The following is a 95,413-nucleotide window of genomic DNA, read 5'->3' as shown; positions in this document are numbered from 1 at the left end:
CGACGTAGCCGTCACCGCGACTCCAACCACATGGCCACGATCATGCCAGCAGTGCAGATGCCGACCCGACTTTGGGCCTCGTCGTCACCGCCGACCACCGCCGAAATCCTAATCTGCCGCGAGGCGCGCTCTCTGATCCCAATGCTGAGCGAACGGTGACCTGCTATCCGGATCTGCGGCGATCGGCTCGCCTTGCAGCCCAGTCAACGTTGGTCGGGTTCATGGCTCGGCGGCGGGGTGGCCGGACCGTGCAGCATCTGCTTGGCCCGTTCGGCGGTCTGCCGGGTGTCGTCGTCGAAGAGGACAAGACGCACGAGCTCAATGGCCGGCGGCGACGTCTGCAGCGCGGTCAACGCCTGGATGACGGCGTCCTGCTTCGGCCAGCGATACACGCCAGATGAGATCAGCGGGAATGCGACGGACTTCGCGCCGAGTTCGGCCGCAACGATGAGCGAGTTGTGATAGCAGCCGCGCAACGATGGCGAGCGGTCTTCGGTGGCGCTCCACACCGGCCCGACGGTGTGGATGACCCAGCGAGCCGGGAGGCGGCCGGCGGTTGTCGCCACGGCCTGCCCGACCGGCAGGCCTCGGCCGTATCGGCTGGCCCGCAAGGCACGGCAAGCGTCCAGAATCGCGGAGCCGCCCTTGCGGTGAATCGCGCCGTCTACCCCTCCACCCCCCAGCAGCGACGAGTTCGCCGCATTGACGATCGCATCCACCCGCTCGGCGGTGATATCATCCGTAACAAGCTCGATCTGCACGATCGACATCATGACCCACGTCCGTACTCATGCGCCGAGGGTGTGCGCCAGGTGCACGAAGCGCATCGCGCCGCAACCGACGACGATGCCATCGCAGGACCAAACTGCGCTGCTGTCCCCGCCGCGCGACCGCGATCGTGCAGGCCATCCTCGTCCTACACCGCGTCGAGAGCCGCTACTCAGGATGAAACCGGCTCAGTGACTGGAGACCCTTCAACGTCTGCCCGCCAAGCGCACCAGTACCTGTATGCCCAGCAGCACCAACGAGGCGACCAGTGCGATGACGCTGACCGCCCCCGCGAGTATGAGAAGCCCCATTTCGACGCCACTCAGCTCTGGTTGCAGTTGAAGGTTGCCCTCGCTGTCCGGCACGTGGTGATATCCGTCGTGCGCATTCACGTAGCGGCTGAGGAGCACCAAGGCGCTGGCGCTGACCACGATCACGATGGGTAGGACCCAGCGCATCACCCGCCACGGCCCCAACTGGTCCAACCCGTCCGTCGGCGGCGACGACACGTCTGGGCGCCGGGCGACCAGAGTTCGAGCGATCAGCCGGCCGTCTTTGGTGTGCCCGTCGATCCACACCCTCGTACCGTCGGAGAACCGCACAGCGCACTTGAGGTCCGAGCCCAGGCGGACCCATAGGGTGCCATCATTCGTTTTCACCCGGATCCCGGCCACCTGCTCCCAGGTCCAGCGCCGGTGTCCACCCGAGGTGTGGCGACCCAGGCCGCTCTCGTAGAGCTCGAAGGTCTCCTTGCGGCCGCCCCGTACCGCCCTGGTCAGCTGGGCCACGGCGATCGGAAGACCGCAGGCCATCGGCACCAAGCCGAGGAGCAACGGCCTGCCGGAACCGCTGGCCGGCGAGACGCTGATCAGGTACCCCAGGAGAAGCGCGCCACCGAGGCCGATCGCCAGTGCCAGGCCGCCGGTGCGCCAACGGCGTGAGACGGCCACCGGATGGGTGCTGACCAGTCGGCCGAGGCGGTCGCCGTCAACCAGTTCCATGCGTCGATCATAAAATACCGAGGTACCTGCCGTTAAGATGACATCTGATCCAGCTTGGCGAGATTGGCCCTTTTGTGTGGTTTAGACGTGTCTCAGGTGGTGAGTTTGAGGTAGCGCCCGTGGCGTGCGTGCTGACCGATCAAGAGCGGTTACGGTCGGTAGCTGGCTGCTGAGTCGAGCGGGCATCCTGAACTGCCGAGATGAGTGCGTGGCTGCTGTGGAACTTGGACGACGATCAGCAGCTGCGTCAACTTGCCGCTGCTTGCCGCCCTGTTTCTGGAATAGGTGGTCTGGCCTGCCGCGGTCGGCGGTAGCGGTCGTGGCGGTCGGACGTTGGGTCATTCGAGCCAGCGGTCGAACCATGCGCGGGTGCGGCGGAGTACGTCGAGTTGGTGGTTGCGTTCGCGGATCGAGTGGTTCTCTCGGGGATAGACGACGTACTGGTGCTCGACTCCGAACCTGCGTAGCGCGCGGTGGAAGAACTCCGCCTGTGATACCGGAACGTTGGTGTCGTTCTCGCCGTGCAGGATCAGCACTGGCGTGCGGACGTTGGAGGCGTACGAGATCGGGCTGATCCGGTCGTGGCGGTGTGGACCTGTTCCTTCCCAGCCGCTGCTGCCGCCGAGGGCAGCCTCGAACGGCCCCTGTTCTCCGGTTGCGGCGAGCATTCCCCAGTCGCTGATTCCGGCGCCCATCAAGGCGGCCTTGAACCGGTCGGTCTGCCCGACCGCCCATGCGGCCATGAAACCGCCGTGGCTCCAGCCGCCGATGCCCAGCCGGTCGGGGTCGGCGACGCCGTCGGCGATGAGCAGGTCGATGCCGGCGCAGATGTCGGTCCACTCGTCGAGGCCGACCGCGCCGGTGACGCGCACCGCGAAGTCGTGGCCGTGCCCTTGGCCGCCGCGTGGGTTCGGCAGGAACACGGCGTAGCCGGCGGTTGCCAGCCACTGGCCGGACGGGTCCCAGCCGAGCATGAGCCGGTCGGCGTGCCGGTGGTACGGGCCGCCGTGGACCAGTGTCACCAGTGGAAACGGCCCGTCCTTGGGAGACCGGCCGGCGGGCAGGATCAGCAGGCCGTCCAGCGTCAGCCCGTCAGATGCCTCGTACGACAGGCGTTCCTGTACACCCCATCGGATGTTGCGGAGTTCGGGCCTGAGATCGGTCAGCCTCGTCAGCGGCTCGCAAGTGGGGCCGGCGTGGACGTTTCCGGGCTCGTAGGACGTGCTGACGACCGCCGCGACGGCGTCACCGTGCCGGCTCGTGGTCAACGACGTCGCGAGGCCGTCGACCCGGGACACCTCGACGAGGGTGGGCCCGGCCGGATCGAGCCGGTGGATCGCGGTATCGAGCCCGTCGGCGACCAGCGCCAGCGGCGGACCGGTGTCGACCTGGACCAGGTTGCTCGGGCAGACGGTCGTGCCGGCGGTCAGGTTACGGTGTTCGCCCACCGGCCCGTTCACCGGCACGGCGACATCGAGAACCGCGTGTCCGCCCACCAGAGCGGGCGGGGTCTTCGCGACATATGCCAGGTGCCAGCCGTCGTCGGCGGGCCACCAGACGAGCGACGACGCGCCTGCCGCAGCCGGGCCGAGGTCCCGCGTCACGCCGCTGTCCGGATCGAGGAGGTGGAGACCGGGCTCCACAAGGCCCGGGTCCACGTCGGGGGTCGACCAGGTCAGTACCGCCAGGATTCCATCGTCGGGCCGCTGGACCACCTCGACGACATGGCGATCGCCGAACGCATCCGGTGTCCGCACCTCCCGGCTCCGCACGTCGAGCAGCCGCAGCCGGTCCGGGCGTACGCGTTCACCCCACACCCGAGCGTCGTCACGCTCCCTGCCCCGACGCTCATCCTCAGCGGACGGCTCATCCGCTGCGATCACCACGACCAGATCCGGATCGGCCAGCGGGAGGTGCCCGGACACCCCACCAGCCCAGCACGTGACCGCCCGCACGACACCGTCGACCAGCCCTACCCGGTGCAGTTGCTCCGTGCCACGCTCGGCCCGGTCGGAGAGAAAGTAGATCAACAGCGAATCCCCGGCCCACCGCGGCGCCGAAACGTACGCCTCACCCAAAGTCAATCGTCGCGGAGACCCGGCCCCGTCAACGGCGGCGACCCAGAGTTCGCTGACCGGGTGAACACCAGCCCGCCCGACCGGGGCGACCACGTAGGCGACCCACTTGCCGTCCGGCGACAGCGCCAACGCCTGCGGAACACGACCATCAACCACCAACTGGGCGGTGAGCTGTGCACGGGCCACCGACGCACAGTATCGATCAACTGCTACGGCGGCCAACCGCTGCCGCAACACGCCGCAGCAACGCTGCGGCGTCCTTGCAGGCCGTCCCAATCTCGACCAACAACGCCGCGTCCCTGTGCCCGGCGTTCGAGGAGCGGGGTTATCGGCGGCCGAGTGCGCACATCTGCCGCAGATCGCGCATCGTGGAGTGCGGCCGGGTGGCGACGTGCGGAGGTGCCGATGAGCGGGTGTCGGCTGGTCGAACGCTACCCGACCGTTGCGGTTAAGCCCTCGTCTCCGCGGCCGTCTGCGATGAGCGCTTCGATTCTCGCCGCTACCTCTGGTAGTCCGCCATCGCCGAGACGTCGGCCGGACCGCAGTTCGATGAGGTGGCGGACGACCGCCAGGTGCTCGGTGAGGTCTGCGGGGCCTGGGGGATAGGTGGCCTGTTGCATTTCCGAGACGGTGGCGGACACCGCAGTGACCACATGGCCGAGCTGGGTACTCGCCGTGTGGGAGAACTCCACCACGTCGATGCCGGCCTCACGCGCTGCATCAAGGGCACGTAGCAGACCGAGTTGAGCGTCGTACCACACCCCGAAGAGGGCAAGGTCCCAGACCGCAGCCGCCTCCGGCGTTTCTCCGACAAAGCGGGGCCTGCTCAGCAGCTCGAGGGTCGTCTTGTGTTGCTCGAACGCGTGCCGAGAGCCGCTATACAAGATCGTTGCGGCACCGGTGCCGATCATCTCGGGCGAGGCCTGAATCCCCGCGTCGATGTATTGCGCGCCCAGGGTGGTGACCCGCTGAGCGGCCAGCCGCGCTTCGCTGCCGGTACCCGTGTACATCCCGACAATCGTCTGCCCGGACAGGTCCATGTCGAGCTGGGTGAGGCACTGCTCTACCGCTGCGTAGTCCTTGAGGGTCAGGAAGACGAGGGCGCTGGATGACACCGCCTCCCGCACGGACCGCGCTGGTAACGCCCCCGCGGCCACCAGCTCGGTCGCACGACTTTCGGTACGGTTCCACACCGTAACGTCGTACCCGCCTCCCAGCAGCCGATGTACAAGGGCACTACCGATGGCGCCCGTGCCAATGACCGCGACCCTAGGTGCTGACTTCTTGCCATCGCACATGGCGCGATCCTCAAACATTAACCTTGCTTGAGGTCAAGCCGACGGCTCCATCACGACGCACTGTCATGCCGCAGTCCGTGCATGCTGATCGACCAAGAGCGGTCACGGCCCGTAGCTGGCCACCGGGTCGAGCGGGCAACCTGAACTGCCGATGAGCGGATGGGCTGGCAAGGGGTTGTGGTGCCCGTGGTTGGGGGGTCTGGGCAGTGACGGTCTGATTCGTGGTGAACAAGACGGCGAGATTCATCAGGACCGCTGCGCACGACTTCAGCGCACCGGCCCCTCGGCTTCGATTACTCCCGAAGCCTGCCGAATTGTGGTGCTGCAGGCTCCCCCTCGCCGGTCAAGTCTCCGTTACCAGCCGATTTTCCCAGGCCCAGGCGGCGATCTCGGTACGGTTTCGCAGCTGTAGCTTGTCCTGGATGTTAGCCACGTGGGCTTTCACCGTGCTCAGCGAGATGAACAGTTCGTGCGCGATCTCCTGGTTCGTGCGTCCCCGGGCGAGCCGCTTGATCAGCTCGATCTCCCGGTCAGTCAGCGGTGTCGCGGGTCGGCGCGGCGATCGAGGCGCGATCGGCCCGAACTGCTTCAGCAGCCGCATCGTGATCGATGGAGAGATCATCGCGTCACCGGCATGCGCCGCCCGCACCGCTTCGGCTAGCAGGGCCGGCCCCGAATCCTTGAGGATGAACCCGACCGCCCCCGCCCGGAGCGCGCTGTGCACGTACTCGTCCGGGTCGAAGGTCGTGATGATCACGACTCGCAGTGGGTCGCGTACGGCGGCACCGGCGAGTGCGCGGGTCACGTCGAGGCCATCCAACCGCGGCATCTGGATGTCCACCAGGCAGACGTCCGGGCGGAGTTCCCGGGCGAGGCTGATCGCCTCCGGGCCGTCGACGGCCTCTCCGACCACCGTGATGTCGGGCTGGCTCTCCAGCAGCAGCCGAAGACCTCGGCGGACGATCGCCTGGTCTTCGGCGACGAGCACGCGGATGGTCATGACGCTCCCGGTGTGGGGATGGTGGCCTCGACTGTCCATCCGGTGGGTGTGCCCGGACCGGCGCTCAGCTCGCCGGCGAGGGCGGCGGCTCGCTCGCGCATTCCGACCAGACCGTGGCCGTCGGGGCGGGTAGTGTGGCCGGACTGTCCGTCGTCGGCGATGCGCAGCCGGATGGTCCGCGCGTCGTGGGCCAGCGTCACGGTGACGGTACGTGCGTCGCGGGCGTGTTGGGCCACATTGGTCAGCGCCTCCTGCACGATCCGGTAGATGCCGATGGTGGTCTCCGGTGGCCAGTCGGTCGGCATGGGGCCGTCGGGCAGGTCGAGCCGCGCGCGGGTGCCGGTATCGTCGAAGCGGTCCATCAGCTCGGCCAGCGAATCCGGCACTGACGCGACCGCCGGCTCGTCGTCCCGCAGCAGCCGCACCACCTGCCGCAGGGAGGCGAGCGCCTGAGCACCAGCCGTCTCGATCTCGGTCAGGGTCGCCCGGATCGTGGAAGGATCGGCATCGGTGGCGAGCTGCGCGACCTGGGCCTGGATGATCAGGCCGGTCAAGTGGTGGGCTGCGACGTCGTGCAGGTCACGGGCTAGGACCAGTCGCTCGGTGCGCCGTACCCCGTCGACCATCGCCCGCCGCCGCGCGTCGCCGAGCCGCCGCCACAGGCCCACCGTGACCGCGACCACCCAGCCGGTCACCATGATCTGCGTGGCCGTTCGCGCGTTCGGGATGTCTTGGGCCAGGTAGGTCGCGTACCGCTCGATGGTGCCGGCGGCGACCACCAAGGAGCCGGCGGCGACCGCGACGGCACCGGCCGCACCGGGCAGGAACCGCACTGCGGAGGCGACCACCACCAGTAGCGCCAGGCAGGCGATCGGGGCGGGTTGACCCTGCTGGTCGGTCTGCCAATCGATCAGCTCGGCGGCCGCGCACAAGACGATCGCCGCGGCCGCCGCCCGAGCGGGGAACCGTCGTCGCAGCAGCGCCGCCCCGCACACCGCTGCCGTGATCAGCACCAGCGCCGCGCCCACCGGCCATGCCGGGCGGCGGCTCAGCACCACCGCCACCTCAAGGGCGAGACCGGCGGCGAGCAGCACTCCGAACGCGGCCTCGACCAGCGTGCCCGGCATGCCGGCCCGGCGCAGGCCGGTGCGCCTTCCGGCGAGAATCATGATGCCTCTCATGTCGATCCGGAGCAGCGCCTGGTCATCGCGGGCGCCTCAGCGGCGGCCGCTGCCACCACGTCACCCAACGCCACAGCCACTCGACCGGCCCCTGGTGGCACCGGCGCAGCCAGACTACCGACCACATCCACTGCATCAGGAGGACCGCCGCGGCGACCGCGACCACCCCGCCGACCGGCCAGCGGTCCGAGCCGCCGACCACGCCGAAGATCCCCAGCACCAGCACCGTCGCGGTGAGATAGTTCGTCAGCGCCATCCGTCCCAGCGGCCGGAATACGGCGGTCAACGGCCCGGCCAGCCGCGTCCTGAGCAGCAGCAACATCCCGCACACGTAGGCACCGGCGGTCAGCAACCCGGCCGCCGGATAGGCGATCCTGAACGCAGTGCTGTTCGGGTCGGACCCGGCGCGCAACTGGATCACCGTCGTGGGCACGGCGGCAAGGGCAAAGATCAACCCCAACAACGCAGTGGTTCGTGGACCGGAGCCGATCCTTCTGACCACCCCGTACCGGGTCAGTGCCGAACCGAGCAGGAACAGACCGGGGATCGCCGAGTACCAGCCGCCGAGCAGGGTCACCGACAGCACGATGAGCACCCCGGCGGCGATCGCCACCACGCGACGCGGCAGCCACGTGGAGGGCAGCAGGACCAGCAGGCCGAGCGTCGCGTACACGGTGAGGATGTCGCCCTTCCACAGCACCAGGAAGTGGAAAAGGCCCACGGCCAGCAGCGCCAGCAGCCGGCGCAGCAGCACCACTCGCGGTTGCCGGGCCCGCGCCTGCGCCGACTCCAGCAACAGCGAGAAGCCGACGCCGAACAGCAACGAGAAGATCGGAAAGAATCGCTGGTCGACCAGCAGATGCAGCACCATCGCCGCGGTCGTCTCCGGTACGTGCTCGGTGCCGAGTTCGCCGCCGCCGTGGGCGATCGGCTTCACGTTCGCCAGCAGGATCCCGCACAGGGCGAAGCCCCGAAGCACATCGAGCGCGACGACGCGCTTCCGCGCCTGGGGCGCGGCGGGCCGGGGCCGGCCGCCGTCGATGGTGTCGACGTCTCTCAAACCGTTCCATGACATGCCCAAAGCCTGGCCGAGCGACCGTCCCGGCCCCCTCGGCCACAAGTTCACGCCGGCGCCCGAGCCGTCGTACTTTCGGCCATTCCCACCCGCCGCCGCACAAGATCGGAATGTCACAACTCGGCTGCGCGGATCTGCCGCCGACCGAGCACCACGCCGAGTGACGGAACTGCGTCGGCCCGCTCCGCTTGTGCGGATCCATACCGATGATGGCTTGTCCCACGCTTGTCCTCCTCGATCAGACCGAGGCTGAATCCGGCGAGGAGGGCAGCGCTACTTTGCGCTGGGCAGACCCCACTTGAACCTCTTCCCGCCACGGTGACCGGCAGGACGCATGCCAGATGAGAGCCACACCAAACCGGGGTGGGCAGCCGCCGAACGAGCGACCCCGCCGGTCACGCCGACCAAGCCTGGCCGGGCTGCGGTTGTAACACCAGTAGATAAGTAGCCGCCGAGCGGGCGTCACGCTAGGCGGCAGAGGAGCGGCAGAGCACGACGCCCGGTCGTGCCGATGAGAGTGTGGCTATCCGTTCAGCCCGGACCCGCAGCGTCGCTTCCGGGGCATCGCGTTGCCCAGCCAGTCAGGTATGACCGTGGTATACGTCGGCGCTTGGGAGGTGTACGAGTCCCGGGGTTGGGTAGCCCACGAACCCGTGTGTGCCTCAGAGGGAGTGGCAATGGGTGGCGAGCGGATTCCGGGTTCCTTCACGGAGCAGACGGCGCAGGTCGGCGACGTCACGATCAACTATGTTCGGGGCGGTCGGGGCAGCACACTGGTCCTGCTGCATGGCTATCCCCAGACGTGGTACATGTGGCGCAAGGTTCTGCCGGAGCTTGCCAAGCACTACACGGTCATCGCGCCTGACCTTCGGGGAGCCGGCGGCAGCGACGCCCCGGCAGGAGGCTACGACAAGAAGACCCTCGCCGGCGACGTGTACGGCCTGCTCACCCAACTCGGCCTTGACGGCGACGTCAGCATCGTCGGACACGACATCGGGACCATGGTCGCGTACGCGTATGCCGCCGCACACCGCGATCACGTGCGCAAGCTCGTGCTCACGGAAGCGCCTATCCCTGACCAGAGCCTGTACCAGGTCCCGTCACTGACGCCGAAGGGACCGGGTTTCTGGAACTTCGGCTTCTTCAGCCTCCCAAACGGCCTGCCGGAACAGATCGTGGACGGACGCGAGGCCCTGTGGGTGGATCGGTTCACCGATTCGATCAAAGTCCAGAAGACCGGCGTCGGCGACGACGATGTCCGCGAGTACGCCCGGTACCTGCAAGACGACGCTCACCTGCGCGCCAGCTTCGCCTACTTCCGAGCACTGCCCCAAGATGTCGCCGACAACGCTGAGTACGGCAAGACGAAGCTGACCATGCCGGTTCTCGCACTCGGCGCCCGAGCCAGCCTCGGGGAGGCGGTACCTACCCAGGTCGCGCAGTACGCCACGACGGTAACTGGCGGCGTCATCGAGGACTCCGGCCACTGGATCTTCGAGGAACAGCCGGCCGAACTCACCGCGCAGCTCATGCAATTTCTCCAACAGACGTGAGCCGAACCTGGCCCCGCGGACAAGAGGCGCGTGGCGCATCCGCTTCTGCCGCCGTCCGTGCGTGCTGACCGATCAAGAGCGGTCACGGTCGGTAGCTGGCTGTACTTCACCCGGTGGGCCGCCGACGGCACCACAGAGACCATTCACAACCTGCTCCGTGGCAAGGTCAGGACGCCCGCGCGACCTTGCCGTTGACCGTGACGCCGACTATGAATGTAGCGCCCTGGCAGTCCGACGACTCAGCCGACGCCGACGGTCTGTCGCTCGGGCTCGATCAGGGCCACGACGCGTTCCTGTCCTCGGGGGTAGGGCTGATCCGTGTACTTGGTGACCAGACGGTCGATGATTTCCCACGCTGGCTCGCCCTCGATCCATTCGAGGACTCGTCCACGGACGACAACCGGCGTGAACGGGTTGTCGGCGGGTGCGATGGACAGCGCCATGCGAGGGTCGCGGCGCAGGTTGCGGGCCTTGCGCGTTCCTGGGCCGGTGAAGAAGACGACCCGATCGCCGTGGGTGCCGACGTAGACGGGGGTGGTGTGCGGCGAGCCGTCCGGGAGGATGGTGGCGAGGTGGGCGATCGAGGCGCCGTCGAGGATGCGGCGCACGGCGGGGTCAAGCATGGGAGTGCTCCTTTTCAGCGGGGGTTGTCGGCGCGCCACGCGACGTAGTCGGCGACCGCCGTGGCGCTGTCGAATGCCGGTGTGAAGCCGGTGTCTTGGGTGAGCCGGGTGATGTCGAGGTAGGGCTCGGCGCCGGGGCCGTTCTGCCGTCCGGGTAGGAGGGTGAGCTGCAAGCCGGGGGTGATCGCCTGCAGGGCGTCCGCGAGATCGCGGTTGGTGAACATCCGGCCGCTGGAGACGTTGTAAGTGTTGTGCTGCAGGGTTTCTGCGGTTGTCAGCAGGGCGATCGCACGCCCGGCGTCGGGTGCGTAGCAGCAGTCGCCGCCGTCGTCGGCGTGCAGGGGCCGCGGCTGCTCACCGCGGAGTACCGCGCTGATGTACGGCGGGATGCGGTTGAACGGTGACTCCGGGTCCATCAGAGGTCCCCAGATGCTCCCGATCCGCAGTACGACCGGCTGCACGTCGGTGCCCTGGAGACTGTGCGTGGTGAGGGGCTCGACGGCCTTCTTGAAGGCGATGATCAGGTGCGGCAGGTCCGCGGTGGGCAGCGCGAGGTCCTCGTGCCAGGGGATCTCGGTCCGGCCGATGTACACGCCGAGGCTGCTGGCGACGGCGAACCTGCGCACACCCCAGGTGCGAGCGGCGTCCAGCGCGTTGAGCAGGCCGCTGGTGTCCGTGCGGAAGAATTCGACCGGATCGGCGCCAGGGATGCTGCCGGCGAGGTGGACGATGTCGCTGATCTCGTAGCGATCGCCGAGGGCCAGGAACGCTTCCCGATCGGTGACGTCCAGGCGTTCCACGCTGACCTTGCCGGCGAGGAACGACGGGACGTCGGTCCGGCGGTGGGAGGTGACGACGACGTCGTGTCCGAGGTTGACGAGCGCGCGGGCGGTATGGGCGCCGATCATGCCGAGCCCGCCGGTGACGAGGATCATCGGACCACCTCGTAGTGCAGGTGCGTCACGCCGGACGCCGGGATGACTTCCAGCAGACGCAGCTGCACGTGTTCCGGGAGCTCCTGGAAGAAGCTGTGACCGCCGCTGAGCAGGATGGGCACCTGGTGCAGGATGAGCTCGTCGACGAGTCCCGTCCTGAGCGCCTCGGTGACCAGACCGCCACCCATCAGGGCGACGTCCTTGTCGCCGGCGACCTCGCGGGCCGCGGCGATGGCGTCCCCGACGCCGGTGGTGACGAGAGTCTGCCGCTCGCTGATCTCGGGCGCGGGCCGGTGGCTGACCACGAACAGTGGCGCCGTCGGGTGCGGGCTACCGCCTCCCCAGTGGCTGGAGTGCTCGTACGTGGTGCGCCCGGCCACCGCGGCTCCCACTCGGGCCGCGATGGCGTCGAAGAACCGGGCACTGGGCTCGTCGAGCTTGAACCCATCGAACAACCTGCTCGGCGTGTCCCCGTCGAAGTACCAGTCGAAGAGCATAGGCGCGTCCCCCAGACCGCGTCCGAACTCCTCTGCACCGTCGGGGGTGCGACCGCTGATATAGCCGTTGACGGAGACCGCGTGAGCGCTGAACACCTTGCTCATGTCTCTCCTTCGCTGTTTCTCAGATGGCTTGCGGGAAGTCGAAGAACCGGTGCGGGTCGTAGGCGTTCTTGACCGCCACCAGCCGGCAGTAGTTGCCCGCGTGGTACGCCGCGGCCCAGTCGTCGAGGGCGGGGTCGGGGAAGTTGGGGTAGACACGCCCCGACCCGTCGGCGTGGGCGGTCGCCCAGGAACGATCGACCCACGGGTCGGCCGGGTCGCCGATGTGTTCGAGCAGAAAGCGCTCGCCGCGGTGGGCGAACGCGGTGGCGTCCTCGGCGACCCTGTTGTAGGCCCCGCCCATCGCGGTGAACGTGAGCTGCCGCCGGCCCTCGGTCCTCGCGGCGCCGAACTGGCTCAGGAGCGACGCGAGCGTGCGGTCGGACAACCCGTGAGAAAAGAACTCCGACCGCGTCCTCTGGGCTCGTTCGGGCGGATCCAGGTCGGCGAAGGTCTGTTTCAGGCGGTGGTAGGGCAGGCCGGCACGCAGCTCGAACGCCCGATCAATGAGCTCCCGCAGCAGCTCCCGAGTCGGTCCTTCCCCGAGGGTGGAGGCGCCGAACAGGGTGGCCCGGACCGGTGCGCCGGGCTCGGACTCGAGGGTGAGATTGACGGTAAGTTCGTCCGGGGCGTCCGGCGCCCAGGCCTGCCAGGCGGCGACAAGGTCCTCGAGCGCGACGCCCGACCAGCGCGCCTCGATGCGGGTAGTCAGCGGCTCCGGGACCGTGTCGAACCGCAGTGACGTGACCACACCGAACTGGCCGCCGCCCGCACCGCGCAGGGCCCAGAACAAGTCCGGTAGCCGGTCTTGGTCGCAGTCCACGACGGTGCCGTCGACGAGTACAACCTGCGCGCCGACGAGACGATCGCAGGTCAGGCCGTGCTTGCGACCGAGCAGGCCGATCCCGCCGCCAAGGGTGAGGCCGGCGATGCCGACGGTGGGACCGCACCCGGCGGGCAGGGTCGAGCCGTGAGCGTGCAGCGCCGCGTATACCTGGCGCAAGCGGGCACCGGCTCCGATCCTGGCGACCCCGTCGTCCGCCACGGAGACGCCGTCGAGGCCAGACAGGTCGAGCAGGACCCCGTCCGTCGACGATCGACCCGCGAAGCAGTGCCCCCCGCCACGAGGGGCGAGGCGCTCCCCGGTGGCGGTGGCGTAGGCCAGGGCGCTGACGACGTCCGAAACCGAGCGGCACAGCACCACGAGCCGGGGACGGACGTCCCGGAAGGCGGGGTTGACCGGGCGGCGGATCGCGTCGTAACCCGACGAATCAGGTGTGAACATCTCGCCGTCCAGCGCAAGGGCAGGCACGCGTTCGACGCTATGCGCGGTGTGACGACGAGTCTTGAACGAAACGCGCAGGCTCAGACCCGCAGTGGCGGCCTGCTACGGGTGGCGAGGAAGGGTGTGTAGGAGGCGGAGTGCTCATGGCCGCAGGCGCAGCGATCGATGGCGCCCCCGAGGAGCCGCCTCGGAGTGAGGCCGGTCAGGCGCAGGCACTCACGGCTGAGGTGTGCCTGGTCGGCGTAACCCACGTCGACCGCCAACCCCGCCACGCCGTCCGCGCCACGCCGGCCCGAGGACCTCGCGCCGGCCTGAGCCAGCGCGAGAAACCCCTGAAACCGCAACGTCCGCTGCAGGACCTTGGGACTCACCCCCACCGCCTGCAGGCAGCGGCGGCGCAGCTGGCTGGCGGAGAGCGCCAGGTGGGTCGCCAGGGCGTCGATGTTGACCGGGTGCCACGGCATCAGCGCCCGCACGGCTTCGGACACCAGCGGATCCACGTGCGTCGCGCCTCGGAACTCCTGCAAGAGGTGGGCCTGCAGGCCCGTGAGCGCCCGCTCGGGCGTTCCGGCTCCGGTCATCGCCTCCACGAGGCGGTCTGCCGAACGTCCCCACAGCTCCGCCAGGCTCAGGCGCTGGTCTACCAGGTCGTCGAGCACCGCCGGCATGGGCGGCGCGGTCCCCGGCTGAAACCGCACGCCCACGATGGTGGTATGCGGCGGGATGACCTCGATCTCCGGACCGGTCAGCGGACCGACCAGCTGGGGACGGCCGCCGATCGGAAAGTGGATCTCGACCCCGCCCGTGGGTAGGTGTCGTTGCACATACGCCGCCGCACCGGTGCGCTGGATCCAGACCGTCCGCACCACGCCCGCCAACCCCGGCAACGGCGGACGCTCAATATAAGAGTCCATCGCGGCCATCCTGGCACTGAAGCGAGCGCCCTGTCGACGGAGCTTCGCGACCATTGCCTAAGGAGGGAGTTACGAACCGCGTACTGAAATCGCCTGGTTGCACTCGGAGCAGCATGACCGAGTGCCTCACCGTTCGTCGCGGCGGCAACGTAGACCACCCCCGCCCTCGCCGCCGCAGTACCCGACCGGCAGCGGAAGCAGGCGCGCTACCAGCCGACCGGCAGCTCCACCCCGCCGTCGAGGATGATCCGCGACCACACAGAGCCCGACGGTATCCGCCCGCTACCGGCCTCAACCGCGGCCAGCATGATCATCCTGGTGGCCGACCGGGGTGCTCCCACATCGCGTCCACACGCCGGCAAACCAGCGTCACCCGGTCGAGGGCCGGGGGCATTCGGGCACCAGTGGTGGGTGTAGAGCCCGACAGGGTGGGTAGCGCGACGGCATGCGCATGCTCACCAGCGGCCTGATCGCCGGCGCCGCCGGAACGGCAGCCCTCGACCTGGTCACCTACCTCGACATAGCCGTGCGCAGGCGACCGCCGAGCAGCACCCCCGAGCAGAGCGTGCGGCGCCTGGCCAGCCTGGCCGGCGTCAAGCCCGGCGACGACCCACCGACGAAACACCGGATCACGGGCCTCGGTGCGTTGCTCGGCTACAGCGCCGGCCTGGGCGCCGCCGCCTGCTACGCGCGGCTGAACCGCCACCGGCTGCCCCGCCCGGCTGCGGCGCTGGTCCTCACCGCCCTGGCAATGGCAGGCTCGAACACCCCCATGACCATGCTCGGGATTACCGACCCCCGCCGGTGGAGCGCCACCGACTGGGCCTCCGACCTGATTCCGCACCTGGCAGACGGTGCCGTCGCCGTCGCCACCTACCGCGGGCTCTGCCACCGCGACCGAGGCAGGCGCCGATGAGCCCACCAGGCACACCCCCGATCGAAGCCGTCGCATTCGATGTCAACGAGACCCTGTTCGCCCTCGACCGGCTGCGGCCGGCGTTCACCGACGCCGGTCTCGACCCACAGCAGGTACCGGTGTGGTTCGCGCGTCTGCTCCGCGACGGATTCGCGCTGACCGCGCTCGGCGGCTACCGACCCTTCGCCGAGGTCGCCGCCGAAACCCTCCGCGGCCTCGACCCCACCGTCGACGACGATGCGGTCGCCATCGTCACCACGGCGATGCGGCACCTCGATCCGCACCCCGACGTCCAACCGGCGCTGCGCACCCTACATGACGCCGGCGTGCCGCTCGCCACCTTGACCAACGGCAGCGTCGACGTGGCGCAGGCGCTGCTGCAGCGCGCCGGCCTCAGCGGCTACCTCACCCGCATCCTGTCGGTCGACGCCGTGCGTCGCTGGAAACCCGCCCCCGAACCGTACCGATACGCCGCCACCGAACTCGCCGTCACACCCGCAGCGCTGGTCCTCGTCGCCGCCCACCCCTGGGACTGCGCCGGCGCGGCCGCCGCCGGGCTACGCCCCGCCTGGGTCAACCGCCCCGGCGACCACTGGCCTCAGTTCTTCCCAACCCCCGAATTCTCCGCCCCCGACCTGACCACCCTCGCCGAGACGCTGCTCGCCACCCGCCGGCACTGAACCATCCAGGAACGCACCGGCAGCCGCGATGGCCTTCCCCCACAGCGCGGCAGGCACCAGCGCCCAAAACAGGCCTGGACCGTCGTCCCGGACAGCACCGCCGGAGGCGAGGAGAACAAGCCGAGCCGAGCGCGGGTTCACACTGGTGGGGTGAAAGCTGAGCTTCGCTCCGTTCCGGATTGCCCGCACCTCGCCCAGGTACGGCAGACGCTGCACGCGGCGCTGGCCGACCTCGGCCCGCCCGTGGTGGTCACCGAAGTCGTCGGGGAATACCCGTCCCCGACAATCCTGATCAACGACGTGGACGTGATGGGCCGCACCGGCGACGGACCGGCCGCGTGCCGGCTGGATCTACCCACCGCCGAACGGATACGCGCCGCGCTGCGCCAAGCGATCGCCGCCGAGCATATCGGCTGGAACACAGCTCTGGACCTGGGGAAGGGTGGCCTTCCGCCGTGGTCTACGACGGATGCGTCAGGAGTGGCCAGATCGCTCGCAGCGTAAGGATGATGCCGACGGCCACGACCAGGCCGCCCGCAGGCGAGATCGACGGGTCATCACGAAGGCACCGGCAGGGCCGGTCTCAAGCTGCGTCAGACCCCACCCGCCGGGCGGCACCGATCCATCCTCACAGCGCTCAAGCGATCCGTGGTCCTTGTGGGTCAAGGAAGCGACGGGCCGGTGAGCGTGGCCGCCTTCATCGCTTCCCAGAGGACCGAGCACGACGTGCCGCACGCGCGTGCCTGCCGAGCGCTGGAAGTGTCCGAGTCGTGGTTCTGCAAGTGGCGTGACCGCCGCCGACACCCCGCCAGGACCGCAGGACCACGCTGGCGGCCGCGGTCAGGCGCGTCTTCGACGACTCGGGCGTGGTGCAGTTTCACTCTCATGCCGCGATCAGCGCGCTACGGAACGTCATGACGAGTTCCGCCCAGCTCCCGGACATGTCGAGATGAGTGCATCCGCTCATGCCGAGATGCGGCTGCTTGCCCGTTTTCCGCTGCGCGGCTACCTATGATCGTGGTGCGCTACCGGCGAGTCCTTCCCGCGGCCGTACCGGCCGCGGGAGCGGGCGCGCTCCGCCGCCGGGGCCGCTGCTTGCGGCGACCGGCAGCGTTTGAACACGTTGCGGGGTCCGGAGTAGGACGACGTGAGCGCTGTATCCGGGGCCGAGGCTGATGGCCTGGTTGGTGGGTGGGGCGCCGACGAGACTGCTCTCCATCGTGGATATCGCAGGAGCGAAGTCGGGCCCGCCCAGGTCTGCGGCGTCTGTTGCGTCACCGTCGCCCATGATGACTCCTTGTCTCGTCGACTCGGCGGGTGTGAGACGCCTGATGAACCGTGCCGGCCATCGAGGTCCCTGCTCGCACTATATCTTGTCATCCACTATATTCGGTGGATGAGTTCTAGGGTGATGACGGAACAGGCATTCTTCATCCTCACCGCGCTGGTCGACGCTCCACGCCACGGCTACGGGATCGTCGCGGACGTGGCAGAGCTGTCGCGAGGGCGGGTGCAGCTGAAGATCGGCTCCCTGTACGGGGCTTTGGACCGGCTCGTCGGCGACGGCTTGGTCGAGCTGGACCGCGAGGAGGCATGGCAAGGGCGGTTACGCCGGTACTACCGATTGACCGAGCGGGGCCGCGACGCCCTCACCGCGGAGGCGCAACGACTGGCCGCGAACGCGCGTCTCGCCTCGACCCGGCTACGTGGCCAGCAAAACCCGATCACGGGGCCGGCGCCGTCATGAGCCGACTCGAAGAGCGCTACCGCCTCGTGCTGCGGCTGCTGCCCGCCGCCTATCGGCAGCAATGGGAAGACGACATGGTCGCCGCCTTCCTGGACAGCATGGACACCGACGACCCGGAAACCGCCGCGTACGCCGCAGACTACGGCCGGCCGAGCCTGGCGGAGGTCGCCAGCATCGTGTCCCTGGCTGTCCGGTTGCGTCTCGGGGGCCCCGACGCGCCAGCCCGTTCCTACGCCTGGGGACAAGCCGTGCGACTGGCGACCCTGATGGCGATGCTGACTCACGCCGTCATGGTCACCGCCAGCGTCGCCGTCACACTGTGGCTGTCCGGGAAGATCGCCTGGTTGCCGGCACCCGCACCCGCCTGGACGCTCACGCCGTCGGGGAGTATCTGGCACACCGCGTGGAACCTGGCCGGCTACGCCTGGCTGCCGGCCTACATCGCGCTCGTCCTCGGACACCGCCGCGTGGCCCAGGCCGTCGGCCTGCTCGCCATCGTGCCTCCCGCCGTCACCACCGCCGTGGAGCAGGCCGCCAGTGACGTACCGCTATCCGTGACGCCCTGGGCGCTGCGGCTCACCGACGTCGTCCTGGTACTCGCCATGGCGGCCTTTCACCACGGCGCCCCACCGGTGCCGCGCCGCCCCTGGCTCCTCGCGATACCGATCGGCATCCTGCTCGTTCCCCTGCCGCTGTTCGCCATCCAGGCCACCAGCCAGGCACTAAGGCTGCTGGACTGGCCTGGCCTGTCCTGCGCCATGGTCGCCGCCGCCATCGCGGTTCACCTGGCCGGGCGGGCACCCAGGCAGCCAGCTCGCACGCTGCCGTGGTCACTGGCGCTCACCCTGCTCGCCGCGGCCACTCTCGCCCTACGAATCGTCACCCTGCCTGACTACATCGACCAGGCACAACGCACCACACTCGTCACAATCGCAGCAACGGAAGTCATCGCCGTCCTGACGATGGCCCTACCGCTCGCCCGACGAGTCATCCGAGCACTGCGCCGACTTCCACCGATCCCCGCCGACGCCCTATGGCCCACCACACCGACCGAGTAGGACTCATCCCCATCGCGGCGCACCGACCCGCACCGATCCGTCCAACCCCACACCGGAACGCACTGTCATGCCGCCGTCCGTGCGTGCTGACCGATCAACGGCGGTCACGGTCGGTAGCTGGCTGCTGAGTCGAGCGGGCATCCTGAACTGCCGATGACAGTGCACCACTTAGACGTGTTGAATCCTCGGTAGCTAACAAAAGGCTTGACGGATCCTGTTCGAAGCGGCACGCTGCGGCAACCGAGGCACGATTCTAGCGAGAGGGCACCTATGTCCGCCGATCCAGGGCCGCACATTGTCTTCTCGGTCGAGCCTGACGAGGCGCGATGGCGGGGCTATGTTCTCAAGCTAGGCACCAGCCGCCATGAGTTCTCGGAGCCCGACAGCCCCTCTTTTGGCTTCGGCAGCCTGTACCGAGGACCTGGTGCCATGTTGGACCGGTGGGTGACCCTTCTAGAAGGGTTGTCACCGGCCGGTGGCGCAGTGATGCTTCCATACAACTTCTCCGACCAGTGCACCGGTTGGCTTCGGGCCTCCTCGCCGGACGGTGTCGTCGTCGAGGTACAAGCGGGGTGGAGTCTCCTCGGCCAGTACTGCTTCGACCCGTCGGACTTCGCCTCCGTTGGCGCATCCCTCAGCGACTTTACGCCAATACCCAATGCGCGCATCCAAGGTCGAATATCGGATGTCCTCAACGCGCTCAAGGCATGCCGTGGCACGTACATAAACTCGATTTCGCTCAGGACTAGGACGGACCTTTCGGCGAGCCACTATGGGGCCGGCAGGCACGGTTTGGATGAACACCCACCGGCCAAGGTCAGCCACCCTGGTCTGCCGCGATGAGCGCGTAGCCGATGAGCGGACTCCTTTATGTGCGGAATCGGGGTGGGCGCTGCTGTCCAGCCGGCCGTCCCTGATGCCGCTACCAGATGATGATGCCGCCGTGTATCGCCTTGGCGCGCTCCACAGCGTGCCGCACGTTGGTCAGGTAATGGAGAATGCGATCCGCGTCGTGCCCAGTCGCGGCGGATAGTTGCTCGACGTTCTCTGCCAGGAGTACGCACTCCTGCTCGAAGGCGTCGAGCTGGCCGGGCGGGACCTGGAGATTCCCACGGTTCTCGACCGTGATGTCAGCGAGTTGCGGCAGGAACGTCGCGCCGAGACGCCGTGCGGCTGCGGAGCCCCACAGCTCATAACGAAAGCTTTCAGCTCCTACTCCAGTGCTGGTGCCCGGCGGATCCACGACAACGTCCCGACCGGCGTAGGCGTCGTCGTCCGGTATCCACACTGAGATATCGAGGCTGATCCCCGTACTCCCGCCATGTCTCGAATCACGGCTACTGTAAGCGATGACCAGATGCACTGATCTGCCGCCGTCCGTGCCTGCTGACCGATCAAGAGCGGTCACGGTCGGTAGCTGGCTGCTGAGTCGAGCCGGCATCCTGAACTGCCGATGTGTGTGCACCTGGCTGAGATAGGTCCCGGGGTCTCGGAGTGATCCAAGAATTAGTACAATCCGACCGATGACTTCGGTGTATGCGCCAGGCCATTCCCAGCACAGCCACCCAGCCTCTGGAGCCCCCCTTGGCCGGCGCCACCGCCGCACGTGATGCACTTTGGTCCGCCACTCACGCGGAGCGCGCCGCCCTCGCCGACGACCTCGCCGAGCTCGACGACACCCAATGGGCGCAGCCCTCACTGTGTGGGAACTGGACCGTTGAAGAGGTCGTCGCCCACCTGACCGCAGCGGCGAGCACCGGTACAGTGCGCTGGCTGACCAGCATCCTGGGCGCACGCTTCGACTCCGATCTGCACAACCAGCGCCGGCTGGTCGAGCACCGCGGCGCGACGCCAGCCGAAACCCTCGAACGATTCCGTCGCGTTATCACCAGCACCACGGCAGCGACCGGGCATACCGCCGCATGGCTGGGCGAGGTCATCGTGCACGGACAGGACATCCGCCGGCCCCTCGGACTGCCTCACACACCCTCCGTGCAAGCCGTCACCGAGGTCGCCCGCTTCTACGCCAGCCGGGACTTCACCGTCGCCAGCCGCAGCACCGCCAAGGGGCTACGCCTGGAAGCGACCGATGGACCCTTCGCGACCGGCGCGGGTCCGCTTGTCAGCGGTACAACGCTCGCGCTCACGATGGCCATGGCAGGCCGCCACGTCTACTGCGACGATCTGACCGGTCCCGGTGTGCCCATCCTGCGCGCACGCTGCTCGCCCTAATCCTGATCAAGGGGCAGCAAGAGAAGCGAACGAAATCTCCTCTGCGCGAGTAGCTCCAATGTCCGAATCACTGGCCGCTCGAACAAGGTCAGGTGCGCACATCTGCCGCGATCAGCGCGCTACGGAACGTCATGACGAGTTCCGCCCAGCTCCCGGATCTGCCGATGAGCGGGTTGGGCGCGCGCAGCCCTGTTGTTACAGGTGTCCGGTCTTGTTTGGTACGGACGTTCAGTCTTGTCGTTGGGGGCCGTATGCGGCCACCAAAGACGTAGCCTGGAGCCGCGGCTCGGTTCCACGATGATCGGCGATGCTGGCAGCTTCTGAGGCCGGCATTTGCGCTCGCTGCAGCGGCCATCGCATCGTGCGCGGCGCGCTCGAGCCCAGGGTCGCAACGGGCAGCGACCCGCGACCCGATCTTGCCGAGTTCAGCACGCAGCAGGTCTCGAATGCTGAACACAGCCTCCCGCCACTGCCCGGCGGATGGCCTGACTGTCAGAGGCGGTCTCACGGAAGGACAAGACCCATGCCAGATCGGTTGACGGGCAAGGTCGCGGTGATCACGGGCGCGGCGAGCGGCATCGGTCGCGGCGGCGCTGAGCTCTTCGTCGCCGAGGGTGCGAAGGTCGTCGCCGCCGATATCAACGACGAACTGGGCGCGGCGCTCCAGAAGGAGTACGGGGGTTCGCTCGTCTACGTCCATACCGACGTCACGAGCGAGGCCGACATCGCCGCTGCTGTCGACAGGGCGGTGAGTGAGTTCGGAAGGCTCGACATCATGTTCAACAACGCGGGCGCGCAGGGAGATCCGTCTCCGCTGATCGAGATTGGAAGCGAGGGCTTCGACAAGACGATCGCTTTGCTGACGCGCTCGGTCGTGCTCGGCCACAAGTATGCGGCGCGGCAGTTCCAGCGCCAGGGCACCGGCGGCTCCATCGTCTCGACGGCGAGCGCCGCCGGCCTGCAGGGTGGCTGGAGTGCCGCCGGATACACGATCGCGAAACACGCGGTCGTCGGGGTCGTGCGGCAGGCCGTCGTCGAGCTCGCACCGCTCGGCATCCGGTCCAACGCCGTCGCCCCCGGGATCATCCGCACGCCCATCATGGCGCGCAGCTTCGGCGTTCCCCCAGACCAGGCGGAGGCGTTCAGCGACTTCCTCGAGGAGAAGCTGGGCGCCTCGCAACCGATCGGGCGCCTGGGCCTGCCGTCCGACATTGCCGAGGCCGCCCTGTGGCTCGGAAGCGACGCGTCGTCCTTCGTCACGGGGATCGTATTGCCGGTCGACGGCGGCGCAACGGCAGCGTACGCGGGCGGCTTCGCCGCCGACGTGGTCGCGGCCGCAAACGAATTCTCCACCCGTTGACGACCCGGCGTCCCCGCCCGCTGTGACCCGCCAGCGCGGCACCGGCGCCCGCAAGGTCCTTCACCTTCTTTCGGCACGCCCGGCGCCCGCTTGGCGAGCATGACGTCGATATCGACGGTGATCGGCATCAGATCACCCTGTTCAGCTCGGCCTGCATCTGCGTCGTCTCGGCGTCGCGAGAATCGTTGGGCGGCGCTCCTGCCGCTCTGTGACCCGTGCCACATGTAGTTCCTGTCAGCAATCGGGGCGCCGTTCCGCTCAACTCACGAGAGAAAGCGAACAGACAGGAGCAACACATGAAGCACCGCATCGTCGTCCTCGGCGCCGGCTATGCCGGGGCCCACGTGGCCGGGACTTTGGCCCGCCGGCTGTCCCCGGCGGACACCGAGATCACCGTGGTCAACGCCGAGCCGGACTTCGTCCAGCGGCTGCGGCTGCACGAGCTCGCGGCCGGCCACGAGATCAAGGCTCCGAAACTCGCCGACGTGTTCGCGGGCACGGGGATACGGCTGCGCCTGGCCCGGGTCACCGCCGTCGACCCTGAGCGCCAGGTCGTCGCTGTGGCCGACGCCGACGGCGGCGGCGAGCTCGGCTACGACACGCTTCTCTACGCGCTCGGCAGCCACGGCGACGACCGCGGCGTCCCCGGCGTGGCCGAGCACGCCTTCGACATCGCCGCCCGGCCCTCGGCGCTGCGCCTGCGCGAGCGCCTGGACAGCCTGGGCAGGCGGGGCGAAGGGGGGAGGGCGCTGGTCGTCGGCGACGGGTTGACCGGCATCGAGACCGCCACCGAGATCGCCGAAGCCCGGCCCGGCCTGTCGGTGGCGCTGGTCGCCCGCGGCGAGCTGGGTGCCCGGCTCTCCGCCGGAGCCCGCAGCCACCTGCGCCAGGCCTGCGCCCGGCTGGGCATCACCGTCCTGGAGCACACGAAGGTCGAAGCCGTCGAAGCGACACGGGTGCTGTGCGCCGACGGCACCGCCCTGGCGTCCGACGCCACCGTGTGGACGGCCGGGTTCGCGGTCGACCCCATCGCCGCCGTCAGCGGACTGGAGGTCACCGAGAACGGTCGGATCGTCGTCGATCGCACCATGCGGTCGGTCTCGCACCCGAACATCTACGCCGCCGGCGACAGCGCCTACGCCATCGGCGACAACGGCCGGCCGCTGCCGATGTCCTGCGCTTCGGCCGGCTTCACCGGCCAGCAGGCCATCGAGGCGATCGTGGGACGCCTGACCGGCCGCAAGATCGCGAACACCAAGCTGGTCTACCCGGGCAACCACATCAGCCTCGGCCGGCGGGACGGGATCCTGCAGCTGGTCGACGACGAAGCGCAAGCAAAGCCGAAGTACGTGGGCGGCCGGAAGGCCGCGCGGATCAAGTCGGGCATCCTCAAGATCTCCCTGTGGGCCACCTCGCACCCGACCTTCGGCCTGCCCAAGCGCAAGCACCGCCTGGCCGCCGCGCCGAATACGTCCGCCAAGAAGGCGGTCGGCGTAGCCGCATAGGGTGATCCGCGTGGACAGCACCGCCACTGATCGCTTCGACACCAGTCGGTTCGAGGCCAGCCGGAACCGGCTGGCCTCGCTGGCGTACCGGCTGCTGGGCTCCGCCACCGACGCCGAAGACGCCGTACAGGATGCGTTCCTGCGCTGGCAGGCCGTCGACCGGCAGCGGATCAAGGTGCCGGAAGCATGGCTGACCAAGGTCGTCACCAACCTGTGCCTCGACCGGCTCCGCTCGGCACAAGCCCGCCGCGAACGCACCGTCGGCGCCTGGCTGCCCGAACCGCTCCTCGCCGGCGACCCGATGCTCGGCCCGGCCGACACTTTCGAGCAGCGCGAATCGGTCTCCCTGGCCGTGCTGACTCTCATGGAGCGACTGTCACCCCTCGAGCGGGCCGTCTACGTCCTGCGCGAAGCGTTCGCCTACAGCCACGCCGAGATCGCCGAGATCCTCGACATCACCGAGTCCGTAAGCCAGCAGCACCTCCACCGGGCCCGGCGCCGCATCACCGCCGCGCGCCGCCGCGGCGGCGAAGTCGACCCGGCATCCGCCCGCAGGATCGTCGAGGAATTCCTCGCCGCTGCCTCCTCAGGCCGCACCGAACGCCTAGTCGCGCTGCTCACCGACGACGCGACCGCGATCTCCGACGGCGCCGGCCTGGCCAAGACCTTGCTGCGGTACGACACTCCGCAGCGCATCGCCGCCGTCGTACGAGCCGGCTTCAAACCCACACCCGCGAAACGGCGACTTGCCGGCGGCACGCCCGCCATCCACTACGCGCTCGTCAACGGCGCCCCCGCCATCCTCTTCGTGCTCGGCGACCAGGTCATCGGCGCCGTGGCGTTCGACATCACCAACGGCAAGATCGCAACCGTGCGCGGCATCGCCGCCCCCACCCGCCTCGCCCGCCTCACCGAAGCCTGGCGGCAGCACGAACCGGACATGCCGCTCATCCCCGAGTGGTGACCCGACACCGACCGCGGCCATGCGCAGCACCCGCGCTGCGATGAACGCTGACCGCGCACGCCGTCCGGCCCGTGACTACGAACGGGACCCCGCCATCTCCGTGGCCATGATCCGCTGGGTCGCGATCAACACCATCACCCGCCGGATCGCCCGCGGAGGCCCCGCCACCCGCCAGCAGCGACGCACCTTCACCACCAGTAGTTGATCTCCTCAAACACGCACTTACAAAGCTTTGTCACTCTGTAACTGCACCAGCAGTACCTCGCGCGCAATATCAACGGCTACCGGTGCCACAGCACCACAGGTGTGCCGTACCCTACCTCCTGATCGGCCGACTGCTGGCCTGCTGATCTAGTGTCATGCCAGTTCAGCGGGCCTTGGTGCCTCGAACCGCGTGACCGGAGGAGTCGATGCTGGGATGACGGCAGGGCGACCGATGCCCACACAGGACGACGTGCTCGGGTACTTCAACACGCTGTCGAACTGGGGACGGTGGGGCGACGACGACGAGCTCGGCACTCTGAACCACATCACCGACGACGTCCGGCTGGCGGCGGCGCGGGCCGTGCGCCACGGCAGGAGCGTGTCGTGCGCATGGGAGGTTGCCGTACCGGAAGACATGGAACGGTCGACGACGACGTGCCCGTGCGCCGCCGACATGCCGGGTGCCGAGAACATGCCGTTGCCCGGATTCCGCGCCGACCGGCGCTGGGGCTTTTCGTCCGAGCGGCTCGGCATCACCTTCCACGGCAACACTCTCACCCACATCGACTCGCCGTGCCACATCTTCTGGGACGGCACGATGTACAACGGGCGGTCGCACTCGTTGGTCGACGCCGCAACGGGATCGGCGTGGGCGGCCGTCACGGCGGCGGCGAACGGGATCATCACGCGTGGTGTCCTGCTGGACATCGCGAGGCTCCGCGATGTGCCATGGTTGGAACCGGGGCAGGGTGTGTTTCCCGAGGATCTCGAGGAGGCCGAGCGTCGCCAGGGTGTGCGGGTGCGATCCGGCGATGCGGTACTCCTGCGGACCGGCTATGGCCGCGTCCGGCACGAGGCCGGTGAGGCCAGCGGTTTCACGCAGGCCGGCTGGCACGCGTCCTGCCTGCCGTGGCTGCATGAACGGGAGGTCGCGCTGATCGCCGCTGACACCTCCCAGGAGGTTCAGCCGTCGGGGTACAACGACGTGTTGATGCCGGTTCACGCCGTGAGCCTCGTCGCGATGGGTCTGTGGCTGCTCGACAACTGCGACCTGGAGGCGTGCGCGACGACGGCTGCCGAGCTCGGCCAGTGGGACTTCCACCTCGCAGTCGCGCCGGTCCGCTTCGCCGGTACGTCCGGCAGCCCGGTCAACCCGATCGCCACATTCTGACCGCGGGACTCGCACCCGACAGTGTCGGCACCCTTCACCGTCTGAGAAGCGATCAGCCCTGCGCTGGGCTGCGTTACGGCCTTCGGCGATCCGCAGCAGTGCACGCACCACCGAGAGCCTTCTGCTCGGTGACCTCGTCCTGTTCCCAGCGGTTGAAGTACCAGTACACCGGTCTGCCAAGGCGGGAAGTCGGCCGGCAGTTGCCGCCACGCGCATCCGGTGCGCACCACATAGAGGATCCCGTCCACCAACGCGCGGCGGGGATGCTTCTCCGGCGGCCGGCCTCCGGTCTTCACCTCCGGCAGCAGCGGCTCGATCAGAGCCCACTGCTCGTCGCTGGTGTCCAAGGGGTACCGGCTGCGTCGTGCCACCCGTCCAGAGTTGATCACACGGCGGGTGAGTCACGCAGACACGCCGATCCCTTCTCATACACGCTCTCACTGGGCGTTCTGATCTTATCTGCGCGTGGTTGGCAGGGTTCGGTGGGCCGAACGCCGCACGAGTAGGGCGAGCCAAGGTGCGGCTACTGGCACCATTCGCCCGAACTGGTGGCATCGATATGCCAGCTTCGTTCCGCAGATCGCGTTTGGTTCAGAAACGCGCCGGAATCGTCGGACTGCGGGTGCGATCCGTCAAAGCAAGGTCCACAGCGCCATCGGCCGCAGTTGCACGCCCGGCACCTCGCACAACGTCCGGGCGACCTTCAGCGGCAGCCGATCCACCACCAACTTCACCTGCCACTGGCGTTTCTCCGCCGACCGGCCGTCGGGCACGGCGGCTAGGGCAGGGCGCGCAGGGTGAACAGGTTGTCGGCGGGGTCGACGATGGCCTTCAGTCGCGCGCCGACCTGAAGGACGGGCTCGTCGTCACAGCGGTAGACGGCCTCGAACGGCGGCACTCCCTCACCGCTGATGCGCAATGTGAGCACGGCGTAGTCGGCACTGCCGTCGTGCGGGTCCTCCAACTCCTTGGCCAGGACCTCAGCCGAGGCGGGCCGCCCGGCGGCACGCAGCCGCTGTGTCTCGTCGCGCCCCGCGTCGGCGCCGAACCACAGCGCCAGGCCCACCACCAGCAGGATCAGGACTGAGAGGACGCCGACGGGCACGGCGATCCACCACGGCCAGTCCACCTGGCCCGTCACGAACGAGACCGCCAGGGCGACCGCCGAGGCGAGGCAGACCACACCGGAGATGCGCGATCCGAGCGGGGCGTGCTTCCCGACGATCGTCGCCTGCTTGCCCCGCATGCTCGAATCGGCGGTCACCAAGCCATCGTAATGACCGGGTGATTCGTCGCAAGGCCCACGCAAGGTTGAGGTCTGAAGGGTAACGACGCTCGCGCCACGTCCATGGACGCTCTGCTGGATGCCACGGCAGCGTCCGCCGATTGTGTTTGGTGCAGAAAGCGGCGGGATAGTCGGACTGCGAGTGCGATCCGCCACGGCCAGTCCACAGTAGATCTGCGGCTTGCCGTTTCTGGATGTTCCGTGGTGGTGCAGTGGCCCGCGTTGGCTGTCAGCCGTGGGATGCGCCATCGTCAGCGGGCGCGGTCGCTTCTCTTGACTACGTTCGGTCACCCGCAGGGCGGAGGGACGTGCGCGGGTCGCGGCAGTTCCGGACGTCGACCGGCACGGAAGGCTGGTTACAGAACGTGACGGTTTCTATGTGAGTGCCGTACCCGGACGGCGGCAGAAGCGGACACCGCTTTGCCGCAGGTTGTTCGGCAGCACCTCAGCGTTGGTGGCAGGACCGAGCCGGCCCGGCGACTCATCCGTTGACAACACCACTCGTCTCCAATACGTTTAACAGGACGGTTAAGTGAAGGGAGCTTCCGATGGCTGGCACCGATCAGCTCAGCGCGGTGTTCTCGGCGCTCGCCGACCCGACTCGACGGGCGATCATCGCCGAGCTGGCCGCACGCGACGCCACGGTCACCGAGCTCACCGCTCCTCTGTCCATCTCGATGCCGGCGGTGTCACGGCACCTGAAAGTGCTCGAGCGCGCCGCGCTCATCTCGCGGTCGCGGTCGGGCAAGTGGCGCGCGAGCCACCTCGAAGCTGCCCCGCTGCGCGAGGCGGCCGACTGGATCGAGCGCTACCGGCGGTTCTGGGACTCGTCCCTCACCCGCCTCGATGCCCACCTCGCCGCGGTGCAGGCCGCCGGACCGGCAACGGACCGGATGGCCGACGACCCCAGGGAGCTCGAATGAACACCGAAACTCCGCAGCTCGTCATCTCGCGTGTGTTCGACGCGCCGCGGGAGCTCGTCTACCGAGCCTTCACCGATCCCGACCACCTAGCGGCGTGGTGGGGCCCGACCGGCAACTCACTGCCACGCGATGAGATTGAGTTCGACGTGCGCCCCGGCGGCTATCAACGGTAGACGGAGGTCAATGCAGCCGACCCCGGCCTTCGCGTGCACATCCATGTCGACCTTCTAGACGTCGCTGACGGCGAACTGCTCGAAGGCGTCATGCACGTCAGTGGCCGGCTGCAGCAGGGCCTCGAACCGTTCGAGACGAGACTCCGGATCGAGTTCCACGACGAGGCCGACCGACGGACGCGACTGGAGATCCGCCAGTGGCTCCCCGAACATCTGGCGCACCCCAGCGAGGAGGGTTGGCGCCAAGCGTTCACCAAGCTGGACGCCACGCTGATGAATGTCCAGGCTGTTGCAGCTGATCATCGAAAGGTAGGAGCATGGCAAAGCTGATTTACGTGAATAACGTGTCGCTTGACGGCTACATCGAGGACGAACGCGGCGCGTTCGCCTGGTTGCCAATGGACGACGAGGTATTCGCGCTCTACACCGACCTCCTGCGGTCTGTGGGCACGTTCCTCTACGGGTGGCGCCTGTACGAAGCGATGGCCGTCTGGGAGACTGACGCCGCTCTGGCCGCGCAGTCCGACCTCATGGCCGACTTCGCGAGTGCCTGGCAGGCGGCGAGCAAAGTCGTGTACTCCACGACCCTCGCCGCGGTGTCAACTGCCGACACCCGACTCGAACGCCGTTTCGACCCCGCCGCGGTACACGAACTGAAGGCCACGGCCAGCAGCGATCTCACCGTAGGAGGTGCGAACCTCGCGGCGCAGGCTTTCAAGGCCGGGCTGGTCGACGAGTGCCAGCTGTTCGTCTGGCCCGTTGTCGTCGGCGGGGGCAAGCCAGGGCTGCCGACCGGCATGCGCACCGACCTTGAGCTCCTCGATGAGCGCCGATTCCGAAACGGCGTCGTACACCTCCGCTACCGCCCTCTCGGACAGTGAACGACAGCCCTGTCCGATCGCCAGCGCTTGCATGACAGGCGGAACGCTGACGACTGATTCGGCCGGATGAGGTCGCCCATCACGAACTCGGGTTGCGTCAAGTCGCAGTGTGCGGAGGCGTCAACCGCCGCGTCGGGACGACGGTGGCGACAGCGAACCTCAGTCCGGGGAACGCCCCGAGAATCACCCCCTTCGTCTATCCGTCGGCGTGCCAGCGCACGCCCGATGACGAGGACTGTGCCGGGGGCGACCCAGCGGTGCTCGGTCACGTGCACCTCGGCGGTTGGTACGACGGCGGCCGGATGTCCGTCCCGTCCGAAAAGCAGCGCGCCGGCGAGCAGGTCTCGGTCGCGGGCGATGCCGGTCAACGCCGACCAGTGCCGTCCGTCGGGTGAGGCGGTGGGTCGCGCCAGATGGAAGCGCTCCTCGTGCAGCTCCGACACCTCACCGGACGGCGAGACCCGCATCAGACGGGCGTCGTACCACGCGCCCTCGCCGGCGCCGTCGCTGACCACCGCAACCAGATCGTTGCCGAGCCAATCGACCTCACAGGTGTTCAAGGTAGTCAGGGCTCGCGTCCCGCCGCTGATCTCCCAGACCACCAGTCGACGGCGCCCACCGGAGTGGGGGAGCACCATCGGTCGCCAGGTCTCGGTGGCCGCGCCGCCGACGGTGCCCGATCCCCACACGTCGGAGACGTGTGCGCCGGGTTCGGCGACGACCAGCGCGAGCCGGCGGCCGTCCGGGGCCCACCGGGCCAGCTCAGGGGTGCCGCCCAGCTCCGGCGATCTCGGCGCCGTCCAAGTCCACCAGAACGACCGCCTCGGCGGCGAGCATGCACAGGCGATCGCCGGTCGGCGACCATACCGGGGACGTCGTGGATGCCCCGGGCAGTACCGGGCGGAGCGTGCCGGCCGCATCGACGAGCACGACCTGCCGCCGGGGTTCGTCGTCCGGCTCGCGGCGCAGGGTCGCGGTGATCGCGACCAGGTCTCGCGTCGGGTGGGGCGCCGCCTGGGCGATGTCCGCGATGTCGTGGGGCCCGGTGCGCCGAAACGAGCGGTGGAGGTCGGATACCCACGCCTCGACGGCGGCGTACCCGGGTTCTTCGAAGGGGGTCACGCTGGTCACCCTGGCAGATCCCTGGCATTTTGCAAATCGATTGGCTACTGTGCCGATCGGACCCTCACCCCAAGGAGAAGCATGGACAGTGGGCGCACCCGTCAGGCCCTGGTCGTCCGGGGTGGCTGGGAGGGGCACAGCCCGGTCGAGGCGACCGAGAGGTTCATCCCGTTCCTCGAGGAGCACGGCTACGCCGTCGAGGTGCACGAGAGCCCCGAGGTGTACGCCGACGGCGAGAAGCTCGCCGCGACCGATCTCGTCGTGCAGTGCTACACCCAAGGCGTCGCCACCGACGAACAGATACTCGGGCTGTCCGTCGCGGTCGCGGGCGGCACCGGTCTCGCCGGCTGGCACGGTGGCATCTGCGACTCCTTTCGCGGCTCGCCCGACTACCTACATCTCACGGGCGGGCAATGGGCCGCGCACCCCGGCGGCTTCGTCGAGTACGAGGTGGCCGTCGTGCCGGAGCGGCGCGGGCATCAGATCGTCGAGGGCCTGGACCGCTGGGAGCTGAACACCGAGCAGTACTGGGTGCTCACCGACGAGCTGAACGACGTGCTCGCCACCACCACGTTCGGCGTGCGTGACGACACCCCGTGGCGGGAGGAGCTGACCTGCCCCGCGGTCTGGACCCGCCAGTGGGGGAAGGGCAGGGTCTTCGTCTCGACGATCGGCCACAAGCTGGAGGACCTCGACCACCCCGATGTGAGGACGCTGACCGAGAGGGGTCTGCTGTGGGCGAGCCGCTGACCCGGGAGCCAATTCGGATCATCCTCGACACGGACTTGGCCATGGGGGCACCGGGGTCGGACATCGACGACGGCTTCGCGCTCGCGCTGGCCCTGGCCGACCCAGGTCTCCGCGTCGAGCTGGTCACGACGGTCGGTGGCAACAGCGACGTCGTGACCTCGACCCGGCTGACTCGTGAGCTGCTCGAGGTGCTCGGCCGCGGCGACGTGCCCGTGATGCAGGGTGCCCCGGCCGATGTCATCGCGGCCGAGGAGATCGCGCGTCGGGTGCTCGCCGAGCCAGGGCAGTTGACCATCGTCGCGATCGGACCGCTGACCAATGTCGCACGCGCGCTCGCGCTCGCGCCGGGGGTCGCCGGCGCGGTCCGCGAGGTCGTCGTCATGGGTGGGGTGTTCCTCGGGCAGACGAACGTCGCGGCAATGCCGGGTGAGTACAACTTCTGGTGCGACCCGGAGGCGGCCCAGGCGGTCTGCGAGAGCGGCGCGCGCCTGCGGTTCGTCGGGCTCGACGTGACCCGTCAGGTGCGGCTGAGCCGCGAGGACGCCCGAGCACTGGCGTCCGAAGGGGAGTTCGGCCGGATCGCCGCACGCCATACCGAGGCCTGGATCGACTTCCAGGAGCGGGTCAAGCCGCGAGAGGCGATCGAGCAGGGCAGCTGCGCGCTGCACGACCCACTCGCCGTCGCGGTGGTCACCCGTCCGGATCTGGTCACCTGGACCGAGGCGCACGTCGCCATCGAAACGGCGGGCCGGGTCACGCGCGGGGTGGCGGTGGCTGACCTCCTGATGTGGGAGAACCCACCCGAGCCCAACTGCCGGATCGCGACAGCGGTGGACGCGCGGGCCTTCCGGGAGCTGATCCTCGAGCGGATGGCGGCTCTGCCGTAAGCGTGGCGGTCGGCGGCGTCGCGGTGGCGAAACTTCCCCCGCGGAATTGGGCCGACGCATTGTCCTGGTGACGCAGGAACACCACGTGTTCATCGGCTCGCTGCGGGAGAACCTGGCGATGGCCACAGCGGGCACGGCCGACGCAGCGAGCCGCGCGGCCCTGGTCGCGGTCGGCGCGGACTGGACGGCGGAGCTGCCCGAGGGCCTGGACACCCAGCTCGGCCCGGGCGGGATGCGGCTGGACGCGGCGAAGGCACAGCACCTGGCCCTGGCTCGCGTGGTCCTGGCCGATCCGCACGCCGTGGTCCTGGACGAGGCCACCTCGCTGCTCGATCCGACCACGGCACGGCGCACCGAGCGGTCCCTCGCCGCCCTGCTCCAGGGCCGTACGGTGATCGCCATCGCCCACCACCTGCACACCGCGCACGCCGCCGATCGGGTCGCAGTGGTCGAAGGCAGGCGCGTCACCGAGCTCGGCGCGCACGACGAGCTGGTCGCCGCCGATGGAGCGTACGCCGCGCTGTGGCGTTCATGGCACGAAACCGACCCGCCCGTCTGACCGGTTGGCTGCGTTGACCGAAAGGTGCGCACCCCTTAGCGTTGTTCGCCTAGCAAACCGATTTGCACCGGCCCGAAGGAGAGATCATGAGCGTCCGACTTCGTGCGCGATGTCGCAGCCGGCACGCCGCCGGCGCCGTCGTTCGCCGACGGCCTCCAGGTCCAGCGGGTGCTGGACGCCGTTGAGCTGTCCTCGGCAGCGGGCGCCGGCTGGACCGCAGTCTGACCAATGCCCGACGGGAGCACCCGTGCGTGCGCTCCCCGGCAGCGAATCGGGCCGCCTGCGGCGTCGTTCGACGCCGCGTTCTCCCCAGGCCGCTGACCGGTCGCCCTTACCGGCCACCCACTACTGAGAGGTACACACTTGAGCAAGCTGCGCGTCGGCGTGATCGGACTGGGCGAGGTCGCCCAGGTCATCCACCTGCCCGTCATCGAGTCGTTGCCCGACCGCTACGAGCTCGCGGCGATCTGCGACATCTCGCCGGGCCTGCTGGAGCGTCTGGGCGCTCGCTATCGGGTCGAGCACCGCTACACCGACTTCCGCGAGATGCTCGCCGCCGGCGGCCTGGACTGCGTGGTCGTGCTCAACAGCGACGAGTACCACGCGGACTGCACGGTCGCGGCGCTCGACGCGGGTCTCGACGTACTGGTCGAGAAGCCGATGTGCCTCAGCCTCCGCGAGGCACAGGAGATCATCGCGGCGCGCGACCGGTCGGGGAAGACCGTGATGGTCGCCTACATGCGGCGTTTCGCACCGGCGTTCACCGAGGCGGTCCAGAAGCTGCCCGAGCTCGGCCCGATCCGCTACGTGCGTGTCCACGACGTGATCGGCGAGAACCGGCTGATCGTCGACCAGACGTCGTACGTCGACCGGCCGGACGACGTCCCGGAGGAGGCGGTCGACGAGAAGTGGGCGCGCCGCTCGGCGCTCGTGAAGGAGGCGCTGGGCGACGTTCCCCAGGAGCTGGAGTGGACCTACGGGTTGCTCTGCGGCCTCGGCAGCCACGACCTCTCCGCCATGCGGGAGCTGCTCGGCCGCCCGAAGGAGGTCTCGGCGGCGAAGATGTGGCGCAACGGCGGCTACATCGTCGCGCTCCTCGACTACGGCGACTTCGTCGTCACCTACGAGACAGGGGTGGACGACCAGCTGCGTTACGACACCTACATCGAGGTGTACGGCGCGAGCGGCACGATGAAGGTGGAGTACGACACGCCCTACGTCCGGCACTTCCCGACGACGCTGCATCTGGAGCTCACCGACGGCGACTCCTACGAGCGTTCCGTGCGGCGACCACACCTCAAGGACCCCTACACCTACGAGCTCGAGCACTTCCACGAGGCGGTTACCACAGGTGCGACGCCCAAGACGACTCCGGAAGACTACGTGCAGGACATGGAGCTCTTCATCGAGATCATCCGAGCCCTGGAGAACGGCTGATCACGCCCCGGGACGACGTCGGGCGCATTCGGAAGATAAGTCGAGCCCAGCCGAAGATAGGTGTCGTGGCCCCGCTCGCCGCGCCGTAGCGTCGTCCTCGCCCCTGTCCCCGGGAACACCCACCTGGAAAGGCGCCACCGCGATGACTGAGACCCTGACCGACGCCGATGTGGCGTTCTTCCGCGACAACGGCTATCTGTTGCCCGGCCGCCAACTGCTCCCGGAGGATCGCCTCTCGCGGCTCGAGCTGATCTTCAACGAGCACCTCGAAGCCAGGGGCGACAAGCTCTCCGACGAGCTCGACACGCCGCACTACCACGACGAGCGGCTGCTGGATTACCTGCTCTCCGACGAGGTTCTCGACTGGGTCGAGCCGCTGGTCGGACCGAACATCGCCCTCTGGTCGAGCCACTTCATCTCGAAGGACCCCTTCACCGGTCGGGCGACCCCCTGGCACGAGGACAGCGCGTACTGGGAGGGCCGCTTCGACGACTACGACAACATCGTCACGATCTGGCTCGCCCTCGATGGCGGCTCGTTCAAGGAGAACGGCTGCATGCGGGTCATTCCGGGCTCGCACCTGGACGGCGGGTTCTCGGACAACTACCGGCCCACAGACATGACCGAGCAGACCTTCCACGCCGAGCTCGCCGGTGTGGACGAGGCGAAGGCCGTCTACTTCGAGTTGCAGCGCGGCGAGTTCTCGATGCATGACGGCCGGATCGTCCACGGCGCCCGAGCCAACACCAGCGCCACCCGTCGCACCGGCTACACCATGCGGTACTTCCCGAGCTCGGTGAAGATGCAGGACGTCCCACAGAACGAAGGATGGAAGATCTGGCTGGCCCGAGGGGTCGACCTCGCCGGCAACGACTACGCGAACGCACCCGCCCGCGCCTGAGGTTCGGCTCATGAGACTGGGACTTCTGACCGCCTGCCTGCCCGGCGAGTCGCTCGAGGACATCGCCCGGTGGGCCGGCGGCCACGGGTACGCCGCCCTCGAGGTCGCCGCCTGGCCCGACCGGCCCGGCCGCGACTGGGAGGCCAGCCACCTGAACGTCGAGGCATTCGGGCAGGCCGACGCCGACAGGGTCGCCGCGATCCTCGACCGGAACGGCCTGACTCTGTCGGCGGTCGCGTACTACGAGAACAACCTGCATGAGGACCGGGAGGTTCGCGAGGCGACGCACGCGCACCTGCGCCGGTGCATCGACGCCGCCCACCTGCTCGGCGTGCGCCTGGTCGGCACCTTCGTCGGCCGCGACGTGACGCTCACGGTGGCCGAGAACCTCCGGCTGGCCGAGCAGGTGCTGCCGCCGCTGGTCGAGTACGCCGCGGCCCGCGACGTACGCCTCGTGATCGAGAACTGCCCGATGGAGGGCTGGCATCCCGACGGCTATCCGGCCAACCTTGCGTACTCGCCCGAGCTCTGGGGCTGGATGGCCGACCTCGGGCTGTGGCTCAACTACGACCCCTCGCACCTGGTCTGGCTCGGCATCGACCCACTGGCGGCGCTCGAGGCGCACGCCGACCGGATCCTGCACGTTCAGGCCAAGGACGTCGAGGTGCACGCCGCCGCCCGCAACCGCTATGGGGTGTTCGGGCAGGTGCTCGACAAGCAGCCCTGGAAGAGCGGGTGGTGGCGCTACCGCATCCCCGGCCTCGGTGAAATCGACTGGCGGCGCCTGATCGACGCGCTCCACCAGCACGGGTACGAGGGTGTCGTCTCCGTCGAGCACGAGGACCCGGTCTGGAGCGGTGACCCCAGCCGCGTCCGCCAGGGCCTGACCATCGCACACCGCGCCCTCGCCCCGCACGTCCACGTCTGATCGACCGCCCAGGAGGGCCCCGCCCATGCACCGCGGCGTCTACTTCGATGCCTGGTTCCCCCGCCAGCACTGCTACCACCCGAGTCTCCCGCCCCGCCGCCTGCGAATGGTCGACGAGCTCGTCGACTACCGCGCCACCGTGCTGGTGTGGTCTGCCATGGGCGGTGGCTCGCTGGCCCTGCCGTACCTCGAGCAGGAGGCGTTCGGCCCGGTCGACGCCCGCTCGCGCTTCTACGGCTTCGTTAACGACAGCGAGTTCATCGCCGCCTGCCACGAGCGTGGCATCAAGGTGCTGGGCATCATCTTCGAGGCCCAGGGCTGGGAGTTCCCGGTCGAGCTGACCGACCAGGAGGACGCTGTCCTCGCCCTCAATGAGCTGCGCGGCGTGGGAAGGCGCGACTGGATGGGGCTGCGTGAGTTCTCGTCCAACCGCTACCCGAAGCTCTGGAAGCCGATCGAACACTACTTCCCCCGCGGGCTGGTGAACTCCGACGGTGACCCGGTCACCGACCTGATCGAGGAGTGCGTGGCCCGCGACATCCACGGCCGGCCCTGCCATGCGCACTGGGTGGAGTGCCCGGACCGCGAGCACCAGTGCTTCTACATGGACCGCAACAACCCGGTCTGGCGCGAGTACCTCAAGGCAGTGATCAGGATCCAGGTCGATGCCGGTGTCGACGGGATCCAGCTCGACGAGGCCGAGCTGCCGATGGGTGCATTCCAGTACGGCGCTTGCTTCTGCAAGGACTGCATGAAGGGTTTCCGCGCCCACCTCCAGGGGCTGAAACCCTCGGAGGTGGACGTCGTGCTCGACGGGGTCGACCTCGAGACCTTCCACTACGGCGACTGGCTGCTCGCGCAGGGCCACGACTTCAAGTCCGACCGCGAGTCGACGCCGCTGTTCGGCGACTACTACGCCTTCCAGTGCCTGTCGATCAAGAGGTATTTCGCCGAGCTCGCCGACTACGCCCGCGAGTACGCGCGGTCGCGCGGCCGCGAGATCATCGTCTCCGGCAACTTCTTCAACCTCGAGCCGATGTACCTCGCCCTCGCCGACGACGTCGACCTGATCATCACGGAGATGCGGAACACGACGTACCGCCAGCCGGACTGGTACCGGTACGTCGCGGCGTTCGCCGGTGACAAGGATGTCGTAGTCGTCGAGAACCCGTACGGCGGTGTTGTTCCGGAGCTGATCGACCTGCTCGGGAAGGGCAAGGGGTACGACCTGTTCCGGCTCTCGCTGTTCGAGGCGGCGGCGATGGGCTCGAACATGTCGGTGCCCTACGGTTCTTGGATGGGCAGCGTCATCGAGGACTCGTTCTACGCGCCCCACGAACTCGCCAGCGAGATCCAGGCGTTCCTGGCCGACCACGAGCAGCTGTTCGCGCGCCGGACCGCCAACGACGTCGCGGTCGTCTTCAGCGTCGAGAGCACGCGCGAGCTGATCGGCAAGGCGGACGCCGGCGACAACACCACCAACGCACGCGATGAGTCGGTGGTGGTGCCGTATCGCGTCGTGACGAAAACGCTGTCGGACGCCGCGGTGCCCTACGACGTGGTGATCTGGCCGGACGGCGTCACCGCTCCGGACCGCTCGAGCACCGAGGCGCTGCTGCGGTACTCGACCGTGATCCTGCCGGACGTCTTCGCACTGACCGAGGGGCAGGTCGCCGCCGTCGAGGGATACCTCGCGGCCGGTGGGACGGTCGTCGTCACTGACCGGGTGGCAAGCTCCCTCCCGCGGCACGGAGGTGTCCGCACCGCGCGCCGTGCCGTGCTCGACGAGCTGCTTCCGCACGGGCGGCAGGTCGAGACCACGGTGTCGGCCGCCGCGAACGTCCAGCACCTGGCCGACGGCTCCTACGCGCTGCACCTGGTCAACTACGACTACGACCGCGATGTCGACGCGGTGCGCGCGCTCACCGATGTCCCGCTCCGCGTGCGACTGCCGAAAGAGCGGGAGCACGCGACCGTGGTGGCGAGCGACGGGACGCGAACGCCGCTGGAGGTGGTCCGCGAGGAGGGTGCGCACGTCGTACGCCTCGGCTCGCTGGGCGTCTACGCGATCGTGGTCTTCCACGATGGGGAGCTGCCGTGAGGATCGCGGCGCTGCGTGGGCGCGAGACCTTGGAGGTCGAGCAGGCCCCGGTTCCGTCGATCGAGCCGGATGAGGTGCTGGTCCGCGTCGTGGCCTCGGGCGTGTGCGCGTCGGAGCTCGAGCCGTGGCTGACCGGTCCGCCGGTGGGGGAGGTCCGGTACCCGGGCCACGAGGTCAGCGGCGTGGTCGTCGAGATCGGCGCCGAGGTGACCGTGCCGGCGGTCGGGGACCGGGTCGGCGTCTGGGTCACCGAGCGGGGCTTCGCGGAGTACGTAGCGGTGCGCGCGGCGTACTGCTTCCCGGCGGGCGACGGCCGGCTCGACGAGGCGCTCGCGGAGCCGATCGCCTGCTCCGTCAACGCCGTCGAGGCCGCCGACGTCCGCCTGGGCGACGACGTGGTCATCATCGGGGCCGGATTCATGGGGAACCTGGTGCAGAAGCTCGCCGCGCTGCGCGGCCCGCGGCACCTGATCGTGGCCGACGCGCGCGCCGACGCCCTGGAGCGCGCTGTGCGGCTCGGCGCCACGCGGACCGTTGACGTGACGAAGGAGTCGCTGCCCGAGGTCGTACGGTCCCTCACGGGCGGGCGCGGCGCCGATATCACCTTCGAGTGCACGGGCACTCAACGCGCCCTCACGGTGTGCGGTGACACCACCCGGATGAGCGGCACGATCGCGATCGTCGGCTTCCATCAGGGCGCCGATCGCAGCATCCCGCTGGCCTCCTGGAACTGGATGGCGTTCAGGGTCGTCAACGCCCACTTCCGTGACGTCGCGGTGATCATGCGCGGCATGTCGGTCGGCATGCGCCTCCTCGCCGGCGGCGTGCTGTCGATGGACGGCCTCGTCAGCCACCGCTTCCCGCTCGAGGAGATCAACACCGCCTTCGCCACGCTGCGCGATAAGCCTGATGGGTTCGTGAAGGCGGTCGTGACGTTCCCGCAGCCGTGACTGTGGTCGGTCGCCGCTCAGGCGGTTCCGCGCTCGATCAGCGGGCAGGGCAGCACGACGGTCCGTCCGGCACCGGTGTAGCGGCCCGACATCCGGCTCATCAGCAGGTCGCCGGCTGTGCCGCCGGCCTCGTAGGCGGGGTTGCGGACCGTGGTCAGCCGCGGTGTCACGATAGTGGCGGCGTCGACGTCGTCGAAGCCCACGATGGCCACGTCCTGCGGAACGGAGAGTCCGAGCTCGTGGGCCACGTCGAGCGCTCCGATCGCCATCAGGTCGTTGGCGCAGAAGACGGCGTCGGGTCGGACCTCGAGCGCCATGAGCGTCTTCATGGCCTCGTAGCCGCCCTTGCGGGTCCAGTCGCCGCGCACCATCCGTTCGGCGGGGACCTTCCGCTTCGCAGCCTGCATGGCCGAACGGAAGCCCGCCGTGCGCGCCGCGCCGTAGTGAGGCGGGCCCTGGATCATTGCGATCCGCTGGTAGCCGCGCGAGGCCAAGAAGGAGCCGGCAGCGCGAGAGCCGGTCTCATCGTCAGGGATGACCGCGTCGCAGAGGGGATGGTCGAGATGGTCACCGATGCAGATGATGGGAGTCTGCTTGTCGGCCTCCCCGAACGTGACCTGCGACGCGGTCTCGCCGGACGCGAAGACGATGCCGTCCACTCCGCGGTCCATGGCGTCCTGGAAGAACTTGCGCTCTCGGTCGTGCTGACCGTCGGTGTTGCAGACGTACGTCCCGTGCCCTGCGGCGTCGACGGCGTCCGCCAGGCCTCGGGTGAGCACGGCGTAGAACGGGTTGGTGATATCGGGGACGACGACCGCGATCATGTGCGACTGCCGGGTCCGCAGGTTGCGGGCCACGATGTTCGGCCGGTATCCGAGTTCGCGGATCGCCTTTATCACGGTGCCTCGGGTGGCGACTGCGACCGCGCGCTTGCCGGACAACACGTGGGAGACGGTGGTGGGGCTCACCCCGGCGCGGCTGGCGACCTGCGCGATCGTCACGCGCAAGCGTCGGTCGGACGCTGCCTCGCTCCTCGACATAGCCGTATCCTACTGGGAGACCCGGCAGCAAAACGATTTGGGGCCGTCCCATGACCGACCTGGTCGAGCGGTTCAGCAGCGAGTCGCTGCTCCTTCCCGACAGCGGTGCGCGGGTGATGCGCCCACGGCTACGCACCGTCGACGTGCACTGGCACGACTACTACGAACTGTGCCTGGTGGTCTCAGGGGCGGCTGAGCACGTGGTGAACGGTGTTCCGCGACCCATCGGCCGGGGAAGTGCCTTCCTGCTGTCGCCCGCGGACTTCCACGCCATCCGGCCGATCGGTCACGAGCCGCTCGGCTGCTACAACACCGTCATCGACCCGGGGCTCATGGAACGACAGCTCGCCGGGCTGGGGCCGCCCTCGGTCGGTGACCTCCCGTGGCAGACCGACGACTTTCTCGATGCGGAAGTCGACCTGCGCCGGCTCCAGGCCGAGTTCGAGGAGCCACGGCTGGGCAGCGCACGACTGGTCGAGGCGCTCGTAGGATGCCTGGTGGTCGAGCTCGCGCGGCGCCAACTGGTCGAGGTCGCGGTCGCCGACCACCGCCTCGGCGTGTCCGATGAACTGCGGGCCGCGGTCCGCTTCGTCGACCGGCACTTTCGTGAGCCGATCTCGCTCGCCGACGCCGCCCGGCGGGCGCACCTGTCGTCGAACTACTTCAGCGAGCGGTTCCGCGAGTACACCGGCTCGTCCTTCCAGCTCTACCTGCAGGAGCGCCGTCTGCGGTTCGCCCGTTCCCTGCTCGCGTCGACCTCGTTGTCCGTGACCGAGGTGTGTCACGCCGCCGGCTTCAACAGCCTCTCGCACTTCGGTCGTGCCTACCGGCGCCGGTACGGCAGCGCTCCATCGGACCGCTCGGGCGGACACGCAGCCGCGCTCCCAGGGATCTCGGGGCCGTCCTAATGTGATGGAGCCCACCCGAATCCATTGACAAATGCCCGGTCCTTGGCGAGACTGCCCGCCAACTAGCCAATCGATTTGCGTCCGTCCAAGGCTCCGCAACTTCCACTGAGCGAGTAGTAGGGAGCAGGCGTGGTGAGGTTCCATAAGTTCTGGAAGACTGCGGCAATCGTTGCGTTGGCGCTCGCGACATCGCTGAGCGTCGCGTCGTGCGGAAGCGATGCGAAGGAGCCGAACACCGGCATCGGCAAGGGCTCAGGTCCGGTGAAGGACCCGGCCTCGCCGCAGACCGTGACGTTCTTCTCCTGGGTCGGCAACGAACCGCAGATGAAGCAGATGGCCGCCGAGTTCCACAAGCGGCACCCGAACATCACGATCAAATTCGAGAACGCCCCCGCGGAACAGGCACAGCAGGTGCTCAGCACCCGCATCGCCGGCAACACCGCCCCAGACGTCGCCTACATCAACGCAAGCGACACCAGCGACTACGCCGCCAGAGGGGCCCTCGTCGACCTTGGCGGCTACATGCAGCGCAGCGAGATCGTGAAGCCGGACAACTACGTCGATGGCTTCAAGACGTTCGTCACCTGGAACGACAAGATGTGGGGACTGCCGTTCGACGGCGAGACGACCGGTCTGTTCTACCGGACCGACCGCTTCAAAGAGGCCGGGATCGACGGCCCGCCGAAGACCTGGGACGAGTTCAAGGCCGCCGCAGAGAAGCTCACCGACACGGCGAACGGCAAGTACGGCTTCGAGATGTTCGCCTCGGAGTCGGCGTACTACTGGTACCCCTGGCTCTACCAGGCCGGTGGCGACGCGCTGACGAAGGACGGCAAGGACATCGCCTTCGACAGCGCGCAGGGCAAGACGGCAGCCGACTTCTACGTGAACCTCGCCAAGTACTCCCCGCGGGACTACCTCAACTCCAACTCCTACGACGGCCGGGTGGCGTTCGCGAAGGGCGACGTGGCGATGTACGTGGCGGGCGCCTGGTTCGCCGGCACCCTCGCGGACGAGTACCCGAAGATCACGGGCAAGTGGGCGGCGGCGCCGCTCCCCGACGGGGTCGCCGGGTGCAAGACCACCATCGCCGGAGACTCGCTGGTGATGTTCAGCAAGACCAAGGTCTCCGACGCCGCGTGGCTGTGGATGGAGTTCCTATCGCAGCCCGACAACCTGGCCAACTGGACGTACAAGACCGAGGGTACGCTGCTGCCTCCGACGAAGTCGCTGCTCGGCGGCGCCGACCTCGCCAAGGAGAAGCCGGTCCTTAAGCCCTTCGCCGACTTGATGTCGTGCGGCGTCGCGAGCACGGTCTCCAATCCGAAGTACCCGCGGATCGAGACCATCCTCAACGAGGAACTCGGCAAGGCCATCTATGGCGACCAGACCGCCGCGGAGGCGCTGGACAACGCCGCCCAGCAGGGCCGGGCGATCCTCGCCCACTGACCGAGCGGCCACAGCACCGGCGATGCGTCACCAGGCCGGGCCGGCCCGGTGACGCACGGAGGAAAGGAGACGGTGATGGCGACGGCACGGCCGCCGGTGCGGACCGAGACGGACGCGGCGCCTGTGAAGACCGGCGGGCGATGGACTCGGCCACGCCTCAGACGCGAGATTCCGCACGGGAACCGGCGCGGCCTTCCGGCCCGGGTCTGGACGCAACGGTCGGCGTACGTCTTCCTGCTGCCCGGCATGCTGATCTTCTCGGTCTTCACGCTGGCCGCCCTGATCTTCGCCGTCTACCTGACATTCCACCGGTGGAGCATCATCGAGCCGGACAGGCCGTTCGTCGGCCTGGACAACTATCGCGACATGATCCACGATGAGCGGTTCACCGAGTCGGTGCTGAACACCATCTACTTCAGCGGCGCCTCGGTTCCGCTCTCGATGGCGATCGGACTGCTGCTGGCGCTTCTGCTCAACCTGCCGTTGCGGTTGCGCGGCCTGTTCCGGACCGCGTTCTACCTTCCGGTCGTCACCCCGTTCGTGGTCTCCGCCATCCTCTGGAAGTGGCTCTACAACGGTGACTACGGCATGTTCAACCACTACCTGCTGCAGGCGCACATCATCGACGCCCCCTTGCTGTGGCTGTCGGACAAGAACCTCGCGATGCCGGCGGTCATCCTGATGAGCGTGTGGGCGGGCACCGGCTTTTCGATGGTGGTCTACCTCGCCGGGCTGCAGGCGATCCCCGACGAGCTCTACGAGTCGGCCCGCATCGACGGTGCCGGCGTATGGCAACGCCTGCGGTACATCACGATCCCCATGCTCCGGCCCACCACCCTGTTCTTGCTCGTCATGGGGATCATCAGCTCGCTGCAGGTCTTCACCCAGATCTTCGTGATGACCAGCGGCGGACCGGTCAACAGGACGACGACGATGGTCTACTACATGTATCTCTGGGCGTTCAAGTACTTCGACATGGGCTATGCCAGCACCTTGGCGTTCGCGCTCTTCCTCATGCTGCTCGTGTTCACGGCGCTCCAGCTGCGCCTTGTCCGGCAGGGGTTCGAGGCATGAGCGGCATCGTCGAAGGAGTCGACCTGCGTCAGGCGGCGCCGAAGCCCGCTCCGCCGGCCCGACGGTCGCCGGGCCGGAAGCCGCGGAACGGGATCCAGTTCAGGTGGCAGCAGAAGGTGGTCACGTACCTGGTGCTCACCCCGCTCGCGATCTTGTTCGTGGCCCCGTTCGCATGGCTGATCAGCGCCTCGTTCCAGCCGATGGGGGAGATCTTCTCCACGTCGCCGCACTGGGTCCCCAACGACCCGACCCTGGACGGCTACAAGGGGTTTCTGGATGTCGGTCACCTCACCAAGGCCCAGCAGGGCCAGGGACACGGTGACTGGCGGTGGTTCGCGAACAGCGCCTTCGTCGCCATCATGATCACCGTGCTGCAGACGTTCTTCAACGCCCTGTGCGCCTACTGCTTCGCCAAGCGCCGGTTCCCCGGCCGCAACGTGATCTTCATGCTCTTCCTGGCGACGATGATGGTTCCCGGCCAGGTCACGCTCATCCCGAACTACCTGATCATCAAGCACATCCCGTTCTTCGGCGGCAACGACTGGATGGGGAACGGCGGGCACGGCTGGCTGGACTCCTACTGGGGACTGATCATGCCGGGGATCGTGTCGGCGTTCGGCATCTTCCTCATCCGTCAGTACATGCTCTCGATTCCAGACCAACTGCTGGAGGCCGCCCGCATCGACGGCGCGAGCGAGTTCCGGATCTTCTGGTCCGTCGTGCTGCCGCTGTGCGCACCGGCGCTCGCGGCAAACGCGATCTTCACCTTCCAGGGGGCGTGGGAGGACTTCTTCTGGCCCCTGATCATCCTGTCCAGCCCCGAAAAGATCACCGCGCCCGTGGGCCTCGCGCTGTTCGTGGTGCAGAACCGCACGTCCTGGACATTGCTCTTCGCCGGGTCGGTGATCGCGGCCCTGCCGATGATCATCGTGTTCCTCGTCTTCCAGCGGAAGTTCGTGCAGGGCATCGCCCTCACCGGTGTGAAGGGCTGATCGTGGCGACGGCGAATCCGGGGGGAGCCCGGGACGTGCTCACCCGGCTGCTCGAAGCCGGAAACGGCGTGCTCAGGTGTGAGCCGACTTGGGTCGCGCGCGACTTCCTGCCGCCGGGCCGGCGGCTGGGCCTTCCCGAGAACGCCTACGACGTCGGGGAGCGTGGCGCGATCTGCGAGCGGTGGCTCGCCTCAACGACGAAGGCGGACAACCGCGTCGGTCCCGAGGACGAGGGGCTCAGCCACGTCGTGGGGGAGCACGGTGAGCGGCTCCTGCTGCGCGACGCCGTGGCCGCCGACCCGGCGGCGATCCTGGGCGCGGCCTACGCCGCCTCACACCCCGCGGGACTGGGGCGGCTGGCGAAAATCTTCGACTACGCCTACCGGCTGCCCTACCACATCCATCCGCCCCAGGAGTTCGCGTCGCTGGTCGGCCGCAACGCCAAGGACGAGTCCTACCATTTCCTGCCGGGTGTCGACCCGGGCGCGCACCCGGAGACGTTCTTCGGCGTGCACCCGTGGATCGCGCAGGAGTCAGCGCACGAGGCGCTGCTGCCCTACCTCGCCGACTGGAACAGCGACCTGATCCTTCGGCATGCCCGCGCGGAGCTGCAGGTCGCCGGCGAGGGATTCCATGTGCCGTCCGGTGTGCTGCACGCCCCCGGCACGGCTCTCACCCTCGAGTTGCAGGAGGACTCCGACGTCCTGTCGATGTTCCAGGCGTTGAACGCCGGCCGGATCATCTCCAAAGACCTGCTGTTCAAGGACGTCCGTCCGCGGGACCGCGAGAAGCACGGCGAGCGGTTCCCGCTCGGCTTCGTGGACTGGGAGGTGAACGGCGACCCATGGTTCTACGAGAACCGCCACCTGAGCCCGCAGCCCGTCGTCGGCGCCGACGGCGATGGCGAGGAGACCTGGGTCTTCTACAACACCAGCAAGTACGCCGGGAAGCGTCTCGTCGTCCCGCCGGGCGGCGTCCACCGGCTGCGCGAGCCCGGCGTCTACAGCGTCTTCGCCTGGACCGGTGACGGCAAGCTCGCCGGGCACGAGGTGCGCGGCGGCGAGCCGGGCCGGGACGAACTAGTGGTCACCCACCACGCAGCGACCCGCGAGCACAAGGTCGCCAACACCGGAAGCGAGGACCTCGTGGTGTTCCTGTTCTTCGGGCCCGACCTCCACACCGAGGCGCCGTCCATCGCGGACCGTGCGCGGTGACCGGCGAGCTAACGGTCGGCCTGCTCGGGGCCGGCATGATCGCCGACGTCCACGCGCACGCCTACCGCGACTCCCCGGGCGTCCGGCTGGCCGCGGTTGCCGACCCGGTGCCGGGCAAGGCCGAGCGGATCGCCGACCGGCACGGCGCGAAAGTCGTGCCGGACCTCTACGCGCTGCTCGACCTCGGCGTCGACGTCGTCGACATCTGCACGCCGCCGACCGCCCATGCCGACGCCACGATCGCCGCCCTTCAGGCCGGCCGGCACGTGCTGTGCGAGAAGCCGATCACGCGCACCATGCACGAGGCGCGCCGCGTCCTTGCCGCCGCCGAGGCCGCGCCCGGCCTGCTCTCGATCGGGCAGGTGGCACGCTACGGCCCGGACCACCGGCTCGCCCGCGACCTGGCGGCATCGGGCGAAATCGGGCTCGTACGAATGCTCAGCCACTCGACGACGACGTCGCTACCGGGGTGGAGCGAGGGGGGATGGCTCGCCGACCCCGCGACATCCGGTGGGCCGCTGCTCGACCAGGCCGTGCACAGTTTCGACTACGCCCGATGGGTTATCAGCAGTCCCGCCGTACGCGTGCACTGCATGGCGGCCGACAGCGGCGCCGGCGCGCTGACCTACGCCCTGACGACGGTCCGCTACGAGAACGGCGCCATCGCGCACATCGAGTGCAGCTGGGCCCACCCGGCCTCGCGCGGCTTCAAGCTCCGGGCGGAGATCACCGGCACCGAGGGCCGGCTGTCGTGGGACTACGACCACATGATGGGCGGCGTACTGCACGCCCACGAGGGTGACACGGAGTGGTGGGACGTGCTCGGCGACCGCGAGTTCACCCACGAGCTGAGCGCATTCTTCCAGGCGTGCCGCGACGGCGGACCCCCGCCGGTACCCGCCGTCGAGGCGGTCGAGTCGCTGCGCACGGCGCTCGCCGCCCTCGAATCGGCCCGCACCGGCCAGACGATCGACCTGAACACGTGGGAGGTTTGATGAGCCGCAAGCCGGTCGGCGTCGCGATCCTCGGCGCCGCGCACATGGGCCACGCGTGGGCCTACTCGCGGGCGCTCACCGAGTCGCCGAACGCCTGCGTCGTGGGCCTGTACGACCCCGAGCCCGAGCACACCCGCTGGATCCACCAGGATTTCGGCGTACCACTCACCGGCGACGCCGAGGCGCTGCTGGCCTCGCCCGAGGTGGACGCCGTGCTGGTGTGCAGCGCCAACGACGAGCACCGCGTCCACGTCGAGCTCGCCGCCGCCCATGGCAAGCACGTCCTGTGCGAGAAACCGATCGCCACGACGGTCGAGGACGGCGAGGCGATGGTCGCCGCCTGCGCGGCCGCGGGCGTGCAGCTGCACCTGCCGTTCGTGTCCCGCTTCCTGCCCATGGTCGAGCGGGCGCGTGCGGCGGTCCGCGACGGCCGGTTGGGCGATCTGATCGGCCTGGTCGGTGGCAACCGCGGCCGCCCGCCGCTGCCCCCGGCGTACCCCGGCTGGATCACCGACCCGGTGGCCGCCGGCGGAGGTGCACTCATCGACCACTCCGTCCACGTCACCGACGTGATGCGGCACGTCAGCGGGCTCGAGGTGACCGAGGTGTCGGCCGAGGCCGGGTCGCTGCTCTGGAACCTCGACGTCGAGGACGTCGCGGTGGTCTCGTTGCGCATGGAGAACGGCGCGGTCGGCAGCATCGACCCGAGCTGGTCGGTGCCGGCGAACCACCCGCACGACTACGATTTCTACCTCCGCCTGGTCGGCACCGAGGGCTCGCTGGAGATCACCGACGGGGCCGAGGCGCTGAACGTCATCAGCGCGCGCGAGGGCGGTCCCCGGGGCCTGCGCCAGGCGTCGTTCGCCGAGGACGCCGATCGGGCGATGATCGAGGCGTTCCTCGCGTCGGTGCGCGCAGGCGTGATTGAGGACCCGTGTGCGACGGGGCAGGACGGCGTGCGCGCCCTGGAGGTCGCGCTGGCGGGCTACCGTTCCTCGAATCTGGGGCAGGTCGTCAAGCTCCGATAGCCCGGTGCCCGGTGATGCTTACGCGTGCAGCACGACCTCGCCGTCCAGCTGGGTGACCCGGTAGGTCTTGAGTCCGAAGCGCTTCGGCTCCAGGAGCGATCGGCCGCTCTCGAGGTCGAACTCCCAGCCGTGCCAGGGGCAGCGGATCACCCGGCCGGCCCTGCCGTAGACGTACTCGTGCGGCTCGGAGGCGACGAAGGTACCGCTCAGCGAGCCCGCGCACATCGACGCACCCATGTGCGGGCACCTGTCGATGATCGCGAAGAACTCCTCGCCGATGCTGATGACGCCGACCGGCCGCCCGTTCACCTCGACGATCCTGCACCCGTCCCGGCGCACCTCCTCGACGCTTCCGACCCGAACTTCCATGCGGCCCACCCACTGATTCGGCTATCGCCATGCCAATCGATTTGCTATGCATAACTTTGGCGGCTTTGAGCCATCTCCGCAACGACTGTCCGGACAGGAGTTCCCATGGCCGACCTGCTCGACCAGCCCATCGCAGAGGCGGCCGCACCGAGCCCCTACCGACTCGTCGACTGCGACGTCCACCCGATCACCAAGAGTGGCCTCGGGGAGCTCCGGCCGTTCCTGTCCCAGGCCGCGCAGCGTCGCCTGGGCCTCGACGAGCGCCGTAACCTCACCACGATCGGGCACCGCGAGGCGGTGTCGATCCCGCGGAACATGCTCTACCTCAACCCGGCCGGGGTGCTCCGCGACGACGCCCGCGCGCCGGACGGGTCCGCGCCGGGCGCCGACCCGGCCTTCACGGCGCAACAGCTGCTCGACGGCAACGGCATCGACCGTGCGGTGCTCATCGGCGGCGAGGTGCTCGGGCTCGGGGCCATGCCCGACCCGGATGCTGCAGCTATGATCGCCTCGGCGTACAACCAGTGGCTGGCCACGACCTGGTTCGATGCCGACGACCGGTACCGCGGCTACATCGTGGTCGGTGCGCAGGACCCGGTGCTGGCGGCCCAGGAGATCCGGCGCGCGGCCGAGGACGAGCGCTTCGTCGGCGTGCTGCTGCCGCTCACCGGCATCCTGATGGGGCTGCGGCACTATTACCCGATCTACGATGCCGCGAACGAGGTGGGCATTCCGGTCGCCGTCCACCCCAACTCGGGCGAAGGCATCTTCCGCACCTCGCCGCCGATGGCAGGCGGGACGCCGACGTACTACGTCGAGTGGCACAGCGGGCTCAGCCAGGTGTTCCAGGCGAACGTGATCAGCCTCGTCTGCCACGGGGTCTTCGAGCGCTTCCCGAACCTCAAGGTGATCCTCACCGAGGGCGGGCTGGGCTGGATCCCCGACGTGATGTGGCGGCTCGACAAGAACGTCAAGGGCCTGCGCGACGAGGTGCCGTGGGTGAGACGACTGCCCAGCGAGTACGTCGTGGATCACGTCCGGTTCACGACGCAGCCACTCCCTGAGCCGAAGCGCCGTCACCACCTGCACGTGCTCTGCGAGATCGCTCGCGCGGACCGTACCCTGATGTTCAGCTCCGACTACCCGCACTGGGACTTCGACGACCCGAGGCACGCCCTGGCGTCGCTGCCGCCGGCGATCAGGCAGCGGGTGAGCAGCGACAACGCCGTGGAGACGTACGGCGACCGACTGTGATGATCCGCGTCGATCCGGTGGCGCGTGAGGAGCCCTCCGGGTGGCCACCGCTATTTGGGAGCCGGCTCTGACCGGCGCCTTTGCGCCGGTCAGAGCCTGGGAGTGCACCCTGCCGAATCCGATCAGAGTGGTTTGCGTGCCGGAGCGTTCTGGAAGGCCTGCAGGATCGCGGTGTAGGCCGGCTTCGGCTGGAGGTTCTCGTCGAAGGGCAGCGGCCGGCGCGCGGCTCCATCCTTGCGCGGGAAGTCCTCCTGCAACCACGTGTAGCGGTCGCTCAGCCCGAAGTTGAGCACGACCTTAACCGCGGGCTCCTGGAGGGCCACGGACAGATATTGCGAGTACACGTCCGCCACGCCCGCGTCGCGGCTGGGGATGTCGGCGTTCAGGCCGTCGTCCTGAACATCCATCTCGGTGATGAAGATGGACAGCCCCCGCGCCGCGACGTCCGACAGGAAGGTCCGGTAGGCCGCCCTATCGAATTGCCGGCTGAAGCCGTTCGCATTCAGGTGTGCCTGGATCCCCAGCGCGTGCACCGGGACGTTCTTGCTCTGCAGATAGTCGATGGCCTTGAGTATCGACGTCCGCCGAGCCGCCGCGTTCGACCCGGTCTCGAATCCGAACTCGTTGATAAGGAGCAGAGCGTTCGGGTCACACTGGTGGGCGAGGTTGAACGCCTCCTCGACGAAGGTCGGCCCGATCGTCTGGTACCAGGGCTCGACCGTCCAGAACCCGTTGGCGTCCTTGCGCCGCCCGTCGGTCACCTCATTGGCCACCACCCAGGCCATCACCTGGCCGGCATAGTGCGTGACCTCCTGCTGAATCGTCCCGAACAGAAGGTCGCGCGCATCCTGGGTGCTGAGGTTGTAAAGGGCGTCCGGGTCCCACCCGTCACCCAGTCCCTCGTCCCAGACCAGGTGCGCCGCGAGCACCGGCTGAGCGTTGCCGGCGGCGAACGACACGATCTGGTCGCCGTAGCTGAAGTCCAGGGGCGAGCTCTGCGTCGGCTTGAGTCGATACCACAGCAGGTCGTCCTCGGTGAGCAGCATCCCACTCTCGCGCGCATACAGCGCCGCGAAGTCGGGGTCCGGCTGCACCTGCCACGTCGCGGTCGAGGAGCCGTACCGGATCCCCTTGGCCAGCGCTGCCTGATACAGATTGCCTGTCGGTGCCGCCCAAGCCGCTCTCATGTTCATGAACTGCGACGCACCACCACCCAGCAGCACCGCGGCTCCCATGCCGCCGACGAGGAACGACCTCCGACGGAGACCTCTCTGACCTGCCATCGCATTCTCCTTCACCGAGTTGTTCGAAGAACTGCGCCTGAGGTGCTGTGACAGCGGTCAGGCGACCAATGGCACAGCGCTGGCCGCCCGTGGTGAGCCGATCCATTTCCACTTTGCAAATCGATTTACATACATATACACCCGTCGACCACCTCGTGGGAAGGCCCAAGAGTGAGCCGACCGTGAGTCGGTCGCCGGCAGTGGAGCCCAGCAGAGTGGTCACTAGGGCACCATGGCTGCGCCAGGCACCAGGACGTGCTTGGTGGTGACTCGGCGGGAGTCGAGGTGACGGCCTGGAGTGGTCGCCGCATGACGGCCACGGGTCAGGCCGGTTGGAGGAACTCCAGCAGTTGGCTCGTGAGTTCGGCGGGGCGTTCCTCGAAGATCCAATGGCCACGGTCCTGCGCGCCAAGACACGGCAGCGGAGCGCAAGGCCGCCCGGGTAGGCCGGGTCCCTACCGGACCCGGCCGGCCGTCGGCGGTGGTGGCCGCTCCGTCGTCAGCCCTTGTGCCACTTCTGGTTGGCCGTGCCCGCGCAGTCCCAGATCTGGAGCTTCGCGCCGTCGCTGCCGTTCCAGTCCTTGATGTCGACACACTTGTTGGCCTGGAGGTTGACCAGGTCCCCGGCCGCGTTGAGGGTGAACTGCTGGGCGCCGGTGCCGTTGCAGGTGTAGAGCTGAACGACCGCGCCGTTGGCGGTGGACCCGGCGTCGACGTCCATGCACTTGTTGTTCTGGCTCTGCAGGGCCGTGCCGGTGAACGTCCACTTCTGCGCGTTGGTGCCGTTGCAGGGCCACATCTGCAGCTGGGCGCGGTCGACGAAGTTCGAACTCGGCACGTCGATGCACTTGTTGTTCCAGTTGCTCACCACGGCCACCCCGGCGCCGGGGCTGCCACCGCCGCCGCCGAACGGGCTCAGGATCAGCCCGGCCGCGCGCGGGTCGCCGTCGTGGACCAGGGACTCGAAGCCGCCGACGTCGTCGAAGGCGAACGCGTACGCCTTGCCGTCGGCCATGTTGGCGTGGATCAGCCGGGCGTACTGGTTGGTCGGGTTGCTCCGGTAGAAGTCGGCGGCGTTGGTGCTGGGCTGGGTGTCGATCGTGCCGAGCGTGCCCCGGTTCAGCGCGGCGCAGAGCGTACGCGAGATCGGCCCGACCACCTGGTCGTTCGGCGCGGGCAGGTCGCCGTCACAGCCCCAGACGCTCGCCGAGGAGGGCCGGTTGAAGGAGGCGACCACCTGACCGCTGCCGTTGGTGAAGGTCATGGTGCTGCCCGAGGTCCGCCCGTAGTACCGGATGCTTGGCTGGTCGGCGAACGGCACCACGGTCAGCGTCTTCGTGGTGTACGCGTTCCACGCGGCGGCGATATAGGAGTCCAGGTAGGTGGCGCTGAGCAGGCCGGCGCCGGCGGCCTTGCCGGGGGCCAGGACGCGGAGCACGGTCCCGTCCGACCGGGTGTGCACGGTGTTGGCCCAGCCCGGCTGGGCCCGGATCCCGTCGACGACGGCGGTGCGCCCGTTGGCCACCAGGTCGCCGGTCCGCTTGGTGACACCGGTGGCGCCGGTCACGGTCACCGCGTGCGGCACCGCGAACATGTCCACCTGGGAGCTGTTCAGCCACAGCCCGGCGTCGTTGTAGGTGAATTCGCTCCAGTCGAAGAGGATGTCCCGGTTGGCGTCGCCGGCCGCCCACGGGGCGGGTTGCACCAGCCCGTCCGGCGTGAGGAAGAACTTCAGCTTCTGCCCGAGCGCGAAGTAGACCCGCCCGGAGAAGCCGCGCGGCAACTGGATCGTGGTGCTGCCGCCGGTGCCGGCGCCCGGGATGGAGGCGTCTGGCGCGGGTGACGGCGGGATCTGCCCGCCGGTCCAGGGGACGAAGGTGCCGCCGGAGGTGACGTAGCCGAGCCGGCCGGTGGCCAATTGGGTGCCGATGACGTACAGGTAGACCGGGTCCGCGCGGCCGGTGGTGTTGGTGACGGTGACGGGCAGCAGCGCCGGACCGACCGCGCGGGCCGGGGTGGCGGCGACGGTGCCTGCGACGCCGACGAACAGGGCGGACGCGACGGCGAGCAGCTTTCTTCGGAGACGCATTGATACCACCTCCGGGGAACGGGACGGGAGAGAGCGCTTGGAGTGATCGGCTCGGGTGGTTGCAGGTGGGGTGTGTGGGCTTCGGGCATCGCCGATCGCGGCAGCCGGCGTGGTTCCGCTCGCCTGTGGAGGCCGGCGGGCACGATCGCGGTTGGCCCGGCGGCGAGCGCCGCCGGGGTCCGGTCCGCGACCCGGCCTCAGCCGGTGCGCCACTTCTGGTTGGCCGTGCCCGCGCAGTCCCAGAGTTGCAGGCGGGCGCCGTCGGAGTTGTTCCAGTCCTTGATGTCGACGCACTTGTTGGCCGGTGGATTGACCAGGTCTCCGGCGGCGGAGAGCACGAACTGCTGGGCTCCGCTGCCGTTGCACCAGGCGATCTGGATGACCGCGCCGTTGTCCCGGGAGCCCCAGGCGACGTCCATGCACAGGTTGTTCTGAGTACGCAGCGTGCCGCCGGTGAAGGTCCAGCTCTGCGCCAGGGTGCCGTTGCAGGTCCAGGTTTGCAGCGGTACGCCGTCGGAGAAGTTGGAGAACGGCACGTCGATGCAACGGTTGTTCCAGTTGCTGGTGATCCGCGTCCCGCCGCCGGTCGTGGTCAGCGACAGTCCGTAGACGCCGAGGATCTCGTTGACCGGCTGGAACCACATGGTGCTGCCGTTCGTGCAGTTGCCGGTGCCACCGGAGGTGACGCCCTGGGCCTGGTCGCCGGAGAGCCAGGACCCGCCGGAGTCGCCAGGTTCGGCGCAGGCGTTGCTGCGGGTCAACCCGTAGACCGCGCCCTGCGCGTAGTTGACGGTCTCGTCCCGGCCGAGGATCGTGCCGCAACGCCAGCCGGTGGTCCGGCCCGAGCGGCACACCGAGCTGCCGATCACCGCGTCACGCGAGCCGGCCACGGGCGCGTTGCCGCCGGCGTAGTTGTTGACCCACGGTCGCGGGGTCCAGTTGCTGTTCGTGCGTACCCACGCGTAGTCGTTGCCGGGGAAGGACGAGCCGGCGAAGGTGCCCTGGGCCACGTTGTTGTAGCCGAGGGTGGAACTGCCCGCGCCGCCGCAGTGTCCGGCGGTGACGAATCCGCCCGCGACGGCGAAGCCCACCGAGCAGAGCACGTTTCCGTTGATCACGAACTGGTCGCCGCCGCGGATGTCGTACACGGGTCGGGGCACGTTCGCCTCGGCCACGTAGCGGACCAGGGCGCGGGGTGCTCCGCTGGCCGTCACGAAGGACGCGGCCGCCGCCGTGTGGCCCGGCTCGACCAGCACGACGACGGAGTTGCCGACGGTGTCGGCGTACCAGCCACGTACGACGGTGGCCGGCCGGTGGCGCGCCGCGTACCGGTCGAGGGTGGCCCGGGCGGCGACGAGTGTGGTCAGGCTGTGGCTGACCAGCCGGGGCTCGGCGCCTTCGGCGCGGACGGTGGCGGCGGCCGCCGGGTCGGTGACCGCGACGGTCAGCCGGCGGCCGTCGGTCAGCCAGGCACCGGCGTACCGCGCGCCCAGCCGGGCCCGCAGCCGCCGGTCGATCACCGTCGCCCCGGCCTCGACCCGGAGCCGGGCGGCCACCTCACGGTCGGTGAGCCCGAGATCCCGGCGCATGGCCTCGGCCATGCCGGGGGTGAGACCGGTCGCGTCGGCGGCGCCGGCGGTGCGTGGTGGTTGCGCCGCCGCGGCGGTGGGTGGGGCGGTCAGGCCGGCGGCGAGGATCCCGGTGGCGAGCAGCCCGAGGAGCTTGTTCATCGATCTCCTTCCGGCCGGGCCCGAGGGGTGCGGGACCGGCATGAGACGGGAAGAGAGCGCTCTCTCATAGAAGAGTGCCTATTGGTTAACTTTCTTGTCAAGTCACGTCGAGCGTGCCGGGCGGGACCGGCACGCCCGCCCGGCACGCCGCCGGCCACTGCGCTACTGCTTGAGAACAACCTCATGGCTGCAGCTCCCCCAACCAAGGACCTCGCCGTGGCGTTGCGCAAGCAGCAACACGTTGACGATGCCCTGAGCAGAATCGCTCGCTTCCCGATCTGTGCTGCCGGCAGCATGTCGAAATGAGAGCGAGCTTCAGCGGTGAGGTGGCGACGTACTACGCGAGGCACCGACGCGGTTACCCGCCCGAGGTGCTCGACGCCCTCGTCGAAGCGTTCGGCCTCGGCGCCGGGGACACAGTGGTCGACCTCGGCTGCGGCACCGGCCAGTTGAGCCTCCCGCTCGCCGCCCGGGTCGGGGCCGTCATCGGCGTGGACCCGGAGCCGGACATGCTGGCATTGGCCCGCCAGGGCGCACTCGACGCTGCAAGAGCCAACGCCACGTGGCTGCTCGGCGCTGACAGCGACCTGCCCGCGCTGGGCCGGCTGCTCGGCGACCGGGCGATCGGCGCGCTGACCGTCGCTGTCGCTATCCACTTCATGGACCGCGACGCGCTGTTCAGGGCCGTCCGGCCGTTGCTGCGTCCAGGCGGTGGCGTCGCCGTGGTCACTAACGGAGCGCCGCTGTGGCTGCAGGACGCCGAGTGGTCCGGGGCACTGCGCGAATGCCTGGAACGGCTGCTCGGGCACCCGGTCACAGCGACGTGCCAAACCGACGAGGCCGGCCGCCTACGCAACCAGAATGCCCTCGTTCGCGCCGGCTACCGATACGCGGAGTCGTCGGTGCAGTACGACGCTCCGCTCACCATCGACGACATGGTTGGCGGCGTCTTCTCCGCCGTGTCGGCCGACCGGCTGCCCTCAATGCAGGGCCGAGCCACGTTTACCGCCGAGGTCCGCGACGCCCTCGGAGGGCGCGACAAGGTCACCGAGCGGATCCGCGTCTGGCTGCAGTTCGGCACGCCCGATTGAAAGCTGCACCTCTCCCAACTACAGCCTTCCCACCTCCACGGCCTTCGTCGGCCGCCGGGCAGTCACACACCCGGCGGCGTTCCACTCGTCCAAGAGCCGCACCAGCCAGGTTGAAAACAGCTCACTGCCCTCACTGCCCTCACCAACGGAGGTCATCGTGGCAATACCGGTTGACGCAGGCCGTCCAGGTGACATCTGGAGACTTCACGCCGACGACCGGCCTGTGCGGATCGTTATGATGCCTCGGCTGCGAGCTCCATGCCTCACAGCACGAGCATGCGCGCTGGCCGCTGGCGAGCGATGAGCCGCGGCGGACGACGGAACGCAGCCCACGGCCTGCGCGGCGTGCCGGGCGCTAACCTGCCGTGCGTGGACTACCGCGTCGGGGACGTGCTGCGTATCTCCTGCCCGTTCACGCCAACGGTCGTCGCGAGCGTCGACGAGGCGTACGTCAGCGTTCGCTGGCCCTGGTGGGAGATCGACCCGGACGCGGAGGGCGTGTGCTGGAACGGCGAGGTGGCCCTGGGCCACGCCGATCCGGACGAGCTGTACGTCATCGACCCGCCCGCCGCCCACCTCGCACCTGGTGAGGCCTGCCGGGTTGGTATCCCGGCGCGGATCATCCACATCATCGAGGTTCACGAGTACAGTCCGCCGCAGGAGACGGGCTGGCTGCCCCGCCCGAGCCTGAGTCTGGTTGTCCTGCGCGCCGGTGAGGCCCCGGATGCGGCATCGGAGTTCCAAGGCACGAGCATCGAGCCCGGCGGCGGTGTCACGCTCGAACTGGTCTTCCGGCCGTACGCCTTCCTGGAGATCGGCGACGACGTTGCCGACGCCGATGGTCGTGCGTGGCACTTCGACGGTCCATGGACCTGTGCCGCTTACGACGGCGCGGCGGGCGTGCCGGTCTGGCCCCTGACCCTCCTGGCCGGTCAAGCGGATCCGGAGGCCGTCACGGCCGCGACCGCTACCGGATCACACGAAGCCGAAGTCAGCCGCTGGCGCCGAGCGGCCGGCTTGCACGACGTGGCTCAGACCCGCTGAACAGGCCACGGTGTCCCGAGCTACCAGCGACCGCCCTGGTATCCGGATCTGCCGCGTTGCGCCTCGGTCGGCACGGTACGAGCCCAGTAGTACTCAACGGACCGGATCCGAGGGGCGCGGAGGATGGCGAATAGGCGCGCGGTGCGCTCCACTGCTACGAGGTGGACTGCCTGGTCTCGCCCGGCTACAGACTTCCCGAGTCCGGCCAGTTGGACCAGTGGGTGTTGGACGGCAGGCTGGGCGCGTACCGCCTGAGGTCGCCGGTCGTCAGGACATCGGCGATCTGGCGGAAGGCCTCAGACTCGCTGGGTCGTAGCCCGCCAGCCAGATCGGGGTGGTTCCACTGGTCCAGTCGCAGCACCTCGGGTATGTCGACCCGGATCCGGCGCCGCAGTTCCTCCTCGTCGGCCAGGAGGAGTTCGCGATGGCGCGGAACGAGCCGGCGGAGCACGTCGACCATGTCCTCGCCTGGTTTGGCGGCAACAGCGATCTTCTGGCCACGAATCACTACCGGTCCTCCCCGGTAGGTCTCGGGCTCGTCGAGGTCCTCTATCTCGTCCCAGTTGTCGACCCGATCGAGGAAGTCACTGTTGTCCAAGCCAGGTTCGCCGCTGGTCAAGCAGTTGCCGAACACATGGAGCACGTCGATGAGGTTGCCGGCCCGTGGCGAGTAGCCGACCGTCTCGATGATGAGGGCCCACTGCCCACCGTCGCGATACCCATGGAGCCGAGCATCGACAGCGTAGTAGTAGCCGTGGCCAAGGTCCGGAAACAGGAACTCCTCGGCTGCGGCGTCGAGCTGTTCGAGGATCTCGGCCGAGCGCACAGCCGAGCAGTGTAGCCCGCCACGCCGGCGACCCGGAACGTCCGTATCTGCCGCCGACCGAGCGTCACTGCCGAGAACTGTAAAGCCCGTTGACCGGCAGTCATCGGCTGTGGCCGGAGTGTGTGGTGCGTTCTGAGGCCAGGATGGTGGCGCTGAGTTCGTTCACGAATGCCCGGACGTCGTCGGCGCTGCCGTGGTCGGTGTCTTGGCCGGAGTTATACCACCAGTCGCGTGCCCAGATGATGAGGTGTGCCCATCGGGGGCGGGCGGTGATGGTCTGGTCGGCGGCCTGTCGTTTGGACAGTTGCCGGCCGTGCTGGAGGCGTTGGAAGGCTCGGCAGATGGTGAGCACCGCGTAGGACTGGGCTCCGGGGGTGGTCATGTGGATTACCCAGGTCGGCCAGTCGCGGACGTGGTCGAGCAGAGCCGAGCGGAGGAGGGTGGGGTCGACGGCGGGTAGCAGTGTGTCGGCTGGGGGTCCCAGCATTCTGCGGCCGTGGTCGTGGACGGCGGACCAGGTCACGATGCGGTGGGTGGTGGCGGGTAACAGGTGCAGCAATTCGCCGGGGCTGACCCGGGCGATGACATGGTCCCGGTCGATGCGGCCGTGCGCTGCGTCGCGCGCGGCAGCCAGTGATACGTATTCCACCTCGATCCTGCCGGCCCACTGCGGGTGCTGCCGGTCAAGGTCCGTGTGCAGTGCGGCGAGCACGGCGAGGAGGTTCTCGTCCGGGTCGCTGTCGAGTACCGCGAGCAGATCAAGGTCACTGCGGTCCGGGGCGAAGTCGCCGGCTATCAGCGAGCCGTGCAGGTACAGGCCCAGAAGCTTGTCGGCCAGCGCAGGACTCCACGCGTCACGAAGATCGGATAGAACCATCGCGGGTGGTGCCATCAGGTCATCCTGCGCTGCCGCCCGCCAGCCCGCCACCGAGTAAACGCGGGTAGTCGGTGACACGACCCGCACCGGCCAACAACGCAATTACCCGGAGTAGCAGGGGCCAGCCGACCAGACGGGGAGGCGCAGGCACGCGCACCTGCCGACGTAAGGGCATCGGTGCCGAAGGCGCAGATCCGTGACACGTTGTAGGGGGCACAAACGGTCACGGGCGTTCTGCTATGACCTTGCCCACCAGGAGTTTGCTGACCGTGATCTTCGTCCTTCCAACGTGCGGCTATGACCCGGCGGTGGGCCAAAACTGCGGGGCGGGGGACTTCGGCGAGGAGCCGAGATGAGGGCGCCTCGCGGTTCGGGTGTCGGGAGTCCGCAGGGGTCGGCTACGGGGCGGGGTGCCGCTACCCGCCACTAGTGGAGCGGTCCATGCCGATTGCAGCCGAGCGGTACGGCGTTGGGACGGTGCGACCGTCGGCCTTCAGCCCCCTTCCCCATGGACCGAGAATACTGTATCGTTCGATACAGAAATGTTGAGCGAGCGAGAGGGGAGGGCTCAGGTGACGCATCTGGCCGGCAAGGTCGCCCTGGTGACCGGGGGAAGCCGGGGCATCGGAGCAGCGATCGCGGCCCGCTTGGCGCAGGACGGCGCCGACGTGGCGCTGACCTACCTGAGCGCCGGTGAGAAGGCCAAGGCCGTCGTCGCCGCGATCGAGGAGGACGGCCGCAGGGCATTCGCCGTCCAAGCCGACAGTGGGGACGGCGCGGCGGTCGTGGCGGCGGTCGAGCGCGTGGTCGCCGAGTTCGGCCGGCTCGACATCCTGGTCAACAACGCCGGCGTCTTCCCGTACGCGTCGATCGAGGACGTGTCGACCGAGGAGGTCGACCGGACCCTGGCGGTGCATGTGCGCGGTGTCTACCTGGCCACCCAGGCGGCGGTGCGGCGGATGGGCGACGGCGGTCGGGTCATCAGCATCGGTAGCTGCTTCGCCGAACGTGTCCCGTACGCCGGGGTCAGCCTGTACGCCATGAGCAAGAGTGCGCTGATCGGCATGACCCGGGGCCTGGCCCGCGACCTCGGCCCGCGTGGCATCACCGTCAACGTGGTGCACCCGGGCTCGACCGACACGGACATGAACCCGGCCAGCGGCGACGGTGCCGACCACGAACGCAGCTTCATCGCCCTGGGGCACTACGCCGAGCCTGCGGACGTCGCGGCCACGGTGAGCCACCTCGCCGGCCCGGGCGGCCGGTACATCACGGGCACCTCGATCGCTGTAGACGGCGGATTTGCCGCCTGAGTCCGTCGTTCACGGCCGCCGACCACGGGTGCCGATCCGGCACCAGTGGTTGGCGGCCGCCGACTCCGAAGGGAACAGCCCGTGGCCTGGATCATTCTCATCGCCGCCGGCCTGCTCGAGGTGGTGTGGGCGACCGCGCTCAAACACACCGAGGGGTTCACCCGCTTCTGGCCTTCGGCGCTGGCCGTCTCCACCGCCGTGCTGAGTTTCGTGCTGCTGTCATGGGCCATGAAGAACCTGCCCGTCGGGACCGCGTACGCGGTGTGGGTGGGCATCGGTGCCGTCGGCGTGGCCGTCGCCGGTATCGTCGCCCTGGGCGAAAGCGCCTCACCGCAGCGGTTCGCTTTCCTCGCCCTGATCCTCGTCGGGATCATCGGACTCAAGGCCGTGGAGGGCTGAACCGTTCAGCGGGACCCCGGCCCCGCCGCCTGCCGGCCTTGATTGCCAGACTCCTCCGCGGCAGCCGGGCAAGAACGACCGACCCGCGGTTCGCCGGATCGGGGAATCCTGTCAGAGTGAAGCGATTACCCGGGTTCACCGGTGCATGGTCAAGTGGTTCGGAGCCAGGAAAGGAACGCAGACAGTGGGTACGCGAGGACGGCCACGTACCTTCGACCGAACCGCTGCCCTCGACCGGGCCATGCAGGTTTTCTGGGAACGCGGCTACGAAGGTACCTCCCTCACGGACCTGACCACGGCCATGGGCATCGCGTCTCCCAGTCTGTACGCCGCATTCGGAAACAAGGAGGCACTGTTCCGGGAGGCGGTCGCCCACTACAACGCCACCCATGGCGCCGTGCCGCAACGCACGCTCGAGCAGGCACCGACCGCCCGGGCGGCAATCGAAGCGCTGCTCCAGCACAACGCGTACGCCTACGTGGAGCCCGGGCATCCGACCGGCTGCCTCGTCCTGTTGGCGGCGACGACCGGGGCGGTCGAGAACGACCACATCCGGCAGTTCATGACGGCATGCCGGACGGAGGACCTGGCCACCCTGCAGCGGCGCATCGAGCGCGGGGTGGCCGAGGGCGACGTGCCGCCCGACACGGATTCCGCCGCCCTGGCCCGTTTCATCACAGCGGTGCTCCAAGGCATGTCCGCGCAGGCCCGCGACGGGGCCGACCAGACCGCGCTGAGCGACGTCGTCGCATACGCGATGGCCGCGTGGGACGCTGTGACAGGTAGGCCGATCGGCGCCGCCGACAGTTGAGCTACGCCGGCACCGGACACGGTCAGCGTGTGGAAGCCAGGCATATCCACCGAGTGCGCATCCGCCGGGTCGGGTTTGCGGCCGTCGCCGGTGGCGAACACCCGCACCTGCGCCGACAGCTTCGCCGGCACGTCCACCACCGTCTCACCGTCGTGGACCAGGCGGTGAGCTAGGGCTTGACGCCCAGTACCGGGCACGGCGCATCGAGCAGGATCTGCTGGGCGGTGCTGCCGAGCAGGAGCTTGCCGACCGGGGTCCGGTGCCGGAGCCCGATGACGACTAGTGCCGCATTCGTCTCTTCTACGGCCCGCAACAGTTCCTCTGAGGGTTCTCCCCGGCCCACCTCCTGTACCACCCGATGCTGGATGCCCGACTCGGCGAGCAGCCGTTGGAGTTCGTTGAGGTGCTGGCGGCTGGCCAGGTTGCGGTCGACGTAGGCGTCGCCGCGGCTGACGTTCACGACATACAGGGAGGCGCCTCGCAGGCGAGCCTCGTCCACGGCGGCGCGAACTGCTGCCTCGCCGGCTGGAGTGGGTGTGTAGCCGACGACGATCGTGGTGTCCGGAGCCGGCGTGGCCGTCCTCTCAGTCCTCATCGGCGAAGGCCAGCTTGCTCGTGCCCTCGACGGGTCGACCGCGCAGTCGGGCCACCACCTTGGGCGCGTAGGGGAGCAGCAGCGCCAGTAGGGCGAGCGCCAGGATGGCGACGGTGAGCGGCCGGTGCAGGAATACGGTCAGGTCGCCGTTGCCGATGCTCAGCGCCCGGCGGAACTGGTCTTCGAGTTCCGGCCCGAGGATGGCACCCAGGATCGTGGGTGCGATCGGGAAGTCGAATTGGCGCATGAGGAAGCCGACGATGCCGATGGCGTAGGCGATCAGGATGTCGGTGATCGCGCCGGAGACGGAGTAGATCCCGAGCGTGGCGAACACCAGGATGCCGGCGTAGAGCAGCGGCCGTGGGATCTCCAGCACTTTTACCCAGAGCCGGATGAGCGGGAGGTTCAGCGCGAGCAGCATCACGTTGCCGAGGAACAGCGATGCGATGAGCGCCCAAACCAGGTCCGGGGACTTGTCGAACAGTTGCGGTCCCGGCTGCAGGTTGAAGATCTTGAACGCTGCCAACATCACCGCAGCCGTCGCGGAGGTCGGCAGGCCCAGCGTCAGCAGCGGCACCAGTACGCCGGAGAACGAAGCGTTGTTGGCGGCCTCCGGCCCGGCGACGCCTTCGATGGCGCCCTTGCCGAACTCCTTGCGGCCGCGGGACCGTTGTTTCTCGTAGGAGTACGACAGGAAGGTCGGCAGTTCGGCGCCTCCGGAGGGCAGCACACCGAACGGGAAGCCGAAGGCGGTGCCCCGCAGCCAGGGCGCCCAGGAGCGGTGCCACTGGTTGCGGCTGAGCCACATGAATCCGCCGGATGCGGGCTCGAGCGGGGTCACCGAGCCCGGCCGGGTGCGGCCCTTGACCAGGACGTACAGCGTCTCGCCGATCGCGAAGAGGCCGATGATGAGCAGCACTGAGTCGATCCCGTTGAACAGCATCGGGCTGTCGAAGGTGAATCGGGGCTCGCCGGAGACGCCGTCGAGGCCGATGAAGCCGATCGAGATACCGAGCAGCAGGGACGCCAGTCCACGTACCAGCGAGCGGCCGACCAGGGAGGTCACCGTGACCAACGCCAGGATCATGAGCGCGAAGTAGTCGGTGGCGCGGAACGAGATGGCGATGCCGGCCACCGGCTTGGCGACGAGAGCGAGCAGGACGGTCGAGATCAGTGCCGCCGCGAAGGAGCCGATCGCCGCGGTTGCGAGTGCGGCGCGGGCCTGCCCGCGTTTGGCCATCTCGTGGCCCTCGATGGCGGTCGCGACGGACGCCGACTCCCCAGGCGTGTTGAGCAGGATCGACGTGGTGGACCCGCCGTACATGGCGCCGTAGTAGATGCCGGCGAACATGATGAACGCGGGGATCGGGTCGTCGAAGTTGTAGGTGACCGGTAGCAGGAGAGCGATGGTCACCGCCGGGCCGATCCCGGGCAGCACGCCGACCAGCGTGCCGAGTGTCACCCCGATCACCGCGAACAGCAGGTTCTCCGGCGACAGGACCGTCCCGAATCCCCCGAGCAGTTCAGCGAAGGAGCTCACAGGCCCAAAACCCCTTCCGGGAGATGCACGCCGAGGGCGCGCGTGAAGGTGAGATACACGAGCAGTGACAGCGCGACCGCGACGATCAGGTCACGGAACCATTGGCGGGAGCCCATGGCCCGGGACGCGCCCAGGAAGAACAGGCTGGTGGCGATCACGTAGCCGAGCGGGTCCAGCAGGTAGGCGTAGATCACGAGCAACACCACCAAGGCGGCCGCGCCCAGCATGTGGGTGAACCGCTCGGCCGGCAGGTTGTCGGCACGCCTGACAAGCCGTGAGACCTGCTGCACCAGGTAGATGAGCGCCAGCACCGTCCACAGCGACGCGACTACGAAGGGCATGAATCGCGGACCGCTGGGCTCGAAGCCGCCTCCCTTGATGTTGAAGGTCTGCGTGAGCATGAGCACGCCGAGGGCCAGCATGACCACTCCCACCAGGAGCGGACCGACCGGTGAGCGCCCGGCCGCGCTGTGCTCCTCGGCACCCGGCTGGTCGGGCTCCGCTTCGTGCACCGCGATCTCCGGGTCCCGTACGGCGGAGTCCCCGCGGCCAGGGGCTCCGCCGTGCGTCGGGTTCGGGTGACTCACAGCCCGAGGTCCTTGTACAGCTGCTCGACGCGCTTTGTCTCGCCCTCGATGTACTGCTGTGCCTCGGCACCGGTTTTGTAGAAGTCGTCCCAGCCGTTGGTCTTGAGTACGTCCTTCCACTCCTGGGTTTCGTGCAGCTTGTCCACGAGGTCGGTGACCGCCTGCTTGTCCTTGTCGGAGAGGCCCGGTGCGGCGACCACGGCGCGCCAGTTGCTGAAGTCGACGTCGTAGCCGGCGTCTTTGAGGGTGGGGGCCGGCTTGCCCGCGACCTCCTGCGGCGTTGCGGTGCTGATGGCCAGCAGGCGCATCTTTCCGGACTCGATCTGGCTCTCGAACTCGCTGACGCCCGAGACCCCGACGCCCACGTCGCCGGACAGGATGCCCGCGGTGGCCTCACCGCCGCCTGAGTATCCGACGTACTTGAGCTTGCTCGGATCGGTGCCGGCGGCCTTCAGCAGCTGGCCGGTGACGAGGTGGTCGGAGCCGCCGGCGCTGCCGCCGCCGAAAGTGACCGACGAGGGGTCCTGCTGGTAGGCGTTGACGACGTCCTGGATGGTCTTGTACTTCGAGTTCGCCGGCACGACGAAGGCCTCTGCCTCGGCGGTGAGGGTGGCGATCGGCGTGGTGTTCTTCAGGGAGACCGGCGAGTTCGCCCGGGTGAGCGCGCCGATCATGACCAGTCCGGTCATCATCAGCGCGTGCGGGTCGCCCTTCTCCTTCTGGAGCTGGGCCAGCCCGGTGGCACCACCGCCGCCCGCGACGTTGAAGACCTCGACCGGTTTGTGGGCCAGGTTCTTCTTCTGGATGACCTGCTGCATGGCCCGAGCGGTGGAGTCCCAGCCACCGCCGGCCGCCGCCGGCACCATGAAGTTGATCGTCTTGGACGGGTACTGATCCGATGACGACCCGCCGGCGTTCTGGCCACATGCCGCCAGGGCGGTGCTCAGGGCCAGACCCGCCGCGATCGCGGCAGTACGTCGAGTAGCCGGGCGCCGAACCGCACGCATGGCCTTCCTCCTCAGGGGTGATGGTGCTGGTGGGGGTGGGTGAGTGCCGTCACGCTAGCGCAAGCAAACCGCTATGTGAACCCCCCGGACCGCGTAATGGTTTGGGAGTCGAGAAGGCCGAGTCGTTGGCCGGACTTGACTCGCTCAAACCATCTGCCGGTATGGTGATACCGCCACGCGGTTGATTCAGGAGGCGTTATGGCCCGGCCCGACGAGACGGAACCGCACGACGGTGGGGTGCGCAGCATCGCCCGCGCCATCGACGTGCTGGCGCTGTTCGACACCACGCACCCGACCCGGACACTCCGGGACCTGGTGGCCGCCACCGGCCTGCCGAAGACGACCGTGGTCCGGGTCTGCGCGACCCTCGAAGCCCGTGGCCTGCTGCTCCGGCCTAGTGAGACGACCTACGCCCCAGGGCCGGCCTTCCTCAGGTGGGCGCATCTGGCAGCGTCGCTGTGGGACGTCTCGGACCACACCCGCGCGATGATGCGCGAACTCGTCGACCGGTGCGGTGAAACCGTGAACGTGTACGTCCGGCAAGGCACGGAGCGGGTCTCGATCGCGCAGGAGGAGGGTACCGCGACGGTACGAAGCGTCGTGCCACTCGGCGTACCGATGCCGTTGTCACGCGGCGCGACGGCGCGCGTGCTGCTGACCGGCGCCCCGAACGGACTGCTGGAGCGGCTCGCTGCGGCGGAAGGCCTCGACCCAGAGGCCCTCGCCCGCACGGTCGCATCGACACGCGAGACCGGGTACGCCTTCAGCCACGGCGAACGTGAACTCGGAGCTTCCGCGGTGGCCGCCCCGATCGTGGCCCACGACGGCCGGGTGCTCGCCGCCCTCTCGGTCAGCGGCCCCACCTCGCGGTTCACCGCCGACCGCATCGCGGCCTACGTTGACGCGGTGGTGACTGCCGCCCGGCGGATCAGCGACCAAGGGCTCGGCAGCGTGGAGGCATTCCTGTGACCGGCGCACCCCTGCTCTCCGGGGTCCGTGTGCTGGACCTGACCAACGTGCTGGCCGGCCCCTTCGCGGGCTACCAACTCGCCCTGCTGGGCGCCGACGTCATCAAGGTGGAGGTGCCGGGCACCGGTGACCTGGCCCGCCAGTTGGGCGCCGACGCCGAGCTGTCGAGGCAGGGACTCGGCATCTCGTTCCTCGCTCAGAACGCCGGGAAGCGCTCGGTCACCGTGAACCTCAAGAGCCCGGCCGGCCGGGAAGTCTTCGAACGCCTGCTGGCCGGCGCCGACGTGCTGATCGAAAACTTCCGCCCCGGCGTGCTGGAACGGCTCGGCTTCGGCTGGGAGCGGCTGCGTGAGCAATACCCGGGGCTCGTCTACTGCGCGGTGTCCGGATTCGGCTCGACCGGCCCCGACAGCCGGCGACCGGCCTACGACCAGATCATCCAGGGGCTGTCCGGCATCATGAGCGTCACCGGAACGCCGCAGACCGCGCCCCTGCGGGTCGGTTACCCGGTGTGCGACTCGATCGGGGGCCTCGCCGCCGCGTTCGCGGTGGCGGGCGCCCTGGTACGCAAGCAGCGAACCGGCCAGGGAGCCTTCCTCGATGTGAGCATGCTCGACGCCGCGTTGAGCACCATGGGCTGGGTGGTCTCCAACTACCTGATCGGTGACCGTGAACCCGAGCCGATGGGCAACGAGAACCCGACGTCGGCTCCCTCCGGGACGTTCGCCACCGCCGATGACATGCTCAACATCGCCGCGAACCGGCAGGAGCAGTTCGAGACGCTCTGCTCGGTTCTCGGCCGCGAGGAGCTGCTCGCCGACGCGCGCTTCCGTACCCGGGAGGACCGGAAGCGGCACCGGGAGACCCTGCGGGAAGAGCTGGAACTGAGCCTGCGGAAGCGTCCGGCCCGAGAGTGGGACGAGCTGCTGGCCACCGCCGGGGTGCCCGCGGCCCGGGTGGTATCGGTCCCCGACGCACTGGCATCCCACCAGGTCACTCACCGTGGGCTGGTCTCCGAGGTGCCGTCCCCCGCAACCGACGGTGGCAGCCTCAAGGTGCTCGGCCTGCCCACCCACATCGACGGATCCCCGGTGAGCGCCAGCAGCCGGCCACCGCTGCTCGGCGAACACACCGACACGGTGCTCGCCGAGCTCGGGTTCCGAGCAGCGGACATAGCCAGGCTCCGGGCGGAGGGAGCCGTATGACCGACGCACACGCGGCAGCGCGCGCCCGAGTCACCACCGCGGACGCCACCGCCTGGTGGTCAACCGCGGTCTCCGACATTGAACCGGGAGTCATCCGGCTGCGCGGCTATCCCGTCGAACAGCTGATCGGCTCGGTGTCCTTCCCCGCCATGGCCTATCTGCTGCTGCGCGGCGAGCTACCGTCCATGCCACAGGCCGAACTCCTCGAGATGGCCCTAGTCGCCGCCGTGGACCACGGCCCGCAAGCCCCCTCGATCGCGGCCGCACGAATGGCCGCCACCTGCGGGGTCGGTCTCAACGCAGCGGTGGCCACCGGCGTCAACCTGCTCGGCGATGTGCACGGCGGCGCAGGGCAGCAGTGCCTGGAACTGCTCGACGCGCTGGTCGCCCGCTCCGACGTCCCGCTCGAAGAGGCCGTCTGCGACGTCCTCGCCGACTTCCGAGCCCGCAAAGCCCACGTACCCGGATTCGGGCACCGGTTCCATCCACGTGACCCACGCCGGGATCCACTGCTCAACGCAGTAGCGGAGCGAGTCGCGGCGGGACACCTCGCGGGTAGCCACCTACGCGCCGCCCAGGAGATCGAGCGCCGGCTGAGCGAGGGCCGATCGCATCCGGTACCGATGAACATCGATGGCGCCACGGCGGTGGTCTACGGAGAACTCGGCTTCGAGCCCGAACTGGCCCGCGGCCTGTTCGTTCTCTCCCGCTCGGTGGGCATCCTCGCCCACGCATGGGAGGAGCGCGGCTCAGGGCGACGGATCAAGGGCCCGCTACCGCCGCCACTACTCGCGGACTACGACGGCCCGGCTCCCCGTGACATGCGCCCGGCCTCCGGACCTGGCGAGGATCGCAGCCAGTGAGCCGCCTACCCAACGGCTGAGAGGAGCACCCGCTGCGCCCGGCCTCCGGACCGGGCGTGGATCGCAACAGCGGAGCGTGCAGCACGAGCTGGATCGGTCCGCCCACCCAAGCCACAAGGGGGTTGGGCTCCTCGTCCGGTCCGGAGGCCGGGCGCAGCCAGCGCGACCAGGGCGAGGAGCAGCAGCCGGCCGACGATGTTGCGATCCTCGCCGGTCCGGAGGCCGGGCGAAGCGCCGGACTACCGGCCTCCAGACCGGGCGAGGATCGCAACCGCCCGACGAGCACGTCCACACCGGAGGAGAGCCAGTGCTGCCCCGGCCTGCCGCCATCGGCCAACTACCGAGCCCAGTCACACGGGGGTTCCTGCGCTGGCGGGTGGTGACCGGTCGGCTCGACCGGCCGAGCAATCAGCGGTTGGGTAGCAGCGTTGCGAGCTGCGCCAGCCCTGCGGCAAGGGTCTGGTATCCGGCGTTGGAGAGCTTGTTGTCCTCGCGCAGCTTGGCCACCTTCTTGCCAAATTCGGCGAGTTTGTCCCGCGCCTTGTCGACCTCACCATCGGCGAGCTTCTCCGCAGCGTCCCGCAGCCGCTTGGTCAGGTCCTCACCGGCATCCGGCTTCAACTGCCCGTCCTTGACGAGCCCGCGGACCGTGTTGTGCAGTCCGGCGATGACGTCCATGGGGCGCAGGCTCGGACGGGGGGTCGGACGGGGGGACGGCTTCACAGAGGGCGAAGAGGACGCGGACGCCGATGGCGCGTCGGTCACCTGCGATGCGGCTGCCTCTGGCACCGCAGCGTCAGTGGCGGCAGGAACTGCCGGTGCGGAACCGGCCCCGGCCGGCGCGGGATCGCCGCCGGAAAACACAAGGGCTACGGCGGCAAGGACGACCGCGGCCACAGCACCTGCCACCGCCGCCCACATGAACCAACGTGTCCTGTCAGGGGCACCTTCTGCCTGTCCGGCGACCGGCACCAGCGGCACCGTCGGCGAGTCCACGGCTGAGTGATAGGGGCTAGGCGTGGCAGACATGCCGGGCATCATGCCAGAGCCCGCACGGGAGCTCGAGGAGGAAGTAGCACGGGCGGCCGCTCTCGCCGCCTCGCAAGCGAGGGCTCGACGGGCAGGGTCATGATGTGGGCGCCGACGATCGGCTACCCGGACGTCCCGGGCAGATGCGGCAGCGAAGCACCAGGTGCCCGCCGCACGAGCACGGCCACCAATCGCGCACCGGCCGGGTCGCCGACCTGCCGAGCCGTACCGCTGGCTGTCATCTGTGCGACACGGAGGCGTGATCAACGAGTACTACCGGGCAGCTTGACCGCGACCGTGGACGCGCAGGTCCCCGTTCCGGAAAGAGTACGGCTCGCTACAAGCACCTTGTTGTGCCCGGTTGCTTGCCGAGTGCCGCATTTACCGGGTGTGACGGTTACAGCTTCGCTTCAACGTCCGGTGGTGATCTTGGCGCGGCCCCGTAGATCATGTACCGTCCGCTGCCACACCGTCTTTGCATCAGCCCTACTGCACGTCGCACCGGGGTCGAACGGAGGGACACTGCCGTGAAGTTCCAAAGTGTAGTCCGCAAGACTGGCCTCGTCGTGGCGATCGCCGCACTCGTGGCGAGCGCGGGATGCGCCAAGAAGGACGAGGGCGAGGTCCAGGCGAGCGGGGTCAAGCTCATCGAGAAGGGCAAGCTGACCGTCTGCACCCACCTGCCGTACGCGCCGTTCCAGTCAAAGGACGCCAGCGGAAAGGTGGTCGGATTCGACGTCGACGTCATGGACCTGGTCGCCAAGGAACTGGGCGTCGAGCAGAAGATCGTCGACACGCCGTTCGAGGGGATCAAGTCCGGCCAGGACCTCAACACCGGCAAGTGCGACGTGGCTGCCGCCGGCATGACGATCACCGAAGAGCGGCAGAAGGTGATGAACTTCTGCGACCCGTACTTCGACGCCACCCAGGCCATGCTGGTCAAGACTGGCAAGCCGTATAAGTCGCTCGACGACCTCAAGGGCAAGAAGCTTGGCATCCAGGCCGCGACCACGGGCCGCGACTACGCCAAGAAGTTCGAGCAGGAGAAGAGCCTGCAGCTTGTCGAGTTCGAGGACCTCGCCGCCCTGCAGCAGGCCCTGGCCAACGGTCAGATCGAGGCCGCTGTCAACGACCTGCCTGTCTGGACCGAGTACATCAAGGAGCACCCCGGCGGGTTCGAGGTGACGGCCGAGTTCGACACCGGCGAGCAGTACGGCTTCTCGGTGAAGAAGGACGGCAACCCGGAGCTGCTCAAGAAGATTAACGAGGTGCTCGCCAAGGCCAAGCAGGACGGCACGTATGACTCGATCTACGAGAAGTGGATCGGTAAGAAGCCGAACGCCTGATCCACCATCTTGGCAGGAGAACGCGCCCGTGGGGTGCGCCCTCCGCGTCGGCCACCTCCGCACAGTCAGGGAGCGTCCAACCGTGAAGCTGCGACGCCGCCAGCGAGAGCGGCTGTCCCTCTGGCTCCAGTACCTGGCCTTCGTCGCCGTCATCGCCGTGGTGATCTTCGCCGCGGACTGGGGCAGGCTGAGGGAAGCTTTCTTCCGCGTCGACATCATCGAGGCGATGTTCCCGACGGTCATCACCGTCGCGCTGCGCAACACGATCCTCTACACGCTGGGTGCGTTCGCCTTCGGCCTGGTGTTCGGCACCGTCCTCGCGCTGATGCGGTTGTCCCGGGTGGCGCCGTACCGCTGGGTGGCGGCGGCGTACATCGAGCTGTTCCGGGGTCTGCCCGCGCTGCTGGTGCTCTTCCTTGTTGGGTATGGCATCCCCATCGCCTTCCCGGAGCGCGAGATTCCGGGCGGCGTGTTCGGGTCGATCGCGATCGGTCTCGGGTTGACCGCCGCGGCATACATGGCCGAGACCATTCGGGCCGGCATCCAGGCCGTGCCGAAGGGGCAGATGGAGGCGGCCCGCACTCTTGGCATGTCGCACTTCACCGCGATGCGCACCATCGTCATCCCGCAGGCGTTCCGGATCGTGATCCCGCCGCTGACAAACGAGCTCATCCTGCTCACCAAGGACTCGTCGCTCGCCTACGTGCTCGGCGTGACGGCGCAGACCATCGAGGTCACCAAGTTCGGTCGCGACACGCTGAACGATCGGGTGAACGCCACCCCGCTGCTGGTGGCCGGCTTCACCTACCTGATCATCACCCTGCCCCTGTCCCAGGTGGTACGACGCCTCGAACTCCGCTACGCCAAGGCCCGGTGACCGTATGACGACAACGCAACCCGGGCCCGCCGTCGAGATCCGCGACCTGCACAAGTCCTTCGGCTCGCTCGAAGTGCTCAAGGGCATCGACTTCGAGGTCGGCCACGGCGAAGTGGTGTGCGTCATCGGGCCGTCCGGGTCCGGCAAGTCGACGCTGCTGCGGTGCGTCAACCTCCTGGAGGAGCCGACCGGCGGCAAGATCTGGGTGAACGGGATCGAGATGACCGACCCGGATGTCGAGATCGACTCGATGCGCCGCGGCATCGGCATGGTCTTCCAGTCGTTCAACCTCTTCCCGCACCTGACGGTGCTGGACAACCTCACGATCGCCCAGCGTCGGGTGCTCGGGCGCGGCCGTGCCGAGGCCGAGCGGATCGCGCGGGACAACCTGGCGCGGGTCGGCCTGAGCGACAAGGCCGGCGCGTTCCCGGCACAGCTCTCCGGCGGGCAGCAGCAGCGGGCCGCGATCGCCCGATCGCTGTCGATGGACCCCGCGCTGATGCTCTTCGACGAGCCGACCTCCGCGCTCGATCCCGAACTGGTCGGCGACGTCCTCACCGTCATGCGCAAGCTGGCCGAGGACGGCATGACCATGATGGTGGTGACCCACGAGATGGCGTTCGCCCGGGACGTCGCCGACCGGGTCGTGTTCATGGACGGCGGCGTGGTGGTGGAGCAGGGGCCGCCGCAGGAGGTGCTCGGCGCGCCGCGGCACGAGCGGACCCGCTCCTTCCTCTCCCGGGTCCTCGACCCGACCCACGTCGCGCAGTTCGGTCAACCCGACCAGTCCGCCGCGTCGCCCAGCCTCCCGGCCGACGATCGCCACAACCCGTGAACGGTTCAGAAACAGTCCGTCGGTGAGGACCACCTCGGCCGCGAGCCGCAGACCCTGTTCGACGGACGGCTCGCCGCAGTCGCTCACGGCAGGAGGGGGAACGTGGCCATGGTGCGGCACATCAGTGACCGGGTCGCGGTGATGTACCTCGGCCGCGTCGTCGAGATCGGCGACTGGAAGTCGGTGCTGGACAGCCCCCGGCACCCCTACACCGCCCTGTGCGCCGCGGTGCCCGCGCCCGACCCGGAGCTGTCCCAGCGGATCGAGGCCACCGTCTCCGGTGAGGTGCCCAACCCGGCCGCACCGCCGTCCGGCTGCCCCTTCCATCCGCGCTGCCCCCTCGCCCAGGACGACCGCCGGCGGCTCGACCCGACATTGCTGCCGCTACCGCTGGGTTCCGGCCACCAGGTGGCCTGCCATGTGGTGGCCGAGCAGGTCAGCGACCGGTCGACGCAGCTCACCCCGTCCGGCTCGTGACCAGGCCGGTGCGGGTGCGCCAGGCGCTGCCGGCCGACGCGGACCCCGTCGCCGCCGTCTTCCTGGCCTGCTGGTACCGCTCGTAGGTGGACCTGCTGCCGGAATCGGTGCAGGCCCGCTACGACGCGGCGGGCGCGGTGGCGCTGTGGCGGCGGGTCCTCGCGGCCGTGCCCAACCACGTGCTCGTCGCCGACGTGAGCGGAGACGGAGTCCGCGGTGTGGTGCGGCAGGGTGAGCCGGATCGGCGGGTCCTCAGAGGCCCCGGCAGCCCCGGCACCGGGCGCCAGCAGCGACTCGCGGGGAATTTCGACAAGATTCGCTGGTGATAACCTTGCGGCATGGCGCCGCACGCCATGCAGGGTGTCCGCCTGCGACCGCAGGAAGTCTGCCCAGGTGCTGGCCGAACGGTCTGGCGCCGGGTCGATTCGGGCCTCGCGCAGGATCTCCCAGACCGTGAAACCTGAAGGTCACCAGAATTCGCGCACGCCTGCCATCAACCTCACCATGTAGGCGATTTCGTCGCTGAACGGGACAAAGACTCCGAGCGACGTGGTCGTGCCCACTGAGCCATTCCGCGCAAGGTGCTAACTACTGATTGTCACGTAGTGCCGTCGTGGTCGAGATGGGGTAGGACAAGGGCGGCAGCGACAATCTTCCCGATCCGTCATGGCTCGAGGCTGACATTGCGTAGCGCCTTGAAGGTCACCTTCAGCAGGGCGTTGCCCCGTTCACCGATCGCGCGGACGCCGTTGTGTGCCTTGTTGAGCTGCTGCTGTGCGCTGGTCAGGCTGACCAAAAGGTAACCGGGTGTTCAGCCGAGCCGCGAGGGTCTTGGTGATCATGGACGACCGCTACCGCTGCGCTGTCGTTGCTCGACCAGGATCACCGGTGCGCCGAGGAGTGTTACGCGGTCCTCGGCAGGTGGAGCGGGTCAGCGAAACTACGCTTTTGCCATTATGAGGTGCTTATGGTGGACAGACGGGAATGGACTTGGACCGCGACGGCGGCGGGTACGGTTTCGGGCATTGCGCGAGGCGGGGTTGAACATGCCGGGGTCGCCCGGCAGCCCATGAAGGAGCGCCCTGTCGACCGAGGCGCCCGAGCAGTGTGTCGCCGATAAGCGATCGTCGGAGGTTCCCGATGACGAAAGAAGGTAGGGCCGTCAGCGACGCCGAGGGGCTGTGTTGGAAGCCGGCGGTGGAGCTGTCAGCCATGGTACGGGCCAAAGATCTTTCACCCAGCGAGATCGCCGAGGCGTTCATCGACCGCATCGACAAGGTCAACCCCGACCTCAACGCGTTCGTGCACCACGATCCGGAGCAGATCAGGTCGGACGCGAAGCAGTTGACCGACGCGGCCGCCCGGGGTGAGTACCTCGGCCCTCTGCACGGCGTCCCGTACGCGATCAAGCTGCTGACGTCGATGAAGGGATTGCCGTACAACTCGGGCATGCCGCCCTTCCGCGACCGGGTGGGAGAGGTCGACGCCACCGTGGTCACGCGGATGCGGCAGGCGGGCGGGCTGTTCCTCGGTAAGACCAACGCGTCGGAGGGCGGCTATTACGGTGGGACAGACAACCACCTGTACGGTCCCACCCACAACGCGTGGAGACAGGGCCTGTCGCCGGGCGGGTCCAGCGGCGGCTCCGCGGCGGCGGTGGCGTCGGGGCTGACCCCGATCGCCGAGGGTGCTGACGGGGCCGGGTCGGTGCGGATCCCGTCAGCCTTCAACGGCGTCGTCGGATTCAAACCGTCCCTCGGCCGGGCACCGCAGACGTTGCTGCCCTCGAGATACGCCACCTGGTGCTTCCACGGGTCGATCGCGCGGACCGTCGCCGATGCCGCTCTCATGCTGGACGTCATCGCCGGCGAGGACACCAGCGACCCGCTCTCCCTGCCCGACCGTCCGGGCCGGTTCGTCGATGTCCTCGATCAGCCGATCGAGGGGCTGCGGGTCGGGTGGTCACCCGACCTGGGCTACGCCGATGTCGATCCGGAGATCGTCGCCGTCTGCGAGCGCGCGGTGCGGGCGTTCGCCGATCTCGGCGCCACCGTCGAGGAAGCCGACCCGGGCTGGGCGAACCCGGAGCAGGCCATGTGGGAGGGCGTCTGGGTGCCCGGATTTGCCTGCGAGGTGGACATGGCCGACTGGGAGGCGCTCCATGGCCAGGTCGACGACGGCTTCATCGAACTCATGCGGCAGGCTCGGGAGCTGCCGGTCGCGCAGTTCGGTCGCGCCGACGCCGCGCGCGGTCTCATGTGGGACCAGTTTGCCGCGTTCATGCGGCGCTTCGACGTCCTAGTCAGCCCGACGCTGGCGAGGCCGCCGTTCCCGGTGGGGCAGTTCTGTCCGGACGACCTGCTGGGGGAGTCCCTACGGCACCGGGTGCTCGGCTGGTTGCTGACCTACCCGTACAACATGCTCGCCACCCCCGCCATCACGGTGCCCGCCGGGTTCACCGAATCGGGCCTCCCGGTGGGGCTGCAGATCGGCGGCGGCCTGCACGCCGACGCACTCGTCCTGAATGTGGCCGCGCAGTTCGAGCGGGCGCGGCCGTGGCACGACAAGCGCCCGGCCCGCAACGAGACCGCCCGCAGTTGAGTCACGAAGGCGGACGCCAACCGAGGGCGTGCCAAGTTAACGGCTGATCTTGGTTGCTGAGGTAGTCAGTCGTTCGCGTTTGAGGCAAGCCGCGGCCAGGTCGCCCCGCCCGACGTCCACCGCCGATCGGATCGCCGCCGACCTGCGGTGAAGACGTCGAGGTGGCCACCGAACAACGGCTAAGGTGTCGCCGCACCGCCGCGCCTCGAGAAGATCACCCCCGACAACGTCCTGGCCGCCTGCACGATCACCGTCCGCCCGGCCAAAGGGGCTGGTCGCCCCGGTGGCCCGGTCCCCAGCCGAGGCATACGCTCAGCTCGAGGTCGCCTGGCAACGGCTGATCGTGGACGACGACCGGCCGGTGGGCCGGGCGGACGGGGCTGGAGGGGGTGAGTCTGGCCCGGCAGCGACAGCCCGGAGCTGGGCTGTCGCTGTTCTCGCCATTAAGGATTTCGCGGATGGGGCCGGTCACAGGGTGACGACGGCGTCCTCGGCGAAGGTAAGCAGGCCGGCGTCGAAGGTGATGGTCTTCAGCTTCGTGCCCTTGGGCACGTCGAAGTAGACGTTCGCCTTCACCGAGTTGCCTGGGTTGATCTCGTCGAGGAAGCCCTTGGCGTCGTCGTTGCCGTAGATGGCGGCTTCCCCGTCGACGTCGTACTCCCGGCCGGAGGCGTCCTGTGCGGTGATGGTGCCGTCGGCGTGGAACAGGTGGGCGCTCTTGGTGACGTTCTTGGCGGTCACGCTGACCCGGCAGAAGGTGCCCTGCGCCTTGTGGTTGAAGTAGCTGGGGCCGACCGTGGAGATCCCGCACTTCATGCTGTTGACGGTGAACTCGAAGTCGCCGCCGCGGACCTTGTCGCCGATGCCGAAGGTCTTCGGCTTTGCCGGCGTCGGGGCGGCGGTGGTCTTCGCCGGCGCGGGCGCCGCGGAGTTCGTCGTCGGGGCCGGGGCCGCCGTGCTCGGGGCCGAGGTGCTGGGGTTGACGGCGGGGATCTCCTTGCTGGCGGAGACACCGTCGGTCTTCTTGTCGTCGCTGGCCAGGCCGATCACCATCGAGCCGCCGCAGCACAGGAGCACGAACACGCCGACGCCGATGAGGGTCGGAAGCAGCCAGGAGGGGCGCTTCTTGGCGGCGGGAGGCGGCGGGAACTGCCCGGGAGGCGGCGGTGGGTACTGGCCGGGCAGCGGCGGTGGGTACTGGCCGGGCAGTGGCGGGTACTGGCCGGGAGGCGGCGGTGGGTACTGGCCGGCGGGGACCTGCGGGAACTGGGTGGTCGGCGGCATCGGCTGCTGGCCGGGCTGGTTCTGGGCAGGGTCGTAGGGGGTGGTCATGGGTGTGGAGGTCTCCCAGCTCTGGTGTCGCGCTGCCCCGTACTGAGCGCAATACGATCGACGCTTTCACAGCGTTCTCACAGACGCCCTCCACCGGCAGTGCTGACATGGACGCCGGTTGCCTGGGGCAACATCCGATCGGCTGACCCACCTTCCGACGATGAGTCACCCGCCAGTCCCGCTCCGGCCGCGGCGTCCCAGAATGAGTCGGCCTCTTCGCCGAGCAGCAGCGGCACGTCGTACACCGACAGGTCCAGCCGCGGTGCTGGCGGAGTGCCGTATTCGGATGCAGCGGTATCCGGTCCAGCAGCCGTCGAGGCCGTGGGCTTGGTTGGCGGCGCGGGTGGGGTGCGTTTGGGGCAGGTTCCGCAGGCCCATGCCGGGGTCGCGGCAGCATGCCGACCCGCGATCCACTCGTGCATCCTGGCGCAGTACGCCCGGCGTCGCGCCGGCACGCCTACTGCGGGGGGTCGGCAGGCCTGGATACGTAGTCATTTTGCCGCGGCGGTTGGCTGCCAACTGATCCGTTCATAGCAGACCAGGGCGATCAAGATGATGGCGACTAGAGCGAGGGCAGCGAGGGCGGGAAGGTGTCGGGCGACGGGCAGCAGCGCGAGGATGGTGCCGGCCGCGAGGATCGGGGCGGGTGGGGTCTGTCGGACGGTGAGTCGAAGGAACAGGGCCCGACCAATGAGGTACAGGGCCGGGCCGCCGAACAGAGCTGCGGTCGAAGTCCAGTCCAGCGGGGTCCCAGCGGGCTGCTGGAGTGGGTGGTGGGCCATGTGGGCGAGGACCACCTCGATGCCGAGGGCCAGGTAGATGATCCCGGCGATGAGCACGAAGTGAGTCAAGCTGTAGGCGATGCTGCCGGTCCGAGTCCGATCCAGAACGGGGATCCGCGCCAGGGCTTGTCCGGCAGGTGCGGCGGCGTTTTCGAAGTACAGCCACCACAGGGACAGCGCCGTGGTCAGGGCGAGCAGCGCAGCGATCAGGACCGGCCAATGAGTGACCGCCGATCCGGCGCCGACGCCCACCGAGATCAGCGACTCGCCCAGAGCAATGATTACTATCAGGCCGTGCCGCTCGGCGAAATGGCTGGGGCTGGGCAACGGAGCGCGTCCGGCAGACACCGCGATGAATAGGCCGCCGATGCAGTCGATGAGGAACGCTGCGGCCCACAACAGCGTCTGCGTGGCGCCGCCGAACACCGCGCCGAACAGCAGCGCAGTCAAGCCCACCGAGACCGGGATGACCCGGAAGCGCAGCGAAGCGCGTAGCCGCGCGTTACCGGCCGATATGTGCCAGACGAGGGCCAGATATACCGCCCGGACGACGATGTAGACGAGGGCCAGAGTCATGGGCGCGGCCAGTGACTGGGTGCCGTGCCGCCACGCCTCGGGGAGGACTAGGGCGGCCACGAACATCGCGGCCATCACAGCGGAGTTTCCGGCGCGGACCAGGCCCACGTCGGCGCGGACCTGGTTAGCCAACCAAGCGTAGTTAGTGAACGGCCACCACAGCAGCAGCAGGAGCACAAGGCTATGCGCCAGCCCGAGTGGCGTCGGCGCCTGTGCCGTGAAGGTCGCCACCCGGATGAAGGCGAACACGAACACCAGGTCGAAGAACACCTCGAACGGCGTGGTCCGATGGGTTTCCTCGGTCGGCACCGGCGGCCGGGCCCGGAAGATGTGCCTCATAGGCCTATCTTGTTCGCCCAACATCCGGCAGATCCGGATTCAACACTTAACCCGGCAGCCGCCGCTGGCCACCACGGATGACTTCGGCGCAGCTCGCAGATATCCCACTTCGACCTCTCGGCTGGTCTGGGCGCGATGAGCATGCGCGCGTGCGACATCTGCCAACCCGTTCAGGCCCTCATCCCGGTACCAGCGCACTAGCCGAGGAACGTGACGTACAGCAGGTACACGTTCAACACGATGATCACTGCGGCGATGCCACCCGCCGCCGCCGTGGTCGCCCGGCTGTTGACGAACGAGCCCATGACGTCCGCGCGGCGGGTGAGCAACAGCAACGGGACCAGAACGAAGGGAATGCCGAACGACAGGACCACCTGCGAGACGACCAGGCTGTCCGTGGCCGGCAGGCCCAACCCCAGCACCAGCAGTGCCGGGAGCATTGTCAGCCCGCGCCGGACGAACAGCGGGATGTGCCGGTGCGCCCCGCTGCCCCGACTGGGTGGCCACCCGGCAACGACAGTAGCCCGGTGCCCACCGCGACGGCCGTGCCGAATCCGGTGGAGATCACCTGGGCCGGATGCCGAAACCGGGTGCTGCGCCGCTGCCACACCGGCCGCCGAGACATCAGGGCCACCACGAACCCGCCTGCCCCAGTCCTGCTGCCGGCGTCGCCTGCCACGCCTGTCGTGCCCGCATCACGCCTGGATACTGCCACGACCCGACCGGCGCCGATCACCAGCCATGGCCGCGGTGGCGACCGACAGCGGGCGCGAGCGAGGGGCCGATATGATCGGCGGGATCCGTGGAGCGCCGGGAAGTCTGGTCGGCACCGTAACCCGTCGTGCTCGCTGGAGGGTCACCCGTGCTGCTGCTGCTGTCCTTCGCTGTCGTCCTGCTCGCTGCGGTGCTGCTGTCGGCGCTAGCGCACCGCACGATCCTGTCCACCGCGGCGTTGTTCCTGGTGGCCGGGTTCGTCCTCGGAGAGGGCACGACCGGGGTGCTGCACCTGCACGCCGACTCGCCGATCGTGGCGCAGTTGGCCGAGCTGGCGCTGTTCGCGGTGCTGTTCACCGACGGCATGCGGGTGGGTTGGGCGGACCTGCGGTCGGCGTGGCGGCTGCCGGGCCGGGCGTTGGGTTGGGGGCTGCCGCTGACGCTGCTGGTCACCGCCGTCCTGGCGCACTACGTGGCCGGGCTGGGCTGGGCGGAGGCGCTGCTGATCGGTGCGATCCTGGCCCCGACCGACCCGGTGTTCGCGGCTGCGTTGGTCGGAAACGACAAGGTGCCGGCCCGGTTGCGGCACCTGCTCAACGTCGAGTCCGGCGTCAACGACGGCCTGGCGCTGCCGTTCGTGGTGGTGCTCCTCGCCGTCGCGGCCGGCTCGCACGACCTGCACCTGGGGGAGTTGGCCATTGAACTGGCCGTCGGGTTGGCAATCGGGGTCCTCGTGGCGCTAGCCGCGATAGCGCTGGAGCGGACCCGGTTCTTTGCCGCGTCGGCGGCGTACGCGCCGCTGAACGGGGTGGCCATTGGCCTGCTGGTGCTGGCGTTGGGCAAGTCTATGCACGGCAACCTGTTCCTGGCCGCGTTCGCCGCCGGTATCACCGTCGCGACCTTCGGTCCACGGGAGCGGGCCGCGTTCGAGCACTTCGGGGAGAACGTCGCTGAGCTGCTGAAGCTCGCCGCGCTGCTGGTGTTCGGGGCGCTGATCTCGGTGGAGTTCCTCGGCGACATCTCCTGGACCGGTTGGGTCTTCGCCGTCCTGGCCATCGTGGTCGCCCGGCCGATCGCGTTGTGGATCTCGTTCCTGCGCTCCGGGCTGAGCCTGCGTGAGCAGGGCGCGGCGATGTGGTTTGGGCCGAAGGGCTTCGCCTCGGTGGTCTACGGGCTGCTGGTGCTCGAGTCCGGCATCGGCGCCGCCGACGAGGTCTTCCACCTGGTCGCGTTGACCATCGTCATCTCGATCCTGGCGCACTCCTCGACCGATGTGGTGGTCGCCCGGGCGTTCGACGACACCCGCGACATCCCGAACTGGCACGGCGCGCTGCGCCGGATCCAACGGGCAGGCCGCACGGCGCCGGTGCCGGGGCAGCGCGCGGCGGCCAACACGGCCGAGACGGCCACCGAGCGGGCCGGCCGGGACGGCGGCACCGGAAACGGCGAGGCGGCGGGGGATCAGGCGAAGGCGAAGTAGCGCAGCCACAGGTAGGGCACGGCCAGCCCGACGGTGACCAGGGTGACCACGATGCCGTACCGGGTGAACTGCCAGAAGGTGATCCGCTGCCCGGCGCGTTCGGCCAGGCCGAGCACGACGACGTTGGCGGAGGCGCCGACGGCGGTCGCGTTGCCGCCCAGGTCCGCGCCGAGCGCGAGGGCCCACCACAACACCCGGGACTGCTCGGCGCCGCCCTGCGCGTGGACCAGGTCGGCGACGACCGGGCTCATGGTCGCCACGTACGGGATGTTGTCAACCACCGCGGACAGCGCTGCGGACCCCCATAGCAGCACCATCGACGCCGGTAGCAGCCGGCCCTCGGTGGCGCTGATCGCAGCGTGGGAGATCTGCTCCACCACGCCGGTGTTCACCAGGGCGCCGACCATGATGAACAGGCCGGCGAAGAACACCAGGGTCGGCCACTCCACGTCCCGGCTGATCTGCCCGGCGTCGAGGCGGGACAACGCGAGCAGCAGTAGGCCGCCGAGCAGGGCCACCACCGCGGGTTCCAGGTGCAGCGTGGTGTGCAGGACGAATGCGGCGGTCACCGCGGCCAGGACGGCGAGCCCGAGCGCCAGCAGGCGTCGGTCGCGGATCGCGTCGCCCTCGTGCAGGGCGGCGATCTGCGTGGCTCGCTGCGGGTCGTAGCGGAACGCCGAGCGGAACAGCCACCGGCACAGGCCGAGGAAGACCACCAGCAGCAGCACGACGAACGGCGCGAGGTGAAGGAGGAACTCGTTGTAGGTCAGCCCGCCCCGGCTGCCGATGATGATGTTGGGCGGATCACCGACCAGGGTCGAGGTGCCCCCGATGTTCGAGGCCATCGCCTCCGCGATGAGGAACGGTGGCGACGGCACGTCGAGCCGCTCGCAGACCAGGAAGGTCACCGGGGCGATGAGCAGGACGGTGGTGACGTTGTCCAGCGCCGCCGAGGCGAGCGCGGTGATCACGACGAGGATCACCATGACCCGGTACGGCCGGCCTCGGGCGCGCTTGGCCGCCCAGACGGCGACGTACTCGAACCCGCCGGTGCGTTTGAGGACGGCGACGATCAGCATCATCCCGACCAGCAGGAAGATCACGTTCCAGTCGATGCCGGCCTGTTCGTCGAAGAACGCGTGCGCGGTGTCGGTGGCGCCGATCAGGAACATCACCGCCGCCCCGCCGAGCGCCGCGGCGACCCGGTGGATCTTCTCGGTGGCGATCAGGACGTACGCGACGGTGAAGACGGCCACCGCCGCCCAGGCCACGCCGGTCATGCGGCCAGCATCCGGTCGAGCAGGGCGTCGAGGGTGATCCCGCCGATCATCGGCTCCCGGGTCGCGGCCACGGCCACGAGGGGGCTGCGCTTCTGCGCCATCACCGCGGCGATCTCGAGCACGGTCGCCTGCGGTTCTACCACCGGCGGTTCGGGGTGCTCCTTCGGCAGGAGGTCGGCCACCGAGCGTCCCTCGGCGCCGCGCAGGAACACGTCCGCCGACGACTCGTCGATCATCCGCGCCAGGGTAGGGTCCTCTCGGCAGTAGCCGGGAATGACCAGGCGCAACACCTGGGTGCCGGGCAGCACGGTGACCGGGCAACCGCGGTCGTCAACCACGATCAGGCCCGGCAGGTTGTGACCGGCAAGCAGGCGGGCCGCCTCGAGTACCGACGTGGCTGTGGTGATGGTCGGGAAGGGCACGGCCAGTTCTCGGGCGCGCAAGATGCCTCCTAGGTCAGGACACGACGGGTCACACGCCGACCAGACTTCCCGGCACACCGACGTCACCCTAGTCTCCGACGCCCCCGAACTCACCGGTACACCCGACTGCGGTCACCGATCCCGCAGTCTCCCGCAGCCACCTTCGTCCGCAGCAGCGGTCGGCAGTGAACCAACCGCACCGCTTCGAGTGCCGACGACACGACGGCTCAGCCCGTCTATGGCGGGAAGTCGAACTGGAACCCTTTCAGCGGCTGATCCAGGCCGGCCTCGCCGACTCGATCATGGCCGCCCACATCCTCAACAGGAACCTCGACCCGACCTATCCGGCGTCCCTGTCGACCGCGACCGTGATGAACCTGCTACGCGGCCGGCTCGGTTTGCAAGGACCGGTGGTCAGCGACGCCATGCAGGCGGCCGCGGTCACCCGCCGATACCCCGCCGCAGACGCGGTCGCCCTGGCCTTGCAGGCCGGCCTCGACCTGCTCGTCTTCGCCAACCAGCAGGTGTACGACCCACAGGTCGCCGACCAGACGCTCGACACGATCGTCGGTCTCGTGCGTACCGGCCGCCTCACCGAGGACCGCATCGACCAGTCCGTCGCACGTGTGGACACCCTCCGCCCGAAACGCTGACCCGACGTGCTCACGCCGGCCTCAGCCGCATGGACGCGCGGCACAACATGCATCCGCTACCACCTTCTGGTAGTAGAAGTGGGTGAGGGATGACCGGTGCGTATCGGTGGATCGCTGACCCCGTTGGGCTTGCTGTAGAGCGACGCGATCCACGGGCGAGAGCCCTTCACGTGACGGACGCCGTAGCGTGCGGCGCCACGAATGACCGTGCGAGCCAGGGGCGACGACGGCACCGCTCTCGGGCAGCCGAGCAGACCCGAAACGACAGCGCGGACGGGAGCGGAATGTACGCAGGGGCAGCGAGCATGGCCGTGGTGGCCGCGCTCATCGTCGCCGGCCTGTACCTGGCCCACCGCGCTGCGGCGATCGCTTCCTCTCCGCTGGAGACCCTGCCGTTCCAGTCCGGGTGGCGGCCCGAGGAGCACGCGCTGTCCCGCTACCACGTGCGGTGGTACCTCGCCACGCTGCTCTTCCTCGCCTTCGACGTGGAGATGCTGCTCATGTACCCGTGGTCGGTGGTCGTCGGCCAGCTCGGGGCCTCCGCGATCGTGGAGATGTTCGTCTTCCTCGGCGGGGTGTTCGTAGCGGTGCTCTGGGCCTGGCGGGAGGGCGCCCTGCGATGGGTTTGACCGATGTGTTGGGCCCGACCGCCGTCCGGCACGCTCATGTGCTGGTCGCGGAGGTACCGGGGCACTGGGTGACCCGGGCCGCGGTCGAGTGCCAGGTCCTTGCCCGGGGATGGCGGCTGGCCCGGTCCCCGGGCGACGCCGACATCCTGGCCGTCTGCGGCCCGCCCCACCCGCACCTGACGCAGCCGGTGGAGCAACTGTGGGAGCAGATGCCCGGCCCACGGGCCCGCATCGAGATCCACTCCCCGCAGGCGGTTCCTGCCGCCCTCGGCACGGCCAAGGCAGACCTGCTCGACACGGCACGGCAGCGGGCCGACAGCCGTAACCGGTCAGGCGACCACGCCGGGGCGGGCCATGCTAATCGGGGCGACGACCCGCACGAACGGCACGCTCCGCTCGACCGGGGCGGCCCGCACGTAGAGCGCGGCCGTCCGGATTCCAGCTCCGGTGAGACGCAGGAAGGCATGCACCGCCGGAGGCCGCTGCACAACGCGCACGGCGACGTCGACCACCGCGCGCCGCCGCACGGCAGCGGTGAGCACGCCGCAGACAGCGCCACGGAGCGCAGCGATCACGCCCACGCGGGGCATGGCGACCACGGCCAAGGGCCGCCTGCCGGACGTGCGGACCACGATGGTACGGAGCACGGCGGCATGGGGCACGGGCATGCGGGCATGGACATGGCCCCCGGCGGCATCCCGCTCGCCGCCGACGGCGAGGACCGCGACGGCCTGGAGATGGATCTGCTGCACCTTCGGCTCGGCCCCGTCCTGGCGTACTGGCCGGCCGGCCTCGTCCTGCGGTGCAACCTCCAAGGCGACGTGATCGTCGACGCGCAGGCCGCCCTCCTCGCCGTCGACAACCCTGCTGACCTCGCAGCGGCAGCGCCGCCTGCCATGGGCGACCGTCGCCGGTTTGCCGCCCGACGGTGCGACAACGTCGCCAGCCTCCTGGCGCTCGCCGGCTGGGACGATGCCGCCTCCCGCGCCCGCCGTATCCGTGACGCCCTGCTGTTCACCGACGACCTTGACCAGCCGGCGGGAGAGCTCCACAGGCTCCGCCAGAAGATAGGCCGGTCGTGGTTGCTGCGGTGGTCGCTACGCCGGATCGGGCCGCTGGAGGCGCACGAACTCGCACGCCGCGGGCTGCCGGCCACCATGGCCGGCGACGTCCGCGAACGGCTGCTCGCCATGCTCGGCCGTGCCGACGAGAGCATCACCGGTCAGCAGCCCACCGGCCAGCCGCGCGACACACCCATCGCAGCGATCCCTGATCTGGTACGAGGGTGGGACCTCGCCACGGCCCGGCTCATCATCGCCAGCCTCGACCTCGACCCGCTCGCCGCCGACCGGGAGGTGAGTCATGCCTGACCCGGCGGTCACCGTGGTCCCAGCCGGGTGGGCGTTGGCGGCCGCCGGGCTGCTCGGACTGCTGGCGGTCGCCGCCGTCGCTCTCGACGGATTCCTGACCGCCCGGGCAGCCGGCTCCACGTCATCCGGGTTGACCCAGCCGTTCGGGGAGGTGGCCCGGCTGATGCGGCAACGGCGGCGGACCACGGTCGCGGCGGACAGCCTGCTGTGGCGGATAGGCGGGGCAGGGCTGCTGCTGATGGCGCTGATGATCATCACAGTGGTTCCGCTCGGACGGTGGGTCCTCTTCGACCTCGACGTCGGGGTGGTCTGGTTCAACGCCATGGACGTCCTGGCATGGGCGTTCGTGTGGCTGACCGGTTGGGGCGCCAACTCGGCGCACTCCCTGGTCGGCGGATACCGGTTCCTCGCCCACGGGCTGGCCTACGAGCTGCCGTTGATGTTCGCGCTGGTAGCGCCCGCGGTCGGCGCGTCGAGCCTGAACCTCGGGGCAATCGCCGCCGCCCAGCAGGGACTCTGGTTCGTGGTCTGGATGCCGGTGGCCTTCGTTGTCTACTGCATGGGGGTTCTGGCGATCGCTGTCTGGGGGCCGTTCTCCCCGGCCCTCGGCGCCGACGTGGCCGGCGGCGTGACCGCCGAGTTGTCCGGCGTCGACCGGCTGCTGTTCCAGGGCGGCCGGTATTCGCTGCTCGCCGCCGGGGCGGCGTTCGCGGTGCCGGCGTTCCTCGGCGGTGGCGCGGGCCCGCTGCTTCCCGCCTGGGCGTGGATGCTGATCAAGACACTCGCCCTGCTGGCCGTGTTCGTGTGGCTGCGCCGCCGCCTGCCCGCGGCGCGGCCGGACGTGTTCATGGAGGTTGGTTGGGTGGTGCTGCTTCCCGCGGTGTTGCTACAGGACCTGATCGTCGCGGTCATCGCCACGGGGAGGAGCTGACCTGTGTTCACGCACATCGTGTTCTGGGCCCTGGCGATCATCGCCGTGCTCGCCGGCGCCGCCGTGTTCATCGTCGACTCGATGGCCCGGGCCAGCTACGCCCTCGCCGTTTCGTTCATCGCCGTCGGCCTGCAGGTGCTACTCATGCAGCAGAACTACGTCGGCGTGGTGACGATCCTGATGATGGTCATGGAGATGGCGGTCATGGCCGTCTACATGGTCATGTTCATGGGCATGAACCCGGCGCTGATGCCGATGAGCATGGTCCACGACAACCGTCACGCCCTGGCGGTGTCGATCGGTGTGTTCGTGCTCCTCGCCGCCGGGGTGCTGCTGGTGCCGTGGCCGACTCGGCGTGGCGCCCCCGCGCCTGACGTGACGGCGGCGTTGGGGGAGGAGCTGATGGGCCCGAAGATGCTGGTCATGACCGGCGTCGGCGCGGTCATGGCGGTCACCATCGTCGCCGGCGTCGTCCTGGCCGCCCACCGGACCCGCTACGACCGCTTCGGCGACGACCTGCGCCGGCGACCGGCCGACGACCCGCAGCCGGGAGGTGTCGGCCGATGACCTTGCAGACCGTGCTGCTCGCGGCGGCGGCGCTGTTCAGCGTCGGCCTCTACGGTGCGCTGTCCCAGCAGGTGGTGGTCATGGTGATGATGGGGCTGGAGCTGATGCTCAACGGCCTCATCCTGGCCGCCGCCGCTTTCTGGTGGTTCCTCGCCCCGGCCCCGTCCGGGCAGGTGTTGCTGCTGATCATCATCGTCGCGATGACCGTCGAGATGGCCATGGGCTTCGCCGTGGCCACCCACCTGCATCGCGTACGGCGCACCGACATGACCGACATGGCCGCGGACCTGTCTCGATGAGCCAGCTCGCGCAGGCCGCCCTGTGGTCACTGGTGGCGCTCCCTGCGGCAGCGGGCGCCCTGCTGGCCACGACCCGGCGGGCGGAGCGGCTGGCCGCGCCGGTCTCGCTCACGGTCGCCGCAGTCCTGGTGGTCCTGGCGGCGGTGGTCGCGGTGGCCCGGCCCGCCGTGGCGGTGCCGTTCATGGCTGGCGTCGACTTCGCGCTGACCGTGGACGGGCTCGCCGCGCTGCTCGCGCCCATGCTCGCCGTGGTGACTCTGCTGGTGTTGGCCGCCGCAGCAGGAGAGATCCGCCGCTCGCAGGCTCGCTTTCACGGGCTGATGCTGCTGTTCGCCGCCTCCGCCGCGCTCACCGTCACCGCGGCGACGCTGCCCACGTTGCTGTTCGCGTGGGAGATCATGGGCGCCGCGTCGTACGCGCTGATCGGGTTCTGGTGGCGCGACGCCGATCGCGTATCGGCCGGCCTGACAGCGTTCCTCACCACCCGCTCGGCCGACCTGGGCCTGTACATCGCCGCCGCAGCGGCGCTGGCCGGCGGCGCAGGTCTGGCCCTGGCCGACCTGCCCCACAGCAGCCCGGGATGGCGGCACGTGATCGCCGCCGGGGTCCTCGTCGCCGCGCTCGGCAAGGCCGCGCAGCTGCCGTTCTCGTTCTGGCTGTCCCGGGCGATGGCCGGCCCGAGCCCGGTCAGCGCCCTTCTGCACTCCGCGGCGATGGTGGCCATGGGCGGCTACCTGCTGCTGCGGGTGCAGCCGCTGCTCGCCGCCACCGGCTGGGCAGCTCCAGTAACCATGTGGGCGGGTGCGCTGACGGCTTTGCTGCTCGGCACGGTGGCGGTCGCCCAGCGGGACATCAAGCAGCTCCTCGCGGCCTCCACCGCCGCGCAACTCGGGTTCGTGGTGATGGCCGCCGGCGCCGGTACGGTGGCCGGCGGCGCCGCCCAGCTGATCGCGCACGCCGCCACCAAGGCGCTGCTGTTTCTGGCGGCAGGGGCGTGGCTGACCGCGTTGGGCACCACCCAGCTTGCCGGCCTGCATGGGGTGGTCGGGCGGTGGCGGCTGGTCGGCTGGTCCGCCACCGCCGGGGCGCTGGCCCTGGCCGGTATCCCGCCGCTGTCGCTGTGGGCGACCAAGGACGCAGTCCTGGCCCGGGTCCTGGAACAGTCGCTGTGGCTGTACGCGGCCGGTTTGGCAGCGTCCGCTCTGTCGGCCGCTTACGCGGGCAAGCTGCTCGTCGTCATCTGGCGGCCGCTACCCGCAGGCCGGCGCGGAGATGTCGACGCCCACCACGACCAGCAGAAACCAGGGCAGGTGAACTTCCTGCAGCAGGCGCCGCTGGTGGTCCTCGCGATCGGCGCAGCCTACGCCGGTCTGCTGGCCCTCCCGCCGGTCAGCGCCGTGGTTGCCCGGGCCGTCGGGCAGCCCGGCCAGTTCCACGTCTCGCCGGTCGAGCTCGCGGTGTCGGCGGCGGTCGCCTTGGCCGTCGTCCTGCTGGTCGCGCGCCGTCCGCCGCCCGAGCCGGGGCCGGCGCTGCGGTGGCTCGGGCTGGAAGCCGCCGCGCAAGCGCTGGTCGTCCGCCCGACCCTGCGCTGCGCGCGAGCGCTAGCCCGCTTCGACGACCAGGTCCTCGACCGCGGCGTCGAGTTCGCCGCGGCCAGGTCGCTGCGCCTGGCCCAGCACGCCGCCCGCGCCGACGAGCGGTGGCTCGACGCCACCGTCGAACGGGTCGCCGCCGCAACACGGCGGCTGGGACAGCTCGCCCGCCGGCCGCAGACCGGCCAACTGCACCAGTACTACCTCCAGGTCGTCGTCGTGTTCGTCGTCGCCGTCGTCGTCCTCGTCGTCTGGGGATAACCCTTGCTCAGCCTGATCGTCTTCCTGCCGCTGGCCGCCGCGGTCGCGCTGGCTGCCCTGCCACGTCTCGGCGACACCCTGGCGCGCTGGACCTGGGTCGCCGTGGCGGCTGTCGATCTCGGACTGATCGCCGTGCTGTGGCTGCGCTACGACACGCCGCCGCCCGGGCAACTGGCCTTCGCCGAGCGGGCGCCCTGGATTCCCGGCGTGAACAGCAGCTACCACGTCGGCGTGGACGGGTTCTCGCTGCCCCTGGTGGCGATGACCGCAGTGATCTACCTGGCCTGCGCCGTGTACGCGCTGCGCGAGCGGCACCGACCCCGTGGCCACGCGGCGCTGTTCCTGTTCCTGCAGAGCGTCAGCCTCGGCCTGTTCGTCGCCGCCGACCTGATCCTGTTCTTCGTCTTCTTCGACCTGTCCATCGTCGGCATGTACTTCGTCATCGCCGGCTGGGGCCACGGCAACCGCGCACACTCGGCGTTGAAGTTCTTCCTCTACACCTTCCTCGGCTCCCTGGCGCTGCTGGTCGGATTCATCGGCCTGTACCTGGCCGCCGACCCGCACACCTTCGACATGCCACAACTCACCGCCTCGCCACCGCTGCAAGGCCGGCCGCTCGCCGGTGGACTGGTCCTCGCGGCGATCCTGCTCGGCCTGGCCGTGAAGACACCAACCGTGCCGTTCCACACCTGGCTGCCGCCCGCGCACACCGACGCACCCGCCGTCGGGTCGGCGGTCCTCGCGGGAGTGCTGCTGAAGATGGGCACCTACGGCTTCGTCCGCATCGCCATGCCGATGCTGCCGCAGGCCTGGCGGGCGTGGGCCTGGGCGGTGATCGTCGTCGGAGTCGTGTCGGTGATCTACGGGGCGCTCGTGGCGCTGGCCCAGTCCAACGTCAAACGCATGATCGCCTACACCTCGGTCAACCACATGGGCTACATCGTCCTCGCCGTCGGCGTCGCCGGCCTGGTCACCGACAACACCGCACAGGCCCGCACCGTGGCGGTCGCCGGCGCGGTCACCCAGATGGTCAGCCACGGCCTCATCACCGGCGCCCTGTTCCTGCTCGCCGGCGTCCTCCGAAACCGCGCCGGCACCTACGACATGCACGACTTCGGCGGGCTCGCCGCGCCCGCGCCGGCCTTCGCGGCGCTGTTCGCCGTGGGCGCGTTCGCCTCCCTCGGCCTGCCCGCCTTCTCCGGTTTCATCGCCGAGTTCCAGATCTTCACCGGCAGCATCGCCGCCGCACCCGTCACCGCCATCGCGGTGCTCGGCATCCTTATCACGGCGGCGCTGTTCCTGCGCGCGCTGCAACGAGTCTTCACCGGCGACACCACCGGCGCGTCGATCGGGTTCACCGACCTGCGCCCCAGCGAACTGTGGTCGGCCGGGCCACTGCTGCTGCTCTCCCTGCTGATCGGGGTTCTGCCGCGCCCGCTGCTCGACGTCATCGAACCGGCCGCACACGCCGTCGTCGGCCTGCTCAGGCGGTGACGCGTGGAGACGGCGATGATGCGTCCACTGCTGCTGCTTCCCGAGATACTGCTCTCCGGCGGGGCGCTCACCGCCCTGATCGGCGGCTCCTTCGTCCCCCGCCACCAGCAGTGGCTCGTCCGGATCTTCACCGCCGTGGTACTCGTCGCCACGATCGTCACGGCCGCTGTCCAACTGCACGCACCAGCGACAAACGCGTTCGACGACTCGTTCGCCGTCGACACGGCCACCGGGATCGTCCGAATCCTCGCGGCGTCGGGCACCCTACTCATCCTGGCGGTCGCCGCCGACGAGATCTCCGGCAGCGCGCGGGAGAGCGAGACCTACGCCCTGCTGCTGTTCTCCACCGCCGGCACCGTGCTGCTGGCCGGCGCGAACGACCTGCTCGCCCTCGTCGTCGGGTTCCTGCTCGCCAGCATCCCGATCTACGCGCTGATCGGCCTCGCGCACACCGCCGCGGGCGCCGAGGCCGCCATGAAGACGTACCTCATGGGGGCACTGTTCGGCATCCTGCTGCTGCTCGGCGTCACCGTCCTGTCCGGGCTCACCGGCACCACCCGCTACGCCGAACTCGCCGACCGGCTCACCGGCGTGCCGCAGGCGGCGGTGACCGTCGCGGCGGTCGCCGTGATCACCGGACTGATGTTCAAAGCCGGCGGGGTGCCCGCCCACTTCTGGGTACCCGACGCGGCCCAGGCAGCCACCGCCACGGCGGCGACCTTCCTCACCACGGTTCCGAAGATCGGCGCGCTGGTCGCGATCTACCGGCTCGCCGTCGTGCTTCCCCCGTCGTCGTCATGGCCGGTGCTGGTGGCGGCGCTCGCGACGGTGAGCATGACGCTGGGCAACCTCGCGGCCTTCTGGCAGTCCGACCCCCGGCGGCTGCTCGGCTGGTCGACCGTCAGCCAGGTCGGCTTCCTGCTCGTGCCGATCGCGGCGGCCGGCCGCAGCGACCTCGCCCTACCCTCGCTGCTCGTGTACCTCACGGGCTACACGGCGACCAACATCGCGGCGTTCGCCGCCAGCGCCGCCCTGCCCAAGCGTCGGGACCTCGCCGACTGGCGGGGCCTGGCCGCCGACCGGCCGTGGCTCGCCGCGGCCCTGCTGGTGGCGCTGCTCGGCCTCGTCGGCACCCCGCCGACCGCCGTGTTCGTCGGCAAACTCACCACCGCGACCGCCGCATGGGACGGCAGGTACGCCTGGCTGGCCGTCGTCGTGTTCGTCAACACCGTGATCAGCTTGTTCTACTACCTGCGCTGGATCGCCCCGACCTACCGCAGCCGCCGGTCGACGCCCAAGGGCCGGGAACACGCACCATCGAACGACGAGCCCCCGCAGCCTTCATCGACGCGCCTCGCCGTCGCGGCCGCCGCCCTCAGCCTCGTGCTGGGCGTCGCCGCCGGTCTCCTGTGGGATCTGGTGGCACGGCGGTAGGCGCCCACCACCCTGCGGCGGCAACGCCAGGATCAGTCAGCGAGGCCAGCCGAGACGATGCGGGTTGCGCCACGGCATGCCGGTGGCGCCGGCGACCAACCCGGTTGAACTGCCGCACCCCCCCGACGAAGCGGGCCACCGCGACGAGTTTGGGCCCGTGCCAGCCCATCACCGCCTCCAGCCGTGCGAACCGCTGCGGGGTGAGGCGGACGTAGCGGCCGTACCGCAGGATGATTCGCCGGCCGCCGGTGCGGCCGACCAGGTAGCCGATGCTGTCCCCGGTCACTGCGGCCAGGAACGCCGATATCGCGACCCCGATGATGGCCAGTTGGCCGTGCGCCGCGTACCCAGCGCCGAGGATGACCGCCGTCTCACCCGGGGCGGGAACGCCGAAGCTTTCCACCCCGACGAGCACGGCGAGGCCGGGGTAGCCGTAGTGCGCCACCAGGCCGGTGAGGAAACCGCCAGGTTCCCGGACGCTCACTTAGATCCATACACCCGACCCACGTGTTCAGATTCTCGAACCCAAGGATCTAGGCCGTGTCGGGTGCGAGCGCCTTTGCTAGCAGCTCGGACAGTCGGCGCTGCTCGTGTGCGGTCAGCCGGCCGAGCCGGTCGGACGGGAAGTCGAAGGCCCGCCGGAGGGTGTCGCGTACCCCTTGCCCCGCCGGGGTGATGGACACTCGCTTGATTCGCCGGTCGGCCGGGTCGGGTACGCGGGCCACGAAGCCGCTGGTCTCCAGCCGGGAGACGAGCTGGGTGACGTTCGAGGCGTCGCACAGCAGCGCGGCGGCGAGTTCCCCCATGGCGCAGCTGCCCTCCGCCAGCTGGTCGAGCAGGCAGGCCTGGGCGGCGCTCAGCCCGACCGTCCGCGCCGCGCGGTCGTACGCCGCGTCGTAGGCGTACACGAAGTCCCACACCTGCTGGTTGAGGGTGTTCGCCACCTCGGTCATGGTTCCAGATTAGTTGACTCAATCAAACATCGGTGGTTGGGTGGGTCGAGAAGCTTTAGTGACTCAAACAAAGGAGTGATGTAGGGTGCAGCGTCCGAACTCGGCCGAGTCCGGCATGGCCCGCATACTGGTGACCGGGGTCCGCGGCAAGACGGGCGTACCGCTGACGGAGCTACTCGCGGCAAGGAACAGCATCGAGGTGCTCGGCGGCAGCAGCAACCCCGCCACGGTCGGCATCGACGGCGTCCGCCCGACCGCCTTCTCGTGGGACGACCCCTCCGGCTGGCCGGCGGCGACCGACGGCGTCGACGCCGTGTACGTCGTCCGGCCGGACCGTGCCGATGCGCCGGAGCTCATCGGCGCGCTGCTGACCGAGACGTCCCCCCGGACCCGGGTCGTCTTGCTGTCCGAACGGGAGGCGGACTACGAGGGGCCCGACGGGTGGGCGCCGCGCGCCGAGCGCGCGGTTCGCGACAGTGGACGCCCCTGGACGATCCTCCGGCCGAGTTGGTTCATGCAGGTCTTCACCGACCCGCGCTTCTACCGCGACCAGATCGCAAGCACCGGAGAGCTGGCGTTCCCCACCGGTGGCGCGACGGTGGCGTGGATCGACGCCCGGGACATCGCGGCCGTCGCCGAGCGGGCGCTGCTCGACGAGGGACACGTCGGCCAGGTGTACGAACTCTCCGGCCCGGAGTCCCTCTCGCTGCCACGCACCGCGCAACTGCTCTCCGCCGCGGCAGGACGCCCCGTGGTCCACCGCGAGGTGACCATCGACCAGGCCGTGGCCGGGACCGAGGACTTCTATCGAGACCTCTCCGTGCTGACGTTCGAGCGCGTGCGCGCCGGCAGCTTCGCGAAGGTGACCGACACCGTCGAGCGCGTTACCGGACGGCCGGCGCGGACGCTGCAAGCCTTCATCGCCGACACCGAACCGGATTTGCGACGCGCGAGCCGATGACACCTGGGCGGCCCGCCCCCAGCCGGGATGCCTCATCCGCTCGCCGGCACGTGCCGCAAGCCCATTCGTACGCAGAGAGGAGCCAGCACGGCATGCATGCTCCTGGCGCTCGCGCCTGACGCTCCGGCCGCAGCAAGCTGATCGTGGTGCCACACGCTGAACGCCCTGCGCCTTGGCCGGCGCCTGGTGACCGAGGCATCCGCCACCGGACCGGGCCGGCGAGCGTTCGTCGACATCCGACCCGTCACGACCGCAGCCGACGCATCTGTATATGCCCGTCGGGCGTGAGCAGCGGTCAGTTGTCGGAGCTGCCATCCGATTACAGGGTGACCGGGCAGCGGGGCGTCGTGTTCTACGGTCAGGGCGTGGGATTCTCCATCAAACTTGCGCCCGGAGTGCGGATCCGTGCCTCGTCGCGTGGCATCCGTACCAGCATCGGCCCGCGGGCAGCCCGAGTCCACCTCGGCGCCGGCCGCACCGGCTTCTCCACAGGGGTGGGGCCGGTCGGGTTCTACACCTCACTCGGCGGCGGCCGTCGAGGCAGCTCCGCGGGCCGGGCTACCTCGGCGGCGAGCTACCAACGGCAGGTCGCGGCGCAGCAGCGCCAAGCGATGCAGACGCAGCGGGCCGAGGAAGCAAGACGGTTGGCGCAGACGTTCCTGCGGATTCTCGAGCTGCACCGGGTTGATTTCCCTGCCGCGTCGCGGCCGATCGCGCCAGACCCCGCACCACCCGATCGGGCCGCCATTTACAAGCACTACGAACGGCAGGCCCAGGCCGGGATCGGCTTCTTCGAGCGCGCCAAGCGCGCGCAGGCCAAGCAGCAAGCCGCGCAGTGGACCGAGGCTGAGGTCCAGCGACAGTGGAGCTCGCTACGGGAACAGCAGGCAGGCTGGCAGCGGTACCTCGACGAACGCTGGCAGCAACTCTGCACCAACGTGCCCGAAGTCGTCCTGCAAACACTTGAGGAAGCTTTCGAAGACAACGAGGCACCCAGCGCCGCTGTTGACGCCACCGGCGAAGAGGTATCGCTCGTGGTGCTCGTCCCCATCGTCGAGCACGTCGTACCCGAACGCATGCCCACCACCACCCAGGCCGGCAACCTGTCGCTGCGTAAGCTCCCGCAACGCGAACGGGCCGACTACTACAAGCAGTTCGTCTGCGGCCAGGTCCTCGTCACCCTGCGGGAAGCCTTCGCCGTCGCCCCCGGCATCACCACCGCACGAGTGGCCGTACTCCGCCACGACGGACCCGACAGCTACGGCCGACCCCGCGTATCCTGCCTGCTTGCGACAAGGATCGCTCGATCCGCGCTAAACGGAGTCCGGTGGGACGCCGCCGATGCCGCTGCCATCGTCAACGACACCAGCTCCGAACTGCTGCTCAACCCACGAACCCGCACCGGCGAACTCCTGCCCCTGGACCTCGGCACCGAGCCGGCACTCACCGAACTCATCAACGCCGTCGACCTCGCCGAACTCACCGCCGCCGCCCCGCAATGACAGCACGGACTCAACCCCGCCACCCTCACTCGAAATCCGCAGCTTCGAACGAGGATCTGTTCCAGTAACCCGAGCTCCCCGGGGGAGCCGCGCTCGGGTGGCTCGACCGGCTCGAACGAGCCGAGCTCATCCGCCCCACGCCCGATCCGCCGACCGGGCCCGGGGTGCTCGTTCGTCTCACTCCGCGAGGCAGCAAGGCCGCCAGCGGATGCCTGGCGGCTGGCGCGGAGAGCCGGGCAGCCCGCCGGGCCGCCGCAGAACGACAGGCCGTTGACCGGTGGTGTGTGGGCCGGCAGCCGGCCGGGCCACGAGCCCGCGCGGCGTGAGGAGCGGACGTCGGCCGCATCGGCGCAGGCGTCCTGGTGGCTGGTTTGGGCATCTTTGCGATGGCGGACGGTGGATCCAAGTTCTGGGATGACCTCCACCGCTTGGAGCGGACAGGGAATCGTAGTGGCGGAGGAACGAGCAAGGGTGATCTGGGGCCGGGCTGGAAGCCGCAGGATCCGGGTGACCCGAAGTGCTCCAACGGTTGCGAGGATGTAGCGAAGGACATCCAAAAGAGGCTGGGCGGCGGACAAATCTATCGACTCTCCAACGCCGAAAACCCCCCAGGGAAAGATAATTTCTTCGGGCTGGGCGGCTACATGAAAAAGGAGCAATGGGGTTACTACCAGCAGGGTTGGTATACCCACGACGTCGTCGTTTACGATGGCAGAGTTTATGACGGGTTCACGGATAGGACGGGTGTCTCCATGGAAGAGTCCAATCCCGCTGGGAATATGGTGACGACATCTTGACGTGGACGCCGATCTCGTGACGGGGCGGAAACTTTCCAGAATCTACGGGAGCAACCCCTCATGTTCGGCCTGGATGGCTCGTACCGCATGTATGTAGCCTTTCTCAGAGGCTACGAAATGGGTTCTGGCGACGATCTGCTCACCAGGCTGAAGGAGAAGTTGGTCGGCGACCTCGGAACTGGGCAGAATCTAGTACGGCAGCCGCCAATTGCTAGCTGACCAGGGCGTAGTCGCGATTCAGTCGGGTGCGTTGGTGGAACCAGCGGGCGCGGGCTTGGTGACGG

Annotated in this window: 96 protein-coding genes and 4 pseudogenes; 60 read left to right on the top strand and 40 right to left on the bottom strand. The window is 69.0% G+C overall.

Annotation, left to right across the window (positions count from 1 at the left end):
* Nucleotides 1-203 precede the first annotated feature (203 nt).
* Nucleotides 204-773: an O-acetyl-ADP-ribose deacetylase gene (locus tag ACFYM6_RS30560; protein WP_387280925.1), complete on the bottom strand. Its 570-nt coding sequence runs from the start codon at nt 771-773 to the stop codon at nt 204-206.
* Between the two features lie 86 nt (nt 774-859).
* Between ACFYM6_RS30560 and ACFYM6_RS30555 the strand changes: the two are divergent.
* Nucleotides 860-949 (top strand): annotated as a pseudogene (locus ACFYM6_RS30555) (IS5/IS1182 family transposase); the annotation flags it as partial.
* Between the two features lie 25 nt (nt 950-974).
* Here the strand turns inward: ACFYM6_RS30555 and ACFYM6_RS30550 are convergent.
* From ACFYM6_RS30550 to ACFYM6_RS30525, 6 genes are all read right to left on the bottom strand, one after another.
* Nucleotides 975-1,769 (bottom strand): hypothetical protein, encoded by a 795-nt coding sequence (locus ACFYM6_RS30550; protein WP_387280924.1) that lies wholly within the window; start codon nt 1,767-1,769, stop codon nt 975-977.
* A gap of 338 nt (nt 1,770-2,107) precedes the next feature.
* Entirely contained in the window at nt 2,108-4,033 is a 1,926-nt protein-coding gene (locus ACFYM6_RS30545) for a S9 family peptidase (RefSeq protein WP_387280923.1), read from the bottom strand.
* A 245-nt stretch (nt 4,034-4,278) separates the two neighbouring features.
* Nucleotides 4,279-5,145 carry an NAD(P)-dependent oxidoreductase gene (locus tag ACFYM6_RS30540; protein ID WP_387280931.1) on the bottom strand — a complete coding sequence of 289 codons (867 nt, stop codon included), beginning with the start codon at nt 5,143-5,145 and terminating at the stop codon, nt 4,279-4,281.
* Nucleotides 5,146-5,488: 343 nt separating this feature from the next.
* A complete protein-coding gene (locus tag ACFYM6_RS30535) occupies nt 5,489-6,145 on the bottom strand; it encodes a response regulator (protein ID WP_387280922.1) in 657 nt (218 codons plus the stop codon).
* Entirely contained in the window at nt 6,142-7,326 is a 1,185-nt protein-coding gene (locus ACFYM6_RS30530; protein ID WP_387280921.1) for a sensor histidine kinase, read from the bottom strand. The genes ACFYM6_RS30535 and ACFYM6_RS30530 overlap by 4 nt, the downstream gene beginning before the upstream one ends.
* 22 nt (nt 7,327-7,348) lie before the next feature.
* A complete protein-coding gene (locus ACFYM6_RS30525; RefSeq protein WP_387280920.1) occupies nt 7,349-8,401 on the bottom strand; it encodes a DUF418 domain-containing protein in 1,053 nt (350 codons plus the stop codon).
* Nucleotides 8,402-9,078: 677 nt separating this feature from the next.
* Here ACFYM6_RS30525 and ACFYM6_RS30520 point away from each other — a divergent pair.
* Nucleotides 9,079-9,954: an alpha/beta fold hydrolase gene (locus ACFYM6_RS30520; protein ID WP_387280919.1), complete on the top strand. Its 876-nt coding sequence runs from the start codon at nt 9,079-9,081 to the stop codon at nt 9,952-9,954.
* 239 nt (nt 9,955-10,193) lie between these two features.
* On the opposite strand, the gene ACFYM6_RS30515 is transcribed toward ACFYM6_RS30520, so the two are convergent.
* Genes ACFYM6_RS30515 through ACFYM6_RS30495 form a run of 5 tightly spaced genes read right to left on the bottom strand, consistent with a single transcriptional unit; the run spans nt 10,194 to nt 14,319 of the window.
* The gene (locus ACFYM6_RS30515; protein ID WP_387280918.1) at nt 10,194-10,577 is read right to left on the bottom strand and encodes a PPOX class F420-dependent oxidoreductase; all 384 of its coding nucleotides are present in this window, start codon (nt 10,575-10,577) and stop codon (nt 10,194-10,196) included.
* Between the two features lie 14 nt (nt 10,578-10,591).
* The gene (locus ACFYM6_RS30510) at nt 10,592-11,512 is read right to left on the bottom strand and encodes an NAD-dependent epimerase/dehydratase family protein (RefSeq protein WP_387280917.1); all 921 of its coding nucleotides are present in this window, start codon (nt 11,510-11,512) and stop codon (nt 10,592-10,594) included.
* Nucleotides 11,509-12,114, bottom strand: a complete 606-nt coding sequence (locus ACFYM6_RS30505) for a dihydrofolate reductase family protein (RefSeq protein WP_387280916.1) — start codon at nt 12,112-12,114, stop codon at nt 11,509-11,511. The genes ACFYM6_RS30510 and ACFYM6_RS30505 overlap by 4 nt, the downstream gene beginning before the upstream one ends.
* Before the next feature lie 19 nt (nt 12,115-12,133).
* Entirely contained in the window at nt 12,134-13,423 is a 1,290-nt protein-coding gene (locus ACFYM6_RS30500) for an FAD-binding oxidoreductase (RefSeq protein WP_387280915.1), read from the bottom strand.
* 53 nt (nt 13,424-13,476) lie between these two features.
* Nucleotides 13,477-14,319 carry a helix-turn-helix domain-containing protein gene (locus ACFYM6_RS30495; protein WP_387280914.1) on the bottom strand — a complete coding sequence of 281 codons (843 nt, stop codon included), beginning with the start codon at nt 14,317-14,319 and terminating at the stop codon, nt 13,477-13,479.
* 436 nt (nt 14,320-14,755) lie between these two features.
* On the opposite strand from ACFYM6_RS30495, the gene ACFYM6_RS30490 reads away from it, so the two are divergent.
* The 5 genes from ACFYM6_RS30490 to ACFYM6_RS30470 all read left to right on the top strand — a co-directional run bounded on the left by ACFYM6_RS30490 (nt 14,756) and on the right by ACFYM6_RS30470 (nt 18,711).
* Nucleotides 14,756-15,226 carry a hypothetical protein gene (locus tag ACFYM6_RS30490; RefSeq protein ID WP_387280913.1) on the top strand — a complete coding sequence of 157 codons (471 nt, stop codon included), beginning with the start codon at nt 14,756-14,758 and terminating at the stop codon, nt 15,224-15,226.
* Nucleotides 15,223-15,906 (top strand): haloacid dehalogenase type II, encoded by a 684-nt coding sequence (locus ACFYM6_RS30485; RefSeq protein ID WP_387280912.1) that lies wholly within the window; start codon nt 15,223-15,225, stop codon nt 15,904-15,906. Before ACFYM6_RS30490 ends, ACFYM6_RS30485 begins: the two co-directional genes overlap by 4 nt.
* Nucleotides 15,907-16,056: 150 nt before the next feature.
* Nucleotides 16,057-16,410 carry a hypothetical protein gene (locus ACFYM6_RS30480; protein WP_387280911.1) on the top strand — a complete coding sequence of 118 codons (354 nt, stop codon included), beginning with the start codon at nt 16,057-16,059 and terminating at the stop codon, nt 16,408-16,410.
* Between the two features lie 907 nt (nt 16,411-17,317).
* On the top strand, nt 17,318-17,653 hold the full coding sequence (locus tag ACFYM6_RS30475) for a PadR family transcriptional regulator (protein WP_387280930.1): 336 nt from the start codon (nt 17,318-17,320) through the stop codon (nt 17,651-17,653).
* 26 nt (nt 17,654-17,679) lie between these two features.
* A complete protein-coding gene (locus ACFYM6_RS30470; RefSeq protein ID WP_387280910.1) occupies nt 17,680-18,711 on the top strand; it encodes a hypothetical protein in 1,032 nt (343 codons plus the stop codon).
* 922 nt (nt 18,712-19,633) lie between these two features.
* Here the strand turns inward: ACFYM6_RS30470 and ACFYM6_RS30465 are convergent.
* Nucleotides 19,634-19,999 (bottom strand): hypothetical protein, encoded by a 366-nt coding sequence (locus tag ACFYM6_RS30465; protein WP_387280909.1) that lies wholly within the window; start codon nt 19,997-19,999, stop codon nt 19,634-19,636.
* 296 nt (nt 20,000-20,295) lie between these two features.
* Here ACFYM6_RS30465 and ACFYM6_RS30460 point away from each other — a divergent pair, with 296 nt between their 5' ends.
* The 6 genes from ACFYM6_RS30460 to ACFYM6_RS30435 all read left to right on the top strand — a co-directional run bounded on the left by ACFYM6_RS30460 (nt 20,296) and on the right by ACFYM6_RS30435 (nt 26,147).
* Nucleotides 20,296-20,943 carry a maleylpyruvate isomerase family mycothiol-dependent enzyme gene (locus tag ACFYM6_RS30460; RefSeq protein ID WP_387280908.1) on the top strand — a complete coding sequence of 216 codons (648 nt, stop codon included), beginning with the start codon at nt 20,296-20,298 and terminating at the stop codon, nt 20,941-20,943.
* Between the two features lie 523 nt (nt 20,944-21,466).
* Complete coding sequence (locus ACFYM6_RS30455; protein WP_387280907.1) at nt 21,467-22,303, top strand: SDR family NAD(P)-dependent oxidoreductase; 837 nt, start codon at nt 21,467-21,469, stop codon at nt 22,301-22,303.
* Nucleotides 22,304-22,599: 296 nt separating this feature from the next.
* Nucleotides 22,600-23,808 carry an NAD(P)/FAD-dependent oxidoreductase gene (locus tag ACFYM6_RS30450; protein WP_387280906.1) on the top strand — a complete coding sequence of 403 codons (1,209 nt, stop codon included), beginning with the start codon at nt 22,600-22,602 and terminating at the stop codon, nt 23,806-23,808.
* 10 nt (nt 23,809-23,818) lie between these two features.
* Nucleotides 23,819-24,772 carry a sigma-70 family RNA polymerase sigma factor gene (locus ACFYM6_RS30445; RefSeq protein ID WP_387280905.1) on the top strand — a complete coding sequence of 318 codons (954 nt, stop codon included), beginning with the start codon at nt 23,819-23,821 and terminating at the stop codon, nt 24,770-24,772.
* A gap of 40 nt (nt 24,773-24,812) precedes the next feature.
* Nucleotides 24,813-24,977, top strand: coding sequence for a hypothetical protein (locus ACFYM6_RS30440; RefSeq protein WP_387280904.1), 165 nt, complete (start codon nt 24,813-24,815; stop codon nt 24,975-24,977).
* Nucleotides 24,978-25,208: 231 nt separating this feature from the next.
* Nucleotides 25,209-26,147, top strand: coding sequence for a cyclase family protein (locus ACFYM6_RS30435; protein ID WP_387280903.1), 939 nt, complete (start codon nt 25,209-25,211; stop codon nt 26,145-26,147).
* Nucleotides 26,148-26,329: 182 nt separating this feature from the next.
* On the opposite strand, the pseudogene ACFYM6_RS30430 reads toward ACFYM6_RS30435, so the two are convergent.
* The 3 genes and pseudogenes from ACFYM6_RS30430 to ACFYM6_RS30420 form a co-directional block, all read right to left on the bottom strand.
* Nucleotides 26,330-26,518 (bottom strand): annotated as a pseudogene (locus ACFYM6_RS30430) (transposase); the annotation flags it as partial.
* 261 nt (nt 26,519-26,779) lie between these two features.
* Entirely contained in the window at nt 26,780-26,920 is a 141-nt protein-coding gene (locus tag ACFYM6_RS30425; RefSeq protein WP_387280902.1) for a hypothetical protein, read from the bottom strand.
* Nucleotides 26,921-26,925: 5 nt separating this feature from the next.
* Nucleotides 26,926-27,411 carry a hypothetical protein gene (locus ACFYM6_RS30420; protein WP_387280901.1) on the bottom strand — a complete coding sequence of 162 codons (486 nt, stop codon included), beginning with the start codon at nt 27,409-27,411 and terminating at the stop codon, nt 26,926-26,928.
* 569 nt (nt 27,412-27,980) lie between these two features.
* Here ACFYM6_RS30420 and ACFYM6_RS30415 point away from each other — a divergent pair.
* Together ACFYM6_RS30415 and ACFYM6_RS30410 are read left to right on the top strand one after the other, a co-directional pair.
* Nucleotides 27,981-28,355: a helix-turn-helix transcriptional regulator gene (locus tag ACFYM6_RS30415; protein WP_107074480.1), complete on the top strand. Its 375-nt coding sequence runs from the start codon at nt 27,981-27,983 to the stop codon at nt 28,353-28,355.
* On the top strand, nt 28,352-28,528 hold the full coding sequence (locus tag ACFYM6_RS30410; protein WP_387280900.1) for an SRPBCC domain-containing protein: 177 nt from the start codon (nt 28,352-28,354) through the stop codon (nt 28,526-28,528). The genes ACFYM6_RS30415 and ACFYM6_RS30410 overlap by 4 nt, the downstream gene beginning before the upstream one ends.
* 54 nt (nt 28,529-28,582) lie before the next feature.
* On the opposite strand, the gene ACFYM6_RS30405 is transcribed toward ACFYM6_RS30410, so the two are convergent.
* The gene (locus ACFYM6_RS30405) at nt 28,583-28,831 is read right to left on the bottom strand and encodes a hypothetical protein (RefSeq protein WP_387280899.1); all 249 of its coding nucleotides are present in this window, start codon (nt 28,829-28,831) and stop codon (nt 28,583-28,585) included.
* Between the two features lie 14 nt (nt 28,832-28,845).
* On the opposite strand from ACFYM6_RS30405, the gene ACFYM6_RS30400 reads away from it, so the two are divergent.
* The gene (locus ACFYM6_RS30400; RefSeq protein WP_387280898.1) at nt 28,846-29,409 is read left to right on the top strand and encodes a dihydrofolate reductase family protein; all 564 of its coding nucleotides are present in this window, start codon (nt 28,846-28,848) and stop codon (nt 29,407-29,409) included.
* On the opposite strand, the gene ACFYM6_RS30395 is transcribed toward ACFYM6_RS30400, so the two are convergent.
* Complete coding sequence (locus ACFYM6_RS30395; protein ID WP_387280897.1) at nt 29,388-30,011, bottom strand: hypothetical protein; 624 nt, start codon at nt 30,009-30,011, stop codon at nt 29,388-29,390. The genes ACFYM6_RS30400 and ACFYM6_RS30395 overlap by 22 nt on opposite strands.
* 160 nt (nt 30,012-30,171) lie before the next feature.
* Complete coding sequence (locus ACFYM6_RS30390) at nt 30,172-30,531, bottom strand: hypothetical protein (RefSeq protein ID WP_387280896.1); 360 nt, start codon at nt 30,529-30,531, stop codon at nt 30,172-30,174.
* A gap of 81 nt (nt 30,532-30,612) precedes the next feature.
* On the opposite strand from ACFYM6_RS30390, the gene ACFYM6_RS30385 reads away from it, so the two are divergent.
* The 9 genes and pseudogenes from ACFYM6_RS30385 (at nt 30,613) to ACFYM6_RS30345 (ending at nt 39,044) form a co-directional block, all read left to right on the top strand.
* On the top strand, nt 30,613-31,281 hold the full coding sequence (locus ACFYM6_RS30385) for a ThuA domain-containing protein (protein ID WP_089006405.1): 669 nt from the start codon (nt 30,613-30,615) through the stop codon (nt 31,279-31,281).
* 41 nt (nt 31,282-31,322) lie between these two features.
* On the top strand, nt 31,323-32,168 hold the full coding sequence (locus ACFYM6_RS30380; RefSeq protein WP_387280929.1) for a nucleoside hydrolase: 846 nt from the start codon (nt 31,323-31,325) through the stop codon (nt 32,166-32,168).
* Nucleotides 32,126-32,727: pseudogene (locus ACFYM6_RS30375) on the top strand (ABC transporter ATP-binding protein); the annotation flags it as partial. The gene ACFYM6_RS30380 and the pseudogene ACFYM6_RS30375, both read left to right, overlap by 43 nt.
* A 102-nt stretch (nt 32,728-32,829) precedes the next feature.
* Nucleotides 32,830-32,952, top strand: coding sequence for a hypothetical protein (locus ACFYM6_RS30370; protein WP_387280895.1), 123 nt, complete (start codon nt 32,830-32,832; stop codon nt 32,950-32,952).
* 138 nt (nt 32,953-33,090) lie between these two features.
* Nucleotides 33,091-34,164, top strand: a complete 1,074-nt coding sequence (locus ACFYM6_RS30365; RefSeq protein WP_387280894.1) for a Gfo/Idh/MocA family protein — start codon at nt 33,091-33,093, stop codon at nt 34,162-34,164.
* Nucleotides 34,165-34,306: 142 nt separating this feature from the next.
* On the top strand, nt 34,307-35,065 hold the full coding sequence (locus tag ACFYM6_RS30360) for a phytanoyl-CoA dioxygenase family protein (protein WP_387280893.1): 759 nt from the start codon (nt 34,307-34,309) through the stop codon (nt 35,063-35,065).
* A 10-nt stretch (nt 35,066-35,075) separates the two neighbouring features.
* Nucleotides 35,076-35,993, top strand: a complete 918-nt coding sequence (locus ACFYM6_RS30355) for a sugar phosphate isomerase/epimerase family protein (protein WP_387280892.1) — start codon at nt 35,076-35,078, stop codon at nt 35,991-35,993.
* Nucleotides 35,994-36,018: 25 nt separating this feature from the next.
* Entirely contained in the window at nt 36,019-38,094 is a 2,076-nt protein-coding gene (locus tag ACFYM6_RS30350; protein WP_387280891.1) for a hypothetical protein, read from the top strand.
* Complete coding sequence (locus tag ACFYM6_RS30345; protein ID WP_387280890.1) at nt 38,091-39,044, top strand: zinc-binding dehydrogenase; 954 nt, start codon at nt 38,091-38,093, stop codon at nt 39,042-39,044. Before ACFYM6_RS30350 ends, ACFYM6_RS30345 begins: the two co-directional genes overlap by 4 nt.
* Nucleotides 39,045-39,061: 17 nt before the next feature.
* On the opposite strand, the gene ACFYM6_RS30340 is transcribed toward ACFYM6_RS30345, so the two are convergent.
* Both ACFYM6_RS30340 and ACFYM6_RS30335 read right to left on the bottom strand, forming a co-directional pair.
* Nucleotides 39,062-39,868, bottom strand: coding sequence for a substrate-binding domain-containing protein (locus ACFYM6_RS30340; RefSeq protein ID WP_387280928.1), 807 nt, complete (start codon nt 39,866-39,868; stop codon nt 39,062-39,064).
* 48 nt (nt 39,869-39,916) lie between these two features.
* Nucleotides 39,917-40,084: pseudogene (locus tag ACFYM6_RS30335) on the bottom strand (LacI family DNA-binding transcriptional regulator); the annotation flags it as partial.
* 50 nt (nt 40,085-40,134) lie between these two features.
* On the opposite strand from ACFYM6_RS30335, the gene ACFYM6_RS30330 reads away from it, so the two are divergent.
* From ACFYM6_RS30330 to ACFYM6_RS30300, 7 genes are all read left to right on the top strand, one after another.
* Nucleotides 40,135-40,992, top strand: coding sequence for a helix-turn-helix domain-containing protein (locus ACFYM6_RS30330; protein WP_387280889.1), 858 nt, complete (start codon nt 40,135-40,137; stop codon nt 40,990-40,992).
* Nucleotides 40,993-41,121: 129 nt separating this feature from the next.
* Complete coding sequence (locus tag ACFYM6_RS30325; protein ID WP_387280888.1) at nt 41,122-42,441, top strand: ABC transporter substrate-binding protein; 1,320 nt, start codon at nt 41,122-41,124, stop codon at nt 42,439-42,441.
* A 75-nt stretch (nt 42,442-42,516) separates the two neighbouring features.
* A complete protein-coding gene (locus ACFYM6_RS30320; protein WP_387280886.1) occupies nt 42,517-43,515 on the top strand; it encodes a carbohydrate ABC transporter permease in 999 nt (332 codons plus the stop codon).
* A complete protein-coding gene (locus ACFYM6_RS30315; protein ID WP_387280885.1) occupies nt 43,512-44,507 on the top strand; it encodes a carbohydrate ABC transporter permease in 996 nt (331 codons plus the stop codon). The genes ACFYM6_RS30320 and ACFYM6_RS30315 overlap by 4 nt, the downstream gene beginning before the upstream one ends.
* Before the next feature lie 2 nt (nt 44,508-44,509).
* Entirely contained in the window at nt 44,510-45,721 is a 1,212-nt protein-coding gene (locus ACFYM6_RS30310) for a hypothetical protein (RefSeq protein ID WP_387280884.1), read from the top strand.
* Nucleotides 45,718-46,716, top strand: a complete 999-nt coding sequence (locus ACFYM6_RS30305) for a Gfo/Idh/MocA family protein (RefSeq protein ID WP_387280883.1) — start codon at nt 45,718-45,720, stop codon at nt 46,714-46,716. Before ACFYM6_RS30310 ends, ACFYM6_RS30305 begins: the two co-directional genes overlap by 4 nt.
* Entirely contained in the window at nt 46,716-47,744 is a 1,029-nt protein-coding gene (locus ACFYM6_RS30300; RefSeq protein WP_387280882.1) for a Gfo/Idh/MocA family protein, read from the top strand. The genes ACFYM6_RS30305 and ACFYM6_RS30300 overlap by 1 nt, the downstream gene beginning before the upstream one ends.
* A gap of 18 nt (nt 47,745-47,762) precedes the next feature.
* Here ACFYM6_RS30300 and ACFYM6_RS30295 read toward each other — a convergent pair whose 3' ends face one another.
* Nucleotides 47,763-48,113 carry a Rieske (2Fe-2S) protein gene (locus tag ACFYM6_RS30295; protein ID WP_387280881.1) on the bottom strand — a complete coding sequence of 117 codons (351 nt, stop codon included), beginning with the start codon at nt 48,111-48,113 and terminating at the stop codon, nt 47,763-47,765.
* 105 nt (nt 48,114-48,218) lie between these two features.
* Here ACFYM6_RS30295 and ACFYM6_RS30290 point away from each other — a divergent pair, with 105 nt between their 5' ends.
* Nucleotides 48,219-49,367: an amidohydrolase family protein gene (locus tag ACFYM6_RS30290; RefSeq protein WP_387280880.1), complete on the top strand. Its 1,149-nt coding sequence runs from the start codon at nt 48,219-48,221 to the stop codon at nt 49,365-49,367.
* Between the two features lie 122 nt (nt 49,368-49,489).
* On the opposite strand, the gene ACFYM6_RS30285 is transcribed toward ACFYM6_RS30290, so the two are convergent.
* The 3 genes from ACFYM6_RS30285 to ACFYM6_RS30275 all read right to left on the bottom strand — a co-directional run bounded on the left by ACFYM6_RS30285 (nt 49,490) and on the right by ACFYM6_RS30275 (nt 54,469).
* Entirely contained in the window at nt 49,490-50,650 is a 1,161-nt protein-coding gene (locus tag ACFYM6_RS30285; RefSeq protein ID WP_387280879.1) for an endo-1,4-beta-xylanase, read from the bottom strand.
* Nucleotides 50,651-51,149: 499 nt separating this feature from the next.
* A complete protein-coding gene (locus ACFYM6_RS30280) occupies nt 51,150-52,739 on the bottom strand; it encodes a beta-1,3-glucanase family protein (RefSeq protein WP_387280878.1) in 1,590 nt (529 codons plus the stop codon).
* A gap of 197 nt (nt 52,740-52,936) precedes the next feature.
* On the bottom strand, nt 52,937-54,469 hold the full coding sequence (locus tag ACFYM6_RS30275) for a ricin-type beta-trefoil lectin domain protein (protein ID WP_387280877.1): 1,533 nt from the start codon (nt 54,467-54,469) through the stop codon (nt 52,937-52,939).
* A 302-nt stretch (nt 54,470-54,771) separates the two neighbouring features.
* Here ACFYM6_RS30275 and ACFYM6_RS30270 point away from each other — a divergent pair, with 302 nt between their 5' ends.
* Both ACFYM6_RS30270 and ACFYM6_RS30265 read left to right on the top strand, forming a co-directional pair.
* A complete protein-coding gene (locus ACFYM6_RS30270; protein ID WP_387280876.1) occupies nt 54,772-55,560 on the top strand; it encodes a class I SAM-dependent methyltransferase in 789 nt (262 codons plus the stop codon).
* Nucleotides 55,561-55,929: 369 nt separating this feature from the next.
* Nucleotides 55,930-56,604, top strand: a complete 675-nt coding sequence (locus tag ACFYM6_RS30265) for a hypothetical protein (RefSeq protein WP_387280875.1) — start codon at nt 55,930-55,932, stop codon at nt 56,602-56,604.
* Between the two features lie 184 nt (nt 56,605-56,788).
* On the opposite strand, the gene ACFYM6_RS30260 is transcribed toward ACFYM6_RS30265, so the two are convergent.
* Nucleotides 56,789-57,430: a DUF7003 family protein gene (locus ACFYM6_RS30260; protein WP_387280874.1), complete on the bottom strand. Its 642-nt coding sequence runs from the start codon at nt 57,428-57,430 to the stop codon at nt 56,789-56,791.
* 100 nt (nt 57,431-57,530) lie between these two features.
* Entirely contained in the window at nt 57,531-58,322 is a 792-nt protein-coding gene (locus ACFYM6_RS30255) for an aminoglycoside adenylyltransferase domain-containing protein (protein ID WP_387280873.1), read from the bottom strand.
* Nucleotides 58,323-58,849: 527 nt separating this feature from the next.
* On the opposite strand from ACFYM6_RS30255, the gene ACFYM6_RS30250 reads away from it, so the two are divergent.
* The 3 genes from ACFYM6_RS30250 (at nt 58,850) to ACFYM6_RS30240 (ending at nt 60,830) form a co-directional block, all read left to right on the top strand.
* Nucleotides 58,850-59,620, top strand: coding sequence for an SDR family NAD(P)-dependent oxidoreductase (locus ACFYM6_RS30250; RefSeq protein ID WP_387280872.1), 771 nt, complete (start codon nt 58,850-58,852; stop codon nt 59,618-59,620).
* A gap of 81 nt (nt 59,621-59,701) precedes the next feature.
* On the top strand, nt 59,702-60,019 hold the full coding sequence (sugE, locus tag ACFYM6_RS30245) for a quaternary ammonium compound efflux SMR transporter SugE (RefSeq protein WP_387280871.1): 318 nt from the start codon (nt 59,702-59,704) through the stop codon (nt 60,017-60,019).
* A 145-nt stretch (nt 60,020-60,164) separates the two neighbouring features.
* The gene (locus ACFYM6_RS30240; protein ID WP_387280870.1) at nt 60,165-60,830 is read left to right on the top strand and encodes a TetR/AcrR family transcriptional regulator; all 666 of its coding nucleotides are present in this window, start codon (nt 60,165-60,167) and stop codon (nt 60,828-60,830) included.
* A 169-nt stretch (nt 60,831-60,999) separates the two neighbouring features.
* Here ACFYM6_RS30240 and ACFYM6_RS30235 read toward each other — a convergent pair whose 3' ends face one another.
* The 4 genes from ACFYM6_RS30235 to ACFYM6_RS30220 form a co-directional block, all read right to left on the bottom strand.
* Nucleotides 61,000-61,425, bottom strand: a complete 426-nt coding sequence (locus ACFYM6_RS30235; protein WP_387280869.1) for a universal stress protein — start codon at nt 61,423-61,425, stop codon at nt 61,000-61,002.
* Nucleotides 61,415-62,965 (bottom strand): tripartite tricarboxylate transporter permease, encoded by a 1,551-nt coding sequence (locus ACFYM6_RS30230; protein WP_387280868.1) that lies wholly within the window; start codon nt 62,963-62,965, stop codon nt 61,415-61,417. Before ACFYM6_RS30230 ends, ACFYM6_RS30235 begins: the two co-directional genes overlap by 11 nt.
* A complete protein-coding gene (locus ACFYM6_RS30225) occupies nt 62,962-63,477 on the bottom strand; it encodes a tripartite tricarboxylate transporter TctB family protein (protein WP_387280867.1) in 516 nt (171 codons plus the stop codon). The genes ACFYM6_RS30230 and ACFYM6_RS30225 overlap by 4 nt, the downstream gene beginning before the upstream one ends.
* Before the next feature lie 71 nt (nt 63,478-63,548).
* Nucleotides 63,549-64,559, bottom strand: a complete 1,011-nt coding sequence (locus tag ACFYM6_RS30220; RefSeq protein WP_387280866.1) for a Bug family tripartite tricarboxylate transporter substrate binding protein — start codon at nt 64,557-64,559, stop codon at nt 63,549-63,551.
* Nucleotides 64,560-64,757: 198 nt separating this feature from the next.
* On the opposite strand from ACFYM6_RS30220, the gene ACFYM6_RS30215 reads away from it, so the two are divergent.
* From ACFYM6_RS30215 to ACFYM6_RS30205, 3 genes are read left to right on the top strand one after another with little or no spacing between them, the layout of a single operon-like run.
* The gene (locus ACFYM6_RS30215; RefSeq protein WP_387280865.1) at nt 64,758-65,528 is read left to right on the top strand and encodes an IclR family transcriptional regulator; all 771 of its coding nucleotides are present in this window, start codon (nt 64,758-64,760) and stop codon (nt 65,526-65,528) included.
* Nucleotides 65,525-66,733 (top strand): CaiB/BaiF CoA transferase family protein, encoded by a 1,209-nt coding sequence (locus ACFYM6_RS30210; protein WP_387280864.1) that lies wholly within the window; start codon nt 65,525-65,527, stop codon nt 66,731-66,733. The genes ACFYM6_RS30215 and ACFYM6_RS30210 overlap by 4 nt, the downstream gene beginning before the upstream one ends.
* Nucleotides 66,730-67,596 carry a citryl-CoA lyase gene (locus ACFYM6_RS30205; RefSeq protein WP_387280863.1) on the top strand — a complete coding sequence of 289 codons (867 nt, stop codon included), beginning with the start codon at nt 66,730-66,732 and terminating at the stop codon, nt 67,594-67,596. The genes ACFYM6_RS30210 and ACFYM6_RS30205 overlap by 4 nt, the downstream gene beginning before the upstream one ends.
* 408 nt (nt 67,597-68,004) lie before the next feature.
* Here the strand turns inward: ACFYM6_RS30205 and ACFYM6_RS30200 are convergent, their stop codons facing one another.
* Entirely contained in the window at nt 68,005-68,274 is a 270-nt protein-coding gene (locus tag ACFYM6_RS30200; protein WP_387280862.1) for an FIMAH domain-containing protein, read from the bottom strand.
* Between the two features lie 878 nt (nt 68,275-69,152).
* Between ACFYM6_RS30200 and ACFYM6_RS30195 the strand changes: the two genes are divergently transcribed.
* The 5 genes from ACFYM6_RS30195 (at nt 69,153) to ACFYM6_RS30175 (ending at nt 72,486) form a co-directional block, all read left to right on the top strand.
* On the top strand, nt 69,153-69,971 hold the full coding sequence (locus ACFYM6_RS30195; RefSeq protein WP_387280861.1) for a basic amino acid ABC transporter substrate-binding protein: 819 nt from the start codon (nt 69,153-69,155) through the stop codon (nt 69,969-69,971).
* Between the two features lie 82 nt (nt 69,972-70,053).
* The gene (locus ACFYM6_RS30190) at nt 70,054-70,848 is read left to right on the top strand and encodes an amino acid ABC transporter permease (RefSeq protein ID WP_387280860.1); all 795 of its coding nucleotides are present in this window, start codon (nt 70,054-70,056) and stop codon (nt 70,846-70,848) included.
* 4 nt (nt 70,849-70,852) lie between these two features.
* The gene (locus ACFYM6_RS30185; RefSeq protein WP_387280859.1) at nt 70,853-71,683 is read left to right on the top strand and encodes an amino acid ABC transporter ATP-binding protein; all 831 of its coding nucleotides are present in this window, start codon (nt 70,853-70,855) and stop codon (nt 71,681-71,683) included.
* Nucleotides 71,684-71,791: 108 nt separating this feature from the next.
* Nucleotides 71,792-72,160: an oligopeptide/dipeptide ABC transporter ATP-binding protein gene (locus ACFYM6_RS30180; RefSeq protein WP_387280927.1), complete on the top strand. Its 369-nt coding sequence runs from the start codon at nt 71,792-71,794 to the stop codon at nt 72,158-72,160.
* 86 nt (nt 72,161-72,246) lie between these two features.
* Nucleotides 72,247-72,486, top strand: a complete 240-nt coding sequence (locus tag ACFYM6_RS30175) for a hypothetical protein (RefSeq protein WP_387280858.1) — start codon at nt 72,247-72,249, stop codon at nt 72,484-72,486.
* Between the two features lie 338 nt (nt 72,487-72,824).
* Here ACFYM6_RS30175 and ACFYM6_RS30170 read toward each other — a convergent pair whose 3' ends face one another.
* Nucleotides 72,825-72,956, bottom strand: a complete 132-nt coding sequence (locus tag ACFYM6_RS30170) for a hypothetical protein (RefSeq protein WP_387280857.1) — start codon at nt 72,954-72,956, stop codon at nt 72,825-72,827.
* A gap of 401 nt (nt 72,957-73,357) precedes the next feature.
* Here ACFYM6_RS30170 and ACFYM6_RS30165 point away from each other — a divergent pair, with 401 nt between their 5' ends.
* Entirely contained in the window at nt 73,358-74,761 is a 1,404-nt protein-coding gene (locus ACFYM6_RS30165; protein WP_387280856.1) for an amidase, read from the top strand.
* 468 nt (nt 74,762-75,229) lie between these two features.
* On the opposite strand, the gene ACFYM6_RS30160 is transcribed toward ACFYM6_RS30165, so the two are convergent.
* The 3 genes from ACFYM6_RS30160 to ACFYM6_RS30150 form a co-directional block, all read right to left on the bottom strand.
* Nucleotides 75,230-76,093: a DUF4352 domain-containing protein gene (locus tag ACFYM6_RS30160; protein ID WP_387280855.1), complete on the bottom strand. Its 864-nt coding sequence runs from the start codon at nt 76,091-76,093 to the stop codon at nt 75,230-75,232.
* 491 nt (nt 76,094-76,584) lie between these two features.
* Nucleotides 76,585-77,790: a low temperature requirement protein A gene (locus tag ACFYM6_RS30155; protein ID WP_387280854.1), complete on the bottom strand. Its 1,206-nt coding sequence runs from the start codon at nt 77,788-77,790 to the stop codon at nt 76,585-76,587.
* Nucleotides 77,791-77,987: 197 nt separating this feature from the next.
* Nucleotides 77,988-78,398, bottom strand: a complete 411-nt coding sequence (locus tag ACFYM6_RS30150) for a divalent metal cation transporter (RefSeq protein ID WP_387280853.1) — start codon at nt 78,396-78,398, stop codon at nt 77,988-77,990.
* 254 nt (nt 78,399-78,652) lie between these two features.
* On the opposite strand from ACFYM6_RS30150, the gene ACFYM6_RS30145 reads away from it, so the two are divergent.
* Nucleotides 78,653-79,984: a cation:proton antiporter gene (locus tag ACFYM6_RS30145; RefSeq protein ID WP_387280926.1), complete on the top strand. Its 1,332-nt coding sequence runs from the start codon at nt 78,653-78,655 to the stop codon at nt 79,982-79,984.
* On the opposite strand, the gene ACFYM6_RS30140 is transcribed toward ACFYM6_RS30145, so the two are convergent.
* Together ACFYM6_RS30140 and ACFYM6_RS30135 are read right to left on the bottom strand one after the other, a co-directional pair.
* The gene (locus tag ACFYM6_RS30140; RefSeq protein ID WP_387280852.1) at nt 79,966-81,264 is read right to left on the bottom strand and encodes an SLC13 family permease; all 1,299 of its coding nucleotides are present in this window, start codon (nt 81,262-81,264) and stop codon (nt 79,966-79,968) included. The two genes, ACFYM6_RS30145 and ACFYM6_RS30140, sit on opposite strands and share 19 nt — an antisense overlap.
* On the bottom strand, nt 81,261-81,707 hold the full coding sequence (locus tag ACFYM6_RS30135) for a CBS domain-containing protein (RefSeq protein ID WP_387280851.1): 447 nt from the start codon (nt 81,705-81,707) through the stop codon (nt 81,261-81,263). The genes ACFYM6_RS30140 and ACFYM6_RS30135 overlap by 4 nt, the downstream gene beginning before the upstream one ends.
* 164 nt (nt 81,708-81,871) lie before the next feature.
* On the opposite strand from ACFYM6_RS30135, the gene ACFYM6_RS30130 reads away from it, so the two are divergent.
* The 9 genes from ACFYM6_RS30130 to ACFYM6_RS30090 all read left to right on the top strand — a co-directional run bounded on the left by ACFYM6_RS30130 (nt 81,872) and on the right by ACFYM6_RS30090 (nt 90,916).
* The gene (locus ACFYM6_RS30130) at nt 81,872-82,339 is read left to right on the top strand and encodes a glycoside hydrolase family 3 N-terminal domain-containing protein (RefSeq protein WP_387280850.1); all 468 of its coding nucleotides are present in this window, start codon (nt 81,872-81,874) and stop codon (nt 82,337-82,339) included.
* A 284-nt stretch (nt 82,340-82,623) separates the two neighbouring features.
* Nucleotides 82,624-82,968: an NADH-quinone oxidoreductase subunit A gene (locus ACFYM6_RS30125; protein WP_387280849.1), complete on the top strand. Its 345-nt coding sequence runs from the start codon at nt 82,624-82,626 to the stop codon at nt 82,966-82,968.
* The gene (locus ACFYM6_RS30120; protein ID WP_387280848.1) at nt 82,959-84,338 is read left to right on the top strand and encodes a hypothetical protein; all 1,380 of its coding nucleotides are present in this window, start codon (nt 82,959-82,961) and stop codon (nt 84,336-84,338) included. Before ACFYM6_RS30125 ends, ACFYM6_RS30120 begins: the two co-directional genes overlap by 10 nt.
* Entirely contained in the window at nt 84,331-85,269 is a 939-nt protein-coding gene (locus ACFYM6_RS30115) for a complex I subunit 1 family protein (protein ID WP_387280847.1), read from the top strand. Before ACFYM6_RS30120 ends, ACFYM6_RS30115 begins: the two co-directional genes overlap by 8 nt.
* A gap of 3 nt (nt 85,270-85,272) precedes the next feature.
* A complete protein-coding gene (locus ACFYM6_RS30110) occupies nt 85,273-85,836 on the top strand; it encodes an NADH-quinone oxidoreductase subunit J (protein WP_387280846.1) in 564 nt (187 codons plus the stop codon).
* Complete coding sequence (locus ACFYM6_RS30105) at nt 85,833-86,135, top strand: NADH-quinone oxidoreductase subunit NuoK (protein WP_387280845.1); 303 nt, start codon at nt 85,833-85,835, stop codon at nt 86,133-86,135. The genes ACFYM6_RS30110 and ACFYM6_RS30105 overlap by 4 nt, the downstream gene beginning before the upstream one ends.
* The gene (locus ACFYM6_RS30100; RefSeq protein ID WP_387280844.1) at nt 86,132-87,988 is read left to right on the top strand and encodes a proton-conducting transporter membrane subunit; all 1,857 of its coding nucleotides are present in this window, start codon (nt 86,132-86,134) and stop codon (nt 87,986-87,988) included. Before ACFYM6_RS30105 ends, ACFYM6_RS30100 begins: the two co-directional genes overlap by 4 nt.
* Nucleotides 87,989-87,991: 3 nt before the next feature.
* Nucleotides 87,992-89,482: a NuoM family protein gene (locus ACFYM6_RS30095; RefSeq protein ID WP_387280843.1), complete on the top strand. Its 1,491-nt coding sequence runs from the start codon at nt 87,992-87,994 to the stop codon at nt 89,480-89,482.
* 3 nt (nt 89,483-89,485) lie between these two features.
* Nucleotides 89,486-90,916, top strand: coding sequence for an NADH-quinone oxidoreductase subunit N (locus ACFYM6_RS30090; protein WP_387280842.1), 1,431 nt, complete (start codon nt 89,486-89,488; stop codon nt 90,914-90,916).
* Here the strand turns inward: ACFYM6_RS30090 and ACFYM6_RS30085 are convergent.
* Together ACFYM6_RS30085 and ACFYM6_RS30080 are read right to left on the bottom strand one after the other, a co-directional pair.
* Complete coding sequence (locus tag ACFYM6_RS30085; RefSeq protein WP_387280841.1) at nt 90,858-91,400, bottom strand: DedA family protein; 543 nt, start codon at nt 91,398-91,400, stop codon at nt 90,858-90,860. The two genes, ACFYM6_RS30090 and ACFYM6_RS30085, sit on opposite strands and share 59 nt — an antisense overlap.
* 49 nt (nt 91,401-91,449) lie before the next feature.
* Nucleotides 91,450-91,869, bottom strand: a complete 420-nt coding sequence (locus tag ACFYM6_RS30080) for a MarR family winged helix-turn-helix transcriptional regulator (RefSeq protein WP_387280840.1) — start codon at nt 91,867-91,869, stop codon at nt 91,450-91,452.
* Between the two features lie 85 nt (nt 91,870-91,954).
* On the opposite strand from ACFYM6_RS30080, the gene ACFYM6_RS30075 reads away from it, so the two are divergent.
* The 3 genes from ACFYM6_RS30075 to ACFYM6_RS30065 all read left to right on the top strand — a co-directional run bounded on the left by ACFYM6_RS30075 (nt 91,955) and on the right by ACFYM6_RS30065 (nt 95,129).
* Complete coding sequence (locus ACFYM6_RS30075) at nt 91,955-92,830, top strand: hypothetical protein (RefSeq protein WP_387280839.1); 876 nt, start codon at nt 91,955-91,957, stop codon at nt 92,828-92,830.
* A gap of 284 nt (nt 92,831-93,114) precedes the next feature.
* Complete coding sequence (locus ACFYM6_RS30070) at nt 93,115-94,332, top strand: DUF4236 domain-containing protein (RefSeq protein WP_387280838.1); 1,218 nt, start codon at nt 93,115-93,117, stop codon at nt 94,330-94,332.
* 362 nt (nt 94,333-94,694) lie between these two features.
* On the top strand, nt 94,695-95,129 hold the full coding sequence (locus tag ACFYM6_RS30065) for a hypothetical protein (RefSeq protein ID WP_387280837.1): 435 nt from the start codon (nt 94,695-94,697) through the stop codon (nt 95,127-95,129).
* The last annotated feature ends 284 nt before the right edge of the window (nt 95,130-95,413 follow it).

It is taken from the genome of Micromonospora sp. NPDC006431 (assembly GCF_042870725.1).
GTDB lineage: Bacteria > Actinomycetota > Actinomycetes > Mycobacteriales > Micromonosporaceae > Micromonospora.
Note: the sequence above shows the minus strand (reverse complement) of the source record. Positions and strands in the feature narration are given on the sequence as shown.

Coding starts and splice junctions, on each gene's coding strand:
- ACFYM6_RS30315 (WP_387280885.1), top strand. CDS start 43,512: ATGAGCGGCATCGTCGAAGGAGTCGACCTGCGTCAGGCGGCGCCGAAG.
- ACFYM6_RS30485 (WP_387280912.1), top strand. CDS start 15,223: ATGAGCCCACCAGGCACACCCCCGATCGAAGCCGTCGCATTCGATGTC.
- ACFYM6_RS30275 (WP_387280877.1), bottom strand. CDS start 54,469: ATGAACAAGCTCCTCGGGCTGCTCGCCACCGGGATCCTCGCCGCCGGC.
- ACFYM6_RS30215 (WP_387280865.1), top strand. CDS start 64,758: ATGGCCCGGCCCGACGAGACGGAACCGCACGACGGTGGGGTGCGCAGC.
- ACFYM6_RS30155 (WP_387280854.1), bottom strand. CDS start 77,790: ATGAGGCACATCTTCCGGGCCCGGCCGCCGGTGCCGACCGAGGAAACC.
- ACFYM6_RS30285 (WP_387280879.1), bottom strand. CDS start 50,650: ATGGCAGGTCAGAGAGGTCTCCGTCGGAGGTCGTTCCTCGTCGGCGGC.
- ACFYM6_RS30185 (WP_387280859.1), top strand. CDS start 70,853: ATGACGACAACGCAACCCGGGCCCGCCGTCGAGATCCGCGACCTGCAC.
- ACFYM6_RS30515 (WP_387280918.1), bottom strand. CDS start 10,577: ATGCTTGACCCCGCCGTGCGCCGCATCCTCGACGGCGCCTCGATCGCC.
- ACFYM6_RS30300 (WP_387280882.1), top strand. CDS start 46,716: ATGAGCCGCAAGCCGGTCGGCGTCGCGATCCTCGGCGCCGCGCACATG.
- ACFYM6_RS30290 (WP_387280880.1), top strand. CDS start 48,219: ATGGCCGACCTGCTCGACCAGCCCATCGCAGAGGCGGCCGCACCGAGC.
- ACFYM6_RS30560 (WP_387280925.1), bottom strand. CDS start 773: ATGATGTCGATCGTGCAGATCGAGCTTGTTACGGATGATATCACCGCC.
- ACFYM6_RS30320 (WP_387280886.1), top strand. CDS start 42,517: ATGGCGACGGCACGGCCGCCGGTGCGGACCGAGACGGACGCGGCGCCT.
- ACFYM6_RS30295 (WP_387280881.1), bottom strand. CDS start 48,113: ATGGAAGTTCGGGTCGGAAGCGTCGAGGAGGTGCGCCGGGACGGGTGC.
- ACFYM6_RS30385 (WP_089006405.1), top strand. CDS start 30,613: ATGGACAGTGGGCGCACCCGTCAGGCCCTGGTCGTCCGGGGTGGCTGG.
- ACFYM6_RS30280 (WP_387280878.1), bottom strand. CDS start 52,739: ATGCGTCTCCGAAGAAAGCTGCTCGCCGTCGCGTCCGCCCTGTTCGTC.
- ACFYM6_RS30200 (WP_387280862.1), bottom strand. CDS start 68,274: ATGGACGTCATCGCCGGACTGCACAACACGGTCCGCGGGCTCGTCAAG.
- ACFYM6_RS30160 (WP_387280855.1), bottom strand. CDS start 76,093: ATGACCACCCCCTACGACCCTGCCCAGAACCAGCCCGGCCAGCAGCCG.
- ACFYM6_RS30220 (WP_387280866.1), bottom strand. CDS start 64,559: ATGCGTGCGGTTCGGCGCCCGGCTACTCGACGTACTGCCGCGATCGCG.
- ACFYM6_RS30520 (WP_387280919.1), top strand. CDS start 9,079: ATGGGTGGCGAGCGGATTCCGGGTTCCTTCACGGAGCAGACGGCGCAG.
- ACFYM6_RS30475 (WP_387280930.1), top strand. CDS start 17,318: ATGACGGAACAGGCATTCTTCATCCTCACCGCGCTGGTCGACGCTCCA.
- ACFYM6_RS30250 (WP_387280872.1), top strand. CDS start 58,850: ATGTTGAGCGAGCGAGAGGGGAGGGCTCAGGTGACGCATCTGGCCGGC.
- ACFYM6_RS30340 (WP_387280928.1), bottom strand. CDS start 39,868: ATGATCGCGGTCGTCGTCCCCGATATCACCAACCCGTTCTACGCCGTG.
- ACFYM6_RS30495 (WP_387280914.1), bottom strand. CDS start 14,319: ATGGCCGCGATGGACTCTTATATTGAGCGTCCGCCGTTGCCGGGGTTG.
- ACFYM6_RS30410 (WP_387280900.1), top strand. CDS start 28,352: ATGAACACCGAAACTCCGCAGCTCGTCATCTCGCGTGTGTTCGACGCG.
- ACFYM6_RS30510 (WP_387280917.1), bottom strand. CDS start 11,512: ATGATCCTCGTCACCGGCGGGCTCGGCATGATCGGCGCCCATACCGCC.
- ACFYM6_RS30525 (WP_387280920.1), bottom strand. CDS start 8,401: ATGTCATGGAACGGTTTGAGAGACGTCGACACCATCGACGGCGGCCGG.
- ACFYM6_RS30505 (WP_387280916.1), bottom strand. CDS start 12,114: ATGAGCAAGGTGTTCAGCGCTCACGCGGTCTCCGTCAACGGCTATATC.
- ACFYM6_RS30550 (WP_387280924.1), bottom strand. CDS start 1,769: ATGGAACTGGTTGACGGCGACCGCCTCGGCCGACTGGTCAGCACCCAT.
- ACFYM6_RS30400 (WP_387280898.1), top strand. CDS start 28,846: ATGGCAAAGCTGATTTACGTGAATAACGTGTCGCTTGACGGCTACATC.
- ACFYM6_RS30540 (WP_387280931.1), bottom strand. CDS start 5,145: ATGTGCGATGGCAAGAAGTCAGCACCTAGGGTCGCGGTCATTGGCACG.
- ACFYM6_RS30435 (WP_387280903.1), top strand. CDS start 25,209: ATGCCCACACAGGACGACGTGCTCGGGTACTTCAACACGCTGTCGAAC.
- ACFYM6_RS30240 (WP_387280870.1), top strand. CDS start 60,165: ATGGTCAAGTGGTTCGGAGCCAGGAAAGGAACGCAGACAGTGGGTACG.
- ACFYM6_RS30205 (WP_387280863.1), top strand. CDS start 66,730: ATGACCGACGCACACGCGGCAGCGCGCGCCCGAGTCACCACCGCGGAC.
- ACFYM6_RS30530 (WP_387280921.1), bottom strand. CDS start 7,326: ATGAGAGGCATCATGATTCTCGCCGGAAGGCGCACCGGCCTGCGCCGG.
- ACFYM6_RS30490 (WP_387280913.1), top strand. CDS start 14,756: ATGCGCATGCTCACCAGCGGCCTGATCGCCGGCGCCGCCGGAACGGCA.
- ACFYM6_RS30255 (WP_387280873.1), bottom strand. CDS start 58,322: ATGGCACCACCCGCGATGGTTCTATCCGATCTTCGTGACGCGTGGAGT.
- ACFYM6_RS30115 (WP_387280847.1), top strand. CDS start 84,331: ATGCCTGACCCGGCGGTCACCGTGGTCCCAGCCGGGTGGGCGTTGGCG.
- ACFYM6_RS30405 (WP_387280899.1), bottom strand. CDS start 28,831: ATGATCAGCTGCAACAGCCTGGACATTCATCAGCGTGGCGTCCAGCTT.
- ACFYM6_RS30355 (WP_387280892.1), top strand. CDS start 35,076: ATGAGACTGGGACTTCTGACCGCCTGCCTGCCCGGCGAGTCGCTCGAG.
- ACFYM6_RS30450 (WP_387280906.1), top strand. CDS start 22,600: ATGAAGCACCGCATCGTCGTCCTCGGCGCCGGCTATGCCGGGGCCCAC.
- ACFYM6_RS30235 (WP_387280869.1), bottom strand. CDS start 61,425: ATGAGGACTGAGAGGACGGCCACGCCGGCTCCGGACACCACGATCGTC.
- ACFYM6_RS30125 (WP_387280849.1), top strand. CDS start 82,624: ATGTACGCAGGGGCAGCGAGCATGGCCGTGGTGGCCGCGCTCATCGTC.
- ACFYM6_RS30080 (WP_387280840.1), bottom strand. CDS start 91,869: ATGACCGAGGTGGCGAACACCCTCAACCAGCAGGTGTGGGACTTCGTG.
- ACFYM6_RS30535 (WP_387280922.1), bottom strand. CDS start 6,145: ATGACCATCCGCGTGCTCGTCGCCGAAGACCAGGCGATCGTCCGCCGA.
- ACFYM6_RS30180 (WP_387280927.1), top strand. CDS start 71,792: ATGGTGCGGCACATCAGTGACCGGGTCGCGGTGATGTACCTCGGCCGC.
- ACFYM6_RS30440 (WP_387280904.1), top strand. CDS start 24,813: ATGAACGCTGACCGCGCACGCCGTCCGGCCCGTGACTACGAACGGGAC.
- ACFYM6_RS30120 (WP_387280848.1), top strand. CDS start 82,959: ATGGGTTTGACCGATGTGTTGGGCCCGACCGCCGTCCGGCACGCTCAT.
- ACFYM6_RS30350 (WP_387280891.1), top strand. CDS start 36,019: ATGCACCGCGGCGTCTACTTCGATGCCTGGTTCCCCCGCCAGCACTGC.
- ACFYM6_RS30455 (WP_387280907.1), top strand. CDS start 21,467: ATGCCAGATCGGTTGACGGGCAAGGTCGCGGTGATCACGGGCGCGGCG.
- ACFYM6_RS30140 (WP_387280852.1), bottom strand. CDS start 81,264: ATGACCGGCGTGGCCTGGGCGGCGGTGGCCGTCTTCACCGTCGCGTAC.
- ACFYM6_RS30105 (WP_387280845.1), top strand. CDS start 85,833: ATGACCTTGCAGACCGTGCTGCTCGCGGCGGCGGCGCTGTTCAGCGTC.
- ACFYM6_RS30270 (WP_387280876.1), top strand. CDS start 54,772: ATGAGAGCGAGCTTCAGCGGTGAGGTGGCGACGTACTACGCGAGGCAC.
- ACFYM6_RS30415 (WP_107074480.1), top strand. CDS start 27,981: ATGGCTGGCACCGATCAGCTCAGCGCGGTGTTCTCGGCGCTCGCCGAC.
- ACFYM6_RS30100 (WP_387280844.1), top strand. CDS start 86,132: ATGAGCCAGCTCGCGCAGGCCGCCCTGTGGTCACTGGTGGCGCTCCCT.
- ACFYM6_RS30360 (WP_387280893.1), top strand. CDS start 34,307: ATGACTGAGACCCTGACCGACGCCGATGTGGCGTTCTTCCGCGACAAC.
- ACFYM6_RS30330 (WP_387280889.1), top strand. CDS start 40,135: ATGACCGACCTGGTCGAGCGGTTCAGCAGCGAGTCGCTGCTCCTTCCC.
- ACFYM6_RS30380 (WP_387280929.1), top strand. CDS start 31,323: ATGGGGGCACCGGGGTCGGACATCGACGACGGCTTCGCGCTCGCGCTG.